Origin of the sequence: Nonlabens sp. (assembly GCF_039941875.1) — a bacterium.
In the GTDB taxonomy this organism is placed as follows: domain Bacteria; phylum Bacteroidota; class Bacteroidia; order Flavobacteriales; family Flavobacteriaceae; genus Nonlabens.
Genome location: NZ_JBDVDQ010000022.1, coordinates 57672 through 168976, shown reverse-complemented (window position 1 = coordinate 168976; position 111305 = coordinate 57672). Strand labels below are relative to the sequence as shown.

General features: G+C 33.4%; 94 protein-coding genes, 2 tRNA genes, 1 other RNA gene and 1 pseudogene (1 of these 98 only partly in view). 52 read left to right on the top strand and 46 right to left on the bottom strand.

Annotated elements, in window-relative coordinates; all coding sequences use genetic code 11:
- From ABJF08_RS13400 to ABJF08_RS13390, 3 genes are all read right to left on the bottom strand, one after another.
- The coding region (locus ABJF08_RS13400) for a hypothetical protein (protein WP_348116758.1) at positions 1–2493 on the bottom strand (2493 nt) is incomplete at its 3' end.
- 230 nt (positions 2494–2723) lie between these two features.
- Positions 2724–6320: a T9SS type A sorting domain-containing protein gene (locus ABJF08_RS13395; RefSeq protein ID WP_348116757.1), complete on the bottom strand. Its 3597-nt coding sequence runs from the start codon at positions 6318–6320 to the stop codon at positions 2724–2726.
- Positions 6321–6677: 357 nt separating this feature from the next.
- The gene (locus ABJF08_RS13390) at positions 6678–10202 is read right to left on the bottom strand and encodes a methylmalonyl-CoA mutase family protein (protein WP_348116756.1); all 3525 of its coding nucleotides are present in this window, start codon (positions 10200–10202) and stop codon (positions 6678–6680) included.
- Between the two features lie 169 nt (positions 10203–10371).
- Between ABJF08_RS13390 and ABJF08_RS13385 the strand changes: the two genes are divergently transcribed.
- The 7 genes from ABJF08_RS13385 to ABJF08_RS13355 all read left to right on the top strand — a co-directional run bounded on the left by ABJF08_RS13385 (position 10372) and on the right by ABJF08_RS13355 (position 18269).
- The gene (locus tag ABJF08_RS13385; RefSeq protein WP_348116755.1) at positions 10372–10611 is read left to right on the top strand and encodes a hypothetical protein; all 240 of its coding nucleotides are present in this window, start codon (positions 10372–10374) and stop codon (positions 10609–10611) included.
- Positions 10612–10671: 60 nt separating this feature from the next.
- Positions 10672–11787 (top strand): serine hydrolase, encoded by a 1116-nt coding sequence (locus tag ABJF08_RS13380; protein WP_348116754.1) that lies wholly within the window; start codon positions 10672–10674, stop codon positions 11785–11787.
- 75 nt (positions 11788–11862) lie between these two features.
- Positions 11863–12639: a DUF1206 domain-containing protein gene (locus ABJF08_RS13375; protein ID WP_348116753.1), complete on the top strand. Its 777-nt coding sequence runs from the start codon at positions 11863–11865 to the stop codon at positions 12637–12639.
- Between the two features lie 5 nt (positions 12640–12644).
- Positions 12645–13097 (top strand): hypothetical protein, encoded by a 453-nt coding sequence (locus ABJF08_RS13370; RefSeq protein WP_348116752.1) that lies wholly within the window; start codon positions 12645–12647, stop codon positions 13095–13097.
- A 190-nt stretch (positions 13098–13287) separates the two neighbouring features.
- Positions 13288–15834 carry a PIG-L family deacetylase gene (locus tag ABJF08_RS13365; protein ID WP_348116751.1) on the top strand — a complete coding sequence of 849 codons (2547 nt, stop codon included), beginning with the start codon at positions 13288–13290 and terminating at the stop codon, positions 15832–15834.
- Positions 15835–15914: 80 nt separating this feature from the next.
- On the top strand, positions 15915–17642 hold the full coding sequence (locus ABJF08_RS13360) for a sodium:solute symporter (protein ID WP_348116750.1): 1728 nt from the start codon (positions 15915–15917) through the stop codon (positions 17640–17642).
- Positions 17643–17645: 3 nt separating this feature from the next.
- The gene (locus ABJF08_RS13355) at positions 17646–18269 is read left to right on the top strand and encodes a hypothetical protein (protein ID WP_348116749.1); all 624 of its coding nucleotides are present in this window, start codon (positions 17646–17648) and stop codon (positions 18267–18269) included.
- Positions 18270–18541: 272 nt separating this feature from the next.
- On the opposite strand, the gene ABJF08_RS13350 is transcribed toward ABJF08_RS13355, so the two are convergent.
- The 7 genes from ABJF08_RS13350 to ABJF08_RS13320 all read right to left on the bottom strand — a co-directional run bounded on the left by ABJF08_RS13350 (position 18542) and on the right by ABJF08_RS13320 (position 25179).
- Positions 18542–19963 carry a hypothetical protein gene (locus ABJF08_RS13350; RefSeq protein WP_348116748.1) on the bottom strand — a complete coding sequence of 474 codons (1422 nt, stop codon included), beginning with the start codon at positions 19961–19963 and terminating at the stop codon, positions 18542–18544.
- On the bottom strand, positions 19953–20507 hold the full coding sequence (locus tag ABJF08_RS13345; RefSeq protein WP_348116747.1) for a sigma-70 family RNA polymerase sigma factor: 555 nt from the start codon (positions 20505–20507) through the stop codon (positions 19953–19955). Before ABJF08_RS13345 ends, ABJF08_RS13350 begins: the two co-directional genes overlap by 11 nt.
- 157 nt (positions 20508–20664) lie before the next feature.
- Positions 20665–21510: a DUF2911 domain-containing protein gene (locus ABJF08_RS13340; protein WP_348116746.1), complete on the bottom strand. Its 846-nt coding sequence runs from the start codon at positions 21508–21510 to the stop codon at positions 20665–20667.
- A gap of 70 nt (positions 21511–21580) precedes the next feature.
- Positions 21581–21982: a sulfite exporter TauE/SafE family protein gene (locus ABJF08_RS13335; protein ID WP_348116760.1), complete on the bottom strand. Its 402-nt coding sequence runs from the start codon at positions 21980–21982 to the stop codon at positions 21581–21583.
- Positions 21983–21999: 17 nt separating this feature from the next.
- A complete protein-coding gene (gene cls, locus ABJF08_RS13330; RefSeq protein ID WP_348116745.1) occupies positions 22000–23478 on the bottom strand; it encodes a cardiolipin synthase in 1479 nt (492 codons plus the stop codon).
- Positions 23479–23481: 3 nt separating this feature from the next.
- Positions 23482–24453: a lytic transglycosylase domain-containing protein gene (locus tag ABJF08_RS13325; protein WP_348116744.1), complete on the bottom strand. Its 972-nt coding sequence runs from the start codon at positions 24451–24453 to the stop codon at positions 23482–23484.
- A 78-nt stretch (positions 24454–24531) separates the two neighbouring features.
- Positions 24532–25179 (bottom strand): alpha/beta hydrolase, encoded by a 648-nt coding sequence (locus ABJF08_RS13320; protein ID WP_348116743.1) that lies wholly within the window; start codon positions 25177–25179, stop codon positions 24532–24534.
- 186 nt (positions 25180–25365) lie between these two features.
- On the opposite strand from ABJF08_RS13320, the gene ABJF08_RS13315 reads away from it, so the two are divergent.
- Positions 25366–25677 (top strand): N-acetyltransferase, encoded by a 312-nt coding sequence (locus tag ABJF08_RS13315; protein ID WP_348116742.1) that lies wholly within the window; start codon positions 25366–25368, stop codon positions 25675–25677.
- A gap of 75 nt (positions 25678–25752) precedes the next feature.
- On the opposite strand, the gene kdsB is transcribed toward ABJF08_RS13315, so the two are convergent.
- From kdsB to ABJF08_RS13290, 5 genes are read right to left on the bottom strand one after another with little or no spacing between them, the layout of a single operon-like run.
- The gene (kdsB, locus tag ABJF08_RS13310; RefSeq protein WP_348116741.1) at positions 25753–26490 is read right to left on the bottom strand and encodes a 3-deoxy-manno-octulosonate cytidylyltransferase; all 738 of its coding nucleotides are present in this window, start codon (positions 26488–26490) and stop codon (positions 25753–25755) included.
- A 50-nt stretch (positions 26491–26540) separates the two neighbouring features.
- Entirely contained in the window at positions 26541–26984 is a 444-nt protein-coding gene (locus ABJF08_RS13305; RefSeq protein WP_348116740.1) for a hypothetical protein, read from the bottom strand.
- A 17-nt stretch (positions 26985–27001) separates the two neighbouring features.
- Positions 27002–27457, bottom strand: coding sequence for a hypothetical protein (locus tag ABJF08_RS13300; RefSeq protein WP_348116739.1), 456 nt, complete (start codon positions 27455–27457; stop codon positions 27002–27004).
- A gap of 53 nt (positions 27458–27510) precedes the next feature.
- The gene (locus ABJF08_RS13295; protein WP_348116738.1) at positions 27511–28095 is read right to left on the bottom strand and encodes a DUF4126 domain-containing protein; all 585 of its coding nucleotides are present in this window, start codon (positions 28093–28095) and stop codon (positions 27511–27513) included.
- Position 28096: 1 nt separating this feature from the next.
- On the bottom strand, positions 28097–29521 hold the full coding sequence (locus ABJF08_RS13290; protein WP_348116737.1) for an AAA family ATPase: 1425 nt from the start codon (positions 29519–29521) through the stop codon (positions 28097–28099).
- Positions 29522–29639: 118 nt separating this feature from the next.
- On the opposite strand from ABJF08_RS13290, the gene ABJF08_RS13285 reads away from it, so the two are divergent.
- The 5 genes from ABJF08_RS13285 to ABJF08_RS13265 all read left to right on the top strand — a co-directional run bounded on the left by ABJF08_RS13285 (position 29640) and on the right by ABJF08_RS13265 (position 32793).
- Entirely contained in the window at positions 29640–30392 is a 753-nt protein-coding gene (locus ABJF08_RS13285) for a hypothetical protein (RefSeq protein WP_348116736.1), read from the top strand.
- Positions 30337–31146: a DUF3822 family protein gene (locus ABJF08_RS13280; protein WP_348116735.1), complete on the top strand. Its 810-nt coding sequence runs from the start codon at positions 30337–30339 to the stop codon at positions 31144–31146. The genes ABJF08_RS13285 and ABJF08_RS13280 overlap by 56 nt, the downstream gene beginning before the upstream one ends.
- Positions 31137–31691 (top strand): 16S rRNA (guanine(966)-N(2))-methyltransferase RsmD, encoded by a 555-nt coding sequence (rsmD, locus tag ABJF08_RS13275; RefSeq protein ID WP_348116733.1) that lies wholly within the window; start codon positions 31137–31139, stop codon positions 31689–31691. Before ABJF08_RS13280 ends, rsmD begins: the two co-directional genes overlap by 10 nt.
- Before the next feature lie 64 nt (positions 31692–31755).
- Entirely contained in the window at positions 31756–32241 is a 486-nt protein-coding gene (locus ABJF08_RS13270) for a hypothetical protein (protein WP_348116732.1), read from the top strand.
- Positions 32242–32268: 27 nt separating this feature from the next.
- Entirely contained in the window at positions 32269–32793 is a 525-nt protein-coding gene (locus ABJF08_RS13265; RefSeq protein WP_348116731.1) for a hypothetical protein, read from the top strand.
- Here ABJF08_RS13265 and rnpB read toward each other — a convergent pair.
- Positions 32792–33119: RNase P RNA component class A (rnpB, locus tag ABJF08_RS13260), an RNA gene on the bottom strand. The genes ABJF08_RS13265 and rnpB overlap by 2 nt on opposite strands.
- 92 nt (positions 33120–33211) lie before the next feature.
- Here rnpB and dnaX point away from each other — a divergent pair.
- Positions 33212–34320, top strand: a pseudogene (dnaX, locus tag ABJF08_RS13255) (DNA polymerase III subunit gamma/tau); the annotation flags it as partial.
- A 273-nt stretch (positions 34321–34593) separates the two neighbouring features.
- Positions 34594–35046 carry a hypothetical protein gene (locus ABJF08_RS13250; RefSeq protein WP_348116761.1) on the top strand — a complete coding sequence of 151 codons (453 nt, stop codon included), beginning with the start codon at positions 34594–34596 and terminating at the stop codon, positions 35044–35046.
- 73 nt (positions 35047–35119) lie between these two features.
- On the opposite strand, the gene ABJF08_RS13245 is transcribed toward ABJF08_RS13250, so the two are convergent.
- The 5 genes from ABJF08_RS13245 to pdxH all read right to left on the bottom strand — a co-directional run bounded on the left by ABJF08_RS13245 (position 35120) and on the right by pdxH (position 39838).
- Positions 35120–35695, bottom strand: coding sequence for a porin family protein (locus ABJF08_RS13245; protein ID WP_348116730.1), 576 nt, complete (start codon positions 35693–35695; stop codon positions 35120–35122).
- Between the two features lie 72 nt (positions 35696–35767).
- Positions 35768–36664: an exopolyphosphatase gene (locus tag ABJF08_RS13240; protein WP_348116729.1), complete on the bottom strand. Its 897-nt coding sequence runs from the start codon at positions 36662–36664 to the stop codon at positions 35768–35770.
- Entirely contained in the window at positions 36664–38712 is a 2049-nt protein-coding gene (gene ppk1, locus ABJF08_RS13235) for a polyphosphate kinase 1 (RefSeq protein ID WP_348116728.1), read from the bottom strand. Before ppk1 ends, ABJF08_RS13240 begins: the two co-directional genes overlap by 1 nt.
- Positions 38709–39194: a histidine phosphatase family protein gene (locus ABJF08_RS13230; protein ID WP_348116727.1), complete on the bottom strand. Its 486-nt coding sequence runs from the start codon at positions 39192–39194 to the stop codon at positions 38709–38711. Before ABJF08_RS13230 ends, ppk1 begins: the two co-directional genes overlap by 4 nt.
- On the bottom strand, positions 39194–39838 hold the full coding sequence (pdxH, locus tag ABJF08_RS13225; protein ID WP_348116726.1) for a pyridoxamine 5'-phosphate oxidase: 645 nt from the start codon (positions 39836–39838) through the stop codon (positions 39194–39196). The genes ABJF08_RS13230 and pdxH overlap by 1 nt, the downstream gene beginning before the upstream one ends.
- Positions 39839–40411: 573 nt before the next feature.
- Here pdxH and ABJF08_RS13220 point away from each other — a divergent pair.
- The 8 genes from ABJF08_RS13220 to ABJF08_RS13185 all read left to right on the top strand — a co-directional run bounded on the left by ABJF08_RS13220 (position 40412) and on the right by ABJF08_RS13185 (position 50767).
- A complete protein-coding gene (locus ABJF08_RS13220) occupies positions 40412–41677 on the top strand; it encodes a tyrosine-type recombinase/integrase (protein WP_348116725.1) in 1266 nt (421 codons plus the stop codon).
- Entirely contained in the window at positions 41665–42726 is a 1062-nt protein-coding gene (locus ABJF08_RS13215) for a hypothetical protein (RefSeq protein WP_348116724.1), read from the top strand. Before ABJF08_RS13220 ends, ABJF08_RS13215 begins: the two co-directional genes overlap by 13 nt.
- A 102-nt stretch (positions 42727–42828) precedes the next feature.
- Positions 42829–43134: a helix-turn-helix domain-containing protein gene (locus ABJF08_RS13210; protein WP_348116722.1), complete on the top strand. Its 306-nt coding sequence runs from the start codon at positions 42829–42831 to the stop codon at positions 43132–43134.
- Positions 43127–43468, top strand: a complete 342-nt coding sequence (locus tag ABJF08_RS13205) for a hypothetical protein (RefSeq protein ID WP_348116721.1) — start codon at positions 43127–43129, stop codon at positions 43466–43468. The genes ABJF08_RS13210 and ABJF08_RS13205 overlap by 8 nt, the downstream gene beginning before the upstream one ends.
- A 1-nt stretch (position 43469) precedes the next feature.
- Positions 43470–44663, top strand: a complete 1194-nt coding sequence (locus ABJF08_RS13200) for a primase-helicase family protein (RefSeq protein ID WP_348116720.1) — start codon at positions 43470–43472, stop codon at positions 44661–44663.
- A gap of 873 nt (positions 44664–45536) precedes the next feature.
- Entirely contained in the window at positions 45537–46427 is an 891-nt protein-coding gene (locus ABJF08_RS13195; RefSeq protein ID WP_348116719.1) for a DUF4007 family protein, read from the top strand.
- A complete protein-coding gene (locus ABJF08_RS13190; protein ID WP_348116718.1) occupies positions 46414–49638 on the top strand; it encodes a hypothetical protein in 3225 nt (1074 codons plus the stop codon). Before ABJF08_RS13195 ends, ABJF08_RS13190 begins: the two co-directional genes overlap by 14 nt.
- A 1-nt stretch (position 49639) precedes the next feature.
- Complete coding sequence (locus ABJF08_RS13185) at positions 49640–50767, top strand: phosphoadenosine phosphosulfate reductase family protein (RefSeq protein WP_348116717.1); 1128 nt, start codon at positions 49640–49642, stop codon at positions 50765–50767.
- Positions 50768–50793: 26 nt separating this feature from the next.
- On the opposite strand, the gene ABJF08_RS13180 is transcribed toward ABJF08_RS13185, so the two are convergent.
- Positions 50794–52200, bottom strand: coding sequence for a hypothetical protein (locus ABJF08_RS13180; protein WP_348116716.1), 1407 nt, complete (start codon positions 52198–52200; stop codon positions 50794–50796).
- A 41-nt stretch (positions 52201–52241) separates the two neighbouring features.
- On the opposite strand from ABJF08_RS13180, the gene ABJF08_RS13175 reads away from it, so the two are divergent.
- Positions 52242–53855 carry an ATP-binding domain-containing protein gene (locus ABJF08_RS13175; RefSeq protein WP_348116715.1) on the top strand — a complete coding sequence of 538 codons (1614 nt, stop codon included), beginning with the start codon at positions 52242–52244 and terminating at the stop codon, positions 53853–53855.
- Here the strand turns inward: ABJF08_RS13175 and ABJF08_RS13170 are convergent.
- From ABJF08_RS13170 to ABJF08_RS13140, 7 genes are all read right to left on the bottom strand, one after another.
- Positions 53852–55810: an ATP-binding protein gene (locus ABJF08_RS13170; protein ID WP_348116714.1), complete on the bottom strand. Its 1959-nt coding sequence runs from the start codon at positions 55808–55810 to the stop codon at positions 53852–53854. The genes ABJF08_RS13175 and ABJF08_RS13170 overlap by 4 nt on opposite strands.
- Positions 55811–55816: 6 nt before the next feature.
- Positions 55817–57409: a DEAD/DEAH box helicase family protein gene (locus ABJF08_RS13165; RefSeq protein ID WP_348116713.1), complete on the bottom strand. Its 1593-nt coding sequence runs from the start codon at positions 57407–57409 to the stop codon at positions 55817–55819.
- Positions 57400–58485: a hypothetical protein gene (locus ABJF08_RS13160; RefSeq protein WP_348116712.1), complete on the bottom strand. Its 1086-nt coding sequence runs from the start codon at positions 58483–58485 to the stop codon at positions 57400–57402. The genes ABJF08_RS13165 and ABJF08_RS13160 overlap by 10 nt, the downstream gene beginning before the upstream one ends.
- 1 nt (position 58486) lies before the next feature.
- Positions 58487–59542: a cysteine desulfurase family protein gene (locus ABJF08_RS13155; RefSeq protein ID WP_348116711.1), complete on the bottom strand. Its 1056-nt coding sequence runs from the start codon at positions 59540–59542 to the stop codon at positions 58487–58489.
- A gap of 250 nt (positions 59543–59792) precedes the next feature.
- A tRNA-Pro gene (locus tag ABJF08_RS13150) sits at positions 59793–59867 on the bottom strand.
- Between the two features lie 84 nt (positions 59868–59951).
- Positions 59952–60035: transfer RNA gene (locus ABJF08_RS13145), tRNA-Ser, on the bottom strand.
- Positions 60036–60131: 96 nt separating this feature from the next.
- Positions 60132–62165 (bottom strand): HDIG domain-containing metalloprotein, encoded by a 2034-nt coding sequence (locus ABJF08_RS13140; protein ID WP_348116710.1) that lies wholly within the window; start codon positions 62163–62165, stop codon positions 60132–60134.
- 139 nt (positions 62166–62304) lie between these two features.
- Between ABJF08_RS13140 and ABJF08_RS13135 the strand changes: the two genes are divergently transcribed.
- Together ABJF08_RS13135 and ABJF08_RS13130 are read left to right on the top strand one after the other, a co-directional pair.
- Positions 62305–63477, top strand: a complete 1173-nt coding sequence (locus ABJF08_RS13135) for an acetyl-CoA C-acyltransferase (RefSeq protein ID WP_348116708.1) — start codon at positions 62305–62307, stop codon at positions 63475–63477.
- Between the two features lie 11 nt (positions 63478–63488).
- Positions 63489–64238: a C40 family peptidase gene (locus tag ABJF08_RS13130; RefSeq protein ID WP_348116707.1), complete on the top strand. Its 750-nt coding sequence runs from the start codon at positions 63489–63491 to the stop codon at positions 64236–64238.
- Between the two features lie 73 nt (positions 64239–64311).
- Here the strand turns inward: ABJF08_RS13130 and ABJF08_RS13125 are convergent, their stop codons facing one another.
- Together ABJF08_RS13125 and gyrA are read right to left on the bottom strand one after the other, a co-directional pair.
- Positions 64312–65496 carry a tetratricopeptide repeat protein gene (locus tag ABJF08_RS13125; protein ID WP_348116706.1) on the bottom strand — a complete coding sequence of 395 codons (1185 nt, stop codon included), beginning with the start codon at positions 65494–65496 and terminating at the stop codon, positions 64312–64314.
- Positions 65497–65511: 15 nt separating this feature from the next.
- The gene (gyrA, locus tag ABJF08_RS13120; protein WP_348116705.1) at positions 65512–68037 is read right to left on the bottom strand and encodes a DNA gyrase subunit A; all 2526 of its coding nucleotides are present in this window, start codon (positions 68035–68037) and stop codon (positions 65512–65514) included.
- Positions 68038–68305: 268 nt separating this feature from the next.
- Here gyrA and ABJF08_RS13115 point away from each other — a divergent pair, with 268 nt between their 5' ends.
- Together ABJF08_RS13115 and ABJF08_RS13110 are read left to right on the top strand one after the other, a co-directional pair.
- Entirely contained in the window at positions 68306–70873 is a 2568-nt protein-coding gene (locus ABJF08_RS13115; RefSeq protein WP_348116704.1) for an ATP-dependent Clp protease ATP-binding subunit, read from the top strand.
- 276 nt (positions 70874–71149) lie between these two features.
- On the top strand, positions 71150–71521 hold the full coding sequence (locus ABJF08_RS13110; RefSeq protein ID WP_348116703.1) for a hypothetical protein: 372 nt from the start codon (positions 71150–71152) through the stop codon (positions 71519–71521).
- Positions 71522–71558: 37 nt separating this feature from the next.
- Here the strand turns inward: ABJF08_RS13110 and hutH are convergent, their stop codons facing one another.
- Both hutH and ABJF08_RS13100 read right to left on the bottom strand, forming a co-directional pair.
- Positions 71559–73061 (bottom strand): histidine ammonia-lyase, encoded by a 1503-nt coding sequence (hutH, locus tag ABJF08_RS13105; RefSeq protein WP_348116702.1) that lies wholly within the window; start codon positions 73059–73061, stop codon positions 71559–71561.
- 57 nt (positions 73062–73118) lie between these two features.
- Positions 73119–74645 carry an NAD(P)H-hydrate dehydratase gene (locus ABJF08_RS13100; RefSeq protein WP_348116701.1) on the bottom strand — a complete coding sequence of 509 codons (1527 nt, stop codon included), beginning with the start codon at positions 74643–74645 and terminating at the stop codon, positions 73119–73121.
- Between the two features lie 146 nt (positions 74646–74791).
- Between ABJF08_RS13100 and gcvT the strand changes: the two genes are divergently transcribed.
- Both gcvT and ABJF08_RS13090 read left to right on the top strand, forming a co-directional pair.
- Positions 74792–75874 (top strand): glycine cleavage system aminomethyltransferase GcvT, encoded by a 1083-nt coding sequence (gene gcvT, locus ABJF08_RS13095; protein ID WP_348116700.1) that lies wholly within the window; start codon positions 74792–74794, stop codon positions 75872–75874.
- Positions 75875–75885: 11 nt separating this feature from the next.
- Positions 75886–76701 carry a sugar nucleotide-binding protein gene (locus tag ABJF08_RS13090; RefSeq protein WP_348116699.1) on the top strand — a complete coding sequence of 272 codons (816 nt, stop codon included), beginning with the start codon at positions 75886–75888 and terminating at the stop codon, positions 76699–76701.
- 95 nt (positions 76702–76796) lie between these two features.
- Here ABJF08_RS13090 and ABJF08_RS13085 read toward each other — a convergent pair whose 3' ends face one another.
- The 4 genes from ABJF08_RS13085 to ABJF08_RS13070 form a co-directional block, all read right to left on the bottom strand.
- A complete protein-coding gene (locus ABJF08_RS13085; protein WP_348116698.1) occupies positions 76797–78047 on the bottom strand; it encodes a DUF3999 family protein in 1251 nt (416 codons plus the stop codon).
- On the bottom strand, positions 78031–80475 hold the full coding sequence (locus tag ABJF08_RS13080) for a DUF2339 domain-containing protein (protein ID WP_348116697.1): 2445 nt from the start codon (positions 80473–80475) through the stop codon (positions 78031–78033). The genes ABJF08_RS13085 and ABJF08_RS13080 overlap by 17 nt, the downstream gene beginning before the upstream one ends.
- 193 nt (positions 80476–80668) lie before the next feature.
- Complete coding sequence (locus ABJF08_RS13075) at positions 80669–81508, bottom strand: 1,4-dihydroxy-2-naphthoyl-CoA synthase (RefSeq protein WP_348116696.1); 840 nt, start codon at positions 81506–81508, stop codon at positions 80669–80671.
- A 34-nt stretch (positions 81509–81542) separates the two neighbouring features.
- Positions 81543–81809 carry a hypothetical protein gene (locus ABJF08_RS13070; RefSeq protein WP_348116695.1) on the bottom strand — a complete coding sequence of 89 codons (267 nt, stop codon included), beginning with the start codon at positions 81807–81809 and terminating at the stop codon, positions 81543–81545.
- A gap of 272 nt (positions 81810–82081) precedes the next feature.
- Between ABJF08_RS13070 and ABJF08_RS13065 the strand changes: the two genes are divergently transcribed.
- From ABJF08_RS13065 to ABJF08_RS13025, 9 genes are all read left to right on the top strand, one after another.
- On the top strand, positions 82082–82492 hold the full coding sequence (locus ABJF08_RS13065) for a DUF2452 domain-containing protein (RefSeq protein ID WP_348116693.1): 411 nt from the start codon (positions 82082–82084) through the stop codon (positions 82490–82492).
- Between the two features lie 158 nt (positions 82493–82650).
- The gene (locus ABJF08_RS13060; RefSeq protein ID WP_348116692.1) at positions 82651–83013 is read left to right on the top strand and encodes a BlaI/MecI/CopY family transcriptional regulator; all 363 of its coding nucleotides are present in this window, start codon (positions 82651–82653) and stop codon (positions 83011–83013) included.
- Positions 83010–84278 (top strand): M56 family metallopeptidase, encoded by a 1269-nt coding sequence (locus tag ABJF08_RS13055; RefSeq protein WP_348116691.1) that lies wholly within the window; start codon positions 83010–83012, stop codon positions 84276–84278. Before ABJF08_RS13060 ends, ABJF08_RS13055 begins: the two co-directional genes overlap by 4 nt.
- Before the next feature lie 85 nt (positions 84279–84363).
- Positions 84364–85782: a M56 family metallopeptidase gene (locus tag ABJF08_RS13050; RefSeq protein WP_348116690.1), complete on the top strand. Its 1419-nt coding sequence runs from the start codon at positions 84364–84366 to the stop codon at positions 85780–85782.
- 40 nt (positions 85783–85822) lie between these two features.
- Positions 85823–87496 carry a M56 family metallopeptidase gene (locus ABJF08_RS13045; RefSeq protein ID WP_348116689.1) on the top strand — a complete coding sequence of 558 codons (1674 nt, stop codon included), beginning with the start codon at positions 85823–85825 and terminating at the stop codon, positions 87494–87496.
- Positions 87497–87850: 354 nt separating this feature from the next.
- Complete coding sequence (locus ABJF08_RS13040; protein ID WP_348116688.1) at positions 87851–87979, top strand: hypothetical protein; 129 nt, start codon at positions 87851–87853, stop codon at positions 87977–87979.
- A gap of 186 nt (positions 87980–88165) precedes the next feature.
- Positions 88166–89359, top strand: a complete 1194-nt coding sequence (locus ABJF08_RS13035; protein ID WP_348116687.1) for a PQQ-dependent sugar dehydrogenase — start codon at positions 88166–88168, stop codon at positions 89357–89359.
- A 131-nt stretch (positions 89360–89490) separates the two neighbouring features.
- Positions 89491–89925 (top strand): cytochrome c, encoded by a 435-nt coding sequence (locus tag ABJF08_RS13030; RefSeq protein WP_348116686.1) that lies wholly within the window; start codon positions 89491–89493, stop codon positions 89923–89925.
- Entirely contained in the window at positions 89925–90482 is a 558-nt protein-coding gene (locus ABJF08_RS13025; protein WP_348116685.1) for a hypothetical protein, read from the top strand. The genes ABJF08_RS13030 and ABJF08_RS13025 overlap by 1 nt, the downstream gene beginning before the upstream one ends.
- A 64-nt stretch (positions 90483–90546) precedes the next feature.
- Here the strand turns inward: ABJF08_RS13025 and ABJF08_RS13020 are convergent, their stop codons facing one another.
- Positions 90547–90882: a DUF2853 family protein gene (locus tag ABJF08_RS13020; protein WP_348116684.1), complete on the bottom strand. Its 336-nt coding sequence runs from the start codon at positions 90880–90882 to the stop codon at positions 90547–90549.
- Between the two features lie 64 nt (positions 90883–90946).
- Positions 90947–92617 carry a 2-succinyl-5-enolpyruvyl-6-hydroxy-3-cyclohexene-1-carboxylic-acid synthase gene (gene menD / locus ABJF08_RS13015; protein ID WP_348116683.1) on the bottom strand — a complete coding sequence of 557 codons (1671 nt, stop codon included), beginning with the start codon at positions 92615–92617 and terminating at the stop codon, positions 90947–90949.
- A 372-nt stretch (positions 92618–92989) separates the two neighbouring features.
- Here menD and ABJF08_RS13010 point away from each other — a divergent pair, with 372 nt between their 5' ends.
- Positions 92990–93178: a hypothetical protein gene (locus ABJF08_RS13010; RefSeq protein WP_348116682.1), complete on the top strand. Its 189-nt coding sequence runs from the start codon at positions 92990–92992 to the stop codon at positions 93176–93178.
- 10 nt (positions 93179–93188) lie between these two features.
- Here ABJF08_RS13010 and ABJF08_RS13005 read toward each other — a convergent pair whose 3' ends face one another.
- Both ABJF08_RS13005 and ABJF08_RS13000 read right to left on the bottom strand, forming a co-directional pair.
- Positions 93189–94232 (bottom strand): isochorismate synthase, encoded by a 1044-nt coding sequence (locus tag ABJF08_RS13005; protein ID WP_348116680.1) that lies wholly within the window; start codon positions 94230–94232, stop codon positions 93189–93191.
- 30 nt (positions 94233–94262) lie between these two features.
- Positions 94263–94676 (bottom strand): hotdog fold thioesterase, encoded by a 414-nt coding sequence (locus tag ABJF08_RS13000; RefSeq protein ID WP_348116679.1) that lies wholly within the window; start codon positions 94674–94676, stop codon positions 94263–94265.
- Positions 94677–94711: 35 nt separating this feature from the next.
- On the opposite strand from ABJF08_RS13000, the gene ABJF08_RS12995 reads away from it, so the two are divergent.
- The 4 genes from ABJF08_RS12995 to ABJF08_RS12980 are packed head-to-tail and all read left to right on the top strand — an operon-like array spanning position 94712 to position 97928.
- Positions 94712–95356 (top strand): esterase, encoded by a 645-nt coding sequence (locus ABJF08_RS12995; RefSeq protein ID WP_348116678.1) that lies wholly within the window; start codon positions 94712–94714, stop codon positions 95354–95356.
- Between the two features lie 2 nt (positions 95357–95358).
- The gene (locus ABJF08_RS12990) at positions 95359–95937 is read left to right on the top strand and encodes a non-canonical purine NTP diphosphatase (RefSeq protein WP_104516257.1); all 579 of its coding nucleotides are present in this window, start codon (positions 95359–95361) and stop codon (positions 95935–95937) included.
- 51 nt (positions 95938–95988) lie between these two features.
- Entirely contained in the window at positions 95989–96807 is an 819-nt protein-coding gene (locus ABJF08_RS12985) for a carboxypeptidase-like regulatory domain-containing protein (RefSeq protein ID WP_348116676.1), read from the top strand.
- Between the two features lie 14 nt (positions 96808–96821).
- Entirely contained in the window at positions 96822–97928 is a 1107-nt protein-coding gene (locus ABJF08_RS12980; protein WP_348116675.1) for a M28 family peptidase, read from the top strand.
- A 503-nt stretch (positions 97929–98431) separates the two neighbouring features.
- On the opposite strand, the gene ABJF08_RS12975 is transcribed toward ABJF08_RS12980, so the two are convergent.
- Complete coding sequence (locus ABJF08_RS12975) at positions 98432–99982, bottom strand: DEAD/DEAH box helicase (protein WP_348116674.1); 1551 nt, start codon at positions 99980–99982, stop codon at positions 98432–98434.
- A 136-nt stretch (positions 99983–100118) separates the two neighbouring features.
- On the opposite strand from ABJF08_RS12975, the gene ABJF08_RS12970 reads away from it, so the two are divergent.
- On the top strand, positions 100119–100751 hold the full coding sequence (locus ABJF08_RS12970; protein WP_348116672.1) for a short-chain dehydrogenase: 633 nt from the start codon (positions 100119–100121) through the stop codon (positions 100749–100751).
- Between the two features lie 467 nt (positions 100752–101218).
- Here the strand turns inward: ABJF08_RS12970 and ABJF08_RS12965 are convergent, their stop codons facing one another.
- From ABJF08_RS12965 to ABJF08_RS12955, 3 genes are all read right to left on the bottom strand, one after another.
- On the bottom strand, positions 101219–102106 hold the full coding sequence (locus ABJF08_RS12965; RefSeq protein ID WP_348116671.1) for an OmpA family protein: 888 nt from the start codon (positions 102104–102106) through the stop codon (positions 101219–101221).
- Between the two features lie 108 nt (positions 102107–102214).
- Positions 102215–103225, bottom strand: coding sequence for a glycosyltransferase family 2 protein (locus ABJF08_RS12960; protein WP_348116670.1), 1011 nt, complete (start codon positions 103223–103225; stop codon positions 102215–102217).
- The gene (locus ABJF08_RS12955; RefSeq protein ID WP_348116668.1) at positions 103222–103668 is read right to left on the bottom strand and encodes a type I restriction enzyme HsdR N-terminal domain-containing protein; all 447 of its coding nucleotides are present in this window, start codon (positions 103666–103668) and stop codon (positions 103222–103224) included. Before ABJF08_RS12955 ends, ABJF08_RS12960 begins: the two co-directional genes overlap by 4 nt.
- A 33-nt stretch (positions 103669–103701) precedes the next feature.
- Between ABJF08_RS12955 and holA the strand changes: the two genes are divergently transcribed.
- The 3 genes from holA to ABJF08_RS12940 all read left to right on the top strand — a co-directional run bounded on the left by holA (position 103702) and on the right by ABJF08_RS12940 (position 106246).
- A complete protein-coding gene (holA, locus tag ABJF08_RS12950; protein ID WP_348116667.1) occupies positions 103702–104712 on the top strand; it encodes a DNA polymerase III subunit delta in 1011 nt (336 codons plus the stop codon).
- Positions 104712–105836, top strand: a complete 1125-nt coding sequence (menA, locus tag ABJF08_RS12945; protein WP_348116666.1) for a 1,4-dihydroxy-2-naphthoate octaprenyltransferase — start codon at positions 104712–104714, stop codon at positions 105834–105836. Before holA ends, menA begins: the two co-directional genes overlap by 1 nt.
- Positions 105837–106048: 212 nt before the next feature.
- Entirely contained in the window at positions 106049–106246 is a 198-nt protein-coding gene (locus ABJF08_RS12940; protein ID WP_104516246.1) for a hypothetical protein, read from the top strand.
- Positions 106247–106331: 85 nt separating this feature from the next.
- Here ABJF08_RS12940 and ABJF08_RS12935 read toward each other — a convergent pair whose 3' ends face one another.
- A complete protein-coding gene (locus ABJF08_RS12935) occupies positions 106332–107270 on the bottom strand; it encodes a LysR substrate-binding domain-containing protein (protein ID WP_348116665.1) in 939 nt (312 codons plus the stop codon).
- Positions 107271–107437: 167 nt separating this feature from the next.
- Between ABJF08_RS12935 and ABJF08_RS12930 the strand changes: the two genes are divergently transcribed.
- The 4 genes from ABJF08_RS12930 to ABJF08_RS12915 all read left to right on the top strand — a co-directional run.
- The gene (locus tag ABJF08_RS12930; protein WP_348116664.1) at positions 107438–107890 is read left to right on the top strand and encodes a cytochrome c; all 453 of its coding nucleotides are present in this window, start codon (positions 107438–107440) and stop codon (positions 107888–107890) included.
- Between the two features lie 66 nt (positions 107891–107956).
- Positions 107957–108457, top strand: coding sequence for a thiol peroxidase (gene tpx / locus ABJF08_RS12925; RefSeq protein ID WP_348116663.1), 501 nt, complete (start codon positions 107957–107959; stop codon positions 108455–108457).
- A 39-nt stretch (positions 108458–108496) separates the two neighbouring features.
- Complete coding sequence (locus ABJF08_RS12920; protein WP_348116759.1) at positions 108497–108835, top strand: diacylglycerol kinase family protein; 339 nt, start codon at positions 108497–108499, stop codon at positions 108833–108835.
- Positions 108836–108935: 100 nt separating this feature from the next.
- A protein-coding gene (locus tag ABJF08_RS12915; RefSeq protein ID WP_348116661.1) for a DNA translocase FtsK crosses the window boundary here: on the top strand, positions 108936–111305 show its 5' portion. The gene runs 81 nt beyond the window's last position; only the first 2370 of its 2451 coding nucleotides appear in the window; the start codon lies at positions 108936–108938; its stop codon lies off the right edge, out of view.

Here is a 111305-nt window from a genome sequence, read left to right as displayed (position 1 = left end):
GATTCTCGTATAATAATCGTGACTACCACCTAGCGGAATCAAAGTAGTAATATCGAATTGAGTCAAATCAATTTCATCTTTCACGACGATGTTCACCGCACTTGCCGTACCTGTATTCTCAAAACGAATCATATAATGAACGTATTCACCGACATCGCTAGGGTCAATATTTTTACCTTCTAGACAAGTTTTATCATTTGGATCATAAGAATTCACAACCGTTTGGTCAAAAACCATCGTATTATCTGCTGGCATGGCGTCTGTTCCTGTTCCTGTAACTACTCCTGTAAATGTTAGAATATCATTACCGTTTAATGGATTGGTTGTTTGTGTAGGTGTATTTAATGTCATGGTAAACGCATACTCTTCCATCTTGAATGGCTGTAAATTACTCACTGACCAACTTAATTGATTAGTTGCTGGCGTTGCTGCCGTAGGCGTAGAAGACAGTAAAGTCATAAAATCTTCTTCAAAATCTAGAGTTACCGTTCCACTTGTTGTAACGTTTCCTTTGTTTTTCACAACTACTTTATAGTCGGTATCAAAACCTGGTCTTGCTTGTTCTAGAGGTACAACTATTACTTCTAGGTCTTCAATGCTTCCATTTGCAGTGACACAAAAGTCTTGAATGAATGGACTGGTTTGTGCTGGGAAATCTATTACAACGTTTGGTGGTGAGAAGTTCCAGTAGCTTGGGTTTTCTGGGTTTGGAGTGATGGTGTGTTGACCATCTGCAACTGGTACATAATATACCCCTTGCTGGTTTGAAGAAATTGAGCCTGAGATTGTTCCATCTGTTGCTGTAAAATTGAAGTTGGAAAATACTGGATCTGTTGGATCGCAACCGTTATTATCAATGTCCACAGATATATTTCCTTCTATTTCATTGAAATTTCCTCCTGGAGTGAATGAGCAGTAGGAGTTGATAACAACAGTTGAATTAGGATTAAATCTAGTAGCATCTGATATTATTCTTAACCTATCAACCTCATCAACACAAATATGTTCTAAGGAAATACATCCATTAACTCCAAAGTATAACCACTCACTTTGTGTTCTTCCAGCTTTCACATTTACAGAAACTAAATTTTGATTTTCATCTAAATCAAGAGTTTGTAAATTGATATTATTCTCTAAATTAATTGACAAGATATTATTACTCCATAAATTTAAAGCTTCTAAAAGAACATTATTCGATAGATCTATTACAGTTAGATTATTAAAATCAAGCAAAGCATATTTCAAATTAATATTCGTATTTAAATCTAATTGCGACAAAGAATTATAACTCAAATCTATTCTTTCAACATCTTGTACACCGGTAAGATTTATCATCGTCAAATTATTATATGAAGCATGTATTTCTTTAAGAAAATTATTAGCACTCAAATCAATATTTGAAATATTATTATTAGTTAAATACAACAATTCCAAGCTAGTATTATTACTAAGATCAATAGTAGTGAGACTATTACCTGATAAGTATAAATTTAATAAATTTGGTAACCCTATTAAATCAATTGTAGTAAGATTGTTACCTCCAAGGTTTAATTCTATTAAATTTGTCAATCCGGTCAAATCGATTGTGGAAAGATTGTTAGCAGCAAGGTTCAATTCTGACAAGTTTGTTAATCCACTCAAATCAAATCCTGTTAAAGATTGATTCTTCCAATGTAAGGTTTCTAGATTAGAATAATTAGAGAAATTAAAATTCGATGGACTTAGCATAGCGGTATTATCGAAATATAAATTTTTCAAAGTATTATCATCATAGAGAACTATATTACTTAAAATAGACGTGTCTTTAACCCTAATAGTCTCTATATGTAAAGCATTTGATAAATCTAATGAGGTAATATCTAGTCCTTCTATCTCTACTTCTTTTAATGTAATGGTAGAAGGTAATATCATTGAAAAAGAAGAAGAAGTTACCCCAAAAGAATTACTTATTTTAAAGTACTCTAGATTAGAACAGTTAGATAAATCTAGAGAATTCATAAGAGTCCCTCCTAAATAAAGTTCTGTATGTTTTAATGAAGGTAAGTTTGGTAAGTTTAAATCCACACTCATCTGATTAGAAGATATAGATATAAATTCTAAATTAATACAGCCTGATAAATTTAATATATCGTTTGCATTACCTGCTAAATTAATATCGACAAACCTTAATACTTGCATATTACTGAAGTCTACATACCTAAGATTATTTCCAGTAGTATCAATAGATTCAAGATTTACAAATAACTTGATCCCTGTCAAATCTTCTATATTATTGAAGTTAAAAACTAAATGTGTTATAAGGTTCGCTTCCATTTGAGATATCTCACCATCACCATCGGTATCAACAATTGTATCCCCAAAACCATCATTATCTGAATCTGAAACTAGACCATTAACTAGTTGAGATTTAAGATTTACATCTGGTATATTAATTATTTGGGAAAAACTCAAAAAAGAACTAACAATAAACAATAAGCATAAATATTTTTTCATTTGGTTTGGTTTGGTTTGGTTTGGTTTGGTTTTCTACAAAAAAACTAAAATTAACAATGCATTCCTAAGCAAATCATTTAATAAATTAAATAATGTAATATGAATCAAGGTATTAATCATCTCCTTGATGCTGAAATTAGTTCATAATTGTTCCCACTTTCGCGAAAGCGGAACAAAAAAAAGCCTCTTCTATTAAGAAAAGGCTTTTTATTTTTTAAGTTATGAGAAATTTACTCCACTAGTAATTTCTCTATTTTCTGGCCTAAATCACTTTTTATAGTTACAAAATAGATACCAGAAGACAACTCTCCTATTTCTAGACGTTGCTCGTTTGCTGCGCCTGTATATTGTGTTGCTGTGATCATTCTACCATTCATATCGGTAATGCTTATGCCTTCTATGGCATTGTTTGCAGTCGCGGTAATAAAGTTCTTTGCAGGGTTAGGATAAAGGGATATACTACTATCTGTAGACTCTCCTACACTTGCTGTGCTCATGATACTTACTGTCTCTGTATTGGTTACAATTGGAGCGTTGAAATCAAAGAAGATAGCAGCGGTATTATCAAAAGTATCTCCTGCAACAAGAGTATTTAAAGTTTTGATTTTAAACAATATATAACCATCATTAGTCGCGTCATTAAAATCTAGATTGATGTTTTCATGAATGAATTCTACGATATTCCCTTCTCTTACGCGTGTATAATAATCATGACTACCACCTAGCGGAATCAAGGTTGTTATATCAAACTGACTTAAATCAATTTCATCTTTCACGACGATATTAACCGCACTAGCCGTACCAGTATTCTCAAAACGAATCATATAATGAACGTATTCTCCAACATCGCTAGGGTCAATAGTCTTCCCTTCTAGACAAGTTTTATCATTAGGGTCATAAGAATTCACAATCGTTTGATCAAAAACCATCGTGTTATCTGCTGGCATAGCGTCTGTTCCTGTTCCAATCACTACTCCTGTAAAAGTAAGGATATCATTACCGTTTAATGGATTGGTTGTTTGTGTAGGTGTGTTTAAGGTCATGGTAAACAGATACTCTTCCATCTGGAAAGGCTGTAGATTACTCACTGACCAACTCAACTGATTAGTCGCTGGAGTTGCAGCGGTAGGCGTTGAAGATAATAAATTCATAAATTCTTCTTCAAAGTCTATAGTTACAGAACCACTTGTCGTAACATTTCCTTTGTTTTTAACTACCACTTTATAGTCGGTATCAAATCCTGGTCGTGCTAGTTCTAGTGGTACTATGATTACTTCTAGATCTTCTATAGAACCATTTGCGGTAACACAAAAGTCTTGGGTGAACGGACTGGTTTGGGTTGGGAAATCAACGACTACACTTGATGGAGAGAAATTCCAGTAGCTTGGGTTTTCTGGATGGAGTTGTAAATTATATACACCATCAAACGTGTGCAACTCATATTCTCCTGAAGAATTACTAATAAAAGATAATGTTTCAAATTGGTTAGTCGCTGACATTCGTAAGAAAGGCATTATAGGGTCGTTAAAATCACAGCCATTTGAATTTGAATCAATAACTACCCTTCCAGTAATCAGATTATAAATAGTGCCTGGTACAAAGTTACAGTACGAATTCCAAACAACTCCATTTCCCACTTGTGGATCATTAAGCATATCTATAGCAATTGCATCTAAATTATCATTAATACACACATGTTCTAAGTTTGGTAAAGTAATATCAACACCACGATTTTGTGTAAATAAATGGGGAAGAAATGTTATTGCGTTAATAGTGTTGGACTGAGCACCCTTTAGGTTCAGATAATTTGCGCTATCAAGCCATAGATCTTGATTTAAATCCAATCGAAAATCAGGCCATGAGTTCCACGTTATAAAATTAGAAAGATCTAAAGAATTAATTTCAGTTAATCTAAAGTCAGCTTCTAGTATTTCAAAATGAGTATTCCCAGAAATATTTGCTGGTAGATTGGTATTATTATTATTAAAATTTACGGATTGAGCTCCACCTGTTATTCCTATCTTAAGTGAATTAATTCCAAAAGTATTATCATCAAACACGAGTGTTGAAAAATTATTTAAAAACGCTTCTAATAGATTATTATTAGTAATAACCAAATTACCAAAGGCATTTCCTCTTTCTGTATATATTTCAATTAGTCCCACAGCACCTCGTGCTCTATAATTGATGGATCTAATAGAATTATTATCCAAGTTCAATTGGTTTATTAGTGCTTCTCTATTGTGTATGGCAAATATGTCAAAATTTGAATTGCTCACTGTTAAAATATTTATTATACTTGAAGGAGAAAAACTTCCATAATTAACATAATTATCAATCGTAAAGTAATAACCTACTCTGTTATTATTTGATTCTAAGTCAAAGTTCGTATTAATGTTAACATTATTTATGTTCAGTTGATTAATGTTATCACAATTAAACAGTTTAAATTCCCTTAATTCACCGCCGCTTATATCAATATCAGTTAAAAATTGGTTGCTTTGTAATTCTAAATGAGCAATAATTAAATTTTGTAAATTTAAAGATGTGAAGGATGATGAATTGAAAACTTCTAAAAATCTTAAATTACTTATGTTATCAACATCAATATTCATATTGTTAATAGAATAAAGTCCTACATTGTGTAAAAAAATTAACGAGTTAAAATCAAATGTACCTAAGCCACTTATATCATATAAAATTATCGTTGCTAGCTGCGGAATAATTGACGAGTTAAATGAATTTAACCAATTACCCATATTATCCCCTATTCTTAAATTTGTTAGTTTATTGTTTGAATGAAAGTCCAAGGCGCTATTTGTTGATTCTACAGCCAATAAGTCGACAATCTTGAGGTGTTCAAAACTCGAAAAATCTACATCAAAATTATCAACATTACTTGCTGTAATACTAATTAAATTAGTAAAGCTATGGGGTATAGAAAAGTTATCTATATCCTGTATTATAATAAAATTCACATATTTTAATACATCTAAATTATTGAGAATAAAAGCTCTATCCGTATCGCTGAAATTTGAAGAATTAAAAATCGATCCTCGTATATAAATTTCTTTAAATACTGCAACCTCTGAAACACTTATGAGACCATCAGAATTGGAATCAAAGCTATTAAAAACATTACTGTTTCCGAAACCGAAAATAAAATCAACCAATCTTTGATCCAGTACTGTATCTAACCCTACTTGAATTTCATAAGGGCCAACCCAATTAGTTGATCCGCTAGAACAAAAACTTGAAAAATAAAACTCATATATACCATCTGATTCATTAATATCCAAATTATTATTTACAGTCGACATAGTTGTTCCAGAAAGGTAGGGATTGAAATTCTTTAGCCCGTATCTAACTTCGTAACTACTTATTAGAGGGTCTGCATCCCATTGAACACTAATAACAGAATTTGCTTCGGATAAAACTACATTTGCTGGTGGAGCACACATCCCACATTTAACAGTTGTATCAATTATTACACCATCATAACCTACAGGGGAATAATTTACTCCTCCGACTAAATTCCCAATATTATCTACGAGTTGAACATTATTCAGATCAAGACCTTGAAATGAATCACTTTGAATTTCTAATTTTAACTGATCTCCAGTCTGAAGTCCTGATATAACAAAAGATTCTAAAGAATTAGAAGTTGTAGTATAGGTCGTTTTGGTATTATTCACATATACATTTACTGCTGCATGATGAGTTTCATTTACATTGAATCTAGAACTAGATAAATTCAAAGTATAGTCACACTGCCCAAAACTGAAGCTAGAACTAACTAAAAATAACAGAAGTAATAATTTTTTCATCTTAACAAATTTTAACAAAAAAAACGAAAATTAAACTAGAATCCTATTTTGTTGGAAGATTACTTAAATAATTTGCAGTATAATCGTTGAATAGTGAAAATACAGTTGGTTAACTTCTCTTTTATAAACCGTTCTCGACCTTCGTTCGAACTGACATTTTAGATTAGTATTAAGAGAATCCACTCTGCAACATATTGACATCGTTAAAAAAAAAGCGCAAATCCATGATTTGCGCTTTTTTTAAAATTTGTAATTTGTATGATTGCTCTTCGTCGAGCTTTGAGAAAGATACAGATCCCGTCCCGATATTCATCGAGATAAGCGATTCATACACTAGCAAAGCTAGCGGTTCACTGCTTACATATTACGTCTATACTGTCCACCAACTTCAAACAAAGCATCTGTGATCTGTCCTAATGTACAGATTTTTGTTGCTTCCATTAAATGTTCAAAGATGTTGCCTTGTTCTATAGCTGCTTTTTGGATTTTAGATAATTGTTCTTGTTGCGCTTTCGCGAAAGCGGAATGTAAATTATCCTTAGTAGCAATTTGAGCTTGTTTCTCTTCTTCTGTAGCACGCACTACCTCAGCTGGTAAAACCGTTGGGCTACCTTTTGAACTAAGGAACGTGTTCACTCCTATAATAGGGAATTCACCTGTATGCTTTAACATCTCGTAGTGCATGGATTCTTCTTGAATTTTACTGCGCTGGTACATGGTTTCCATCGCTCCTAGCACACCACCACGTTCTGTAATGCGATCAAATTCTTCTAATACAGCTGCTTCTACAAGATCAGTCAACTCTTCAATGATAAACGCTCCTTGAATAGGGTTCTCGTTTTTAGCAAGTCCCAGTTCTTTATTGATAATCAATTGAATCGCCATTGCACGTCTTACAGATTCTTCTGTAGGAGTGGTAATTGCCTCGTCATAAGCGTTTGTATGCAACGAGTTACAGTTATCATTAATCGCATAAAGTGCTTGTAACGTGGTACGTATATCGTTAAAATCTATCTCTTGTGCATGTAAAGAACGACCACTAGTCTGAATGTGGTATTTCAACATTTGTGCACGAGAGTTTGCGCCGTATTTGTTCTTCATTGCTTTGGCCCAAATCTTTCTAGCAACACGACCTATTACAGAATATTCTGGATCGACACCGTTAGAGAAGAAGAAACTTAGGTTAGGACCGAATTTATTGATATCCATTCCACGACTTAAGTAGTACTCTACATAAGTGAATCCGTTAGCTAGTGTAAAAGCCAATTGTGTGATAGGATTTGCTCCTGCCTCGGCAATGTGATATCCTGAAATGGATACACTATAGAAGTTACGTACTTTCTCTTCAATGAAATACTGTTGTACATCACCCATTAAACGCAATGCAAATTCTGTAGAGAAAATACAAGTGTTTTGAGCCTGATCTTCTTTTAATATATCTGCTTGAACGGTTCCACGTACTTGTGCAAGAGTTTCTATTTTAATGCGATTATAGTCTGCAGGATCTAGAATTTGATCTCCTGTAAGACCTAAAAGCATTAACCCAAGACCATCATTTCCTTCTGGTAATTTGCTAGTGTCTACCGCACCGTTTTTAGAATATACTTTTTCGCCTTGAGCGTTTAAATAAGAAGGACGTTCTACGTTGTTATCGTCATATACTTCTTTAAGCTTTGCCTCTACCTTATCACCTAGTCCATTTTCTGTAATGAATCGCTCACAGTTCTGATCGATCGCCGCATTCATAAAGAACCCTAATAACATAGGCGCTGGACCATTAATAGTCATAGAAACCGATGTCATGGCGTGTGATAAATCAAATCCAGAATACAATTTCTTTGCGTCATCTAGACAGCAAATACTTACTCCTGCATTACCAATTTTACCATAAATATCTGGACGTAATCCTGGATCGTTACCATATAAAGTCACACTATCAAATGCCGTTGATAAACGCTTTGCTGGCATACCTAGACTTACATAGTGGAAACGCTTGTTAGTACGTTCTGGTCCACCTTCTCCAGCAAACATTCTGGTAGGGTCTTCTCCAGTACGTTTAAACGGATATAATCCTGCTGTGTAAGGAAATTCTCCTGGTACGTTTTCTTGTAAACACCATTTTAAAATATCACCCCAAGCGCTGTATTTAGGTAACGCGACTTTAGGAATCATTTTATGAGATAGTGACTCTGTATGCGTTTCAATTTTTATGACTTTGTCACGTACTTGAAATTCATAAATAGGTTGCTTGTATTTATTCACCTTTGCATCCCAACCGGTAATTACTTCCCAATTATACGGATCAAGGTCTTTTAATGATTTGTTGAATTGTGCGATAAGAAGATTCATGAAATCTGCATCGTCTGTTAGAACGAGAGATAAAATGTATTCTTCATTTAATCCTTTATCAGTAATTAAACGCTCTCTGTTTTCTACAGCAGGTGCGTTTTCATTTTGATCTAATAAAGTATTAACCGTTTGAAAAACACCATATAATTTCTGTGCCACTTTGGATTGTGCATCAGAGGTGTTGTCGTATCCTCTATTACTCTCCGCAATCTCGCTTAGGTAACGTGTTCTAGATGGAGGAATAACAAATATCTTTTCACTTTGCGCTTTGTTCAGTTCGTTTTTAGAACTTAAATCGACACCTGTTTTCTCAGTGACCTCAGCCATTAACGCTTCATATAACGCATTCATTCCTGGATCGTTGAATTGGCTGGCTATAGTCCCATGAACCGGAAGAGTTGCTGGATCAATTTCCCATAAATTATGATTGCGCTGGAATTGTTTTTTCACATCACGTAGTGCGTCTAGTGAGCCACGTTTGTCAAATTTGTTAATCGCTACCACATTTGCAAAATCTAGCATGTCGATTTTTTCCAACTGTGTTGCTGCACCAAATTCTGGAGTCATTACATATAAAGACACATCGCTATGCTCTAAAATCTCCGTATCACTCTGTCCTATTCCACTCGTTTCAAGAATGATTAGGTCATATTTTGCAGCTTTTAAAACATCTACCGCTTCTTGTACATGCTTAGAAAGAGCTAGATTAGACTGTCTCGTTGCAAGAGATCTCATATAAACACGGTCGTTATTGATCGCATTCATACGTATTCTATCACCTAATAAAGCACCACCTGTTTTACGTTTTGATGGGTCTACAGATATAACACCTATATTTTTTTCAGGGAAATCGATTAAGAATCTGCGTATCAACTCATCTACTAGAGATGATTTTCCAGATCCACCTGTTCCTGTAATTCCTAGAACTGGCGTTCCTGCAAGTTCTTCTTCGTTGAATTTAAATTCTGCTTGGAATTCTTCATGTCTGTTCTCTGCAAGTGATATTAATCTTGCGATAGTAGGTACATGTTTCTCTTCTAGTAATTCTTTTGTGGAAAGGTCTTTTCCTTGTTTCGCTTTCGCGAAAGCGGGAACAGCAACATCACATCGTTGCACAAGATCATTAATCATACCCTGCAATCCCATTTCACGACCGTCATCTGGAGCATAAATACGAGTAATTCCATAATCCATCAAATCCTTAATCTCTGATGGCAGAATTACACCACCACCACCACCAAAAATCTTGATGTGACCAGCTCCTTTTTCTACTAGTAAATCACGCATGTACTTAAAGTACTCGTTATGACCACCTTGATAAGAAGTCATCGCGATACCACTTGCATCTTCTTGAATAGCAGTATTTACCACTTCTTCTACACTTCTATCGTGTCCTAGATGTATTACCTCACAACCGGTAGATTGAATAATACGACGCATGATATTAATCGCGGCATCGTGACCGTCAAAAAGACTCGCAGCCGTTACTATACGTACTTTATTAACTGGGATATAGGGTGTTTGATCTTGCATTATTAAATTCACATTTTATATGGCTCAAATTTACGAAAACGATAGCGTATCTACCTACCTTATCTTCTAAATCCTTCCTAAATTCTATCTAATAATTCGATTATTGTTTGTAGTTTTAATGTTCATGTGGTATCTCATTATCTTTTCTATAATTTTTCTTTTTTTATACTTGAGATATACCATAAACGCTCAAAAAGTAGTTTCGAGCGCACTCGTTTTAAGCAAACGTCAGAAAATACTCAATTCAATTCTTATATGGACTATTCCCTTTGTCTGGTATTATCTTATGAAGGATTTTATAAGAATAGATAGACGCACCATGACTAAAAAACGTAGAGACCGATTGATAAGAAAGCAAAGTGGTGGTTTTTATGAAAGCGGTTTAGGTCATGGTGGTGGTACAGGATAACTTATATTAAACTTTTTATCTTTTCCAAAGTCTTAAACATTAACTACCAAACCATTACAAATGAAAAATATTTTTACTTTCATAATTCTTACATTTTTAATTACAGTCTCATGCAGTTCTACCGATGAATCCAGCGATGACCAGATAATTATAGACCCTATAGAAACCAGTTATTTCCCTCCATTAACGGGAGATATATGGGAATCTACTTCTTCTACAAATTTACAATGGGATAGTCAGAAACTTACCGATCTAAATACATTTCTAGAAACTAATGAAACGAGAGCTTTTATAGTTCTAGTAAATGGTAAAATCATTGTTGAAGAATACTGGAATACAGATTTAAATGGACAGCCATTTGATAAGGATAGTAGCTGGTACTGGGCAAGTGCTGGTAAATCTCTTGCAGCAACTGTGGTCGGTATCGCACAAGAAGAAGGGTATTTAAATATAAATGATAAAACGTCTGACTATATAGGAAATGGATGGACCAACATGCCGCAGGATAAAGAAGACTTAATTACCATTAAAAACAGTCTAACTCAAACCACTGGTATCGATTATAATGTGACAAATCCTGATTGCACAGCACCGGCATGTTTTGATTATTTAGCAGATGCTGGAAATCAGTGGTATTATCACAACGGTACCTATCAAGTTTTACACGATGTGCTAGAGTCTGCTACGGGAATGACTAATAATGATTATACTGCGGCATCCATAAATGATAAAATAGGAATGGATGGCCAGTGGACGGATACTGCTCTATTTGACAATTTATTTGTGAGTACAGCTAGAAGCGCAGCACGCTTTGGACTATTAACCTTAAATAAAGGCTACTGGGATGGAACATCTGTATTAAATGATGCCACTTATTATGATAATATGCTCAATAGCTCTCAAGCTATAAATCCATCTTATGGTTATTTATGGTGGTTAAATGGTAAAAACTCTGTTGTTTTCCCTGGCTCAACTACTTCGTTTAATTCTTCGGTAACACCATCTGCACCAGTAGATATGGTTAGTGCGCTGGGTAAAAATGGTCAATTTATAGATGTAGTTCCTAGTTTAAATATGGTTGTAATACGCATGGGAAATGAACCTTCTGGAAATTTAGTTCCTGTAATTTTTCATGATGAAATGTGGGAAAAGATTATGGACGTGATGGAACGATAAAACATCTAAAGTTTTGTTACACACCGCCCGATTAATAAGTCTGGATACTATTTTTGATTTGATTAGAATTAGACTTTGAAAAACTACAGAAGATTTGCCAGAATAGGTATAGCAACTAAGGGTGCAGTGTTTTTATTAATGGGCGTTATGGCATTAATAACTGCATTTCAACTTACCTATGCGCTTAAAAGTGGTGACGATGTCCTTAAATGGATATCTCATTTAAGTTTTGGATGGTTTTTATTATTACTCATGAGCATAGGTCTCGCTGGTTATGTATTCTCTCGCTTTTACCTCACTTTTAATAAAGGTGATTATGATGGGGATGATGGTAAACCCACTTTCCGTAGGGTGGCTTATTTTATTAACGGTATCGGTTATTGTCTGCTCTTTTTTACTTGTCTCAAATTGCTATTCGGCATGCCAGATGATGATGGTAATGCTGGCTGGAAAATAGCCTTACTTTCTTCTATTTGGGGAAAAATAATAGTATTAATTATTGCTTTAGGGCTAGCTGTTAGCGCCATTAATGAATGGTGGATTTCTTTTTCTGTTATGATGGATAAAATGACACACAAAGAAAACTTAACTAATGTTCAGTATAAATATTTAATGTTATTAGGTCGTCTAGGTAGATTTAGTCGCGGTATTGTATTTGGCGTATTTGCCTATATTCTAAGTAGATCTGCTATTTATAATATGAAAAACTTACCCAAAGGAGCCGATGCAGCATTTGCTTTTATGCATGTAGAATATGGTGCGATAATAATGGGACTTACTTCTACTGGCGTTCTTTTTTATGGATTATTTTTAATCCTTAGTTCTAAGTATAGAAACATTCCTATAAGATAATCGATATGGAAAATCTTGCACCTAATAATAAGATCTACAAGACCATTTTACCTGCTATACTTACCTTTATAGCATGCCTCATTCTTATAACGTTGCTACAGGATTATTTATTAGTAGTCGGTCCTGTGGTGCTTATCACCATAATTATAGGTTATTTCATCGCACTACGATCATTTAATCAAAATTCAAATGCTTTTTATGATACCAATTTTCTATATCTAATTGATAAATGGGGAACTCATAAAATAAATCTTAGCGAAATAAGCAGTATTACAACCACGCCTACTAGCATTAAAATCATGGGGTTTTTATTATATAGTTATACCATTTATTATAACGAAGATGGAAATAGTCTAAACTCTTATTCCTTTAAGGTGAGTCATTCTAACTCTAATATAAAGATGTTTGAAAAACACTTGAGCCAGTATCATCCTAGCATTAGAATCGATTCTTTTTAAAGTTATGATCTCGCTTTCGCGAAAGCGGAATTTTAACACAGCCATCCATCACAATATCATATCATAACTAAACAATTTGTATGAAAGATTTTTCTTACTAAAACTACAGTAAAATCAAGAAAAAGTGTTAAGAAACGTTATAAATCTTCACAAAAAATTAAGATTTGAAACTTCTATCTTCACACACTGTATGAAAAAGAATTTTATCACCTCTATCATTGCGCTATTATTCCTATCAACTGCGGTTGCACAAGAAAATAGACTCGCACACCAACAGCCCAATACTGCTGAAATTTACCACAACATTGAAAAACTAGGTTTTCTAGGTACAGCTCTATTTATAGCTGCTCACCCAGATGACGAGAATACGCGGCTTATCTCCTGGCTAGCAAATGATAAAATGGCACGCACTGCCTATTTATCACTAACGCGTGGAGATGGTGGACAAAATTTAATAGGGCCACAACTGCGTGAGCAATTAGGTATGATACGTACCCAAGAACTGTTAGAAGCTAGAAATATAGATGGCGGGCAACAGTTTTTTACACGTGCCAATGACTTTGGTTATTCTAAGCATCCTGATGAGACATTAGAGATTTGGGATGAGCAAGCTGTCATGGAAGACATGGTGCGCATTATTAGAGATTTTAAACCAGATGTTGTTATCAATAGATTTAACCATCGCACTCCTGGTACTACACATGGACATCATACTACCAGTGCTATGTTAAGTATGAAAGTATTTGATCTCGCAGCAGATAAAAATAAATACTCTGACCAGTTAGAAGATGTGGACACCTGGCAGGCGCAACGTGTATTTTTTAACACTAGTTGGTGGTTTTATGGTAGCCAAGAGGCATTTGATGCAGCCGATAAAACAAACTTATTAGAAATAGAGGCAGGAACATACTATCCTTACAAAGGTCTTTCTAACAGTGAAATAGCAGCGTTAAGTAGAAGTCAGCATAAATCACAAGGTTTTGGTAGTACAGGATCTCGTGGATCACAAACAGAATATTTAGAATTTTTAAAGGGTTCGTTCCCGAGTGACAAGTCAGATTTGTTTTCTGGTATAAATACGACTTGGACTAGAGTAAAAGGCGGTAGTCGTGTACAGACGTTGCTTAATACTATAATTGCCAATTATAACTTTAAAAAACCTACAGAAAGTATTCCTGCTCTGTTAGAGTTAAGAGGTAAAATTGAAAAATTAAAAGAAGATCACTGGAAAACCATCAAACTAGCAGAATTAGATCAAGTTATCTTAGATATTACAGGTGTTTATCTAGAGGCTAGCATTAACACAGCCACAGCTACTGCAGGAGAGAATCTTAAGGTACAAATTGAAATGACTAATCGTTCTAATCAAGATTACGATGTGACTCTTTTACCTAGTAAATTGATAAAGGTAAATAATAGTCAAGTAGCATTAAATGCAGCACAAAGTTTTACACTAGATGCTACTCTACAAACGCCAGCAGTTTATGAGGCTAGTTCTCCTTATTACTTAAAGGAAAAGTCCTCCTTAGGTATGTACCAATTTAAAGATAGAAAACTAACAGGAAAACCAGAAACTGGTGCTGAATTTGCTGTTCAAATGATCCTTAAAATAAACGATACAGAATTACATAGAACAATCCCTATTATTCATAAACGTACAGACCCTGTGCGTGGTGAAGTGAATGAACCTTTTCACATCGTTCCAGAAGTTGCTGTAAGTATCGAGAATCCAGTTTATGTCTTTTCTGGCAATACTACACAACCTATTCAGGTAACTGTAAAAGCTAACAAAGAATTATCAAACGGTACCTTAGAGTTGTGTCACCCTGACGGATGGAATATTACACCTAGAGATTTTAATTTAACTGAACTTGAAAAAGGAGAAGAAAGAACATTTATTTTTAAAGTACAGCCACCTAAAGATGCGTCTAGAGGTGTTATATCTGGACTGGTTAAAATAGGTGCAAAAACCTACTCTCAAGAAGTCATTAAAATAGATTATGATCATATTCCTGACCAGCAATTGGTAAGAAATAATGAATCTCAAGTAGTAAAGCCAGGTCTAGTAAATAGTGCTCGCACAGTTGCTTATATTAATGGCGCTGGTGACGATGTTGCACAAGCTATAGAAGCAATAGGCAGCAAGGTATTTAAATTTGAACCTAGTGAAGTACCTAACGATCTTTCTAAATATGATGCAGTAGTAGTAGGTATTAGAGCTTTTAATGTCGCAAGAGAAGACATGGCAGCTTTACAACCTAGACTAGACAGCTATGTAAAAAATGGTGGTACATTAATGATGCAGTATAATACCAATAGAAGAGTTAGTCCAGATGCATTAGGACCTTTACCTATTACGCTTTCGCGAAAGCGAGTGACTGATGAAAATGCTGCGGTAACCATATTAGAACCTCAACATAAAATCATGTCTGCGCCTAATGCGATAACTTCTAAAGATTTTGAAAATTGGGTACAAGAGCGAGGACTTTATTTCCCTACTAAATGGGATGCTGCCTTCACTCCTATTTTAGGAATGCACGATAAACAAGAAGAAACAATTACGGGAAGTCTTATTGTAGCAGAATATGGTGAAGGACATATTATCTATACAGGTTTAAGTCTTTTTAGAGAGCTACCAGCAGGTGTATCTGGAGCCTATAAATTATTAGCAAATATGATAAGTTTAGGAGTGAAAAATCAACCAATTGAGAATAAAGATGGCCAAGGAAAACTCTAAAAAATGGAATCGTGTTTACGCATTAGTGATTGTAGCCAATATAGTTTTTGCAATTTTGTTTTACATTTTAAGCTCAGTTTATGGAGGTAATTGATTGGTTCATACTAGTAAGTACACTAGCATTTATAGTCCTTTACGGAGTATATAAAACAAGAGGAAGACAGACCAGTGAAGAATATATAAAAGGTGGAGACGCTCGCTGGTGGACTGTAGGTCTATCGGTTATGGCGACACAAGCCAGCGCAATTACCTTTTTGAGTACACCTGGACAGGCATACACAGATGGTCTAGAATTTGTACAGTTTTATTTTGGTTTACCTATAGCTATTATAATTATATGTGTCACTTTTATACCTATTTACCATAGACTCAAGGTATATACCGCATATGAATTTCTAGAAAAACGATTTGATTTAAAAACTAGATCACTAGCGTCTATTCTGTTTTTAATTCAGCGAGGACTAGCTGCCGGTATAACCATTTATGCACCTGCTATAATCCTTAGTGCCGTACTGGACTGGGAATTAAAATACTTAAATATTATAATAGGTATTCTAGTTATTATTTACACTGTTTCTGGTGGTACAAAGGCTGTAAATGTGACTCAAAAACAGCAAATGATTATCATCATGGCTGGTATGGTTACCGCATTTGTACTTATAGTAACACAATTACCAGATAATGTAAGTTTTGATAATGCGCTTACTATGGCCGGTAGTGCAGATAAAATGAAAGTCCTTGACTTTGATTTCTCCCTTAACGACAGGTATAATGTATGGAGTGCTCTATTCGGTGCTACGTTTTTAATGCTTAGTTATTTTGGTACAGACCAGTCGCAAGTGCAACGTTATCTCTCTGGTAAATCTATAAAGCAAATGCGTATCGGATTACTTTTTAATGGTTTACTTAAAGTACCGATGCAATTCTTCATACTTATGGTGGGTGTGATGGTATTTATATTTTATCAATTCAACACTACGCCTCTTAACTTTAATCCTGCTGCAGAAAAAGCTGTTAAAGAAAGTCAGTATGCTGGAGAATACAGCAGACTAGAATCGAGTCATGAAGAAATCCTGAATGAAAAGCAAGAAGTACAAAAAAATTATGCAGCAGCTTTGAGTACCTCTTCTGAAGATGTAGGTAATTATGAAATTGCTTTAGACTATCTAAGAACCCAAGAAGAAACAAATAGACAAAAAGCAAGAGAATTAATTAATAAAGCAGACGAAGGTATTGAGACTAATGACAAGGACTTTGTCTTTATTCATTTTATATTAAATCACTTACCTAAAGGTTTAATAGGGCTTTTACTAGCCGTGATTTTAAGTGCCGCAATGAGTTCCACGGCTTCAGAATTAAACGCATTGAGCTCTACCACCGCGGTAGATATATATAAAAGATACAGTAAAGAAGAAAAAGATGACGATCATTACGTAAACATGAGTAAATGGTTCACTCTTATGTGGGGTGTTATAGCCATTTTCTTTGCCAGCTTTGTATCCTTATTTGATAATCTTATACAATTAGTAAATTTTATAGGATCAATATTTTACGGTACTATATTAGGTATTTTCTTAGTAGCATTTTACTTTAAAAAAATAAAAGGACAATCTATTTTTATTGCTGCAATAATTTCTCAATTCATAGTATTAACATGTGCTATACTTCATGAATTTGTTGAAGGAATAGAGATATTACCATTCTTATGGCTCAATCCGCTAGGTGCGATTCTTACGATTACTATTGCGTTAATAATAAGCTCTATGAATAAAGAAGATAATAGTATTTTTGAGTTTCAAAAGAGTTAAAGTATGAACAAGTATTTCTACCATGATGGTTTCAGAGAATTCGGTCCTTTTACACCACAAGAATTACTCGATAAAAATATACGTCCTGATTATAAATTGCGACTAGATGGAACGTCAGAATTAAAACCTGCTAGAGAAGTTGCAGAGGTAGCTAATTTATTTAAACAGCAACAAAACTCCCAACAACAACCTTATCAAAATACTACTAGCACACCACAACAGTCTAATACTGTAATTAATAATCAACAAGCGCCACAGCAAATATTTGAGCGTGATTTAAGTTTTGAGCAACAAAGCTATCAAGGAGCTCAAAATAATTCTAGTAATCAAATTAACTATACCGCTACACCACGATCTGTAGGGTGGAGACCTAAGCTCTTACTTGCGATTATTTCCTTCTGGATGTTCGATAATTTATTAGATTGGATATTTACATCATTATCTATAGAATTATGGCATGGACCAGGACAGGCCATACGTATTTTTCTAAATATTTTATTCGCTTTTATTCCTTTGCTATTAGCTATATGTATTAAGAAATCTAGTTTACGTATAATAGCTATTGTATTTGCTGTGATTATTGTTTTCAGCCAGCTAGCACGTCAGGTATATTGGTTAATTAATTAAGTTACTTAGAGCACTTATAACTTATAAAAGCAGTTTGATAGATTTAATCAAACTGCTTTTATTTTTCCCAACCTATCTGCGTGGAGCAATAGGTGTTTATCATAAAATCCATTTCTGCTATTGATAACATTTAGATCTAGCTACCAGATAGTTCTTACTTCAACTTTGAATAGATAAATAGAATAATCATATAAAACATAAAAAACCGTCCAGAAATATTCTAGACGGTTTGATGTATGTTTCGCTTTCGCGAAAGCGGTGGCTATTCCAATTTAAAATTTATATTCTAGGCTAGTAGTTAGTCTAAATTCTGACGGTGTACTTATATTGTCAGCCTCATAAGGCTTGACATGATAATAAATTGAGGGTTCTACATTAAAGTAAAACTTCTTATAAAGCTTAAATCGAGCTGGTAACGAAAGATGGGCGGATACACCAAAATCAAATAATGTATTAGACTCTCCTACCTCTAGATCTCCCACGTTTGATTTAAATCTAATACTATCTTCTAATAATACTCTAGACTGAACACCTACCATTAATCCAAAATCAACTTTTTTCTTATATAATGAATACCTTAATTGTAAAGGAAACTCGATATAGGTAAACTCTTGAAAAATTTCTATATCTGTTGCAGTACTTAGGTAATCACTCACCATTGTAGGATCTGCTTTATAACTAACATATTGTAGACGCTCCAAATTAATAGATGAGTTTTCTAAACGTGTTGTCTGACCGTATTTTACATAATTAACACCTACTCGTAAGGTATGCTTAGAGTCTTGTGGACTGTAATGAAATGCTATTCCATAGTTTAATTTAGTATCTCTATCTACCTGATTTCCATCTAATCTATTATCTATTAGAGATGTTTTTCCAAAATTATCATAAGAGTTAACTATCCCAGAAACACTTACACTCCAAGGGCTTACATACGGTTTAGTTATAGAATCTTTCTTTCTTTCTTTTTTATTTCGCTTTCTTTTCTTCTTTTGTTTCTCCTTTTGATTAACCGATAAAGAATCTTCTACAGCTCCCTCTGTTTCTGTAGTATTTTTTAAAATCAAAGCGTTTTCTATATCTGAAAAGTCTCGTTTAGTACTCAAATCCTCTTCTAGAATATCAGAATCATTTTGATCTGTATTAGGTTCATTAAATTTATTTTGATCTTCATGACTAGACATAGCTATTCTAGAATTAGACCCTATAGGCGCACTCGATCTAGAATATGAGTTGGAATTATTTTGAGAGTAAGATGCTATAGTAGTATTTACTTTTAAATTCACATCTTGAGTCTTAGAGACAGACACCTCATCATTATTAACATTGAATTCGACTAGTAGGTCATTACTATCGATTAGTACGCTATCATTCTTTACCGATAATAGATTATCATAATTATTAGTATTAATGAATTGCTTTTCTGAAATGGAACTTTTTAAATTAGAGTCTTTATGGATTCCTTTTTGTTCAGAATTATATTCTGAAGAGAAATGGTAAAAGCTACCACCTAATAAAATTCCTATAAGTAAAGTACCTACAGTCCCATACCAAAACCAAAAAGGTAATATTCTTCTTTTCTTTTTTTCTTGTAAACTTTCTTCCAGTCTATCCCATAATTGATCACTAGGAGTAACTTTCAATGAGTCCAACTTGTTATTTATTACAGAGCCTATTTCTTTCTTAGTTCCCATAAGATCCATTTTTTGAGTTAACATTTAATTTTTGAAGATTTTCTTTAAGAATAACCTTTGCTCTATGTAAATTAGACTTTGATGTACCTATCGTTATATCCAGCATTTCAGCTATTTCTTTATGTGTATAATTATCCATTTGGTATAGATTAAAAACCATTCTATATCTATCTGGAAGACTTTGCACAGCGGTAAGTATTACTTGTAAAGAAATTTGATCTAGAGTCGTCTCCTCCACCATCACGTCTTCAGTTATTTCTTCATTAATAAGTACATTAAATTTAGACTGTTTCTTGAAAGAAGTAATCGCTTTATTAATGACTATACGTTTCATCCATCCTTCAAAACTGCCTTTACCTTTATATTTTTTGATAGTAGTAAAAATGACCATGAATGAGTCGTGCAGATTATCCTCTGCCTCTTCTCTATTTCTGCTGTATTTTAAGCTAAGAACAAAGAGTCGATCTTTATAGATATTATAAAGCTCTTTTTGAGCTCTAATATCATCCTTTTTACATAATTTGAGAAGTTCGTTTAATTTCAAGGTTGGTTAATTCAAATAGATTATTAATGTAATTATACTTATAAGTACAGAACTGTTAAAAAGGTTGCGTTTAAAAATAAAAAACCGTCCAGAAATATTCTAGACGGTTTGATGTATGTTTCGCTTTCGCGAAAGCGATATGATAATAAAAAGATGCTTACATCTTTGCGCCCCATTCTTTAAGGCTATCTTCATTTAATTTTACATAGTCAGCATTCTTAGCTGTTTTTGCTAATTCTAATGATGTCTTTGCACTTGCAATAGCTGCAGATTTGTTACCCATTTTTGCCTCTATAAGAGATTTTCTTCTGTGCATCCAGAATGCGTCTGGATTTGCTTCTACTGCTTTTGTAATCCACTGGTGAGCTTGTGGAAGATCTTTATTTGCATCTAAGTAAAATGTTGCTGCACTGTAATAATCGTTTGCAGCTGGTCCAGCCATTACTTTATCAATACTAGCTTGTGTTTTTGCAGCTGTAGGCACTGTAAAAGGTACAGCAACCATAGTCTCGTCCCACATCATTTGTAGTTGTGCGCCTTCCATAGTTAGTTCATTAATAGCCATAGTCCAGCTTTCTTGAGCATTTTTAAGTTTAGAAACTTCTACGGTAGTGGTAGCAACAACTTTAGAATCATCCCATTTTCCTGGTGTACCCCAGTTAGATGTATCGTTGTATAACATTACTGTCCATTCTTTTTTACCTGGCTTTGTAAAAACAGCATAAGTACCTGCTTTTACGTCAGTTCCTGCAAAATTAACGTCGTCAGAAAAAGTTATCTTAGAGTTAGCATTTGCACCTGTTCTCCACAATGTTTCAAATGGTACTAAATCTCCAAAGATATCTCTACCTCTTTTTGCTGGTCTAGAATAATCTAAAGTAACCTCTGTAAGTCCTACAGTTTGTACAGTCTTAGCGCTAGGACTAGGTTGTGGAGCTTCGATCTGAGCGTTAACGGTTGTAGCTACAAGCATTAAGCTCAAAACAAATAATAATTTTTTCATTGTGTTAAATTTTAATAATTAAAGTCTGTAAATGTCGATGATTTAGCTTTTAATAAATGTTAGAATTTTCTTAACTAACGCCTTTTGCACTAGAGAAAAAGATCATTTTTATCGCTACTATAATTAGTATAACACCGAATATCTTTTTCAATAGCTGTTGATCAATGTTAAGAGCCAGCTTAGAGCCAAAATAACCTCCTATAACAAAGGTAACTGCGATAAATGGAACATAGCGCCAGTCTAGACCTTCATTAACTTGTAATCCATTTTTATGATATGTGTATGCAGCAAGCAAGGTAACTGGGACTGCTAGAACGGCTAGACTCATTCCTTGTGCCTGGTGCTGACTGTATCCTAAAAACCAAATAGCTAGCGGTACCATAATCACACCACCACCTACTCCAACACTGCCACTTAAAAACCCTGCTAATAAGCCCAATAATAATAAGAGTACTATAATTTGTATGGTCATTTTTTTTCTTTTCATATTTATAATAAAGGAGCCCACAATCTGCAGAAAGACTCTTTAATTTTATTCCATTTATTTCTTTCAAGCCATTTTTCTAAAACTACTTCTTCACAGTGTTCTAAATCTAACTTAAACTGATTGTTCAATTCGTGAGATATTTCTTTGTCAAAAATAAGTGCATTAATCTCAAAATTGATATCAAAACTGCGATAATCCATATTTGAAGTCCCTATTGTTGAGAATTCCTCATCTACTACCATAGTTTTTGCGTGTAACATGCCTTTATGATACCAGTAAATTTTTGCACCACTTTCTAATATTTCTCTAAAATAAGAACGACTCGCAAATCTTGCTGCCCAACTATCACCTTTTTTAGGCACCATAATCTCTACTTCTATACCTGCTCTCGCAGCACTTTTCAGAGCTGTTAAAATAGCCTCGTTAGGTATAAAGTAAGGCGTGGTAATTTTAATATTATGACTAGCCGTAGTAATAGCTATAAAAATAGCCTCCATAATATTAGCCCAGTCAGTATCTGGACCGCTAGCCGCTATTTGAACTGCCTTATTAACTTTTTCATCTATCTCTGGAAAATAGCTGTCTGGCAAATCTATGATGGTCTTTTCATTTATATGATCGCTCACAAAATACCAATTAAGCAACCACTGTGCTTGCATGGTTTTTACAGCATGCCCTTCTATTCTTAAATGAGTATCTCTCCAGTAATCCTCACTAGAATCATCTTTTGTATTCACATAATCATCACTCACATTAATACCTCCTAAATAACCTACATGACCATCTACGATACATATTTTACGGTGATCACGATAGTTTGCTTTACGAGTAAAATTAGAAAATATAACAGGCATAAAAGCATAAAATTCAATTCCTGATTCTCGCATTTTTCTCTTTGCCTTACGAGATAAATCACTACCTACAGAGTCATAAATAAGCTTTACTTCTACACCTCTACTGCGAGCTTCTATCAGTTTATTTATAAATGCATTACCGATAACATCATCTTGAATTATAAAATACTCAAGGTGTATATGATTTGTAGCCTTATCTAGGTCTTCAAAAATATATTTAAAGGTCTTCTCTCCGTTAATAAGAACCTTAAGGTCATTTTTAAGCGTTAATGAAGACGACTGATTTTGATTTAATAATCGAACAAGTTTCACACGATTATCTAAAAAATCATCTTCATACTCTGATAATTTTTGATCTGAAAGATGTAAACGCTTTTCCCAAGATTTAATGAGGTGATGCCCTGCTAGGTCTTTGCGTTTAAAGATTTTAGACTTTCTATATTCCATTCCAAAAAAGTAATAGATCGCAAGACCTACAAAAGGAAAGGTAATAAGAAACAATAAGGATGAGAGTGTCTTTCTAGGGTTTTGATTGCTACGTATGAGAAAAAAAGCTGCACCTAATGCGACTACATAATTTATAATTAGTAGCTCCATAAACCAGTTAGAAAGAAACCAGTCTAACATAATTTAGTTATAATATCCCTCTTTAGGAATCTGGATTAAATATTCTTTACCTGATTTGTTATTCAGTTTAGGCTCTCTTAACCACGGATTGTGAATTTTAAGAATTTTATAGTTGATGTTGTTAGCTTTCGCGAAAGCGGAAAGGTCATCCACCTCATAATCTACTAAAACATTCTTAGTAGGTATTGTGTCATAACCATGACTAGGATCTACATTAAAACCAAAGTTTTTAGGATTTTTCAAGATCTCTTTAATAGCTAATATTCTAAAAACATATCTACCTGTTTCTTCACCTAAAAGTAAGTCATAGTAACTAGAAACGTCTTGGGCGTTTAATTGTTTATTTATACCACCATTACCTGCGTTATAAGCGGCACCTGCAAGTGTCCAACTGCCAAATTTATTTTTACTCTGTTTAAGGTAATCACAGGCAGCTTTAGTAGCCATCTCTAGGTGGTAACGCTCGTCTACATTATCATTAACTTCTAGACCTAGTTCTTTTCCTGTACCTCTCATTATTTGCCAGAAACCTCTAGCTCCTGCTGGAGATGTAACATTTTGTAATCCACTTTCTATAACTGCTAGATATTTAAAATCATCTGGAACACCATTTTCTGCTAGAATAGGCTCTATTATTGGAAAGTACTTCTGTGCTCTTTTAATCAGTAAAATACCATTAGACTGCCAGTAAGTATTTACTAAAAACTCTCTATCTACTCGTTCTCTTATGTCTGGCTGGTGCAATGGCACAGCCTCTCCTGCAAAGTCTAGACTCTTAGGCAATTGTACGCTATACACGTTATAATCTTCTACTCTTTTATCGTTATCACTACTTTTATAACTTGTGTTACCTGTAGTCGTACTTGGTGAATTTGTGGTGCTAGTTGCGCTACTAGAATCACCATCTTGTTGAATGGCACCTATGGTGAATATAAAAACTATTGCGATTCCTGCTCCTAAAAATATCTTTTTCATATCTGTCTGTAATTATGGGTTAAAGATATAAAAGATGCTACTATTAAAGCGATACAAACAGTTAAGCTTTAATTATTTTTAAGAAAGTATTATATCTGGAAGGTGGTCATTGAACCATCTAAATCTATTAATGATCATAATATGCGTACCACCAGGCACGATGATACAGTCGTTAATATATTTGATAGGAAAAATAGGATCTTCATCACCATGAATATGTATGGAATTTAAAAGCGGCTCTTCTTGATCCCAATTTAAAATAGTATCTAGAGCCCAATTAAGGTATATTCTATTATTAACTGACAGGTATTTTTTATAAAGTTCTATCTTTTTAGGTGCAAAACCTGGATTATATTTAACAAGTAAATCAAAATTCTCTACCAATCTAGTAGGTAGAATCTTATGAAGTTTAGTCACTTTAGAAAAGCGCATTCTTCTCGGAAATTCTTTCTTTGATTTAACGGTAGAAATTAAAATTACTTTATCTACATCTATCTGTTTAGCCATTTCCTGCACAATAACACCACCGAAAGAAACACCTATTAACACTGGGTTTTCATGCTTAACATGCTCTAATAATCTAGCAACATATGTAGTTAAAGGTTCTTTCACTTTGGGAATAATCCATTCTAGATTATGGATGGTAAAATCTTTCTCTGGTAATTTTAAATTTTCAAAAATTAAGGGAGAAGCTGCCATTCCTGGCATTAAATATACATGCTTCATAAATAAGGAAACGCGGTCATTTCAGCGCTTTAACATTTTTAATGGTTTTATGACACTAATTTTAAGGTATCTTTACAAGATATTAAGTAAAGATTTTTACTCACGACACTAATCAGCCATAAAGTTAACTTTAAAATATTAGTGCTTATCTATTTTTTAGATATTAAATGAGTTAAAAAAAAGAATATGGACCCTTCTACTACTCTAGAAATTACTGACAATGCTTTTTTACGTCAGTATGAATGTCGCAAAGGCGATATTTTTGCAAAAATTGAATATTCTCAACAAGAGAGAAAAATATTCTTAACTAAGTACATCGTACCTGAAGATCTGGAAGATGATTTAGATTTTAGAAACGAATTCTTAACCGGTGTTTTTGATAACATAAGAGATGAAAAAGAACTAAAAGTAGTTCCTACACATCCTAAAATTGCAGGTTTTGTTCGTAAATTTAGAAACAAATATAAAGATATGCTTCCTGTAGGAATAGCTATCTAATGATTTTACCCCAATAATTATTTAGAATTTAAAGGCTTTTACTTAGGTAAGAGCCTTTATTAGTTTTATACAGTTCTAATGGAGTCGTTGCCATTCTAATCTAGCTTTTTCTAGATCTTCTGGTACATCTATCCCTATACTCACGTGAGTAGTAGGAATCATCTTAATTTTTTTACCGTGTTCTAGATACCTGATACATTCTATCTTTTCAGATAGCTCTAGCGGTGTAGGCGACTGATTATAAAAGTCCAATAAAGCACTTTTTCTAAAAGCATATATTCCTATGTGTTTATAAATAGGCTGTTTAATAGCTTTGTCTCTAGGATATGGAATAACAGAACGCGAGAAGTACAAGGCATTACTATTTAAGTCGGTAATTACCTTTACATTATTTGGGTTTTCTATGTCTTCTATTTCAATAATCTCATGCATTAATGATGCTAGTGAGATCTCCTTCTTCGTATCGTTTTCAAAAACAGCTATTAGCTTTTTAAGATCTTCTAGATTTGTAAATGGCTCATCACCCTGTACATTAATTACTATATCTGCTTCGTAACTTTCCACAGCTTCGGCGATACGATCACTACCAGTTTCATGTTTTTTTTGAGACATTACTGCTTCTCCACCGTTACTAATAATCTCGTTATAAATCACATCACTATCTGTCGCAACAAGAACCTGATCAAATAATCCTGTATGCAATGCAGCCTCATACGTACGCATAATGACTGTTTTACCACAAAGATCTTTCATTAATTTACCAGGAAACCTACTGGCTTCAAAACGTGCTGGAATTACGGCTATTTTTTTCATGTACTGTTATTGATAGACTACAAAGTTAATCTACTATCTGCTTGCCGAGCCTAAAACCAAGATGATTTCTCTTTAATCTCTATACCATGACTTTTAAATAACTCAATTTGATTATCAAGTTGCGATAAATCATAATGATAAAGAGATCTGCAAGTTTTATTTTTAAATTTGATACTACCTGTCGCACTCGTTGAAAACCTGCGGTAAGTCACTGTTTGAATAGATTCCAATGCTATTGTTTCTTGATAACTAGATATTAGAAAACTTCTAATTGAAAATATAATGGATATTACTAAAATAAACCAACCTAAATAATTTGAGAAAACATCATTAAATATTAACGCGGCTCCTGCAATTATATTACAGAATAAAGTAAACCTCAACATCCAGACTTGACCCTTTGCATTATCATCTATTTTAAAACATTGCCTCTCAGCATTAAAGGTTATAATAGAGTTCTTATCTGTAAACAGTTTTTTGACGCTTTTGAACATTTTTTATATTATGACTTTTAATAATTAAGCGGTATTAATGGCAATGTACTTTCTAATCTCTTGACCTCAAAATCATTTTCTTCCATGAATTGTACAAAGTTTAAACGATGTGCCTCATGATTAAAAATGACGTTGCGGTATTTTCCATTTTTTAATCTGATCATGGTTTGTTTTACTCTTTTATTATTTCTAAATAAAAGATAATCTACCTCTGCCCTTTCGATTTCATTCTTTAATGTATGAGTTTGAAACATAACCACTATTACTATGGTTGAAAATAACAATAACGCATAACTGAATATTTTAAAATACATACCCCAATTATTCACTGTCAGTAATAAATTAAGACTTCCGAAAAACATTAAGCAAATACTCAACCAAAATCTATTTTTAACATTATCATTTATCAAAAGTGATTTTTTATTCTCACTAAACTGATAAGTGGCGTTCTTAGGTCTTAAGAATTTAAACATATCTATTTGTTAGTTTTATCTCGCTTTCGCGAAAGCGGAATTATCATAAAACACTATCTATTAATAACAACTCCTTGCTTTTTCTTATTAAAAATTCTTTTGTATAACTTTCTAATTCCTATTAAAAGGAAGAATACAATTACAACAGCTAGTGGAGCAAATATTATAGAAACTAAGGATAGCATACCACTAAAACCAGCCTCGGCAGTGCTGACTATGGGATTTGCAAAACCTCCTGTTGTAGAGGTACTCATAGCTCTAGCACCTGATGTAGTCGTAGAAATAGCGGCTGCAGTACCACCACCAGCGATAATAGCCATGGTCCATGTAAATACTGGGTTCATATCTCCCATAACACTTACCATAACTGCAGTACCAGCTATAGCAGCTAGTGGTACAGAGATAGTATCTAATAAATTATCTACGTAGGGAATATAATAGGCTAGCAACTCTACTATGGCTGCTACTCCTAAAACTATAACAGCGGTAAGACTACCTGCCCACTGCCAGCTCTCATTAAGTGGTATGACGTCAAAGTAAGCTGCTAGACTTGCAAATAGCAACGGTATAAAAACTCTAAAACCAGCACTAGCGGCTAGTCCTATTCCTAAACAGATGCTAAAAATTATCTCAAACATATTAATCCTCTATAAAATGATCGTTTTTAAAACCTATAAGATACAAATTTGTTTTGGCACGTGTCACTGCCGTGTACAACCATCTTAAATATCCTTTATCTGGTCCGTCTGGTAAATAGGGTTGTTCTATAATCACATTTTCCCACTGTCCACCTTGCGACTTATGACAGGTAATCGCATATGAAAATTTAACCTGTAAGGCATTAAAGAATGGGTTTTCCTTTATCTCCTTATACTGTTTGTACTTAGGCAGCTTTAAATAATCCATACGTACTTCTTGATAGAGTTTATTGCTCTCTTCATAAGTAAGAGATGGAGTTTCTGATGTTAATGTATCTAATAAAAGAACGGTTTCAAATTCTTTCATATTAGGATAATCTACCATTCTTACTTTAACCTCTGCAAAATGGAAGCCGTAAATATTTTTAAAAGCAAAAATCTCTAACACCTCTACTATATCACCGTTTGCAATAAAACCTGCATCGCTAGAAGGTTGTAACCAGTGGTAATTATTCTTTACTACCATTAAGTAATCTCCAGGTGAGAGTTCATTCTCGTTAAATAGAATACGAGATCTTATTTGCTCATTATAAAGATTTGCTCTTTTATTAGAACGTACGATTATAGCTGTCTCTTCATGTCCATGAAAATCATAAGCACTATTAATAGCATCCATAATTTCATGTCCATCTATAAGTCTATTGATGTCTGTAAATTTTTCTACGTCAAATTTAAAGTCAAAATCCTCTTCTAGAATATGATTACGTATAGTGGTAGCATTAAGTAAAATACCAGAGTTCTCGCTTTGTCGTTTTACCTCGTCCAGCTCTATTTCTGTGACTTCTTTTAAATAGCGTTGTTCTATAAGCTGGCTGTCTAGCGCCGGAGAGACGTCCAGTTTTACCGGCGGTAATTGAGCCGTATCTCCAATAATCATTAATTTACAATTTATACCGCTATAAACGTATTCTATAAGATCGTCTAATAAAGAACCATTACCACCGAACATTTTATTCTCTGCAGCGACATCAGGAATCATCGATGCTTCATCAACGACAAAAAGTGCGTTGCGATGCTTATTCTGTTTTAAAGTAAACTGTACTCCACCGTTTCCTTGTCCCTTAGGATAGTAAATTTCTCTGTGAATAGTTGCTGCTTGTTTATTTGCATAATTACTTATCACTTTTGCAGCTCTTCCAGTAGGTGCTAGAAGAACGCAATTCATTTTAAGCTTCCAAATACTCTTAACAATCGTGCTCGTTAAAGTCGTTTTACCTGTACCAGCATAGCCACGCAACATAAATAACCGATCTTTATTTTTATCTATAATAAAATCGGCCAGATACTCTAGCGCTCTATCTTGCTCATTTGTAGGCTTAAACGGAAAATCTAATAGTAATACTTTGTAAAATTCTTGTGGTGTCATTGCAAATTGTGGAAAACTGAGTATAAACTTAACTCAAATTTCATATCTCAAGCTAGGATGAGTGAAAAAAAATTGTAGATTTGTTTGCTTTGAAAAATAGCATTAAACCATTAATAGTATGTTCAATTTAATTATATCAGTTGTTTTAGGTCTAATAGTACTAATCCTACTAGCCGTATTCATAAACAAGATTCCTAAAAAGTTTCACCCTATCATTATTATCGCCTTATTAGGAGTAAGTGGATTCTTTGGTTACAAACTTTATAAATCTATCGAAGAGCCGGTAAAATTTGCAGAAGCAAAAGAAGAACGCTACATGCAAATCGTTAGTCAACTAGTAAAATTACGTGAAGCACAAAATGCTCATAAATCTATTACTGGTACGTATTCAAATGACATTAACAAACTAGCTCGTTTTGTAGACACTGCAAAATTTGCACTTACTCAAAAACGTGATAGTACTGTAATTGATGAAGAACGTAACCTTAAATTTAGACTACGTGCAAATGACCCTAATGGTTACAAGAAAGAAATTACAATAATAGACACATTAGGATTTACATCAGTAAAAGATTCTCTTTTCAGAGATGTAGATGTTGCTCAATTGTTGAAATATCAAGTAGCTGGAACACCTGGTTCTATAGAGCTTAAAACTGATGTAGTAATTGACAAAGAGAATAGAGTTCCTGTTTTCCGTGCGGTAGCAGATAAGAAAGACATTCTCTTTGATCAACCAGAAAGACTAGTAAAAGACGAGTTAGAAATTAAGAGTGTAGAAGCGATCGATGGTCCTACTATTTTTGTAGGTAGCCTAGATGAGATTACTACTAGTGGTAACTGGCCGAGACAGTATGCACCTAGCAACAACTAGTCCTAACGACACCATAAAGAAACTGTCCGTCCTGATTCATCAGGATGGACTTTCTTTTTATACCTATAACTCAACAGGAATTATAGATTCTTTACATAAGGAATTTAAACACAGTGCAAATCCTATTGAGATTTTACAAATTATTGAGACCTGTTTTAGAGAAGAAGCTTTTTTAGATTCCGCTTTCGCGAAAGCTACCCTACTCTACCACCACAACATTTTTACTAGCGTCCCTGCATCTTTATATAATGAAGACCATGCAGCAGATTACCTTAAATACAATGCTAGAATTCTTGAGACTGATGTCTTGAGTGTGGATGAAAACCTGGGTGAAACAGGAGTAAATACTGTTTATATAGCTTATTCTAACATTAATAACTACTTCTTTGAACGTTATGGAAGTTATGAGTACTATCATTACAGTTCTCGTATTCTAGAGGCAAGAAGCAAATCTACCATAGAATTACAACCACAAGTTTACCTAGATATAAAAGACAGTCATTTTTACCTTTCTATTTTTAATAAAGGAAAACTAGTTGCTCATAACCTTTTCCCACACGATGCTATAGAAGACATTTTATACTATACCATGTTTACCACACATCACAATGACCTCGATCCAGAGACTATGAAAATGGTGGTGTGTAGTGAAGAAAAAAACGATCAACTCTTAGAGCTATTATACACCTACGTGCGCTATGTAACTCAAGAAGAAAACTACCCTAATTACCTAGAACAAATCATATGCGTATAATATCTGGAACACATAAAGGGCGCCGTATATCGGCACCTAAAAATTTACCTATAAGACCTACTACAGATATGTCAAAGGAGGCGCTATTTAATATATTGCGTCATAAGATTCATATTCACGATATAAAAATGTTAGAGCTATTTGCTGGTAGTGGTAATATGGCTTATGAATTTTGTAGTCGTGGTGCTGGTAGCGTTCTAGCAGTAGATCAACACTATCCATGTATTGCGTTTATTAAAAAAACTGCTGAAGAGCTAGATTTCCCGATAGACACTATCAAAGCAGATGTTTTTAAGTTTATAGAAAAACATAAAGGAAAGTACGACATCATTTTTGCCGATCCTCCTTATGCTATAGAAGAAGAAGAGTTTCTAAAACTACCAGAATACGTATTTAAAAACGAACTTCTAGCTGAAGACGGCATACTCATTGTTGAACATTCTAAACACACCTCTCTATCTAGTAGCGAGCATTTTGATAACGAGCGCCGTTATGGTGGTACGGTTTTCAGCTTCTTTAATGGACCTAGTAGTGAAGAAGAGTAATGAAATATCGAAAGTATTTTTAGTTATAATAGGTTCCATAGTAGGCCTAATAATTATAATATTCTTGATTTTCATTGGCATATTTTTCTATTATACTTATCAGGACTACCAATTTGGTAGTTATGAAATCCCTGAAAAATATGAGTATTTAGAGAAGCCTATTTCCTTTTTAAATTATGCACAAAAAGATTCATTACATCATATTCATAAAGAAAGTAATGACCTATTAGTTGTAGGTGATGGTTATAATGGCTACACATTTTATAGTTGGTACCAACCTAATTCTAGAGGAATCCTATTTATAAAAGGCTATGAAACAGAACGTAATATAGAGTTAATGCCTAATTTACTAAAAGAACGAACTTCTATACATGTAGACGTTACTGATAATTTATATCAACTACGTTCTGAAGAAACAGCCATTCATGAAGGCACATTTGATAAGTTTTATCCTGCAAGATTTGAATTATGGTTTCAATCTAACGATGAAATGCTTCCAGCTGTAAAAATCATTGAAAAAGAATACCTAATAGATGGTTGGGATAGATAATAAAGTAAAATTTTTAAATACCTTCATATGATAAAGTCCACTTTTTTAATTTTGGTATTTATAACATTAAACGGCTGCAGTATTTTCAACAAAAAAGAGCTACAACTTAATGGCCCTACCATTGAACAAGCTGAAAATATAAATAAAACGACAGGTAAATTTGTGGATGGAATATATGCAGAAAGCGGTAATGAGACTAGTTTATCGCATACATTAGAATACTCTCCTGAGAACATTTACTTTATTAACTACAGACCTATTATAGTCGCAAGAGACTTTAAACACATAACACGAGATGTAAGTCAAATGGGAGACCCTGTAATTTCTATAGAACTACATGAAAATGTGCATGATAAATGGTACGACGCTACAGAACAAGCATTTCAAAACAAAAGTCCTTTATTTGTTATAGTTAATGGTGTGGTAGTTAGCGCACCTATGGTAAATAGTGGTCCTATTTTAGGAGGACGACTTCAATTAAGTGGTGACTTTACTATAGATCAAGTAAATGATATCATAGCTGGAATTAAAGAACGTAATTCTAAAATATAAAAATAGCAGGTCTATAAGCCGGATTCTGTTCTTCAATTGCTTGAATACCTCATCATTTATCTAGAATAACAATTACTTGCTATCTCAAACTGCCTACCCTTCAGAATCGCGCGGATAGCGCTCGAGCTCTGATTTACGCGACATTTCACCACATAGAGTTTACCTGGTTTCACTACAGCATTACCTGTACATACTTTCTGTTGCACTTGTCCTATCCTGTTTACACAAAAATGAAAACAAAACGACGGCCGTTAGCCGCTATGTTATCCTACGGTGTCCGGACTTTCCTACCTTGCTTACACAAGATCGATAAGGCGACCTGCTATGCTGCAAAACTAGTTAATAAATGTTGATAATTTACAGAAATTATACTCTTAGAAAGTAAGACTATAAGATCATAGCAAAGTATCTTTGACTCATGGAACCATTTATAGTATCAGCTAGAAAATACCGCCCTGAGACATTTGAAGATGTCGTAGGTCAAGGCGCTATTACACAGACACTAGAGAATGCAATTAAAAGCAATCACCTAGCACAGGCATTATTATTTACTGGTCCTAGAGGTGTAGGTAAAACTACCTGCGCGCGTATTCTTGCAAAAAAGATCAACCATGAAAGTGGAGAATATGATCCTGATGAAGATTTTGCCTTTAACATATTTGAACTCGATGCTGCTTCTAACAATGGTGTAGACCAGATAAGAAGTATAGTAGATCAAGTACGCATCCCACCACAAGTAGGAAAATACAAGATCTATATTATTGATGAGGTACACATGTTATCAAATGCAGCTTTTAACGCGTTTCTTAAAACATTAGAAGAGCCACCTGCACACGCTATCTTTATTTTAGCAACTACAGAGAAGCATAAGATCATACCTACGATATTATCTAGATGTCAAATTTTTGACTTTAAACGCATTACTGTAAGCGCTATGCGTGAACATTTAAAGCGTATATCTATAAAAGAAGGTATCACTGCCGAAGAGGATGCTCTGCAGATAATTGCTCAAAAAGCAGATGGTGCATTAAGAGATTCCCTTTCAATATTTGATCGTGTAGTAAGCTTTTCTGGTAAAGAACTTACTGTTAAGGCGGTAACTGAAAATTTAAATGTCCTAGATAGAGAGACTTATTTTAAAGTAACTGATTTGTTGCTAGAAAATAACATTCCGCAATTACTGGTAGATTACGATGTCATCATGACCAAAGGTTTTGATGGACAGCATTTTGTAAGTGGTCTTGCTTCACATTTTAGAGATTTAATGGTAGGTAAAGATGAACGTACTATTGAACTTCTAGAAGTAGGAGAACAAACTAAAAATAAATATTTAGAACAAGCTAGAAACGTTGATCTTAATTTTTTAAGAAAAGCAATTGAGATAGCAAACCAGGCCGATTTCAATTACCGAGCCAGTCGCAACCAGCGCCTTTTAGTTGAATTAACTCTCATGCAGCTTGCCTCCATCACTTCTGATGAAGCAAAAAAAAAAATGATGTAAACTTCATCATTCCTGCTACACAATTTAGTGAAACAACGATTCAACAAAGCGATACTGTAAAAGTTGAATCTAATAAAGAGAATCTAAACACACAAAAAATAACTTCTCCTGATTCTGCAACCACGGAGAATTCAAGAAGTTATAATACGCCAGAATCTGCAACTCAACATACTGCTGTAGTAAATGAACCTGCCGTAGAAAAACCTGCTAGCACAACTATTACTAGCGCTCCATCGCCTGCGACATCTGGATCACTAGAAGAAGCTAGAAAAGCTTTACTTGCAAAGAGTAAGAAAAAAGTGAGCGGTCTATCCTTACAGGGAATAGAAGCTAAAAAGGTTCACATCGCAAGTATTCAAGGGAAACAAGTAGTTCATGATAAACTACCAGAAGAAGATTTTACACAAGAACAATTAACCAATGCTTGGATAAAATACGTAGATCATTTAACAGAAAGAGGCCAACTTATTCTAGCCAGTATAATTAATGCTGACAGACCTATTCTAGAAGGTACTACTATAAAGCTAAGATTCCCTAACCAATCTATGAAAGAAGATCTTGAAAAGTCTCAAGGTCAGATATTAGAATATTTAAAACGAGAACTCAATAATTACCTTATAGATTTTAAAATAGCCGTCGATAAAAGCGTTACTAAAAAATATGTTTATACGGACCAAGATAAGTTTTCTAAACTAGTAGAGAAAAACCCTGCAGTAGACCTATTGAGAAGAACATTTGACCTAGATTTTTAAAATTAAAACTATACGCACAAAAAAAAGCCTCTTAAAAAATTAAGAGGCTTTTCTATATGTAATAAGGTACTACTTATAATTTATAAGAAACACCTAATTGAAACCATCTGTTATTTGCATCTTCTAATTCTGCAAACTCTCTATCAAAAATATTTGAAAGACCATAACCATAACGTACATCTACCGCCCAGTTTTCATCCATTTTATACCCAATACCACCTACAGCAGCAAAGTCATAATTATAATAATCGTTATCATCTCTCTCTGTTACATTAACACCTGCTTGTGGTCCTAATAAAATGAATAAACGACGTCCTAAATCTAATCTAGCTAGAACAGACACTTGTAACCAGTTTGTTTTTAACTGTACATTATCTCCATTCTCAAGTCTTACTTCATTTTCATTTACACCTAAGGCAGACACTCCTAATTCTGGTTGTAAAGAAAAGCTATCACTTAAAGGAACTTGTGCAAAGAAACTTGCATGAAGACCTATTCTACTATCTATATCATCCCACTTCTCATTTCCTCCTGAAAGAGTTGAATAATTTGCTCCTAAACGGAATCCATATAACACATCTCCAGGTGCTTGAGCAGCTGCGGTAGCTCCACATAAAATGATGCTAACTAATAGTAAAAATTTTTTCATTTTTAAATATTTAATTGTCAAAGTTAATCTAACTATTCTAATGTAGTCATTAAAACATGCAAACGTTTAAGTTTATCGATTATCGGCATTAAAAATCGATTTAATGATACCATCTGTTAATCCTATTTTAGGTACATAAATATTTTTTGCTTTACTCCATTTCATGGCACGCAAATAAATACGACAAGCAGGTATGATTACATCAGCTCTATCATGATTTAGGTTAAGATGATAAACTCGCTCTTCATAATTATAATTTTGCAATTGCTCATAATAATTTACTAGGTAAAAGTAAGAAATAGGCTTGCCCACTCTTTTACCACTACTTTTAAATATATTATTGATGTTTCCACCAGACCCTATAAGATCTATATGATCATATGCATTAGTTATTTTTTTAATCCAGGCTTCTGCCTCGTCCCATAAAGATTTACTTACCATATCATTAAGCAATCTTACTGTACCTATTTTAAATGATCTTGAAACAATCTCTTTACCGTAAGCAAATAGAGTAAATTCTGTACTACCTCCACCCACATCTACATATAAATAGACCTTTTCTTGATCAATAACAGCATGCAAATCGGTCATAGCTATAATAGCAGCCTCATGAGAACCGTCTATAATCTCTATATTAATACCAGATTCTGCCTTAATTTTTTCAACGACATCTGTACCATTTAGTGCTTCCCTCATTGCACTAGTTGCATATGCTTTATACACTTTTACCTTGTGAACACCCATTAACAGCTGATAGGACTTCATAGAATCTACCATTCTATCAATGTTCTCTTGAGATATTTTTCCATTAACAAAAACATCTTGCCCTAATCTTATAGGTACTCTAACTAGACTCGTTTTCTTAAAAACTGGTGGCTCGTCATTATAGAGAGTTACTGTAGCTATTAATAACCTAATTGCATTAGAACCTATATCTATGGCTCCATATTTTTTAATTTCAAACGCCATTAATTTGTAATTTGATTTTTATAATATTGATATGTTGCATATTGTGAGCGAACAGGCTTATCGTCATTAGTCACATAATTATTAAGCTGGTCTGCGCAAATCTCCCTCGCTTTTACGTTATCACTCCAGCATATATCCATGGTTTCAATAATCTCCCTCTTTATATCCTCGTCATAAATAGGGCAAGCTATTTCTACCCTACTATCTAGGTTACGCGCCATAAAATCTGCACTAGAAATATATAGATCATTTTCCCCTTGATTATAAAATCGATAAACACGTGGGTGTTCTAGGAACCTATCGACAACACTTATTACTTTAATATTTTCGCTCATTCCTTTCACACCAGGAATTAAACAACATATACCACGTATTATTAATTCTATTTTCACTCCTGCGTTAGAAGCCTCGTAGAATAAGTCTATCATTTTTAAATCTGAAAAAGAATTTACTTTGGCACGTATCTTTGCTGGTTTTCCCGCTTTCGCGAAAGCGATCTCACGACGTACTAAACGTTCAATTCCATTTCTGAGATAATTAGGAGATACGAGCAGGTGTTTATATCTATGTTGCTTATAATTTACTTCAAAGAAATCAAACACACGTTCTACTTCTTTTAAAATCTTACGATTTGCGGTAAATAGCGTATAATCGGTGTAAATCCCTGCAGTAGACTCATTAAAATTACCAGTAGAAATGAATCCATATCTAGCGATTTTACCATTTTCTTCGCGCGTTATACAACATGCTTTACAGTGTACTTTTAATCCAGGAACACCGAATATCATGCGCACACCTTCTTCCTGCATCAACTCTGCATAATTAATATTTGCTTGCTCGTCAAATCTCGCTTGTAACTCAATAGAAACGGTTACTTTTTTACCATTTTTAACAGCGTTGATAAGTGAACCAGCAATTTGAGAAACTTCAGCCAGTCTATAAATAGTTATCTTAATGGTTCTCACCTTAGGATCTAGCGCTGCTTCTCTTAAGAACTTAGTTGTGTTTGCAAACGTATGGTAGGGCGTATATTGAAGAATATCCTTTTGAGCAATTCTTTCTAATAAAGAACCTCGAATCTTAACATCTTTAATAGGCAATGCCGGCAATTTCTGGTAGAGCAAATCTGTCCTTCCTAGGCTTGGAAATTTGAGATAATCTCTCCTATTGTGATAACGACCCCCTGGTATAATGCTATCATTATTATCAATTTGCAGTTTATCTTTAATAAGTCTCAGCGTATCTTCATGTATATTCCTATCATATACAAAACGTACAGGGTCCCCATCTTTACGATCATGAACACTGCGACGTATTTTTTCTAGAAGACTCTTTTTAAGATCTAGCTCCATATCTAACTCTGCATCTAGAGTCACTTTAATCATATGAGCTTCTATCTCTTTATAATCAAAAATATTAAAGATGTAATGCATGCGATGCCTTATCAAGTCATCAATTAATATGATATATTGCTTATCATCACCTTCTATTTGAGGCAGTACGACAAATCTATTTAGATACTTAGGTTTTTCTATTAAGGCATATCTTATACTTTCATCTGTCATGACCATACGCACAGCGAGATATCCGAATCCATCTCTTAAATGAGGGAAATCTACATGATCATTAATCATTATCGTACTTATCGCCGGACTAATTTTATCATTAAAGTAATTCCTAATAAAACTCTCGTGCTCGGTAAGCACCTCAGTTTCATCCACTATAATAATACTCTCTTGTTTCAGCTCTTCTTCAAGCTCTGCAAGGACATTAAAACTACGTGCCTGGTCTACAATAACCATCTCGTTAATCTTCTGTAATAACTCTTCGGCCGTAATCCCACCTAATGATTTTGTAGCATTTTTACCTGCTCTTTGAATGCGCTGTATAGTTGCATAGCGCACCTTAAAGAATTCATCTAGATTATTTGAGAATATACCTAAGAATCTTAAACGTTCAATAAGCGGTACTTTTTTATCACTAGCCTCTTGTAAAACTCTAGCATTAAATCGCAACCAGCTTAATTCTCTATTATAGTATTGATTCATCTTATTAACTTCGGGAATATGTGAAACTTAGTACTTCCATTTTCTAAAGATTTCCATGAATTAGTTTCAAAATCTATAGCAACCACTCCTGCGGTAGGAACGTTATCGAATCTAGTATTACCTAGTAAGTTTACTAAGTCAGTTATTCCATTATTATGACTAAATATAACTAAAGTCTCTACACCATCGTCACAGGTAGATATTACTTCTAATAATTCTTGTGCATTAAAAGTATATAAATCTCGTTTCAATTTAAGAGTGCTTAATTGGTAATCTATATACTCCATAACTAATGTAGCAGTTTGTAAAGCTCTAGCTGCTGTACTGGTCCACACCACATCTGGACTTATTTGAGCTGTTTTTAAAGCTTTACCTATGAGGTGAGCATCTTCTATTCCGCGCTGAGTTAGAACCCTATCGTGATCTCTAACTTGCAGTTCCCATGTGGATTTACCATGACGTATTACAATTAGTTTTTTCATTACGGTTGTAATCTTTTAAAGGACCAATTATCTTCTACCTTTTCATATAAAATACGGTCATGAAGCCTATTGGGTCTTCCTTGCCAAAACTCAAAAGTTAAAGCATCACAAGAATAACCACCCCAAAAATCTGGTAATGGTATTTCTATACCATCAAATTTTTGTTCAAAATGTAGCAATTGTTTTTCCAACTCTTCTCTAGACAAAATAGAATTGCTTTGATTACTCGCCCATGCTCCTATCTGGCTTCCTCTAGGTCTAGATCTAAAATAAGATAATGACTTTTCTCTAGAAACCTTTGTCACGTTAGCTTTTATTATAATTTGCCTTTCTAATGATGGCCAGAAGAAATGCAAACTAACTTTATTATAAGCATCCATTGCCATTCCTTTTTCTGATGAATAGTTAGAATAAAAAAGGAATTTTTTATCGACTATTTCTTTAAGCAAAACAACACGAGATTTAGGAAAGCCGTCTACACCTAATGTACAAAGACTCATTGCATTTGCTTCATCTACTTGAATATTATCTTTTGCATCTTGGAACCAAGAGTCAAATAATTCATAAGGGCTAGCAGGCAGTATGGTCTCTAGCAAAGCATCTTTATCGTATGATTTACGGAGGTCTTGAAGGTCTCTTTGCATGTATTTTTTTGTTTTATGCAATTTACATTAATTGCAACTTTTGAGATATGAAACAATTATTAAATATCGATATTAATTTAATAACTTCTTTAATACTACTACCACCAATACAGATGCAACTAAAGCAACAAATAAGGCTAAAACTAATAACTGTAACAAAAAAGCGTATTTCTAATCAAATAAAATTTCCACAACATTAACCTATTTAAAACAAATTAGAATGTGTGAGAATTAAACAAACTGAAAGAAAAAAAAGCGTCGATAAAAGCGATAATTATCTAAGATAAAAAGAGGAATCTAACCTTATAAAACAAAAAAACCGTTTTCATTTTACAATGAAAACGGTAATTAAAAAAGCTTTACAACTTTTAGTCGGGGTGGCAGGATTCGCAAGGCTAAATACACCGTTTTCGATGATCCCAGCTCCCCGAGACATAATCCTCTGATTTAGATATATTTAAATCCATAAAATTAATGTTTTGTATGGGTTCGAATCCTATTAAATGCAATAAAATGCATTTTTTTTCGGCAGAATTTCGGCAGAAAACTTAGATTTGTAGTTCAAATTTTAATATGCGCATCAAGTTTTTCATTTTAAATGGTAAATCAGATTACCCATCAATTCATGTTCGCATTTGGGACAGTAAACGAATTGACCAAAAAACTAAGACTGGATTAAAGGTAAATAGAAATGACTGGAACCCCAAAAAAGAGCGTGTTAGATTGAGATCTGATTCTCCAACCAAAGATTTTATTAATATTAACTTAGAGCAACTGTCTAGAAAATTGGCCGATACCTATATTATGGATTATAATGGTAGGAAGCATATTAGCTCATCATGGTTAAAAGAGCAGGTACAAAATCATTTTGGTCATATAGAAGATGAAAAGCTAGGTTACAAAATCTATTTTACCGATTGGATAGATAAATACATCAAAGATTCCGATGATAAACTTTATAGAGGTAAACCGATTAGTGAGCGAACGATTCAAGATTATAAAACTACCTGGAACAAATTACTTCAATTTGAAAAAAAGCACAATACAAAACTGAGACACGAGAGTATTGATCTTAAGTTTTACCGTAAATGGGTCAAATACTTGAGAGAAGTTGATAAGTTGAGTGATAACAGTATAGGTGGCCATATATCTAATATTAAGCTATGGGCAAAAAATATAGACATTGAAGGCTTACCCATTAGCAGGGAATACAGGCACTCCGAGTTCATGACCATCACTGCAAAAACCTATGACGTATATCTAAATGAAGATGAAATTGAAATGATTAAAAAAGCCGATCTTAAAGGAAGTGAGCGATTAGAAAATACTCGTGATTTATTTCTTATAGGATTGAGAACAGGCCTTAGAATATCAGATTTTATGCGATTGGAAAAATTCAATATAGACGATGATCAGATTAAAACCAAAACAAAAAAAACTGGTGAAGAGGTAATTATCCCAATGCATAAAGACGTAAAAAAAATCATCAAAAAATATGATGGTTTACCCAAAGCGATTTCTGATCAAAAATTCAATCTTTACGTTAAAGAGTTATGCGGAATCGCCGAAATCACGAATAAGGTTCAAGGTGCAAAAATGGTTACAGAAGGGAAAGGGAAAAATAAGATAACCAGAAAAAAAATCAATTTGTATCATAAAAACGAACTCATTAGCTCACACACTTGCCGCCGCAGTTTTGCCACCAATTTGTATGGGAAATTACCTAATATGACAATCATGGCGATAACAGGTCATAAAACAGAAGCACAATTTTTAAAATATTTAAAAACCAGCAAACAAGAACATGCTGATAAATTGAAGGAGTTATGGGGCAACTAACACTTATAGAATCTTTTGAGAAATTTATCCAAACATTTGACGAATCTGAAGACGTTTGGGCCGGTTCTATCCCTAAACTTGATCTGGATTCGAAAAACATCAATAATTTAATTCAACAACTTAAAAATTCAGAAGCCTATATTTTGAAAAAAAAAATCGGCTATCCTGAATTAACCGATACAAAAACTTATGATGAATACATTTTTTTGAGTTCTTATGAAATCAAAAATGAAGTATTGAAAAGTCTATATTCTTTTATAATTAATACTCTTTTAAGAAAAGATATTTTAATGAATATCATTTCTATAGAAGCTAATACTAGATTAAATTTAAAATATTTGCTAGACGATGAATATAGAATCGTAAGAATAAATCAAAAAATTAATGATGCCTTTGAGCACATAAAAAATGATCAAGATTTTAATTTTTTTCTACGTCTATTCATTAGAGAAGATAATACTGTGATTGAAGCTAATGATGGTATATACGAATTTCCTCGTTTATTAATGAATCTACCTAAATATCCTGAAAGATTTAATGAATGGCATCAATTAATATTTAAATTTTTGAAAGACCCTATCTTAATAAGTATCGAGGACCTAAGTTTCAATAAAAAATTAATTCAGCTGCAAACTTTTCACTTTAAAATGGAATATTTCTCCGAATTATCAAAAAAAATGAATTACTTGTCAAACAATAATTATTTTAAAAATGATATTGATCTACATAGTTATGCTACTTTGAGTATTGAAGATCACACATTTTTAAAGGCTATTGAACCAATAACAAATCACAAATATGTTGATGTTATCAAAATGATTTTAAAATATGAAAAGAAAAGAAGCACTTACTTTTTTCAAACAGTTTATAAATTTTTCACCGAAGAAGAAAGAGATTTAAAAATTATTAATGCTAACCCTAGGCTCTATATAAATGCCGTTAATTCCGTATATAACACAAAAATGAAACAAACAACTCCATCACGAGTCTCTAACAATTACTATACTTTTTTTCAAGACGTAATAGCTAAACATTTGAAAAAAAGTTAATTATTCACATTCATGTAACTATCATTCACTTAACATTTACCTGAAATTATACACGGGCTTTAATTTTTAAAATCTTTGTACTGAATTTAAAACAGTATATGGATGGAAAAGAACATCACACAATTACACGACATTACACCTTCTGAGTTTCAAGAAAGTTTAATAAGACACTTCGAGTTTAGACTCAAAGAAATTTTAGAAAGGTTAGACAACAATTCTAAAGACAAATTACTTACCAGAGAACAAACAGCAGAGATGCTTTCCATTTCGCTCGGCACGCTTTGGAGCTGGACTCGCAAAGGCATCTTAATTAGCTACCGTATTGGTAACAAAGTCATGTACAAGCAACATGAAGTTTATGAATCGTTAGTAAGAATTAACCACTCTAAAACTTCTCACAATGGCTAAGAAATTTACCGCAAGAAAGAATCAGTACAACTTTAAGGACATCTATGAGCTTCATAGAGAAATTTTGAAAGAGTTAAGAAATTATCAAGCAAAGAGTCCTTATGATCATCTAAGGAGCTCTGCGCTTCGTATCGCTTTGGAAAAGCTTTCAATAGCAAAAAATCGTTTGTCAGCAGAACACTTTATTGATGCTGTTTACATAGAAGAGCAAATCAAACTCATAAGAGAGCACGATCCGCAAGCGAGCAAATTCTTTATTGAAATTACCAAGAAAGATGAGAATGAAGAATACGCCTTTCCACCGTATAAAATTAACGTAAGAGCTACATTATAATATGGATTATTTAAGAATAGGAACAGACTACTTTAAGAAAGTGTCTGTTCCACTTACTGTAAAGGAGTCCTATGATGCTATTGTTAAATGGAATAAACAAGAGATCATTCAAGACTATGGTAAGGAATACTTAAAGAAAATACCTAAGTATGATGGGTTTTGTAATATACCTAGTCATACAGATTATCAACCTGAAGTTGGAGGACATTATAATAAGTACTATGCTTTAAGCCATGATATAAAAAAAGGAAGTTGGAAAAATATTGAAAAATTCCTAAGACATATTTTTGGTGATCAATTTATTACAGGCATTGATTATCTAACTATCCTCTACCGCTACCCTATGCAAACTTTACCAATTTTGGCATTGGTTAGCGAAGAGCGTAATACTGGAAAAAGTACTTTTTTACAATTTCTAAAATTGCTCTTTGAGAAAAATATAACTATTAATACTAACGAAGATTTCAGAAGTCGATTTAATTCGGATTGGTCTAACAAATTGATCATTGCTATTGATGAAGTATTACTAGACAAAAGAGAAGATAGTGAGCGCTTAAAAAACCTATCTACAGCAAAGTCTTATAAAACTGAAGCTAAGGGAAAAGACAAAACTGAAAGCAACTATTTTGGTAAGATTATCCTGTGTTCTAATAACGAAGATAATTTTGTTTTGATAGATAGTAATGAAATCAGGTATTGGGTTAGGAAAATAGAAAGCCTAGAATCTAATGATTCAAAACCAGACCCAGAATTTCTTATCAAACTAAAAAATGAAATCCCAGCGTTTTTATACGTTTTAAGTACTCGAGACATTATCGTTCCAAAAACTACTAGAATGTGGTTTACAAAAGGTCACATTCATACGCCTGCATTAGATCGTTTGTTAAAAGGAACAACCTCCAGTTTATTAAGAGAAATTATTGAAGTTTTAAAAGATTTATTTGCTTTAACAGACGAAAATGAGTTGGCTTATGGTGGTAAAGATTTGCTTCCATTACTTAAAGATAACGGTGTGTTAACTACCACACGTAAAGTTAACGATGTATTAAGATCAAAACTAAATCCTGAAGAAAAGAATGGTAGTTACTCTAAACATCAAGTGAATTACAATATTAATGGTGAACGTTATTTGAATTCAAATAATGAGAAAGGACGTCATTTTATTTTTAAACGTGATATCGTTGAGAGTTTTTAGTTGCTATGTTGTATAAATATTTGAACACTAGTGATAATAACGCACCGTTGAAAAACAAAACTACAACAATGCCGCAACAATCCCTTAAATGTAATTGTTGCGGCATTGTTGCTTATATGTTTATCTCCAACTTCAGTGTTTATAGACCATATTAGTATTTTTGCAACGTACAACACAAGTAATTATAGTTTTAACGCTCTAGTGTTATAACTTTTTAATTCTATGTTACAACATCCATTAAAGTCAAAATGCCGGCTGTCTATCGGTTTTCTATTTAAAACATTGCCTGTTTAATATTAACGTCATAGTTTAATGCCCTATTAACTCTCAATTATAACAGTCCGTTAAATTAAAATGTTAGTAATATCTAGGTTTTATTACTAAAAAATAGCGTAGATAATATTAACGCGATAGTATAACGCACTGAAAATTCTCTACTATAACAGGCTGTTAGATCAAAGTGTTTATAGTATTAAGGGTTTATGAAGAAAAAAATGACCTAGATAATTTTAACGCAATAACAGAACACACTGTTAACTCTCCAACAGAACAGACCGTTAAATCTAAATGTTAGTGTTAATTAGATTTCCTTTTGGATCTATGATTTGCAAAAAATCAACTATTCTTTTCTTGTGATGCATTCGTTTAGGAATCAAAATACTCAACTATCTAATAATAAGTTGTTTTCATTTCTACATAACACAATAAAAAATATAACTGTGATAACCAAATATATCACACTGAAATACAGACTATTAATTCGTTTTTTTTTTAAGTAAAAACAAATTTAACGATTTATACGAGGCATAATGGAGTTTATCCTCCATTTATCCTTAAATTTGTTTTTAAAATAAAAAAATCAGATCTTAATAGATGATTGATAAGTATAAATTTTCAGGGCATGATACTTTTCATTGTAAAGAACAGTGGATATTAAAAGGAGTTCAACTGATTGATAGCCAGAAGTCTGTGAATATTTTTAAAGACAACAAGGCTATACCGTTGTTGGGTGTTGGTAAAAATATGGTTAGGTCCATTCATCATTGGCTAAGAGCTTTTGGAGTATTAAATAAAGAAAATGAGATAAGTAAGTTTGCAGATTTACTATTTCTAACAGAGAGTCTAGATCCTTATTTAGAAAATGATGGTTCACTATGGCTGTTGCAATATTATTTGTGCAAGACTAATCATTCGTCAATTTTTCAATTAATATTTTCAAGTTATTTTTCTGATAAAGCTACTTTAGATTTTTCCGAGTATCAAATCCTGAATTATGTAAATAGACTACTTGTCGATAAAGATCAGAAAGAGGTTGCCGAAAAAACTATTAATTCAGATTTTAAAGTTTTCATAAGAACTTATGTTTCTCCTGCAAAAAACGAAAAAACTGTAGAGGATGATTTTAATGCACCCTTACTTAGTTTGAATTTGGTATTGGATACAGGAAGAAAAAACACCGCGAATCAAACAGTTTATAGGATAAACAAAGGAGTTCAAGATAGTGTTTCTAGTCATATTTTTGGATACTGTTTGTTAAATGAATTTGAAGGAGAGAGTTCTGTTGGTTATGATAATATAAGAAAAACAGTTGGTTCTTACCTGTGTTTGTCTAATGAGGGTTTAGAAGTCCTTATAGAAAAACTTTGTGATGAAAATAATAATTTTGTTTATAAAGATGATGCTGGAATAAGACAATTGCAGTTTAAAAACACATCAGAGAAGTTAAAAAATAAAATGTTGAAAGCGCACTATGGTATACAGTAATAATATTTCGACCAATATAGTTAGAGATGAGTCGAAGCAAATAGACTATGTTGTTACTCCTAATACTAAAGAGATTTTTGATAGAATTTTCCTTAATAATTATGGTGCAAATAAGTCTTTCAACTTAATAGGTAATTACGGAACAGGTAAGTCAACATTTCTTTGGGCTCTTGAAAAAAATTTAAATAAAGAAAAAATATTCTTTAGTGATTTAAACTCTCAGCAAAATAGTTTTGTGGATTATGAGTTTATAAAAATTATAGGAGAAAACGCTTCTCTTTTAAACGTATTAAGTACAGAACTAAAACTTAAAGGAGCTGTTAATAACTCAAAAATAATAGCAGCTTTAGAAAAAAGAAGAATAAAAGCGTCAAAAATCAATAAAGGAGTTGTTTTAGTTATAGATGAGTTTGGTAAGTTTCTAGAATATGCATCAAAGAATAAGACTGCTGATGAGCTCTTTTTGATTCAGCAAATTTCTGAGTGGGCAAATGATGATTTACATGAGACTTATTTTATTATAACATTACATCAAAACTTTTCAAGTTATGGAAGTAGCTTGTCTAATCAGGATAAGTTAGAATGGGAAAAAGTAAAAGGCAGGTTTGTAGATTTAGTATTTAATGAGCCAGTAGAGCAGCTTATTTATTTTGCCAGTAAGAAATTAAAAGAATTTTCAATACCCGAAGAAATTGAATCAGATTTTAAAAAACTCTTGAAGTTAATTCAAGATTCAAAACTTGTAAGTCATAATAAATTAGTTAATCAAGAGTTAAGTGATTCTTTGTATCCATTAGATTGGCTGTCTTCAAATGTATTGGTTAATTCACTTCAGCGTTATGGCCAGAATGAGAGATCATTATTTTCATTTTTAAATGATGATACAGACTATTCTGTTAAGAAATTAAAACAAAACTTCTACTCAGTCTCTAATGTATACGACTATTTAGTCAACACATTGTCATCAGAAATTAATAGCTCAGATAATCCACACAGAGCTCAATGGCTAAGTACTTTTAGAGCTTTAGAAAGAGCAGAACTGGTTTTTGAAGATGATTATCTACAAGCATCTGAGGTTATAAAAACCATAGGGTTGGTTAATATTTTCTCTAAGGTTGGAGGCCTTTTTGACAAAAGCTTTATATCTAACTATTTTAATTTTACTAGAGGTTTTGATGTTTTATCAATTTTAGAAAAACTAGAAAGAGCAGGTATTATTAGGTTTTATAAGCATAGTAATAAAATAAACTTCTTAGAAGGGACTGACTTAGATCTAGAGCAAGAACTAATTGCAATAAGTAAAGAAATTAATCCTAATTTTTCCATAGCAAATGAGATCAAATCTCTTGTAGACTTGCCTGTACTACTTGTTAAAAGATACTCTTTTGAAACAGGTACAAGACGATTCTTTGAATACAGAGTGTTTGAATCTTATCAAGAGCTTACAGAAGCTGAAGGTGTAATAGATGGTTATATTAATTTAGTTTTTGATGACAGAAAGGTTTCTGATATCAAAAAGAAATCAAAGGAATTTACATCCAACATATTTGTTCTCTATAAAAACTCTACTCAGATTAGAAATGAGGTTTTAACAATTCTTAAATTTAATAGATTAATAGAAAAACATTCAGAGGATGCAAATGCAAAAAAACTTTTAGACTCAGAGAGACAGTTTCATCTAAAACATCTAGAGAACCTTGTAATTAATCAGCTGTTTAATAATGATAAAAATATTTGGATTAATGATGGTAAGATAGAATCTATAATCAGTAAACATAAACTGTATGAGTGGTTAACAGAGATCTGTTTCAAAATTTACAGAAACACACCAATATTTAATAATGAGCTTATAAATAAACAGTTTTTAAGTGCACCAATTAATACTGCACGAAAATATCTAATTAGAGCTTTATTAGAGAATGTGCATCTGGAAAATTTAGATTTTCCAGAAGAAAAATTCCCTCCTCAAAAAGCTATATATATTAGCTTATTAAAAGAGTCAGGGATTCACCAGAAAAATAATAAACTTGGTTATTATGAATTAACCAAACCTTCTAGCGACTCTAATTTATACAATCTATGGAATGAATCTGAGGCCTTTTTAAAAAGCTCTTTGTCTAATAAAAGAAATCTGTTGGAATTTTATGAGGTATTACAAACTAGCCCTTATAAACTTAAAAAAGGAGTCATAGATTTTTGGATTCCAATTTTTTTAATAGCAAAAAAGGAGGATTATGCTTTGTTTCATTCTAATGGAGGGTTTGTGCCTTTTATTACTGAAGATACTATTGACTTAATACATAAAAAGCCCCAAGATTTTTTAGTAAAAAGCTATGATGTTTCTGGTTTAAAGGTAAACCTACTTGAAAGCTATAAAGAGCTAGTCCAAATAAGGGATTCAAATTCTAAAGGAACGCAATCTACTTTTCTATCTATTTTCGGTAACTTTTTAAGATTTCAAAGAGGTCTGAATAATTATACATTAAAAACAGGTAAGCTATCTAATAAAGCGACTAAGTTGAGAGAAGCAATTATGACATCTAAAGACCCCGAAGATGCTTTATTTAATTTATTCCCTACAGCGCTAGGATTTCATTCTTTAGCAATAAAAGAAGACGTGGAAGTCCTTAACTCATTTACAAATCATATACAAGATGCAATTACAGAAATACGTAATGCTTATGATGAATTGATCAATAGAATAGAAAAGGAAATTATCAGTTCTTTTTATATTGAATCTTTAGATTTTAAAGTTTATAAAAATAAGATTCAGTCTATGATTAATGAAATTAATCCATCTACTTTAGGTAAGGTGCAAGGTGTTTTTTATAAACGATTAATTTCTCCTCTTGATGATAGGATTAGCTGGATTAAATCAGTAGCAGATGTTGCTTTAGGAAAAGGGCTAGAGGAATTATTAGATGAAGAAGAACCTTTACTAATAAATAATATTAAAGATTTGTCTTTAGGTTTAATAAAAGCTTCAGAAATACGTAGTTTCAATGCTAATTCTAAACAGGGTACTTTATTTTCATTTAGGTTTTTTGATGAGACTGGAGAATTTGTAGACGATAAATTAGTAGTTAATACAGATAAAACAAAAGAGTTTGCTTCTATAAAAAGGAGCGTTAGTGAAACAATTAGTAAATTAGATGATGATAAAAGAAAAGAACTGTTAATTGAATTAATTTCTAAAGAAATGAAAATTTAATATGGGTAAAGTAAAACATCTATTGGGTATTTCAGGAGGGAAAGATAGTGCTGCACTATCTATTTACATGAGCCAGAAATATCCAGAATTAGATATAGAATATTATACCTGTGATACAGGTAAAGAACTAAAAGAAACTTATGACTTGATAGGAAGGTTAAATTCTGTCTTAGGTAGAGATATAGAGTTGTACAAGTCCATGGATGAAGACAATTCGCCCATGAAAAATCCTTTTGACCACTTCCTTGCAATGTATGGTGGATACTTACCTTCTGCGACAGCTAGATGGTGCACAAATAAGATGAAATTACAGCCTTTTGAGACTTATGTAGGTGACGAACCAACAATTTCATATGTAGGCATTAGAGGAGATGAAAACAGGGAGGGCTACATCTCTAAAAAAGAAAATATTCAAACTATATTTCCTTTTAGAAAGAACATATGGAGTGAAGATGTTATAAAAAAGTTTTTGTCAAATTCTAATATTGAAGTTATTAAAGGGTATTATAAAGATTTTTCAGATAAAAACGTTTTGGCAAATGCATTGCAATATGTAGAACAGTCTATTTCCCCAAAATTCACTCAAACACAAAAGCTCAATGCTTTAATGGATGTGGATTTAAAACTGTTTAATAAAGTTATTTTTGAATACCTTAAAACTACTGATTATCCAATAGGTAAGTTGGACGTGTTTCCTTTAATAGAAAATGATGAAATTATTGGTCTTAATGATGTCTTTCAAATTCTTGAGGAATCTGGAGTAGGTGTACCAGCGTATTATAAGCCCATCGAGTATCAAGTAGAGATTAATGGAGAAATCAAAAAGGGAACCTATTCTAGAAGTAGATCTGGTTGCTTCTTTTGTTTTTACCAACAAAAAATAGAATGGGTGTGGTTGTTAGAACAACACCCTGAATTATATGCAAAAGCAATTGAATATGAAAAGGAAGGTTACACTTGGATGTCCGAATCATTAGAGGAATTAAATAAGCCGGAACGTGTAGCTTCTATTAAGAAAGAGCATTTTTTGAGAATGAATAGACAAAAGAAAAAATCTAGAACGGGACAATCTTGGCAAGATGAAATTCTTGAAGCCGAAGGCGAAGGCTGTGCAAGCTGCTTCATTTAATCAATATTATCTGGGGATCATTTAATTTAATAATATTCTAAAATCTCATCACCCGTAATTTTTTGTTCCTTGAATAAAGCAAAAAGACTGTTGCTTATGGTTATTGTTTTAACTTTTTCTTTAAGCTCAGATTCTTTACGATAATCCTGAATAGTCTCGTTATTATTTAGATAATTGAATTCAATTAACTTGCCTTTCAAAGCGTTTAAAGGCATGGCAAAGTTTTGCTTTGAAATTTTATTCAATTTTCCAGCATTTCTCCATTGTCTTGAAAATTCCGCTTCAATTTCATCGATTGAAAAATCTTTTTCATTATTTTTCACGAGCTCATTGATTGTTGCAAGCAGTATAAATTGGTGTGGCGATTTACCACCTTTCCCGTTAATCCTTAAACCGCCAATTAAATCTTCTAAATCTTTATATTCATTGCCATCATCCTTGCCGATATAGTACAAAAGGTTTGTTCCTCCTCGGCCCCCGTCTGATTTATGTCTTTTTTCACTCCTGAAGTTATGAGAATCTAGAGCTGGAATCCAGTTATGTAAACGGTTTACCCAGCTTTTATCTCTGATATCTTGTCGACTAGGAGTAGGCACTGATAGTGTTGTTTTAGCTATCCATTTTGTGATTTGAGTATACCCCATAGTATAATTGGCTTGTGTGCGCACTTGAAATTTTAATTCGTGAACGAAAGGGGTTGAATTGAAACCAGAACCCAACATTTGTAAAAACTTTTCCTTACTAGTGTTTATAAACTTATTATTGCCAACATAGGATATAATATCGTGTTTGGCACATATTATTTCATTTTCACTATATTTAATTGGGTCATAGTTGCTTCTGCAGATTTCCCATAGCTGGCTTGGACTATCTGACTGGGGTAAACTGTCAAGCAAAAATTTATTATTTACAACAGATACAATATCCTTATCCTTGATTTTTTCTATTTTTTTAAAATCTCGCTTCTTTTCATCAATATCTATTTTTAAAGCATTGAAATAATCCTTTTCAACTAAGACAGAGTCAGATAATATCTCATTGAGATAATCAATATCCTGCATATTTATATCTATGTTGATACCCGAAAGCTCAATATTACCATTTACACCCATCCCCATATTAGTGAAGTTCGCAGAACCATAGTAAATATGATTCTTTTCATTTCTAATTACCTTTAAATGGATTCGTGTGTTTCGAAATAATGCTATGTCATTATCTTTACAAAATTCATATAAATTTTCAAAGTCTGTGACACCTACTAAAAGATCCATGGTTTGCCATCTTACTACTATAGCTTTGCATTTGCTAGGATCAACTAGTATTTCTTTTATTTTATTCACTCTAATAAAAGGACTGTAGATCCATAATTCTTGAGCTTTCGAACAGAACGCTTTCGTTTCTACAAATAAATTATCATCACTTCTAAATAACATAGTTAACTTTTGTTCGTAATTTCATATTTCAAATTACCAATATGATTTATCCTGAATTTTTTCCTGAAGATAGAAAAAATGAGCTGGCCGAAAAAAAAGTTTTTGACCAATTAAAAAAAATGTCAAATTATTATGATATTTTCTATTCTAGAAAATTTATAACAGATGGGATTGGTAAAAAACCAGAGTACGAAGTGGATTTTATAATCGCCATACCAGAAAAAGCTATAATTTGTCTAGAGGTTAAAGGAGGTGTTATTAATTATTCTGGCATAAAGGATGAGTGGTCTCAAAATAGTAGAATTATGGATAAAAGACCAGATTCACAAGTGTCATCTGCCTCTCATGCTTTAATTAAAGGGTTCTCTGATCTTATAGGTGATATGACAATCGGTTGGGGCTTATGTTTTCCTGACTGTGAATTAGGTTCTAAAGCATTACCTACGTCTATTAATTCCAATCAAATTATAGACCAGCTAAGTTTACTTCATGCTGATAAAGCCTTAGAGTATCTTTTTTCATTTGTTAAAAAACAGAATCCAAATAGAGAAGGTGTTAGACGTTGGATGTACAATAAATTTAAGTCAGAACTTTTAAGAGATATCGGTTTTGTTCAGGTATTAAGCACAAGAGTTAAATACAATGAGCAACGTTTTATAGAACTTACTGCGACTCAGGTAGGGGTTTTTAATCGCTTAAAAGCAAACAAAAAAATAATTACAACTGGGCCTGCAGGTTCTGGTAAAACCATAATTGCTAAAACTTTAGCACAAGATTTCATTAACCAAGATAAAAGAGTACTTTTTTTATGTTTTAATAGAACCTTAGCAAACAAGATACGTTACGAATTTGATAGAAATGAAACTCATATTACGGTTACTACATTTCATTCTTTTGCAAGAAAAATTATTGACCTGTATGATGCTAACTGGTGGAAAGAGAATAGTACTTCTGAAGATTTTTGGGAGTTAGATGTTCCTGTAAAATTAGAAGAATGTTTGCCTTTTTATAAAGAGAAGTTTGATGCTATAATTATAGATGAAGGACAAGATTTTAAAGAGTTTTGGTTTGGGCTTATTTTTAGTTTAGGAAGTAATGATGCTGGAAAATATATTTTCATGGACGAAATGCAAAATATTTTTGGGCATTACACTAAAATTCCAAACCAGAACAACTTCATAAAGTATTCTTTGCCAGAAAATTGTAGAAATACAAAAACGATTATTAATTATCTATCAAAAGTAATTAATAAAGAGATTAAACCTTTCCAAAACAGCCCAGAAGGGGAGGGTGTTATTATCAAAAGCTTTAAGAATCAAGTAGAAGAACAAAAGTATTTACTAGATGAAATAAAATCACTTACAAGAGAGCAAGGGATAAAGCCGGAACAAATTTTGATCTTACTCAATTCAAGTAAAGCAGACAGCTGTATTGGAGATACCACTAAAGCGAGTAAAATAGATATAAAAGCCTTAGACAATAAAGGACGTTTTCAAAATAATGCTATAAATTACACTACAATTAACACCTTTAAAGGCTTAGAGGCAGATGTAGTTTTTGTTATTGATATAGATAAAATTCCTGAAGAACAAAAGCACGAAAAACTCTATACTGAAGCTTCTCGTGCTAAACATAAATTGTATGTTTTAAGTTAATTTATGACCTCGCCATCATCGTCATCATTAGAAATATTTTCTTCCCAGTATTCCGTATCAACTTGAATAGAACCATTTTTAATAAATGATTCTAATCGATCACTTATTTTTCTTAAATAAGAATTTAAAATAAATTCAAGTTTATTATCATCTTGAATCATTTGTTCCATTTCGTATGCATACGAGCATATTAACATTTCAATTGCAACAGTAAAAACACTTAAGTTTTTATTTTGTTTTAGTGGATCTATAATGTTTTTATAATAAATATGTTCCGTATTTATAAATGTAATTTTTTTACCTCTTATTGTTGTCAATTCAAATAAATTTCCAGTAGGATTTGAATGATAAAGAACGATCGTTTTATTCATTCCTGCTGCAAAATTATCAACTTGGAAAGTAATTGCTTCTTTAGATAAATGCATAAAACGAGATTTAAGAAAGTTAACTAAATCTTCTTTTTGGTCATCAGTCCATTCATTTCCTTGAGGCATAGCTCTAATCACAGCAGGTTCTACAACAGGTAAAGGATTAGCGTCTTCGTCTTCGCTTGCTAGAGCAATAGCTTCCTTTTCTTCATTTTTATACTGGTTCCAAAACTCTCGGCGGAAACCTCTCATGTCCTTTATACAATTCGTAATTTCATTAGTAATTCTATTAAACAAAATTTGTTGTTTTTCGTTTAATTCTAAATTAGAAGAGTCTCTTATTTCGTCTACTTCAGCATTTAATACAGGTTTAAAATCAACATGCTGCTTTTGATAATCAACTCCCATTAAGCTATCTAATTCACTATCAAATTCAATTTCAATAGTCCACCATCTATTGGTCTCATCTGTTACGGTATACATACCAAAATGACCACAATCTATTTCTCTTTTGGTTCTTATGAAAAAAATATTACCACTAGTAAAATCTTTACTCCCGCTCATTTTTTCGCCAATCTTCCTGCCTAAACTTGTACCGCCTCCTTTGCGAATTCCTGGGTAAGCTGCACTTTTAGTGCTAAAAGATGCTCTTATAATAAAGTGATAAATTTTACTATCTAGATTAACTTCATATTTAACATTCCAATAATTATCGTATTTCTGAAATAAGGGTAAGTTAGTTTCGTTTTTTATACAACCTTTAGTGTACTTCTTGTAATGGTAACTTGAAGTGAACCTTTCATTATTTTCCACATTTTGATTAAAAACATTTTTATTTGGGTTTGTTGCTGCATCCCATATAAATTCAGTAATATATGTTTTTGAAGTAGCAAGAAACAAAGGGTCATAAGGCAAAACATTTTCAAAAATGTCATAATTATTATTACCTTTTAAAATTGAACCGAAAGTGATTTTCAGATTATCTTGTAAAGCATATCTATATAATCGACCCGTTAATTTTTTTGTTTTATCTATAACTGTCTTTGGTCTTCTAGAACCTAGATTTTTTATTTTAGACCATCTAATTATAGTCATTGCCTCATTTAAATTTAATTTGAGACTAATATTTTTAAATTTAGGTTCTTTTGAAAATGCATCATCATAACCAGGTTCATCACGATTGGCTTGCTCATCGAGGTCTAGACAGACGTAATTCCATTTATTTGTTTGAGTATCTTTAGAATACACTTCAACTCGTCTACCCACATAAATTGATGAGTTTGGAAGGCCAACTCCAAAAGTTCCAATTCGTTTATTTGAAGTTCCTGCTCCTTCAGCAAATTTTAAACATCCATTAATTTGTTCAAAATTCATTCCTGAACCATTATCAATAAAAAATACATCTGAAATAAATTTAGAACCTCTTCCCCCTACTCTGAGATCATCCTCAACAAATGTGATATCTATATTTTTAGCTCCTGCATCGACAGAATTGTCAATGATTTCAGCCATTGCGTAAATTGGACTTTTATATCCAGAATTAACTAACTTCTCTATAAACCCATTTCCGTATAAATTATTCCCCATTTTTTTTTAGTTATTTAAAGCCTTTGCTTCTAGTAAATTATAATTTTCTAATTTTATTTTATTGTCTTTTGTTATGTAAATAGTGTTATTTTTATTTCCACCATTTTTAGGCCCTCGCATAGCTCTACCTAAAATTTGTAAAGCTGTTGTGATAGAATCGATATTTGCTAAAATCATTATAGAGTTTAGCCCAGGCACATCAATCCCCGTTGCAAGTATTTTTTCATTTACTAAAATAGATAAGCTATCCTCTTTGTTACCAAGGCGCTCTAGGTATTTTTTTCTATTCGCTGTAGGCGTTTCACCAACTATTAATTCATTTTCAATTTCTTCTGACTTTAAATAAAGGCTTAAAGCAATAGCATGGGCTTTAGATTCAGCAAATATGATCGTGTTTTTTTTATCTTCAATTAAATTTCTACAAGTCAGTACTACATTTTCATGTAATCCTTTGTAATAAGCAGATTTATCAATTAATTGGCTATTTCTTGTTGCTGAAAGTTCATTTATGACCTGATATTCAATGTTAGATAAATAATCTCTTTCTATTAGAAAATCGATAGGGCTTGGTACACTATTGTTGTTTTCATCTACTAATTGTAGATAATGATTAAACATTGTCTTTAAGGTTCCAAATTCACTATCGTCAGCTCTAAGTGGTGTCGCTGTCAATCCTACTATTTTTGGATTATCGTTAAGCTTAATATATGTTTTGAAAATTTCTTGGTATTGATCTGCTCCTGTAAAATGTGCTTCATCGATAAATAAGTAGTCTAAATTTTTTATAAAATTTAAGTCTTCAGGTGAATTATTTATAACTCTTGGTGTTAAAAGTTGAAACGAAGCAAAAGTTATTTTATCAATATTATCCTTATTAAAACTATTAAATCTATCCCAATATCTTTGGGCCATTACCAAGCGGTCTCCTTTTTGTTTCCATATTTTTTGAAACGACTGTAAACTTTGCTCACATAACTCTTTTGAATTAACAACCCATGCTATATTCAAAGGTTTTTTTTCATTATAATTCCTAATCAAGTCCACAATTGTTTCCATTGCCAAAACTGTTTTACCAGCTCCAGTAGGTAACGTTACTAAAGTTTTGTTTGTGTTATAGTTATAAATTGCATTTAGGTGTTTTGATAAATTCTTTTTTACTCTTAATTGATATGAGTGAGGAAAAGCGTTTGTACCATTTGGTTCTCCATAAATAGGGATAGCATATTCGAAATTAGTTCGGTTATCTTCAACTTCTATCTCCCTGTAGGTATTTTCAATTTTAAAATCTTTAAAAAACTGTTCTAAATTATTATTATAGGTTTCTATTGCGTGATCGTAAATTGTATATTCTGTGCCTTCAAATCCTAAATCTTTTAATTCATTTGGGGGAATTGATTCTATTAATTTAGTTCTTAATTTAGTCTTATTTACCAAATTAATTCCGTTGTGTAATGCGACTGCTTTATTAAGTATTTCTCTAGGTAATGCTTCATTGTCATTATTTACGAAGCTATATCTAATAATTTTCGTTGTCTTATCACCTAAAATTTTAGACTTATCTCTATCGCTTAAGTTTTTTATTAAGTGATTTAATCCCATAAATTATTTTCAATTCTATATTTTACATTTTCAACTAAAAGATTTACTTCGGGACAACCAATTCTTATTTTTTCTTGTTCAAGTATTTTCATTATTTTTTTATCATTTTCTTCAATGTTTTCTTCCTCATTAAATTTATATTCTAAATTCAATACTTTACAGAAGTTTTTTAATTCATTTTCTTTAAATCTATAATTATTATATAGATATTCAAGAAGTTTATTTCTAATATTGGACTGACCTTTTTCAATAATAGTTTTTATATTATTACTGCGATGAATATCAAGATTTAAAATGAGCCATGTATCAGATTTAAAGAGCTCCAAACCAAATGTAACCCCAACCTCCCAAAGCTCAATAAATGTAATGAACTGGCTGTGTTTCATTAATTCTTTTAGATAAAAACATACGCCTATTTGCCAAAACCTTTGGTTAACGAAACTTTTGGAAAAATTGTTTTCTTTTTCTTTTTCTTTCAAAAAAATAAGTTCTTTTTCACTTATAATACCATCTTCAAAAATAAGGTGTATGATGTTGTCTAAGTATGGGTTATTTGAGTTTATATGTTTTTTTGCTTTATTTATTAAGTCAAAAGGTAATCCTAGTTCATGTGTTTTTTCCTTTAAAAAAGACTCTTCCGCAGGTGTTATTTTATTATCCTTTACTACTAATTTAATTAATTCGTCAAATTTTTTATTTCCTGTATTTACTCCAAGGAAATTACTCTTAATTAAATTTTTAAATTCAGATACTGTTTCATACCCCTCTTTTTTTAAAAGAATGTTAATGGTTTCTTGATATAAGTTCTCTTTTTCTGGTTTTTGTGTTTCAGCGCATAAATCTGTTGATTTAATGTTAGGCCTTTTCTTTATTATATAGGTGTAATCGTTTTTATCATATTCAAACTGCCCCTTCATTTCTTTCCATAAAATATCTCTAACCACAAAACGAGACATTCTATAGCCATCATATTTTCTATATATATTATAGGCAATTCTTTTCGCCATTAATGGTTTCTTACTTTCTAATAAAGTTTCATAAACCATCTGTTTTTGCTCTTCAATAGTCTTTTCCAAATCAAATACTTATTCTTATTATCCTATTACTATTTTTTATGTTCAACGCCTTTAACACATGTGAAACTTCAATCACTTCAGCGTTACAAGCACTACCAGTAGAAGCAGCAAATTCATTTGCTTTCATCATCAAGTATTCTTCCGATTCAAAATTGTTTAAGGTAATGCTAACAATATGAGGTGCTTTTGGCGCATTTTTGAAATTAATAATGCCAATATCATTAATTTCATAATATGACTCTAACGCTCTTTGCTTTTCAAGTAACGTTACAATATTACTATCAAACTCATTAAAAGCTAACTCGCAAGCCTCTCCTAACCCAACAATTAAAGGAGTGTTATAGGTTCCCCCTCTTAGCCCTTTTTCTTGGCCGCCCCCATGCATCAATGGTGTTATTTCTATATTTCTTCTTTTATATAAAATGCCTATGCCTTTTGGACCATTTAGTTTATGCCCAGAAAAACAAAGCATATCTATTAGATCTTCTTCTACATCAACATTTACTTTACCAACGGCTTGTGTAGCGTCACAAAAAAAAGTGATATTATTTTCTGTTGCAATCTGACCTATTTCTTTAACTGGTTGAATCACTCCTGTTTCATTATTTACGTACATAATTACAACAAGTAGAGTACTTTCTCTTACGGATTCCCTCAATTGGTCCAGAGAAATATGACCAATTTCATCAACATCCAAATATGTAACCTCGAAACCTTTAGTCTCGAGATACTCACAAGTAGATAATACCGCCTTATGTTCGGTCTTTACGGTAATTATATGATTTCCTCTGTCTGTATTTGATTCCAAATAACCTTTGATTGCTAAATTGATAGATTCTGTAGCACCAGATGTAAAGATTATCTCTTCACTCTCGCAATTAATAATATTTGCAACTTGGACTCTTGCTTTTTCAACAGCTTCTTTAGCCTTTTTCCCAAGAATATGGTTGCTTGAAGCATTTCCATAATATTCTGAAAAATACGGTAGCATTTTGGATAGAACCCGCTCATCTACTTTTGTAGTGGATGCTGTATCTAAATAAGAAAACTCAATCATATATAATTTTTAAAAATACAAATAAAGATGGCACTAGAAAGGTACAAATAGCTTCCAAACAGTTATCTTCATTTTTGAAAGGTAAAAATAATTTTCAAATGTGGAATATTTGGTAAAAAAGATTCAAATCGATTCACCTTGATATAGAATTATACAAGAAAAAAGAAAACTTTTTCGGCAGAAAATCGGCAAAAAAGGGTATTAAAAAAGCCTAATAACTTGATATTTAAGTTATTAGGCTTTTACTCAGTCGGGGTGGCAGGATTCGAACCTGCGACCTCCTCGTCCCAAACGAGGCGCGATGACCGGGCTACGCTACACCCCGATTTTTATTTATATCAGTTTCGGTTCTGATGTACTAACCTTGTATGTTAATATCTTAATTCAAATATTAAAGAGGTTAATTTTGCGGAGAGACAGGGACTCGAACCCTGGCGACGGTTGCCCGTCGACAGATTAGCAATCTGCTCCATTACCACTCTGGCACCTCTCCTAATATGTTAATGAACTTGCTTCCTTTCCGTAAGCGGTTGCAAATTTAAGTCTACTTTCTGTTTCTCACAAATAAAATCAACTTTTTTTTTGAAATTTATTCTGGATATTCGATTCTGACGTGATAAATACTTGCTAACTTCTTTTTAATCACAGCTTTAATCAATTCTATCTGCTTAAAAGTAATATTTGCATTTAAGAACTGTCCGCTATCCACTTGCCCCTCGATGATCTTATCTACCAAGTTATCTATTTTAATCGAAGTAGGATTCTTCAAACTTTTTGAAGCTGCTTCTACACTATCTGAAATCATAAGTATAGCAGTTTCTTGACTAAAAGGTCTTGGACCTGGATATCTAAAACTATCTTTATCTACGTCAGGATTATCTTCTTTTGCTTTAGAATAGAAATAATACACCAGACTATCACCATGGTGTGTTCTTATGAAGTCAATTATTCTATCTGGCAAATTATATTTACGAGCGATTTCTATACCGTTTATGGTATGATCTATAATTATTCTAGCACTATCTTCTGGATCTAAATCATTGTGTGGATTAATACCGCTTCCTTGATTTTCGGTAAAGTAGGTTGGATTCTTCATTTTACCTATATCGTGATAAAGCGCCCCTACCCTAACTAGCATTGCATTTGCTCCTATTTCGTTTGCAATAGTTTCGGCAATATTTGCCACATTTAACGAATGGTGAAAAGTTCCTGGAGCTTTATTAGATAGTTCTTTAAGAAGTCGTGAATTAGTATCACTAAGCTCTAACAAAGAAACATCACTTACCAATCCAAATATTTTCTCAAATATGTAAATAAGAGGCCAAACGAATAACATAGCTAAACCACACAAAACAAAGTAACCTAGACGTCCCCATTCCCATCCTATTATACCTCCTTGGTTTATTGCGTAAAAAGCGAAATAAGATATAAAATACACCCCTATTATCTGTGCAACGGTTAGAAACAGATTTGCTCTTTTATATATTTCCTTACCTGAAAGAATAGTTACTATTCCAGACATCATTTGTAAAAAAAGATACTCATCACTATTAGGAACTATAAAGCTTAATATAAAAATGGTAACCACATGAGTAAACAAACCTAGTCTAGCATCAAAAAAAGCTTTAAGCACTAAAGGAAGAATACACACTGGCACAACATATATGTACTCTACATTAATATTTACTACTGTCGCTGTTAGCGTTACAATTAAACCTACATTGAAAAATATAAAAAATAATTTTCTAAAATTAGAAAATATATCTTTACGATATCTCCACAGGAATAATAATAACATAGCGTATGCCATTCCCACTAAGATGATATAACCGGTAAGTTTCCAATTATACTGTGAGTCTGTCCAAGTCTGCGATTTATAGGTATGATTTAAAGAATTTAGTATTAATAGTTTTTGCCCTTCTACTATTTCGCCTTGAGCGATAATACGAGCTCCTTTTGACACTAAACCCCTAGTAGTTAAAATCTTACTTAATTCTTCCTTGACAGCCAGGTCAGTTAATTCTTTATCAAAAACGATGTTAGACTCTATAGAACTAAGTAAACTAGATAATAAAACTGTTTTATTTAAATTTGAATTATTAGTTAGTAGATTTTTTTTACTTATCAAATCGCTTAGCTCGTTTGGCAGATAAATTTCACCATAACTAGAAGACAATACCTCATTATTTGCAGTTAAGACAACAGGCTGATTATCATCTAGATCTAATGGCACTTCAAGATAACCTACTTTGTACAACTTGTTTAAAATAGATTTCACATCATTGACAACAATCTTAAACTCATCGTTATTTAAAGAATCGGTACTTGCATTATATTTCGTTAGCCAATTTTTGTAAACCTTATCTTTAGTATTATTGTCTACCTTAAAATAACGTGGTGTCTTAGCAGAAACTTCTTGTTGTTCTGACAATAAAGCTTGCTCTCCTTTTTCTATAGGAAAAGAAAATGGAGCGTATAAAGTTTCATAATCCCAAGGCTCACCCTGGTTATAATCATATTTAAAACGATTATTATTAGGAAATACATAAACAGTCAATGCAGTACAAAAACATAGTAAAATGATTTTATAGACAAGACTTTGATAATTGTACAATCTATTCATTACGTGATGCAAAGAAGACAAATTAACGACTATAGTTTTAATAAACCATTAATATAGTCACAGAAATGAGTGTTTGGTAGACCAGTTAGACCTAAATTACTTATTAAATTCGTTATTTTTGCAGTATAAAAATCAAGACATGAAAAAAGTAGTTATAGTATCTTATGCAAGAACTCCTATAGGAAGTTTTATGGGTAAATTATCATCAGTTCCAGCCACAAAATTAGGATCTGTAGCTATTAAAGGTGCGCTAGATAAAATTTCTTTGGAGCCTAATCTTGTAGACGAGGTATTAATGGGTAACGTAGTGCAAGCAGGTACTGGACAAGCTCCAGCTAGACAGGCAGCATTAGGGGCAGGAATATCTATAGACACGCCGGCATCTACTATTAATAAGGTTTGTGCAAGTGGTATGAAGACTATTATGATGGCTGCTCAATCTATCGCCTTAGGAGATAACGATATCGTTATTGCCGGAGGAATGGAAAACATGAGCATGATACCACATTATGTACATATGAGAAATGGTCAAAAATTTGGACCAACTACTCTAGTAGACGGTATGCAAAAAGACGGATTAGTTGACGCATATAGTCAAGAAGCTATGGGAACTTGTGCAGACTTATGCGCAACAGACCACAGTTTTACTCGTGAAGACCAAGATAAATTTGCCGTACAATCTTATGAACGCTCTAAATCTGCATGGGAATCTGGTAAATTTAACGACGAAGTTGTACCAGTAGCTGTACCACAAAGAAGAGGAGATGATGTAATAGTTGACACAGATGAAGAATTCTTAAATGTAAGAATGGATAAAATTCCTGCACTGAGACCTGCATTTTCTAAAGACGGTACCGTTACAGCAGCTAACGCTTCTACCATCAATGATGGTGCCGCCGCATTAGTCTTGATGAGTGAAGAAAAAGCAAATGAACTAGGATTAACTGCACTAGCAACTATAATAGGATATGCTGACGCAGCACAAGAGCCTAAATACTTTACAACAGCTCCTGCGAAAGCGCTTCCTAAAGCTCTTAACAAAGCAGGCGTGGCTATAAGTGATGTAGATTACTTTGAATTTAATGAAGCATTTGCTGTAGTAGGCTTAGCTAACATGAAAATATTAGGTCTTAATGACAGTAATGTAAATGTATACGGTGGTGCCGTTTCATTAGGTCACCCTCTAGGTTGTAGCGGTGCTAGAATAGTTACGACACTCATGAGCGTCTTAAGACAAGAAAAAGGAAAGATAGGTGCTGCAGCGATCTGTAATGGTGGCGGTGGCGCAAGTGCAATCGTGATACAATCGTAAGTTAAGAATCTATGAGATACGGTGTATGTCCGATTTCTATTGCTCCTCTAAGGTTAGAAACTAGTGATGCCAGCGAGATGGTATCACAAGTTCTCTATGGGGAATTATTTAAGGTATTAGAAAAAAGAAAGAAATGGTCTAAAATCAGACTAGCTCATGATAATTATGAAGGCTGGATTGATAACAAACAGTTCAAAGAAATTGAATTTGAACAATATCAACACTTTGTAAAACACTCAAAATTCTATTCTAAGGATTTAATATCTCATTTAACACATGAAGACAAAACATTGAGCACACTAACCATCGGTGCTCAAGTAAGTTCTACATCGTTATTAAAAGACACTTTTCAAAACGACATAAACACAGTTATACTAGGTAGTTCTAACCTTATTAGCAATGCCTTATTATTTCTCAACACACCATACTTATGGGGAGGAAGGACACCTCTAGGCATAGACTGTAGTGGTTTTACACAATTAATTTATAGACTAAGTGGTTTTGATCTATTAAGAGATGCAAGCCAGCAAGCTACACAAGGTGAAGTGTTGAGCTTTATAGAAGAAGCTGAACCAGGTGACCTTGCATTTTTTGACAATAACGAAGGGAAAATCACACATGTGGGAATAATAATGAGTGATAATTATATAATACACGCTCATGGTAAGGTAAGAATAGATCGCTTAGATCAGAGTGGAATTTTTAATGTCGAAGAAAATATTCATACTCACAAGTTGAGAGTTATTAAGAAAATTCTTTAAGCAAAAAAAAAAAGCTCTTGATTTTATCAAGAGCTTTTTTTCTATTCCGCTTTCGCGAAAGCGATATAAATACTTACATCTTAGATTTAATTTGTGCAGATTTATCTGTCATCCCTAAAAAGTCATATAGACTAACCAAAGTTGCCATGACACCTTTATCCTCTGGCTTTACATTGTGTGCCTTTTCTAAATAAGAAACTGCCTGAGTATAATACTCCTTTTGCTCTGCAGCAGTTGTCGTCTCTAAATTACCTGTTTCTAGATAAGCATTAGATAAGTTTACTAAAGCATAATAGTTTTTAGACTCTAACTTAAGGCTAGATTTAAAGTAACGTATTGCACTTTCATAATTCTTTTTCTCTATTGCTGCAGCTCCTAGATTATCAAAAACCTTAGGATCAGTTACATCAGAGTCCATGTTTTCTATAGCTTCCTTGTACTCTTCCATCATTCCTAAAGTTAATAATACATCTGGTTTAACCAGTTTAAGAGACTGATCATTAGGATTAGCCTTAAGAGCAGTATCAAAAATCTCTTTTGCCTTTACCTTATCCTCCTTATTCACATGTAACCATACCGTCTTAAGAACAATATCACCTAAATTAGAATTGCTTTTTTCTAAAGCAGGATTTGTATGAGTTTTTGCTTTTACAGAATAATCTCTCACTTTTTCATTAGAAAATTGCTCAACTACACCATTTAAATTAGTCGCTACATAAGTAGTTTTTACTCCAGTATAACCCTTTTCTAAAAGTGCTGAATATCTTTCTAAAGCCACATCAAACTTAGAACTACTATAAGCAAGATTACCTGCATTATAAAGCATATCTAAATTTTCTGGATTACTTTCATACAGTTCATCTACCAGTTTCAACGCCATATCTGCATCTCCACTAGCTACTTTATCATTTGCTATCTGAAGTTTACGATTAAGAATCAAATTTTCTAACATCGGCTCGAACTTCAAGTTTGAATAACCCAATTCTTTAGACTTTGCGATAGCAGACTCTGCTTTACGTAAATTATCAAGACTTACTGACTGTACACCTGTAAGGTCCATATAATTTGCAGCTTTGAAAAATTCATAAGCACCTGCATAGTCTGCTTCTACAGAATTTTCATCTATAGAATTAAATAATTCTTGCGCTTTATTAAATTCTCCTTTTTCTACTGCTTTAGTTATTTTCTTAATCTCCTTTTTCTGAGCAACAGCCATAGAGGCTATTGCTAGAAAAGTTATTGTTAATTTAAATTTCATAATAATATTTTGAATTTATTCTTCGCTATCATCTACTTCAAGATCTGTTCCATTTTCTTGAGCAGCAATTACGCTCTCATCAGACTCAATATCTTCTTCATCTTCATCTTTCACCACCTTTGCAACAGCTGCAATAGAATCATTTCCTTTAAGATTAATAAGACGGACACCTTGTGTCGCACGTCCCATCACTCTCAAATCTGCGACGTTCATACGTATAGCTACTCCTGATTTATTGATAATCATAAGACCATCTTTATCATTCACATTTTTAAGCGCTACTAGACCACCAGTTTTTTCAGTAACTGATATCGTTTTAACACCTTTACCACCACGATTAGTCTCACGATAATCATCTAGGCTAGAACGTTTTCCATATCCTTTTTCCGAAACAACAAGAATATTAGAGTCCATGTCGTTTACAGCAACCATTCCTATTACCTCATCGTCATCATCAGATAATCTAATACCTCTTACACCACTGGCATTTCTACCCATAGGTCTAGTTTTAGATTCGTCAAAACGTATCGCCTTACCACTCTTTAAACCTAACATTACATGACTGTCTCCAGTAGTTAGTTTTGCTTCTAAAAGTGTATCTCCATCTCTAACGGTAATGGCATTAATACCGTTTGATCTTGGTCTAGAATATTGTTCTAAAGATGTTTTCTTAACCACACCTTTCTTAGTACACATTATCACAAAATGACTATTAATGTATTCTTTATCTTTAATATCCTGAGTACAAATTACCGCTTTAACATTGTCATCTTGTTCAATATTAATAAGGTTTTGAATAGCACGACCCTTAGACGTTTTACTACCTTCAGGAATTTCATAAACTCGCATCCAGAAACACTTACCTTTTTCTGTAAAGAACAGCATGTACTGGTGGTTAGTACCTACAAAAAGGTCCACTAAGAAATCTTCATCCCTAGTAGTACTCGCTTTCTGACCTACTCCACCACGGTTTTGTGTTTTATATTCTGTAAGACTTGTTCTTTTAATATAACCAGCATGAGAAATAGTAATAACTACCTGCTCATCTGGAATCATATCTTCTATACTTAGATCACCACCAGCATATTCAATTTTTGAACGACGCTCATCACCAAATTTTTCCTGAACCTCAATAAGTTCATCTTTGATAATTTGCATACGACGTTCTTTCTTTGCAAGAATATCTTTTAAGTCAGCAATGGTTTCCATTAACTCACTATACTCGTTACGCAATTTATCCTGCTCTAGACCTGTTAACTGTCTAAGACGCATTTCAACAATTGCACGTGCCTGAATTTCAGAAAGCTCAAATCTCTCAATTAACTTACCACGAGCTTCTTCACCATTTTTACTTGATCTTATTAATGCAATAACCTCATCGATGTTATCACTAGCAATAATTAATCCTTCTAAAATATGTGCTCTTTCTTCAGCCTTGCGCAGTTCATATTCTGTTCTACGAGTTACTACTTCATGTCTATGCTCCACAAAGTAATGAATCATCTCTTTTACATTAAGTAATTGTGGACGACCATTAACTAAAGCAATATTATTAACACTGAAACTAGACTGTAATGCAGTATGCTTATAAAGTTTATTAATAACGATATTAGGTATCGCATCACGTTTTAACACATAAACGATACGCATTCCTTTTCTATCAGACTCATCTCTAATAGAGGCAATACCTTCCAGTTTTTTATCATTAATAAGGTCAGCAGTTTTCTTAATCATATCTGCTTTGTTCACCTGGTATGGTAACTCATCAACGATTATACATTCACGACCTTTTACTTCTTCTATTCTTACACGACCACGTATTTTAATACGTCCACGACCGGTATGAAATGCATCTTTAACACCATCATAACCATAAATGATACCGCCGGTAGGGAAATCTGGGGCTTTTATGTGTGTTATCAATTCTTCTATTTCTATATCGTTATTCTCGATATAAGCAATCGTACCATCTACTACTTCCGTTAAGTTGTGTGGAGGCATGTTAGTTGCCATACCTACGGCTATACCACTAGCTCCATTAACAAGAAGATTAGGGATTTTTGTAGGCAGTACTGTAGGCTCTGATAGAGTATCATCAAAATTCAGTTGAGTGTCAACTGTTTCTTTATCGATATCGGCAAGCATCTCTTCAGATATCTTGCGCATTTTTGCTTCAGTATAACGCATTGCAGCTGGTGGATCACCATCTACACTACCGAAGTTACCCTGACCATCTACCATCATATAACGCAATGACCATTCTTGAGCCATACGCACCATAGTATCGTAAACAGATGTATCACCGTGTGGGTGATACTTACCTAGTACTTCACCTACTATTCTTGCACTTTTTTTGTAACCTCTATTAGACAGTACACCTAGTTCATACATACCGTAAAGAACCCTTCTGTGTACTGGTTTTAGTCCATCTCGCACATCTGGCAGTGCACGTGACACTATGACTGACATCGAGTAATCGATGTATGCTGACTTCATTTCATCCTCGATATTAATCGGGATTAACTTTTCTCCATCTGCCATGTAAATCAGATTATATTAAATTAGTTATTTTAACAACTAGCAATTTAAGGAAATCGCTAGTAATAATAAGGTGTTGATACCGTTTTAGCTCTGTTTTTATTAACACTTTTAAACCTTCTCTGTGAATAAGTTTTAATAGTATATATATTAAGGTAAAGTACTGTAAATGTTACGCTTTCGCGAAAGCGAACAAAGTATTAACCCTTTTTTATATTACGGAATGCTTTTTGAAAGGATAAATTCAATACTTTTAAACGAAAGAAGCAATATGGACGATAATTTTTCACCAAGAGTTAAGGACGTGATCGCCTATAGCAAAGAAGAGGCATTGCGATTAGGTCACGATTTTATAGGTACAGAACATTTAATGTTAGGGTTACTGCGAGATGGAGATGGAAAAGCGATTGAGATTTTAAATAATCTATCGGTAGATCTAGATAACCTACGTCGTAAAGTTGAGATATTAAGTCCAGCAAACCCTAATATAGTAGCCGCCGTAAATGAGAAAAAGAACTTACATCTCACTAGACAGGCAGAGCGCGCTTTAAAAACTACATTTTTAGAAGCAAAACTTTTTCAAAGTACATCTATTAATACCGCTCATTTATTATTATGTATTTTACGTAATGAGAATGATCCAACTACAAAACTTTTAAATAAGCTAAGTGTAGACTATGATAATGTGAAGGATGAATTTAAAATGATTCTATCACAAGAAGATGGTTATATAGAAGATGTGAGTGCACAATCATTTAGCGATGACGATGCAGGAGAAGAAATGCACGATGGTGGTAAGGAAAATTTATTCTCACCTTCAGGAGGAGATAAGAAAACGAATAAGAAATCAAAAACTCCGGTTTTAGATAATTTTGGTCGTGATCTTACTAGAATGGCCGAAGATGATAAGTTAGACCCTGTAGTAGGTCGTACAGAAGAAATACAGCGTGTTTCACAAATTTTGAGTCGTCGTAAGAAAAACAACCCTCTATTAATAGGTGAACCTGGTGTAGGTAAAAGTGCCATAGCCGAAGGTCTTGCCCTGCGTATAGTGCAAAAAAAGGTGTCTCGTATTCTCTATGATAAACGTGTCATCACTCTAGACCTTGCTAGCCTAGTTGCTGGTACTAAGTATAGAGGGCAGTTTGAAGAGCGTATGAAGGCCGTTATGAATGAATTAGAAAAGAATGATGATATCATTCTTTTCATTGACGAGATTCACACCATAGTAGGTGCTGGTGGTGCAGCTGGTTCTCTAGATGCATCTAACATGTTTAAACCTGCTCTTGCACGTGGTGAATTACAATGTATAGGTGCCACTACTCTTGATGAATACAGAAATAGTATTGAAAAAGATGGTGCATTAGAAAGACGTTTCCAAAAGGTAATGGTAGAACCTACATCTGTAGAAGAAACTATTACTATACTTAATAATATTAAGGCAAAATATGAAGATCATCATAATGTGATATACACTCCAGAGGCTATCGAGGCTTGTGTGAAGTTGACTAATCGCTATATGACAGATCGTTTTCTACCTGACAAAGCTATTGATGCTCTTGATGAGGCTGGATCTCGTATTCACATTACTAACATAGAAGTTCCTGAACAGATAGTTGAAATAGAAAAGCAACTAGAAGATGTTAAGAAAGAAAAGAATAACGTTGTTAAAAAGCAGAAATATGAACAAGCTGCAAAATTAAGAGACGATGAGAAGAAGTTAGAACAACAGCTAGAAGATGCACAAAATGCATGGGAGGAGGCTTCTAAACTTCATAAAGACACAGTAACGGAAGAAAACGTTGCTGAAGTAGTGAGCATGATGACTGGAATTCCTGTTAATCGTGTCGCGACTAAAGAGTTAAAGAAATTAAGCAACCTTAATAGTACTATTGCAGATCTAGTAATAGGTCAAGATAAAGCGGTTAAACAAGTTGTAAAAGCTATACAACGTAATAGAGCTGGATTAAAAGATCCTAATAAACCAATAGGTTCTTTTATATTCTTAGGACAGACTGGTGTCGGTAAAACACAACTAGCAAAGGTTCTAGCAAATCAATTATTTGATTCTGAAAATTCACTTATACGTATAGATATGAGTGAATACATGGAGAAATTTGCTATCTCTAGACTTGTGGGAGCGCCTCCAGGATATGTAGGTTATGAAGAAGGTGGACAACTTACTGAAAAAGTAAGACGTAAACCTTATGCAGTAATACTTCTAGATGAGATAGAAAAAGCACACCCTGATGTATTTAATATGTTACTACAAGTTCTTGATGATGGATTCTTAACTGACAGTTTAGGAAGAAAAATTGATTTTAGAAATACTATTATCATTATGACTTCTAACGTAGGTGCTAGAAAACTAAAAGACTTTGGTGCTTCTGGTGTAGGATTTGGTACTGCAGCACGCAAAATGGCTGAAGATGATAATGCTCGTGGAGTTATACAAGCGGCACTAAAGAAAACATTTGCACCAGAATTCTTAAACAGGATAGATGATGTAATTGTATTCAATTCTTTAGAAAAAGATGATATTCATAAAATTATAGATATTGAGCTAGCTAAGTTATTTACTAGAATCAAAGGTCTTGGGTACAATCTTTCTCTAAGTGACGAGGCAAAAGACTACATCGTAGAAAAAGGCTTTGATAAAGAGTACGGTGCACGACCACTTAAAAGAGCTATTCAAAAGCACATAGAAGATGCTCTTGCCGAAGAAATAGTAAACAGCCAGCTTAGTGAAGGTGATTCTATTTTCATGAATTTTGATAAAGAAGAAGATAAGCTAGTGATAAAAATTGAAAAAGCATCTGAAGAGCAGTCTGCAGAGTAATTTTTAAAATAAATTCTTTAAAACGAGTCTTAAGATGTATTTCTTAAGACTCGTTTTTTTTACGACCTGCTGTTTTACGTTATTTTTTTTATGAAATATGAAGAATTTATAAGCAAAACCTTAATGAAAACGACGTAAAAAAAGACATAATTAAATTCGTTTTACGTCTTAAAACTATCAATTTAGTAGTTGATCGAATAATCTTTGGTTATGTTTTTTATTATGCGTGCATAGTAAAAAGCGCTTATATTTGCACCTCGATTTAAGAATTGAATTATGAATATTTTAGAATTAGGGTTCGGAAAATTTGAATTACATAAAGATATAATTATAGGTATAATTAACGAAGGTATACATTTTAATATGGCCATTAACTCTATACTTAACGATGAGATTATTGCTCATTATGGTACCGAGCAAAAACTAGGATATATAAGTATGCGCGAGAATAGTTACAGCATAGATCCCATGGTGCATTTATATAATACAAAGCACCAGAATTTAAGAAGTATAAGTATAGTCGAGAGCAATTCTCAAATTATAAGTTCTGTAGATTTAGAGAGTAAGTTCTTTAAACCTGGCAAACTCCAATCTTTTTTCAATAAAGAACACGCCATCAACTGGACGAACTATCAATTACTCAATTAAAAAAAAGAGGTGAACTATAAAACGTTCACCTCTTTTTTTAATTTAATATTTCTAGATCTAGAGCTGTAGAATCCATTAACTCTCTAGCTAGCTGAATATCTCCATACATGACTCTATCTGTATCGTAAAAAGGTACCGAACTACGCAATAGCATAACTATCGATTCTAGAAAGTCAGATGTTTTCTTGCCTTGAAATTCTAATGCTTGCGTACCGCTTATAAGTTCTATGGCAAGTACCGTTTTAATATTATCAATAATCTTATAAGCTTTAGTTGCAGCATTCGCTCCCATACTCACGTGATCTTCTTGCCCGTTAGAGCTAACGATACTATCTGTAGAAGCAGGATTTGCAAGATGTCTATTCTGACTTACTATACTTGCTGCGGTATATTGAATAATCATTAAACCACTATTTAAACCAGCATTATTACATAAGAATGGTGGTAAACCTCTCGTACCGCTCATTAATTGAAATATCCTACGCTCACTAATGCTAGCTATTTCACTCATCGCTATAGAAAGAAAATCTAGAGCTAGTGCAAGTGGCTGTCCATGAAAGTTACCTCCAGAAATAATCGTATCAGATTCTGGAAATACATTAGGATTATCGGTAACCGAGTTACATTCTGTCACTATCGTTTTAATAACATGATCTAGTGTATCCTTGGTAGCACCATGAACTTGTGGTGTACATCTAAAACTATAAGGATCTTGTACATTCTCTTTTTTGCCAGACGCTATCTCACTATCGTCTAATAATTCTCGGATAATAGATGCACTCTTAAGCTGTCCTTTGTGTGGTCTTATCAAATGAATTCGCTCGTCAAAGGGAGACATATTACAAGAAAAACCATCTAATGATATAGCGGTAGTCACATGTGACCAATACCATAGTTTTTGCGATTCTAAACTTAAATAAACTCCATAGGCTAGCATGAATTGCGTACCATTAATAAGAGCAAGACCTTCTTTAGACTGTAATTGAAGAGCATCCCATCCCAAAAGCTCATTGATCTCAGCACCAGTATATCGCTTTCCTTTGTAATCTACTTCTCCTAATCCTATTAATGGTAAAGCAAGGTGTGCTAGTGGTGCAAGATCTCCAGATGCTCCCAAAGAACCTTGTTGATAAACAACTGGATATACTCCTGTATTGTAAAAATCAATTAATCGCTGTATTACGGCTAGACTTATACCACTGTGACCATAGCTCAAACTTTGAACTTTAAGAAATAGCATTAATCTCACTATCTTTTCTGGAACCTCTTCTCCTGCTCCACATGCATGTGACATAATTAGATTGTGCTGCAACTGCGTTAGTTGATCATTCTCTATTTGGGTATTACACAAAGAACCAAATCCCGTATTGATACCATAGGTCGGTGTACTATTTGTACTACCAAAATTTTTATCTAAATAATCTCTACACTCCTTTACGGCTTGTGCTGCGTTATCTGATAAATTTAAAGTAGTAACATTATTTACTATATGCTGTAAATCTTTTAAACTTAAACGTTTTGAAGAAATTTCGTGTGTCATGATGGGCTGTTTAGACTGCGGCAATATTAAACAAAAAGTTTAACTCTGTGGTTGTGGTTATTGCTCTTGCTGCGGATTTCTAAAAAGCTGTAATATCGCTGGTCCAACAAAGTTAGATATTATAGAAGCTTTAAGACCTTCATGCGCATAAGTTTGAGATGCTAGATCACCACTCGCTCCATGTATATAAACAGAAAATGCGGCAGCGGTAAGTGGGTCATATCCTTGTGCAAGAAATGAAGCTATAATACCGCTCAACACATCGCCACTACCTGCTGTTGCCATTCCAGGATTTCCTGTACTGTTAACATACTGACCAGAACCTGCCACAGTAATCGTATGCGCCCCTTTTAAAACAAGAATCACATTGTTCTTCTTAGAAAATTCTTGTGCTTTTTCTAACCTTGTATAACTATTATCCCACTCGCCTATCAACTGTTTAAGCTCACCATCGTGAGGTGTTAAAATAGAATCTTTAGGTATATCTTTTAATAATTCTGGATGCTTTGCTAGAATTTGAATACCGTCAGCATCTATAACTATAGGAGTAGATTGTTCTTTTACCGCTTTCGCGAAAGCGGAACACGTATCCTTCTCCACACCTATTCCAGGACCTATGCACAAAACTGCATTCTTAATAGGATTATTAAAATCTGTTATGTAATCCTCGCCTTCACTTTCTACAGTCATCACCTCTGGCAAAGAAGATTGCATTATAAAATTACCATCTTCTGGAATATAAGCGGTTACTTTACCTGCTCCTGCATTTATAGCTGCTCCAGCGCAAAGTACAGCGGCTCCCATCTTACCTTTACTACCAGTAAATGTTAGAACGTGACCATAATCTCCTTTATAAGAAAATTTCTCGCGAGGTTGATACATATTTTGAGCAGCCTCCCTAGTAATTAATTGAGCTAGCGGTGCTGCAGCCATCAAATACTCAGGATCCAGACCTATATTAATTACCTCAAAAGTACCGGTATACTGACCAGTTTCAGGAAGGAAAAAAGAAAGTTTAGGCGTTTGAAAAGTAAAGGTATGGTCTGTCTTTAATATAGCATCATCAGTTTTATGTGCTGTATTTGCATACAGACCGCTAGGCATATCTATAGCCACTTTAAATGCACTGACACTATTTAGATAGACTATTAAATCGGCCATCCAGCCATCTACAGGTCTATTAATACCTGTACCAAAGATGGCATCTATAATAAAGTCCTGAGGTGTGATTTCTGGAAAATCTTCTTTACAGCTCAATAATACTGGCCACTCGTTAGTCACATCTTTAATACGGTCATAGTTCACTAAAAAGTCTGGTGATCTTTTCTTACTACAGTTAGTGATATAAACCTTTACATGATAACCATGTTGTATCATATGTCTAGCTATTGCAAGACCATCACCACCGTTATTTCCTATACCACAAAAGATCTTTACAGGCACTGGTGCACCGTTTAATCGTTGATGGAGTCTCTCAAAAACGAGTGTTGCCACACGCTCCATTAAATCATTACTAGATATTTGTTGTTTATTAATTGTGGACAGATCAGCTTCTGCCAGTTGTTGTGCGCTTAGAATTTTCAAAGTGTCAATTTTATGAACCTGCAAGTTAATGAAATCGCTTGTAAAGCTATTTATTAGAATTGTGAATTAGTTAGCATTTTCAGAATCTAAAAAGGTGTGCTATTTAAAGGAGAAATCTCTACATTTGAACTCGTAAAACTTAGAATATGAAAAATACCGCGCTTACCGCTATACATGAATCATTAGGAGCAAAAATGGTTCCTTTTGCTGGATATAATATGCCTGTTCAATATGAAGGTGTTAATATAGAACACCAGACTGTTAGAGATAACGTAGGTGTTTTTGACGTTTCTCACATGGGAGAATTTTTAATTTCTGGACCAGAGGCTTTAAATCTAGTTCAAAAAGTATCTTCTAATGACGCGTCTAAACTTACAGTAGGTAGAGCTCAATATAGTTATCTGCCTAACGCTACTGGTGGTATAGTAGATGACATGATCGTTTATAAAATTAAAGAAGAGCAATATTTACTAGTTGTAAATGCTTCTAACATTGATAAAGACTGGGATCATATTACCTCTCATAATTCTATGAATGCAGACATGAAAAATCTCTCTGAAGATTATTCTCTTCTTGCTATTCAAGGTCCTAAAGCTGTAGAAGCTATGCAATCACTTACTTCAGTAGATTTAAGTGCTATTAAGTTTTATCACTTTGAAGTATCTGACTTTGCAGGTATAGAAAACGTAATCATTAGTGCAACTGGTTATACAGGTTCTGGTGGTTTTGAGATATATTGTAAAAATACAGAGGTAGAACAAATCTGGAATAAAGTATTTGAAGCTGGAGCAGATTTTGGTATTAAGCCTATAGGACTTGCTGCACGTGATACCTTAAGATTAGAAATGGGTTACTGTCTTTATGGTAACGATATAGATGACACTACTTCTCCATATGAAGCTGGACTAGGATGGGTTACAAAATTCACCAAAGAATTTGTAAATCATGAGCAGTTACTAGAGCACAAAGAAAAAGGTGTTGATAGAAAGTTAATCGCCTTTGAAATGGACGAGCGTGCAATACCTCGTGGTGGTTATGAAATTAAAGATAGCAGCCAGCAAGATCTAGGTATAGTTACCAGTGGTACTATGTCTCCATCTATGGGAATAGGAATAGGAATGGGTTATGTACCACCTATTTTTGCAACTCCAGGTAATAAAATACACATACAAATTAGAAAAAAGTTAGTGCCTGCTACTGTGGTAAAACTACCTTTTTATAAAAAGTAAATCTTACATTTTTGAATAGAATCTTAATACTAGGCGGAAGCGGCTTTATAGGGAATGCCCTTTATAAAGAGCTTGCGCCTTTTTTTGATGTACATGCTACCTATAGAACAGATAGTAAGACCTTTGAAAAAAATAAACATTTTCATCAGTTTGATTATGAATTAGAAAGTCTAGACGTACTACTAGATAATTTAAAACCTAAATTTATAGTAACCGCCGTAAGAGGTAATGTGAATAGTCTTTTAAGAATGCATTTTGAGATATCTGACTACATAGATAATCATGATTGCAAGGTGATTTTTCTGTCTAGTGCAAACGTTTTTGATCGTTTTACTAATTACCCTAGTTATGAGTATGATAAAACACTATCAGAAAGTATTTATGGTCGTTTTAAAATAAGAATCGAAAATGAATTACTTAGAAAACCTGTTTCTAAATACGTGATTTGTAGAATACCTATGATTTATGGTACTGGCTCTCCACGTCTTAATGAGATCAAAGATCAACTTAAGAAGAATGAAGCTATCGAGGTATTTTCTAATGTGGTTATAAACGCTACACATATTAAAAAACTAGTACAGCAACTCCATTACATTATCAACAGACGTCGCCGCGGTATTTTTCACCTAGGTAGTCGCAATCTTATCCACCATATAGATTTAGTAAGTGATATTTGTGAGCGACTGGGAACGCCCAATCCTTTATTAAAGCAGGTATTTGATTCTAATGAAGATAGACATCTAGCCGTTTTACCTAAGGATAACTTACTTCCTAAACATCTTCAACTTACCATAGAAGATGTGGTAGAAAGTAGTGTTGCTCTCTAAAACACCGTAAAGAAGATTAATTTTAGTTCCGCTTTCGCGAAAGCGTAATTAAAATAAACTCTACTCTACTCTACTCTACTCTACTCTACTCTACTCTACTCTTCTATCTTACTATTAGTATTACTTAACATCTTAAAAGTAAAACCAGCTAATAAAGCAATCACAATACCCATAACTACCCAAAGCCACCATTCGTTTTCAAATAAAGGTGATACTTCAGTAGGTTTGATTTTATCAATAGCCACTTCTTTACCTAATCCTAAACTGGTTAACTGAGCAGGAATGGTGTTTTTAAATTTCTGTATATCATAATTAGGGCGGTAAGCGGCCTCATTTCCATAGGCAAGTAAATAATCTGCTGGCTGGTTGAATCTAGCTATTAATTCATGTTTATAACCTTCTACTGTAACTGATGTAATGTCTAATGTTTGATTATCGCCATTTAAAACAGATATTCTAAATTTTTGAGCAATCGTTTTATCAATCTTAAATTCATTAGTATCTAATGAATTAAGAGTCGCTGTGCGTATGTTGCGGTAGTTATATTTCCAGCCCTTTTCTGTGTTAATACTGTCAGATAGGTATGATATATTGATCGTTCTGAAGTAATCATAATTGGCATCTACATGAACTTTAATACGACTTACAGGAACTTTATTTTCTAACTCAAATTCAAATACACTCGACTTTGAACTTTTATCTTCCTTAAGTTTCATAGTTTTAACGCGATGCTTTACTACCTCACCTTCTATGAGCTTATCCATAGATATTAAAGCAGATTCTAACACAGGCTGTTGTTCACTTCTTACTAGCACACGGAAATATTGATAACTAGATTCTGGTAAAACTAAATCTGTAAATGTATACACAGAGGTTGTGTTGTGAATGTCTAGTATTCTATAATCTTCTAGAATCGTAAACCATTGTTTTAAATGCTGGCTACCTTCTAGATCTACCTTCCAGTCAAAATTTGTATCCTTAAAGGTCAACTCTATATTATTAATACTAGTCGGTGCGTCTAACTTAAAGGTAAAATAATAACCTTTTTTAGTTTTTGAGGTATTGATAATCTCAAAAGGGTGCTTTTGAGAAATAGTCTTTTCCTTATTAACCTTTAAAATATAAGGAACCTCAATGGTATCTAGCGCTGCAGATATTCCATAAATTCTCATATCATTTAAAGATGGAGACACTTTACTAAATATACCATCAGGTACAGTAATGGTATGCCAGTCCTCTTTTACCGGATCTAGGGATCTTTTAAAATCGTACTCTTTTAATTGAGCAAATGATATCACACTTATGAAAAGCGTTAACACAGTACAAAGTTTAATCTTCCTTTTCATTGTAATTGATTTGGTTCTTGTATTTATTATAAAGGAATGAGATTATTAAAAGCAAAACTCCTAGAGATACAAATACGATAGTTTTTGAAATGGTGTTTAGATGAGCAATGTCATAGAAGAATAGTTTTATTAAGGTAATACCAAATAATCCCATGCCACCTATTCTTAAATAAGGTTTGTTCTTTAAAATTCCAAAACCTATTAATAAGAAAGAATAGACGCCCCATAATATACTCAGCCCTAATTTATAAGCATCTGTTGCGCCTGCTATATCTAGCCAGTGTATTAGCTCACTACTTATTACCCATACTATACTTATGTGTAGGATAAGATCATAGACGATTTTAAAGCCTTTGGCTATTCCTGGTTTTTTCACAAATCGATACAAAGTGAGCATTGCAAAAGCTACAAATACAAACGATATATAACGTATAAGAAGATAGAACACACCTCTATTATAATATTCTGAGGTGGATAAATAGACTTCCCTTAAATCACTAATTTCATAAAGTCCTTGTACTAAGAAGATGAATACGGTTAATACCGTGAATATTAATCCAGCCTTTTCAAGAATGTTATTTTTAATTTTCTTGTAATTAAAATAAGATAATAGACCTATAAATAAGAGTGTATAATTAATTATCCATATAGATTTGAAATCCTTGATACTAGAATCATAGACATCATTTGCATAAGGACTAGATCCTTCAGGTAGTTGAACTCGAGAAGTATCATACCATTGATCAAAGTAAAATTCTATCTCTAATCTAAACGCACAATACAGAGTGAAAATTAAAACAGAAGGTATGGAATACATAGCCATTTTATAAAAAATACCATCCTTAGAAAGCGCCGATACAAAAGTCTCTTTTCTTTGAAGATAAACGATAAATCCTAGTGCCGCTACAAATAGCATAGAACTCATAAAACTTATATTAAACAAAGGAATAATATCACTATAAGTTTCTATATCATAAACATTATAGTCGTTATCCCAGTCTTGGAATAGACTTAAAGTCGCAAGCAACATTATAGGATAAGATAGCTTTTCATATATCTCAATTTTCTTTGAGGTCCCTAACCAGAAAAGCAACACTGCTTGTGCCGTCCATAATAAAGTTACCCAGTTACCATCCAATTGCACTGGTATAGCTATAGATATAAAAGCAAGTACTAGTGCTGTTGCTAGGTAAAATAGTTTTCTATCGCTTTTCTTCTGCTTATAAATGACTGTCGCCACCACAAAATGAATTATCGCATTGCATAATGTAAATAGACCTAAATAATGTTCTCCAGTTTCATTATCACCTAAAATAACAAACCCTAAACCGTAAAAAACAAACGAATTTAAGAGCAGCAATACGATGTCTGAAACGGCAAATACTTCTTTCTTAACCAATTTATAGGAGAGAAAAGTAAGATAAAATATGATAAAGAAAACAAGTAAAAACCCTAACGCAAGAGTAAAGTGTTCTTGATCTTGGTAATCCAATACTATCCAAGAGATAAAAATTAACCAAGTGAAAGCAAACGAAGAATAATATAAGGGTTTCCAGTATTTTTTAAACGCTAGAATGAGTACACCTATATTAATAATCGCTATATAACTAAACAGTATTTCTACCTGACCAGAACCATTACTTAGTAAAAATGGAACTGCATAAGCGCCCACCAGTCCTAGATGCGCGATAATCTGTTTATTATAATTAAGCGAGGCGACTATGGTAAACCCTGTAAACATCACCATGAGAATAAAGGCGACCGTTTGCGGTATCAATTCATAAAAACTGTAGGCAAAGAATGTAATAAAGTAAAGTATTACTATCGCTCCACTTACTAGCACAGCACTATAAGATTCATATTTCTGTTTCAGTTTCATACCAAAACCAAACAAACCTATTGCAGACAAATACCCTAAAATAATTCTAGTAAGCGGACTTATTAAATCATTTTCTATAGAATACTTTGCTCCTATCCCTACACCTATAACCGTTATAAGAATACCTATTTTATTTAATAAATTCTCTCCTATAAACTTTTCAAGATTAGATTTTTGAAGCGGCGATTTCTTTTTAGGTTGCTGTATGGGTTTTTGATAACTTACAGTCTTTTTACTAGGTACTGCATCCCAATTATCATTTGAGATAGGCTGACTATTTTGTTGTGGTTGCTGCTGCTGCTGCTGCTGCTGCTGCTGATCAGAGAACTCCCAATCTGCCGCAGCGTTATTAATTATTGCATCTGTTTCTGGAATATCAGGTTTTTCTACCTCTAATTTTTCTTGCTCATTACTAGCCTGTACAGAAGACTGTAATTGATTGAGTTGTGTTTTTAAATCAAATATCTCGTACTTAAAAGCCTCTTGCTTTTTAGAAAGAATAGCTAATTTTTCAATCAGCTGATTAATAACATCTTGTTGATCTTCCATAAGAGTGTGGTTAGACTAGATATACTTGTAACTTATATCTTGTGCTAATGTAAGTAAAAAGAGAAGGAACTTAGTACAATCTATGTAGTTACAGTTAAAATCTAGGATACAAGAAGCTCTCTTTTTACCATAAAATAAAAAAGTGCCAATTCTTAAAATTGACACTTTGTAATTTCTATCTTTTCTAAAAATATTATGGAATATAACGATCTGTTCCCCATTCTGGAGCACGTTTTTCTAAAAACGCTTCTCTACCTTCTCTAGCCTCGTCTGTCATATAGATAAGACGTGTCATTTCTCCTGCAAACACCTGTTGTCCTACCATACCGTCATCAGTCGCATTCATAGCAAATTTTGCCATTTTAATAGCAATAGGAGATTTTTTAAGAATTTCTTGTCCCCAATCATACGCCGTCTGGTCCAGTTCTTCATGAGGTACGACAGCATTTACCATTCCCATATCCATGGCTTCTTGCGCACTGTAAGTACGACCTAAAAAGAAAATCTCACGTGCTTTTTTCTGGCCTACCATCTTTGCTAGGTATGCACTACCATAACCAGCATCTACACTAGCTACGTCAGTATCTGTTTGTTTAAAAACACCATGTTCTTTACTAGCTATAGTCATGTCACATACTACATGTAAACTGTGTCCACCACCTACAGCCCAGCCAGGCACAGCACAAATAACCACTTTAGGCATAAAACGTATCATGCGTTGCACTTCTAGAATATTTAATCTACCAGTACCAGAGTCATCTTTATAGCCATCATGTCCACGAGCATTTTGATCACCACCACTACAAAAGGCCCAGCCTCCATCTTTCTTAGAAGGTCCTTCACCAGTAAGAATAACCACACCTATAGAAAGATCTTCTTGTGCGTCATAAAAAGCCTTAATAAGCTCACTCACTGTTTTAGGTCTAAAAGCGTTGCGCACCTCAGGCCTATTAAAAGCAATACGGGCTATACCGTCAGCTTTCTTATAAGTAATATCTTCAAATTCTATTGCGGTTTTCCAGTTAATGGACATAAGATTCAGTTTTTATACAAATATAAGGTCTATCCTATTTATACCACACACGTAACACTTGAATCATATATACATGACCACCGTGCATGTTCAGTCTATTTTGTTTTTTATCATTGTTAACATGTGGGTGTTTAGGCACCACAACCGTTTCTATATTTATAATCTCGTTATTATAATTTTTTCTCGTCCATTCATTTAACCGCGCCATAACTTGGCTTTGATTTTCGTAAACTCTTCCTGTCCAAAATTTCTTTTCTAAAACTTGCGGCTCAAAATCTATAAAGTGTATTTCGTTTGTCATATCATATATGTATAGGTAAAATGCTATTTGTTACGCTTTCGCGAAAGCGAGATTCATCAAGTCATCCTTACCATTCATAGAATGAGAAAGTACAATCATCTAATCACCGTGTGTAAGAACCTTATCTGTCAGTAATTTAGCGCAGGAGTTCATCAGTTGTAGGGGATTGATGAGTTAACATAATCGAGGCAGATGCATCTGTCTCGATTTTTTGTTTAAGAAATTCATGTTAATGTTCTACAAAACAGAATTTCAAGTCGTAAATTTGTCACATGAGCGAGGATAAAAAACCAGATTACATAGTATATGATGAAGAGACAGGCACCTATAACGCTGCACTTCTTCCCTATTCTAGCGGTGTTGCCGCTCCTAAAATTACCACACCAGATATTACTTCATGGAAACAGACTAACATTAATAAAGTCAACCATGAGATCAAATCCCAATTTGACCAACTTAAAGAGCAGTACGATGCTATGGTTAAAAAATTTGAGGATAATCAACTGGTCTATGGAGCAAAATTCTCTTTTGAACCTATAGTAGGCGAAATCTATCATTTATATAGAGGTCGCAAAGATGGACAGCCATTCCTATCTGTTATAGATCCATCAGAATGTTCTTGGGATTTTGTGGGAACCTACCGCCTAACCTCAGAAAAACTGTGGGAAGAAACAAGCGCTTAATTTCTATTACCACCTTTCCTTACATTTTATCGAAGTACAAAAAACTGTATTAATCACCTGAATTACAAATTCTTATTATATTTTTCCACCTTATTCAACTAAAAGATTAGTTTAAACTAAATAGTTAGTTTATATTTGAACTAAGAACTTAGTTAAACATGAAAACACTTACCACTGCCGAAGAAGAAATAATGCAACACCTATGGATGCTTAAAGAAGCAAACGTAGCGAGCATTATAGAAAAAATAGAATCGCCCAAACCTGCTTACAATACCGTTTCTACGATTATCAGAATTTTAGAGAACAAAGGTTTTGTGGACTATCGCAAAGAAGGTCGTGGGCACATCTATTTTCCTAAAGTAAATAAAGAGGCCTACACTGCTGCCACTGCCGGTAAGCTAGCTAGTAATTACTTTAAAGGTTCTTTTAAAAATATGGTGTCCTTTTTTATGGAACAAGAAGATCTAAGTGTACAAGACCTAGAAGAGATATTAAATGATATTAATAAGAAGGAATCATGATGGACTACTTATTAACCGTTTTCATTTTACACGTCTGTGCCTTTGCGATATATGAATTGCTTCTTAAAAACACCACTTTTTTAAATGGCAATCGTTCCTATTTATTGATCGTTCCAGTTACATTATGGTTCATCCCTTTTATAAATATTGATTCTTTGAATCAAGAACCAGTTGCAGAAGAAATTCTATTTCAAAAACCTATGGTACAAGAAGAGCTTGCCATAAGTCCTGTAAATTACCAAGCTATTGAAATTCCTACTGAATTAAAAACTAAAGAAGAAACTTCAATTACTTTTTCTTGGTGGTGGGTTTACCTCTTAGGAGTAGGAATATCACTGACTTATTTTATAAAATCATTTTACAATTTAAAAAAGGTTAAAAATAAAGGAACTTTAAAAGAACTTAACGGTGTTAGTTACTATCAAATCAATGATAGTAAAATAGCACTGTCATTTATAGGTTCTATTTTAATAGGTGATCAGATTAAAAAAGAACATCTACCAGCTATACTCAATCATGAGCATATTCATATTATTGAAAAGCATCATCTGGATTTGATATTCTTTCAATTATTGAACATAATAATATGGTTTAACCCTTTTAATTACTTTTTCTTAAAGAGACTAAAATTAGTCCACGAACTTCTAGCAGACCGTGTGGTTGCCCAGTCGTATGGAATAAAAAACTATGCACATTTATTATTAAAAGAAACTTTTGACACAAATGAAATACAGTTAGTCAATATGTTTTTCAGCTTTAAAACTATTAAAATTAGAATATCTATGTTACACAAAGAATCTACACCTAAAATTGCCAAAATACGATATGTAGCTCTATTAATCGTACTACTTTCTACTGTTGTTTATACCTCATGCACTACTGCAAAAGAGAAAGAATTGAGTCTTGAAGAACAAATAAGTAACCTTCAAGAAACACTTAAAAAAACTGATTCTATAAGTTTTAAAGATATGGAAGCTTTGGAAAAATTAACTATCAGTGGATATTCATTTGAAGAAGGTTCAGAATATGCTCAAATATATAAAGGAGAACCTTACGATCATGAAGCATATATAAATTCCCCAGAAGGAATTGCTTTTCAATTAGAATTAGATAGTATCGCATCTAATAGAAAAATGGATAATGCTATTTTAAAAAGTTTAAAGGCAAAAGATATAACTAGTAAGGAGTATCTAGAATTTATAAAATGGCTAAACGATAGTATCGATACATCAAATATGAAAATATCTGTAGATCCTAAAAACTAACTATCCATTAACTACAGAAAATTGATTTGCTCCATAATTAAGAGTATAATCTCGCTTTCGCGAAAGCGAAATTTAAAATAAAATCATGATACAACATATCTTACACAGCTCCATACTTGCCGTATTATTCTATGGTGTTTACCATTTTTTTCTAAGAAAAGAAACATTTTTTCAATGGAATAGAGCTTATTTACTAGCTATTCCTTTGCTTAGTTTAACGATTCCGTTTTTGAGTGCGCCTTTTTCTATAGTCATGACTCCAGTGATAATCGATGAGGTTGCACCGCTCGCATCGGTAGAAATAGGTAATGTATCTATGATAAATGAACAACCGATCGCTGTAAAAACTTCAAAACCTATTGATTATACTATGATAGCCGTGATTATATATAGTCTAGGTGCATTAATCAACCTTCTCTTTTTTCTATATAATGTGTCTAGTATAAAAGAGATCATTAGAAAAGGAAAAACTCATTTTAACGATGGAATATGGATTACTAAAACGTCTGGTAAACTTACTGCTTTTTCATTTTTTAAAAATATAGTGATAGATGAAGATCTAGACTCTAAAAAGGTAGATGACATACTAACTCATGAAATTATCCATGTAAAACAATTCCATTCTTGGGACTTGATGGCTTATGAGGTGTATAAAATCATTTTTTGGTTCCATCCTATTTGTTATGTCGCACAAAAAGAATTAAAACAAGTCCATGAATACATCGTGGATCATGTACTAACTAAAAATCAAGAAACAGAAATCTATCAAGAGTCTTTATTGAGCACCTTTTTTGACACAGAACAATTTTTACTTGCTAGCTCTTATTTCAATAAATCAATTTTAAAAAACCGAATCCTTATGTTACAGAAAAATAAAAGTACCGTAAAAGCTTTATTTAAACTAGCGTACTTACTTTCTATCGTTTTAGGTAGTTTGATTTTTACAGCTTGTACTCAAGATGTGGAAGAGTTAAGTAATTTAGGCACATCTGAGAAGGTTTTAAGTGATTCAAGACTAGAATTTTTGCCAAGACTCTCTACTTTTGAATACGGAAAAAAAGATTTTTATAAAGGATTAAATGATGATGATATTGCTTTTTATCATTCCTATTATGATAATCTTTTAAACAATAATTATTTAAAAACTTCCTCTAAAGAAGATATTTTTAAATTGATGTACTCACCAGAAGGAAAAAAACATCTTGAAATCACTTCTATAATTAATGCTAATTCTAAGACATTAATTGTAGATGACGTGAACACAAATTTTCATATTCTAACAATTCATGAATCACCAGAAGGTGAACCATCATTTTCTGGTGGTCCTCCAGCATGGGATTCTAATGCCACTGATGATCTTGTTGATATTTATTTGAAAGGAATAAACAAAAATCGTGTATCTGACTTAACAGAAACAGAATATAGAGGCTTGGTTAAATTAATTGAAAGAAAAGTAACTTCTATTGAAACTTCTTCCCATTATGAAAATCATCTTCCTTTTTAATTTATTCCGCTTTCGCGAAAGCGGAATTTAAAATAAAATCATGATACAACATATCTTACACAGCTCCATACTTGCCGTATTATTTTATGGTGTTTACCATCTTTTTCTAAGAAAAGAAACGTTTTTTCAATGGAATAGAGCTTATTTACTAGTTATTCCTTTGCTTAGTTTAGCGATTCCGTTTTTGAGTGCGCCTTTTTCTATAGACATGACTCCAGTGGTAATCGATGAAATGACGCCACTCGCATCAATAGATATAGGTAGTGTATCTATGATGAGTGAACAACCTGCTATTACGGAAATCTCAAAGCCTATTGATTACAAAATGATCGCTATAATCATATATAGTATTGGTGCGTTTATCAGTCTTCTCTTTTTTCTATATAATGTGTCTAGCATAAAAGAGATCATTAGAAAAGGAAGGACTCATATTAACGATGGAATATGGATTACTAAAACGTCTGATAAACTTACTGCTTTTTCATTTTTTAAAAATATAGTGATAGATGAAAATCTAGATTCTAAAAAGTTAGATAATATAGTGGCTCATGAAATTATCCATGTAAAACAATTCCATTCTTGGGACTTGATGGCTTATGAGGTGTATAAAATCGTTTTCTGGTTCCACCCTATTTGTTATATCGCACAAAGAGAATTAAAACAAGTCCATGAATATATCGTAGATCATGTATTAACTAAAAATCAAGAATCAATAAGTTATCAGGAGTCTTTATTGAAAACTGTTTTTGGCGCAGAACAGTTTTCACTTACTAGCTCTTATTTCAATAAATCACTTTTAAAAAACCGAATCCTTATGTTACAGAAAAAGAAAAGTACAACAAAAGCTTTATTTAAACTCGCCTTTATTATTCCTATCGTTTTGGGTAGTTTGATTTTTACAGCTTGTAATCAAGAATCAGAATTTATGGAAGAAACTATAGTTCTAGACGACTCTAATAATTATGGGATAGTAAAACGATCTGAATTTAAAGCTGGTCTAAAAGATTATTATCTTAATATAAGTAAAGAAGATAAAAAATTCATAGAAGAAATAGTGGGCAAAAATTCTTTTGAAATAAAAGAAGAAGACACTATTAAAATAAAAAAAATAGTGAATTTTTTTCCTATACTAAGAAAAAACGGAACAACTATTATCCTTGATGATATAGAAAATACCGGTATAATAAGCGCTTATGAAAGTCCTTTTGATAAAGATGTGAGATTTGATGGTTTCCCTTTGGAACATCATTTAAATATGACAAAAAAGGAATATGCAAATTTTGTGAAATATGTATCAATCAACTACCCTAATACTACTCATTCATATACTGATGCTTACAATGATGGTGTTGAAGCAGTTGATTTTAATATTCCTTTTTCTAAATTAGATGAAGTGCCACATTTTGAAGATTGTACTGGTACACAAGTAGAAATTAAAAAATGTACTCAACAAAAGATATCCTTTATAGTTAACAAGAACTTCAATACAGATATTGCAAAAGATTTACCAGGACGCCATAAAATTGCAGTTCAATTCAAAATCGATAAAAATGGAAAAGTCACAGGTGTACAGTCTAAAGCTAAAAGTACTGAGCTACAAAATGAGGCTGCTCGTGTGATTAACCTATTACCAAAAATGATTCCTGGTAAACAAGATGGTAAAGAGGTAGGTGTTATTTATGCTTTACCTATCATTTTTGAAACAACCGAATAAACGGTACATATTCCGCTTTCGCGAAAGCGAAACAAACACAATCAAAGCGATTCTTTACTAAAAAGAATCGCTTTTTTATTTAATTGCTAAAAATATTAGTAACACAACTAACTGAATAACATTGTCTTAAATAATAATTAGATATTATTTGTTTATTTTACTGTAACAATTGAAAAGCGTGGTCGTCTATTAGATATAACCACAAAATAACAATATTATGAAAACTTCAACAGGATTTTTAAACGGAAACCAACAGACTACTAACAGAACAAGCAATGCAACTACTTTTTCTGATTCATGGAATTCTAGACGTCGTTATAGATAATTAAAAACTCAACTCTTAAAACTTTTATTATGAAAATTTCACAAAAAATATTGAACCTTAACTCTGACTTTCCTATCCTATCTAGAAATAGATCTATAGATGAGAACAACCCTTTTAATGAAAACATGGAAGCGACAAATACCTTCTTTTTATGCTAGGCAGCATGAAGCCGCAAAGACATTTAGATAACTTTGAATTAGCCTTCTTACATCTTTTTACTTTACCTGATAGACTTCACAAAACCACCAAAAACAATTGAATCCCTTAGTTAGCGCTAAGGGATTTTTACTTTTATTAACGTTTTGGCAGTTAGTAATAATTATTTTTAAGTCAAATTACTGATTATGAAACAACTCTTAACTCTTTTACTACTTTCTACTCTCGTTATAAGCTGTAAAAATGATTCTAAATCAAATGAATCTGTGATGGCTATACAGTCTAATAATAGTGCCACTATAACTAGAAATAGCAATCAGCAAATACCATCTGTTGAAAATATACCATTAATTGAAGATCAAAAAAACTATACGGTTACACCTGTAATTGAGGGATTAAATAATGCCTGGGGAATGACCTGGTTACCTAATGGTGATCTTATCTACACAGAAAAAGAAGGAAAACTCTATCGATATGATGGGACAAAATCTATAGAGATCGCTGGTTTACCTGAAGTCTATTTACGTGGTCAAGGTGGTTTACTCGATGTAATAACACATCCAGAATTTGATAATAACTCACGCATCTACATCTCTTATGCAAGTTCTGATGGTGAAGGATCTGGCGGGAACACAACTATTGCAACGGCTTTACTTAAAAATGATCAATTAAGAGATTTAAAAGTACTTTACAAAGCAACTCCTAATACTAGAAAAGGACAGCATTTTGGCTCTCGATTTGCTTGGGATAGTGATGGTTATTTATTCTTCTCTATAGGCGAGCGAGGCGAGCGTGATGTAAATCCGCAGGATTTGAGTCGTGATGGTGGTAAAATATACAGACTGCATGACGATGGTAGCGTGCCTGTTGATAACCCTTTTATAGATATCGCTGGTGCAAAAACAGCTGCTTTTACTTATGGAAATAGGAATCCGCAAGGGATTACCGTACATCCTAAAACAGGTGAAATAGTGAGTCATGAACATGGTCCACAAGGTGGTGACGAGATTAACTTTATCAAATCTGGGCGTAATTACGGCTGGCCAGTAATAAGTTATGGCGAGAATTATGGCGGTGGAAAATTTGCCGAAAGTACTGCAAAGCCAGGAATGGAACAGCCTTTCTATTATTGGGTGCCTAGTATCGCGCCTAGCGGTTTTGCGATTATTGATAATCCTGCTTATGACGACTGGAATGGAAATTACTTGGTAGGCTCTTTAAAGTTTCAATACTTAGAAATGCTTTATGTAAATGAAAATGGAGTCACTAAAAGAGAAAAACTAGTAGATGGTATAGGACGTTTGCGCAATGTAAAAATGGGACCTGATGGTTTTATATATATAAGTGTAGAAGGAAAAGGTATCTTTAAAATCACTAAGTAGTTTACAATTCTATGCAGTCCTTCTAAAGGTAGAATTACATGAGTAATTCGTTTTTAGTTGATAAAAATTGTGCCTTTTAAATCCTTCCATTAACAAATGGAATTGTATTTTTAAACATCAAGAAAACCATTATGAAATACGTATATCTATTACTACTAGCCATCGTTATAACTAGCTGTGGTAACGATAAAAGAAAATCTACACTAGGCAGTAATAATGTAGAGACTGCACCTACTACACCGCTAGAAAAAAGTGTGAAACGTGGAGAAGATATCTTCGGCGAGTTGTGCGTTACCTGTCACATGCCTACTGGAAAAGGTGTCCCTGGCGCATTCCCACCTCTTAATCCATCTGACTGGTTAACTAATAAACGTATAGCTAGTATACATGCGGTTAAATATGGTCTTAAAGGAGAAATTATCGTTAATGGTGCTGCTTACAATAGTGTCATGCTACCACTAGGACTGGATAACAAAGAAATAGCAGACGTTATGAACTATGCCATACAGACCTGGAACACTGGAGATATGGTAACAGAAGAAGAAGTTAAGGCTGTGGAGAAGTAATGAAACACCTTCTTTTCCTTTTTATTTTTTTTGCTTTTATTTCTTGTGAGGAAAAGGTTGAATTTGATGATGAATATAAATATCAATTATGCATAAAACTTATAACCGATAGTAATATTCTATCGGTTGATGATCCTACCTATATCATTAATCCAGAAGTAAAAGAATTTAGATTCAATGATTTTCTTATAGAAATGCATGAAGATAAAAAGCTAAAACCTATTGATTATGAAAAATTATCAAAATTTGGATTTAATAAAATAGATTTTAAAAATGCGTTTTTAGAACATGACAATACCGCATTAAATTTCAGTAAATTAAGGCAGTTTAACAGTAGTCGTAATGTCATTAGATTCTCCAGTATTAAGTGTAATTTGATATTCATGGATGTTATTAAATACTGTGAATTACTTACACCTTCGCAATTAATTATACATGATGAAACAGAATTGCCTTTAATTCAATTTGATACGTACATAATCAAAATTGATGATTTTGGAAATGGCTTATATAAATTAATTAATGGATCTATCTATGAAATGCGTTGTATAAATTAACTAACAAAAAAAATCCCATCTCTTTTCAAGAGATGGGATTTTTACTATATCATTATATCTAGTTCTAGTTATAGATAGATTCTTTACCGTGGTGTACACAAAGCATGTAATAAATAATTGCGCGATACTTAGCACGCTCACTTTTACCATACTTCTCAATTACAGCTTCTACAGATGCCATAAGGTCATCTCCAGAAAGCCCTAGTTTTTTTTCAAGGTAGTTTTTTACGACACGTTCCATTTCTGTTTTTTCAGCACTTACAGTTTCAGCATCTCTATTATAAATAGATGGACCTAATCCTTTAGTTACTTTTCTAAGAAGTTCTTCATCTAGCTTACCGCCTACTTTTTCTTTGTATGCTGCTATATATTTCTCTACTCTTTCATCAAATTTACTCATAATGTTTATCTTGAAGTATTAATTATTAAGTTAAAAGTATGCCTTAAAGATAACAAGTTAAATTCTATTTTAAAAATTTAAAGTAATCTAGAAGAACGGTATCATTTATCTGTCTAGGTGTAAACACTTCTAACAACTGTGGTCCTTTATTACTAGAAAACAATAGGTTGCACGCTTTCGCGAAAGCGGACTCCTCACTAACACTTTGATAATTCACGCCATGCATTTTACAAAGATGTACTGCCGTTAAATCATGCTGAGTTTCAAAATAAGTCTGAAACTCGTCAGTCTCTTTATGACCTGGTAAAATCCTGAATATCCCACCACCAGAATTATTTATGACTATAATCTTAAAGTTATCAGGAATGTAATTATTCCATAACGCATTAGAATCATAGAAAAAACTAAGATCTCCTGTTATAAAAACTACTGGTCTATCGCTAGCCATAGCCGCTCCTATCGCCGTACTCGTACTACCATCTATTCCACTAGTACCTCGATTAGAAAAAACAGTGTGCGAATCATTCATTTGGAACAACTGTGCATACCTAATGGTACTACTGTTACCTAACTGCAATACTATGTTATCTGGTAAGCTAGGAAAAATATGTTCAAAAGCCTTAAAGTCTGACCACGGCATTTGCGCAAAGTAGTCCTGCCTTTTGACTAAGTAATTTTTAAAATGAGACAACCATCTATCCTGATAATTACTATCTATATAGTCTTTAGGTAGCTGTTGTACCCATTTCTGTGGTTTTACCTTAATATGTCCTGCTAGTTTAAAGAACGTGTCATAGGCACGTCTTTTACCCACATGATAATGTACCTTAGTCTCAAAACGTCTTAGGTATTGTTTTATCTTTTTAGAGACAATCATACCACCTATTGTGATAACTAGGTCTGGTTGCAGGTCTTTTATCTGGTCATCTTCCTTTTCTATAGGAGCAATTAAGGTGTCTATTCCCCATATTACCTTATCATGAACTACGTTACTACTCACCTCACTCATTACAAGAACACTAGGGTCGCTGGTAAGTAGATCTAAGTCTGCCTTATCAAACACCGGCGGATTCAAGGTCGCGAGAATGACTAGTTTCCTTTTAGCATTCTTCCATTGCTCTATAAAGCTATCTGGTATCTCGCTAGATTCATTCTTCAATAAATCAATAACCTTAACCTCTAAAGATGGTTTTTCTACTTTATTATATAAAGGTTCTTCAAATGGTATATTAATATGTACAGGCCCATGTTGAGAGATAGCAGTGTTAATCGCTTTATTGATTAATCTCTCATTAGTCGCAATACTTTCCTGATTATCAATAGATGATAGCATCTCTAATTGTGTATCATATAAGATGTGATTAGCATACACACCTTGCTGTCTTATCGTTTGCCCGTCACCTATATCAATTTTATGTGGTGGACGGTCTGCACTGAGTACTATTAAAGGTATTTCAGAATAAAAAGCTTCGGTAACCGCAGGGTAGTAATTTAAAAGTGCACTACCACTGGTACATAATACAGCAACAGGTTCTTGTAATTGTTGTGCCATACCTAATGCCACGTGAGCTGCACAGCGCTCGTCTACAATACTGTAACAATTAAAATAATCGTTTTCTGAAAAACCTATTGTTAAGGGTGCATTTCTAGAACCTGGAGAAATGACAATGTTTTTAATACCTCTTTCTTTAAAAAGGAGAACAACCTGCTGGGCATGTAGAATTTCTGGATACATATATAACAAAGGTAAAGATGACAGTCGCCGCACACAACATACTTAACAGCTTCTTCTCATAAAATTAGAATCCTATTATTAAAATCTTGACTATTTCACTGTAAACTCATCTCACAAACTCCTAATGTCTCATTTTAGTGTAAGAAATCACCTTAATCTATGGATTTAAAGAAGTCGTTTTTAATAAAAATGACAATAAATCTTGTGTCTACTATCGATCAATCACTATGCTCATTACTACTCAGCTATGCAATTGTCTTTTTATCTATATTATACTGAGTATTAAAAGTTCAAATGCAAGATTTAGAAATTTGCTCTAGTTTATTTCATTAAAATTAACTAAGTTTAAGTTCTATTAAACCAGCCCTAACTATGATTATAATTAAATTTCTTGTTTTTTATACGTTTGTAGGATTATACCAGTCTGCAGTTTTTATAAAGTCTTCTTTCAGAGCAACTATAAATTACTTTAAATCGTTAAATGAAAGTCGAGATGAGCAAGGACAGGTAGTTGGGTTTAAAACGACACTGTTACGTACAGCATTTAGAAGTATTCTTTAAAACTCTCTGTTTACACTAATTTTTTCATAGTAGAAAGTTTGTTAAGTGTTTCTTCAAATTCTGCCTTGGGATCACTTAGCGCAGTCACACCACCACCTACATAGATTTCTACTTTACCATCCTCCAGCTCCATACATCTTAAATTTACGAAATAGCTCGCTCGCTCTTTATCTATCATTCCTAAATAGCCTGTGTAGAAAGAACGATCATAATTTTCATTCTTATTAATAAACTCTAGAGCTGTATTTCTAGGCATACCGCACACTGCTGGTGTAGGATGCAATGCATCGATAAATATATTCTTATCCTCAAGATTTACCGTGGCAGTAATATCTGTTCTTAAATGGATAAGTTTACCAGCGCGCACCGTTTTAACCTCTGTTTCTTGAATGTTATCGGCACCACAATCTTGTAAATTACGGATTATAAAATCGGTTACTAACCGTTGTTCTTCTAGTTCTTTTTTACCCCAAACATGTTCTTCATTTTCTTGGTAAAGAGCCGTACCAGCTAGGGACATTGTTTTTAGTTTTACACCATCTATTTGGACTAAAACTTCTGGCGTTGCGCCTACCCATTTTCCTACTTGAGGATGATAAAAAAAGTAACAATTTGCAGCAGGATATGCATCTAGTAAATCAGTTAAAATGTCAATATCTGATTTTGAATTTTGAAAAGATTGCTTACGCGAAAGAACGACTTTCTTCAAACTAGATTCTTGTAATCTAAGAACTGCCTTTGCCACTAAGCTTGTGTATCTTTTTTGCTCCAGGATATCTACTAAACGTACTGCATTTAAAAGTTCTTTAGATGTTGTACTAGTCTTTTTATAAGTAAAGCTTTTATCCTCTTGACCCACTATAAAAACCTGGTCTTCTGATTTTTGAAATTTTGAAAAAACACCATAAGCCATGTTGTCAGGTGCGCTTTTATGCCATTTTTGATCTCGTTGTGAGAGTATGCGCACAGTATCGCTATTCACCTGTCTAATTAACAAGAAAGGTAGTTCTTTTTTAAGAAGTAAAGCCGTGTATGAGAGTAAATTTTCGCGCAAGCGGTATAGGAATAATAGTGAGTAAAAGTGTTATTTTTTGAGAGCTATGGTGGTTAATTTACATATAGAAATAAGCCTCTCTTCTTCGTCTGTAATTTTGATTTCCCAAAGCTGTGTTGTTCTTCCTTTATGTAAAAAACGGGCCGTTGCAAACACGTGTCCATCCTTCTTAGATCGTGTATGATTTGCACTTATTTCTAAACCTCTTATAGCAAAATTATCGGTATCTAAAAACATGTAACTAGCAGCACTTCCTACACTCTCGGCCAGAGCAACACTCGCACCTCCATGCAACACTCCATCTGGCTGATGCACTTTGGGCGTCACCGGCATTCTAGCTGTTAAAAAATCTTCTCCTACATCTATAAAATCGATGTCTAATGTCTCCATGAGCGTATTGCGGCAAATGGCATTACAACGCTGTAGTATCTCTTCTTTGTCCATATCTTTACCAAAAATAAGTCATACCGATAGAAAAAATGGTAAAAACAGTTTCCTATACACATACTAATTCTTACGAGACACTTTTTGAATTAACGGATAAGACCCAGAATATCTGGATTTGCTTTCATGGATTGGGTTATCTAGCTACTTATTTTAAACGTTATTTTGAAGGTTTAGACTCTCAAGAGAACTATGTTATTATACTACAAGCTCCGTCTAAATCTTATATAGGTAAAGGATTTAAACACGTAGGTGCATGCTGGCTAACAAAGGTAGATACGACTCAAGAAATGAGTAACAACCTCAACTATATTCATGAAGTACTTAAAACCGAAAATCTCATAGATGATCCACGTGTTTTATTAATGGGGTACTCTCAAGGAGTCTCTATCGCTACTCGGTTTTTAAAATCTTATCATCATAAAATAAAAGCCCTAATCATGCATAGTGGTAGCATACCAGCAGAACTAGACGCTAGTGATGGTAAACACTTTAGAAACACGTGCTCTAGATTCATACACATAGCCGGCACTCTGGATGAGTATTCTAATGAAGAGGTTATAGAAAGGGAAAGTAAAAAGATAGAACTCCTTTTTGGTACAGAATGTGAGTTACACCAACCAGAAATTAAACACGTGGTGCATGTGCCACTTATTTTAGAAATCGCTAAAAGCCTATAATCATGGAAATTATATTTGCTACACATAATCAGAATAAATTAAAAGAAGTACAAGCATTAATGCCTTCTTACATTAAACTTATAAGCTTAGAAGACTTAGGTTTTGATGAAGATATACCAGAAACATCTGGAACTATTGCTGGTAACGCCATTCAAAAGGTAGAGTATTTAAAAAACAGATTTCAACAACCCATCTTTGCAGACGATACTGGACTACTCGTTGAAGCACTAGATGGAGAACCTGGTGTGTATAGTGCTAGATATGCAGGTGAGCAAAAAAGCAGCGAAGACAACATGGATCTACTGCTTAAAAAGTTAACAAACAATAACAATAGGTCTGCGCGCTTTGTTACTGCTATTGCCTTAGATTTGAATAATAATCAAACTCTCTTTGAAGGAGTTTGTGAAGGTTCTATTTTATTAGAGAGAAGTGGTTCAAAAGGCTTTGGCTACGACCCAATTTTCCAGCCAGATGGTTATGAAAAATCCTTTGCAGAGATGACTCTTACAGAAAAAGGTGCTATAAGTCACAGAGCAAAGGCTCTTAGAAAGCTCATAGACTACCTGAAAGAAGTTAATTAAATTATAAATTCACTTTAAATAAGCACTTTAGCTTAATTTAGCTCAGATAATATGAAATTACAACACTACATCCTACTCTTCTGTTTTACCTTAAGTATTTCACTTAGTACTGCTCAAGAAGAGAAATCAGAAAGTAAAACTACTTCTACCCTATCTGGAATGGTAAAAGGAAAGGTTCTTAACGCAAAAGACAACACAGTTCTTGAGAACGTTAACATCGTTAACTTAAATCAGATAAAAGGTACTATTACCACTAACGAAGGACTGTTTAAAGTCGCTGCTAAGGTGAACGATACATTGTACTTCTCTTATCTAGGTTTTGAAACTATCAATGTACGCGTTACAGAGGACTGGTTAAAATTTGGAGACGTTACTATCTCCATGACAGAAAAAGGTATCGCATTAGACGAAGTTACCGTAACCGAGACTTCTCTTACCGGTTTCTTAGAAATAGATGCAAAGCGTGCTCCTATCTATGCTACTAGAAGATATAAAATAAGCGGTTTACCTAAAGGTTATGAAGCTGGTGACAGCGAGCCTGGCGCTATTACAAATGTGCTAGAAAGTGTATTTAATCCTGCAGACTTCCTTTACAACACCTTTGGTAAAAAAGGGAAATCCATGCGCAAGTTAAGACAGGTAAAGCAACAAGACGAGATCAGAAATTTACTACAAAGTAAATATGATAGAGAGACTCTTATGAATCTATTACAACTGGATAAGGTTGATATAGATGGAATTCTTAGAAATTGCCAGTATTCCAAGCAGTTTATTGAAACTGCAAATGATCTTCAAATACTAGATGCTATCAGCGAGTGTTATGAAGAATACAAGATATTGAAGACTTCTAAAGACAAGAATAAAAAATAATCAAAATCAAACTTGTGAATTACAAACACCTATTATCTTATGCTCTTGCAGCTACTCTATTAACAAGCTGCATTAACATGAAAGGAAAAGATGGCGAACCAGGAAAAGATGGAGAGCCTGGAATTAATGGACAAACTGGAAAAGACGGTGCCGATGGTATTTCTGGAAATTCAAATTCAGTGCTAGATTACTCGCAAGTAGACATCACGTCTTATGCAAAAACAATTACCGAAGAAGAATTAAAAGAACAACTCTATTTTTATGCAAGTGATGAAATGGAAGGCCGCGCTACTGGTAGTCCAGGTCAAAAAAGAGCTGTAAACTACTTAAGAAAGCAGTATAAAAAAATGGGCGTTGCAGGCGGTGGAGAAAATGGAGATTATTTTCAAATCGTACCTGGAAAAGCATTTGGAAAACCAGAGCTTTCTTCAGAAAATGTACTTGCTTTCATAGAAGGAGCTGAATTTCCTAATGAAATTCTTGTCATCTCTGCTCACCTAGATCACATAGGTGTACACGATGGAAAAGTTTTTAACGGTGCAGATGATGACGGTAGTGGAACCATCGCTCTACTAGAAATAGCTGAAGCATTTAAACAAGCTGCAGATGACGGTTATGGTCCTAAAAGATCGATTCTTTTTCTTCATGTAACTGGAGAAGAAATAGGTCTTAAAGGAAGTAAGTATTATGCTGATAATCCTATTTACCCTATGGCTAATACCATAGCAGACCTTAATATAGATATGATAGGTAGAATAGACCCTGCGCAAAAGGAGGATCCTGATTATGTTTACCTAATAGGTAGCGACATGCTCTCTCAAGACTTACACGATATATCTGAGGCTGCAAATAAGAAATCTGTTAATATGAGACTTGATTACTCTTACAACGGTAAGAATGACCCTAATCGTTTTTACTACCGCAGTGATCATTACAATTTTGCAAAGAATGATGTTCCTGTAATTTTCTATTTTAATGGTACTCATGAAGATTATCACAAAGCGACTGATACTCCTGATAAAATTGAATACAAATTATATCAAAGAAGAGCTCAATTGATATTTGTAACTGCGTGGGACTTAGCAAATGCAGATAAAAGACCAGCACTGACAGATAAATAAGAAGTATTATATTTGAAACAATACAAAGCGTTAACTTTTAAGTTAGCGCTTTTTCATTTTAGATCATGTTATTTTATATAAAGTACTACATAACTAAGTTGATTCAATTTATAAGCCATGTATTGTTACTATTAACACTGACGCATTGTACTGTATTAGTTATAAACCTAATAGACAACAACTTTTTAATTGCTAATACCGAATTTACATTAAGACTCCTATCACTAACATTCTCTTTAAGTTTAATTACACTGTGGAATCCTAAGATCTTAGAAAAATCAGGAAAAGTGGATTTTTCAAAAAACAACAATTTTCAACAGCAGAAAGAAAACCCTCATAAACAGAAGCAGAAATCTATAAAAAGAATTAAAATAATCTTAGTACTTTGTTTTATTACCCTAGTTTTATCTTGGTTCAAATATCTTAATACTTAAAAAGGCACGATTTACATCGCACCTTTTTTTGATATGTGTTCCGCTTTCGCGAAAGCGGTATAAATACTACTATTCTGAATCAGATTCTGCCGCGGCCTCTATACCTGCAAATTCTTGCTGTATAGACATCCTTAAACGACGGTAATAGTCTTCTTCTAACCAATCCTTATAGTTGTTAGTATTATTGATAATACAATACGCATAACGTCTAATACGGTCTTTAATATCTTCTTTCAGTAATTTTGCTAAAATACGAGCATCAAAAACATCCTCACTATTCTCTACACACCATTGTACATGTTGTGCGATAGACTCGTCTAGTACGTCTTTAGATTTACGATTTTCTTTGGTAATACGTTTGTAGGCTCCTTTGATATCAAAAGTAAACTCTGTCGTATTAGGAAATTCTGCTTTTGTAGAATCTGGTAACGTATAAACAAAGTTGCGCTCTATCTCTTCGTCAGACACGATGTTCTCCACATAGAAATCTGGAGATCTAAATACTTGCTGCCAGTCTACAGGCTCATTCCATAAACCAAAACGAGCAACATTGTTACCTAAGTCAATGATTTGAAATTCTTTTTTATCCTTAAGAATACGAGAACCACGACCTATCATTTGATAATAAAGGGTCAGTGACTTAGTCGCTCTATTTAAAACGATACACTCTACACTAGGCTCATCAAATCCAGTAGTTAAAATACTTACTGAAGTTAAAACCGCGTCTGGCTTTTCTTTAAACCATCTTAGAATCTCTTTACGCTCTTCCTTAGTATTCGTATTATCTAAGTGTCTTATCTCTATTCCTGCACGTCTAAAGGTGTCCTCTACCTCAATACTGGTTCTAATACCGTTATTGAAAATAAGAGTCTTTTTACCTTTTGCTACTTCATTATACGACTGGATCAATTTATCCTGCATGGTAGTCGCAGTATAAAGTTTCTCACTCGATTTTACCGTATAATCTCCATTCATACCTATGGTAAGACCACTTAGACCTACATCATAAGTATGTGTTACTGCTTGTGCAAGAAATCCTTTTTCTACTAGAGACGTTATACTATTACCTACTATAAGCTCTCTATAGTTATCCTTCATAGGCAACTTAAAGTTAGAACTTAAAGGAGTCGCTGTAACCCCTAGCATGAAACAGTGATCAAAGTACTTAAATAATTTTCTAAAACTATTATAATGCGCCTCATCAATAATAACCAGACCTATATCATCTAGTTCTAGTTTATCATCCTGAATACGGTTATTCAAGGTCTCTACCATGGCTACAAAACACTCATAATCCTTCTGGTCATCTAATTCTTTGACCTTAGAATTAATCACTTTGTTCTTAACATCAAAACCATTAAGCATTTTTGACGTCTGCTTACACAACTCAATACGGTGTGTAAGAATAACCACTTTCTTACCTTTTTCTCTGATGTATCTACGTACAATTTCAGAAAAGATCACTGTCTTCCCTCCACCTGTAGGCAACTGATAGAGAAGATTATAGTCGTCTTTTTGATTGTTTATACGATCAAAAATCGCTTCCAGATCGCGTTCTTGATAATCGTATAAAGATTTAATCTTACTTTCTTTTTTCATCGTCATTACTCTGGATTTCATTTTTGAGATTTGCAAAAATACTGCTTTTTTAAGGTTATTATCCTTTGTTTACTGTTAAGAATAGTAGATAATTTTAATTGATAAGATTTTAACGCGTTAAAATAGGTTTTAGTAGTAATTTTGTAATACCAAAACAATGATAGCAGTGGAACATTCAACGACTAAGAAAAAACCATGGTTTCAACCAGATCGCGCTCACAAATATTATAAGCTTACCGGCTTTTATAAATTTGTGGTCGATAGTATCAAGAAATCTATGCCACCAGTTTTAGTGGTGGTTGCTATTCTAGCTGTTGTTCATTTTACGGTAGATGGTGGTCTTATGGGCTTATTAGAACTAGCCGTAGAAAAATTACCTGATTATGGTGTTTTAGGTTTTTTCTATGTATCTGAAACTATTCTAGGGTTAATCCCACCAGAATTATTTATAGCCTGGGCTGGCGAGACAGCTACCCCAGTACTTAATCTATTTCTTATTGCATTGTTTTCTTATCTAGGTGGTTTTACCTCGTACTGGATAGGAAGAAGAGCTTTAAAAATACCTAGTCTACATAATTACCTAGAAGTAAAAATGGCCAAACAACTTGTTATGGCAAGAAAATGGGGTGGCGTTCTTATAGCTGTAGGTGCATTATTACCGCTTCCTTTTTCTATGGCCAGCCTAGTCGCTGGTATGCTGCGTTATCCGGTTAAAAATTGGGCGCTTGTAGGCTTACTGCGTTTTATACGTTTTGCTCTCTATGGTGCAGCTATATTTTCTTTAGTATAAAATATTTGTTATCGTTCCGCTTTCGCGAAAGCGAGATAATTATTCTGACTTTATTTTAAAACCAAAACATCAGCAGCGTATTCCGTTTCTTTAGGTGTAGTATACACGTACGTTTGCGTCAATGGATACTCAGGAATAGCTTCTAGAGATCATAGACCTATAGTCGTTCTATAGTAATAAGCTTTTACACTTGACATAATTTAGTATCATAGACAGCGTGTAAACTAATGCATTCGATTTATTAATGATATAGTTATCTCAAACAACGTCGAAAACCTCTATATCATCACTGTATGTTGACATAATAAACTATGAATACCATCTACTCAAGGAAATCAGAAATAAATGGACATAGATAATTTTTCTAATCATTACCGTAAATACAGTTATTTAGACAGGAAGTTATTAAACAAAAAAAGCACCTACTTGCGTAGGTGCTTTTTATAAGCTTATAAAACAAGATCTATTTAGTTCTTGTTCATTTCAGTTTCTTTCTTTGCATTTTCTTTTGCTTCTTCCATTCCTTTTTCTACCATATCAAAGAATTGGTCTAGTTTAGGAAGTACAACAATTCTAGTGCGTCTGTTCTTAGAACGTCCCTCTGCAGTGTCATTACTAGCCACTGGCATATAGTAAGATCTACCTGCTGCAGTCATACGCTCTGGTGCAACGCTAAACTCTTTTTGCAATACTCTAGTTACGGCAGTTGCTCTAGCTGTACTTAATGCCCAGTTATCAGCAAACTTTGCAGAAGATATAGACTGGTTATCTGTGTGTCCTTCTACCATGATGTCTATTTCTGGCTTATCATTAACCACTTTTGCCACTTTACCTAAAACGACTTTTGCTTTGTTATTGATTTTATCACTACCGCTAGAGAATAATAATTTGTCAGAAATAGAGATGTAAACCACACCCTTTTCTACATTTACGTTTATATCCTCATCTTGTAAGTTACCTAGAGAGCTTTTTAAACTAGTTACTAGAGCTAGAGTAACACTATCTTTCTTTGTAATAGCGTCGTTTAAAGATTTTATCTGTAGATCCTTTTCTTTTATACTTTCTAGAGATCTTTCTAAATTACGACTACCTTGTGTAGATAAAGTAACTAACTCACCTTGATTATTTAAAAGAGCGCTATTAGAGTTCTTTAAAGTAGCTATCTGGTCTTTAAGAGCCTCTAGTCTAGCTTGTGATGCTTTTTCATCAGAAAGACATGCGTTTAACTTTACTGTAGCGGTATCTAAAAGTTCCTTTGTTTCTTGCTGTTTTGCAAGTGCTGCCTCAAGATCTTTTTTAGAAGCACATGACACTAAAAGTCCACCTGCAAGCAACATTAAAAATATTTTTTTCATTTTAATATGGGGTTTTATGTGTTGTTTTATTTATGTTATTAATGTTAAATAACAGAGCAAAATTAATGATATTGAATTGCTGTACATGATCATTAACAAGGATTTAAGTTATTTAAGGTTATTACTATACTGCTTCCTACCCATTATAAAATACTGATAAACAATACTTAATTGTGCGTTTTGAGCACTATTATTTTTCACTAACTGTTTCACCGTTTTCCTCTTTTTAAACAGTGGTATTAACTTTAAGTAGAAGTAAAAATGAGCTTTGAGAACCGCCATAAAGTGAGCAAATTTAAATTCTGCTAGAAATTTAAAAGCAGCTATCCCATCGAGCACCATTCTAATAAACAGGTTCCAAAACCAAGAACTAGAACGATCATTTTTTATTATATTATATAAACTGTTTCTAAAATTATAAAAGGTCTTGCGTGGATTAAGTGTTGCCAGTGTACCACCACCTAAGTGATAAATCACCGAGTCTGGCTGATAACTAACTGTATAACCTGCGTGTCGCAATCGCCAGCACAAATCTATCTCTTCTTGATGTGCAAAATAATCTTCGTCCAGACCACCTACTTTATTAAATGAACTGACTCTTAAAAACAAACATGCTCCACTCGCCCAGTGTAGATTTATTGAATCATTATACTGTCCTAGATCTTTTTCTATGGTATCAAAAATGCGACCTCTACAATAAGGATAGGCATAACGATCTAAGAATCCACCTGCCGCACCAGCGTATTCAAAATGGCCTTTACGTTTATCATCTAATATCTTAGGCTGGCATGCCGATAAATTTTTGTCTTTAAGAAACCTATTTGCAATTACATCACACCAGCCTGCTGTTACCGCTACATCACTGTTTAATAAACAGACTACTTCTTCCTGAACGCTTTTCAAAGCGACGTTATACCCACCGGCATAACCGCGATTTTTATCCATCGCAATTATTTTAACTTCTGGATAGGTAGTTGTAGTCCATGAAATAGAATTATCTGTAGAGGCGTTATCTGCCAGATAGATAACGTGATCTTTACTGTGTTCTACAACGCTAGGTAAATAGGTCTTGAGCAAGTCCACTCCATTCCAATTCAATATGACTATAGCTATCTTCATAAAACGTATTCTGGTAAGTCTGGTATAAAATTATAGGTCTGATTCTCATAATCCATGGTACAAAAATAATGTTCCATACCATTAGTGACCATTAAGTATTTAGCATTTAAAGCTAGGTTATATCGAGCAATTTGATCAAATACCGATTGATCTATCTTAATTTCTGGAGCTTTACACTCTACTATTAAATGTATAGAACCATCTGTGTTGTAACTGATAATGTCATATCTCTTTGTCGTTCCTGCGATTATCAATTGCTTTTCTACGTTAATGAGATTATGCGGTATTCGCTTTTGCGTAAGCAGAAACAAAACGACATGCTGTCGCACCCATTCTTCTGGTGTTAGAATGATAAATTTTTTCCTGATCTGGTCAAAGATAGCACGTCCTTTTTCAGTACTTTTGACTCTGAAATTTCCAGCTGGTAGTCGCAATGGCTTCATAGCGCAATATTACAAAAACCACAACAGCTCTCGATGAGTGACGCTACAAACATTCTTGCCGATTTAAAACAAAAGCGATATGCTCCTGTATATTTTTTATGCGGTGCAGAGCCTTATTTTATAGATCAAGTTAGTGATTATATAGAGGACAACGTCTTAGACGAAGGTGAAAAAGGCTTTAACCAGACGGTGATTTATGGTAAAGATACTACCATGGCCGAGATCCTAGAAAACGCAAAGCGTTTCCCTATGATGTCAGAGCATCAAGTCATTATAGTTAAAGAAGCTCAGCATTTAACTAAGCAACTCGCACAACTAGAAAGTTACATTGAGCAACCGCAAACGACTACTATTCTCGTTTTTGCTTACAAATACAAAACACCGGACGGACGTAGCAAAATTACTAAGTTGCTTAAAAAACACGCGGTTTACATGGAAAGCAAGCCACTTTATGAAAATAAAGTACCTGCTTTTGTAACTGGTCGTTTAAAAGAAATGGGATATCAAATTGATCCTAATGCGACTAGAATGTTAGTCGAATTTCTAGGAACTGATCTTGGAAAAATAAATAACGAGCTTTCAAAACTCGCTATAGTACATTCTAAAGAAAAACCTATTACACCACAAGTCATCGAGGACAACATAGGTATTTCTAAAGATTACAACAATTTTGAGTTGCGCAAAGCCATGGGAATGCGCGATGTGGTTAAGGTTCATAAAATAATCAACTATTTTGCAGATAATCCTAAGGATAATCCGCTGGTGTTGACTACAGCACAGTTGTATAGTTTTTTTACTCAACTCTTAAAAGTGCACACTATAAAGGACAAGAATAATTCACAAGCGGTGGCAAAGGCTGCTGGTGTGAATCCATTTTTTGTTCAAGAAATCATCACTGCAGCAAAGAATTACCCTATGAAATACTGCAGTCGCGCCATAAAACTCATCAGGGATATGGATGTAAAATCTAAAGGTGTAGGAACACATCAAGCAAATCATCACGATTTATTAAAAGAAGTAATGGTAAATATTATGTCTAAATAATGGCTAGCACAAAATTAAAAGCCTGGATAAGTGCTGCGAGATTGAGGACCTTACCATTGAGCATTAGTGGTATTCTTGTAGGAAGTGCTTATGCATATTTACTATTTCATGTTTACAATTTAACCGTTTCTCCTTTTAACGGAATATGTGACATTGCTGGAATGATGCCAAGACCAATCGAATTTCCATATTTCATACCAATTCTTGCTCTAATCACAACCTTAGGCTTCCAAATACTTTCTAACTTTGCTAACGATTATGGCGATGGCGTAAAAGGGACCGATAATGAAGACCGTATAGGACCTATGCGCGCGTTGCAAAGCGGTATCATTTCTCCTAAGGAAATGAAACGAGGAATGGTAATAACAGCTGTTCTTACTTTAATAAGTGCCATACTCCTTATATATGTAAGTTTAGGAGTTGAAAAATTATTAATCTCTCTATTCTTTTTAGTTTTAGGTATTGCCGCTATTTGGGCAGCGATTAAATATACCGTAGGCGATAATGCTTATGGATATCGTGGCCTGGGTGATGTTTTCGTTTTTATATTTTTCGGCCCTGTAAGTGTTATGGGTATTTATTTTCTAATTACTAAAGGACTAGAATGGATGATGATTTTCCCTTCTATAACAGTCGGTTTATTAAGTGTTGCTGTTCTTAATCTCAACAACATGAGAGATATTGAGAGCGATAAGAAAGCTGGAAAGAATACGATTGTGGTAAAGATGGGACTTGCTAAGGCTAAGTTGGTTCATTATGGGTTTGTTGTTGTTGCTTTCTTATGTGCGTTAATTTCAACCACAAATACCTATCATGAATCAATAGGTCAAGCATATGCTGAGAATCACAATAAAAATGTAAATGCATTTGCAGAGAAAATAGAGGTAAAAACTCTGAATGTACCAAACTCTATATACGATGAAGGTTTTACACCAGAATTAGGACTATCTCTTTTAGCTTTCCTACCACTTCTAGCTTTCATTCCTTTATTCATACATTTATTTAAAGTAAAAAGAACAGAGTCTCCAGCACTACTCGATCCAGAATTAAAGAAAGTAGCACTTTCTACTTTCTTTTTTGCAGTTTTATGTATTATAAGTGTTGCCATAATCACGAGGCATTAAGAGTGAATTAACACCATTATTTTAACATTTATAATCTAATAATTCTAACTAGAGCAGTTAAAGCGTTGATACTTATGTTAACCTTTAGTTTAAAATTTTAAACAAATTTAACATTTACTATTCATAGCATAGTAGTATTAGAACGTATCTTTAACTACAATAAAAAAGACCCCTATTCAACAAAACTACTTTAACTAAAAATCTTGAAAATTATGGCTAGAGCTATGTTTGAGTATACCAAAACAATACTCGAGAAAGTAAGTTTTAACCCAACCCTATTTTGCAAGGAATTACAAAAAGCAGTTGACCGTTTATTACCTTTTGAAATAGTAGAACTGGAAATCTGGATTAAACAGCTCGTATTACAAAATCCAGACTTGCAAACTTGTGTTCTGATATCAAAGGAATAAACGTCTATTTATTAAAACTTAAAAAGGCTAGTTACTTCATTTGAACATGAAGTAACTAGCCTTTTTTTTTATTCTATAACAATGTTTATTTACCTGATATAGGACTTACTATTTGTACGTTTTGAAAAGCAATAGCACCTTTAATAACACCTGTTATTACATTTTGTAAAGCTTCTATAATTTGCATCTTCAACTCGCTTTTATGAAAAATAAGACTTACTTCACGAGCAGGAGAAGGATCTTCAAAAAATCTTAGATTCTCCTTTTTATGCTCTGGTAAATCCATCGTGTTTAAATAAGGTAACAAAGTCATTCCTAGACCTTCGTCAGCTAGTTTTATTAAGGTTTCAAAACTACCACTCTCTAACATAAAACGCTCTCCATCTGTATCTCGAGAATTGCGACATAAATTAAGAATACTATCCTTAAAACAGTGTCCATCTTCTAGGAGAAGTAAATCATCTACATTAATCTCGTCTACCTTAATTTTTGTTTTAGGCTTACCAGATAATCTAGGATCATATGTTACAAAAGGTTCATAATAAAGAACTCTTTCTTTAATAAAATCATTTTTTAAAGGGGTTGCAGCTATTGCAGCATCTATACTACCATCTAATAAACTATCAATAATACTCTCTGTAGTAAGTTCTTCTATGCGCAGCTTTACTTTAGGATATTTATTTACAAAATTAGCCAGAAACATAGGTAATAATGTAGGCATTACTGTAGGTATCACTCCTATTTTAAATTCGCCACCTATAAAACCTTTTTCTTGATCTACGATATCTTGAATACGGTCGCTTTCATTAACGATATTACGCGCCTGATTTACAATCTTCTTACCAGTTTCAGTCAGCTCGATAGGCTTTTTACTTCTATCAAATATTTGCACATCTAGTTCATCTTCTAGTTTCTGTATTTGCATACTTAATGTAGGCTGTGTTACAAAAACTTTATCTGCTGCTTTGGTAAAATTTTGATATTGAGCAACAGCAAGAACATATTTTAACTGAGTAATCGTCATGATAGATATTTTAAACAAAAATAAGTAATGTCATTTGATAAATCTATTACGATATCGATCTATTTTATTTAGTAAAATGAACTTTGAGAATTATCTTTATGGTGGATTGTATTCCGCTTTCGCGAAAGCGAGACCAACAACAATAATCTTCTTAAATTCAAACAACTATGTTTAAAGAATTATCAAGAACCCTAGGTACCATTTGTGCGCTCGTACTCGCCATGATCGTTGTAATTTTTAGCACAGCATTTATCATATCTAGAGAAGAGTCTAGTTATTCCACGCAAGAATTACCAAAACAGATTATAGATATAGTGCCCAAAACAGCTTTAACGGAACGACAAGAATTGGGGAAATCACTTTTTAAAGCCAATTGTGCAGCATGTCATAAACTTTTTAAAAATACTACTGGTCCTAGATTATACGGTGTGACCGATCGTTATGAAAAAGAATGGCTCTATAAATGGATCAATAATAGCGCTGCACTCATAAAATCTGGAGATGTGCAAGCGGTTGCTTTATATAATGAATATTATCAGGCTAATATGAATTCTTTTCCTAATCTAACTACAGAAGATATAGATGCTATTCTAGATTATATAGAATCTGCTAAGAATTAACAAGACATTTATACAGCATCGACAGGTAAATTGTAACTTTATCAACTTAATTACTAAATAAAATACATGGCAACTATTACTATAGGCGGAAACGAGATTTCTACCAGTGGTTCCCTACCAGAAGTAGGATCACAAGCACCTAATTTTAAACTTAAAAAAGCAGACCTTTCTGAGGCTTCTTTAAATGATTATAAAGGAAAACGTGTCGTACTTAATATTTTCCCTAGTATAGACACTGACGTATGTGCAACATCTGTAAAGAACTTTAATAAAAGAGCTACAGAGTTAGATAACACAGCGGTTTTATGTATTTCTAGAGACACTCCGTTTGCACAAAAGCGTTTTGCAAGTGATGAAGGACTAGAGAATGTAGAAAATCTGAGTGATGTACTAGACGGTACATTTGGTAACGACTATGGACTTACTATGACTTCTGGACCACTTGCTGGTTTTCATTCTAGAGCAGTAGTTGTTCTCAATGAAGAAGGAAAAGTTATTTATAATGAACAAGTTCCTGAAATTGCAGATGAACCTAATTATCTTGCTGCACTTAAAACGTTATTATAATTGAGTGCATCAAAATTTATTATTGGTAGATGTAAAGCGATGGGATATGCCCTAAAAGGCGCCATCATCCTTATCAAAACAGAAGCCAGCATACAAGTACAAGCCGCAATAGCCATTATTATGACTATTGCTGGCTTTTATTTTAACATTACTGCAACCGAGTGGATTGCTCAAACCTTGTGCATAGGACTTATTATGGGACTAGAAGGTATGAACACCACTGCAGAGGCTATTGCCGACTTTATCCATCCAGATTTTCACAAGAAAATAGGTCATATTAAAGACATAGCTGCTGGTGCTGTGGTAATTACCGCTATTGCTTCTTCCATAATAGGTGGTATTATTTATATTCCTTATATCATCGCGCTGTTTAATTAATAACTCTTTCACGGTATAAATAGCAACTGTTAACAATCAAGTTAAATGTGTTCTATTATTACCGCGCAATATTCTTATTTTTGCTCGTTCACTATCATACATGGCGCGTAAAAAAACATCATCTAAGAAAACTACTGCAAAGACCAGTAAACCATTTCAGCTACCTAATTTAAAGCTCAATAGACTACAAGAAGTAATAGTAGGGAGCGCACTAATAGTAGTCGGTTTATTACTGCTTTTTTCATTTATATCTTATCTATTCACTGGCGCACAAGATCAAAGTGTACTGGTAGAATTAGGCAGCCGTACTACAGAAACTAAGAACTGGATAAGCCAGCTAGGTGCATGGTTAGGACATACCTTTGTTTATAAAGGATTTGGTATTCCAGCCTTTTCCATCGCTATACTCACTATTATCTCTGGAATATTTTTATTTGCAACAGGTGATAAGGTGTTCTCGCTTTCGCGAAAGCGAATTTCAAATCTATGGTTCTGGGGATTATTATTAATGCTCTGGCTATCTATCTTTTTAGGATTTTTTCACAATACTAATGCGTTACTAGGTGGTAAAGTAGGTTATGAATTAAATGATTTCTTACAAGATTATTTAGGCTTATTAGGCGCTATACTTGTCATGTTTTTCATAGCAATAGTTTATGTAGTTTTAAGACTTAAACTTACACCAGAATTAATATCTGCTTATTTCTCTAAAAAAGCTACAGAGGTTAAAGAAGGTTTTGAAAACATAGAAACTACAGATGAAGAAAACGATTGGGAAAAAGCTACTGTAGAAGGTAAGCCTACTCCAGACGTAGATCAAACCACTACTCCACTGACAGAAGAAACTAAAACTACTGTAGAGGTGTCGGGCAATGATATGCAAGTTACCGTTCCAGAAGAAGAAACTGTTCCAGAACCTGTTCTTAAAAAAGTGGTTGCTCCTAAAGATGAAAATGACATAGGAATGGAAATCGAGCAAACTCTAGATGAGGAAGAGGTTATCGATAATAAAGCAAACAAATTAGTAGAGGATTTTGGCGAATTTGACCCTACCCTAGAATTAAGCAACTTCCAGTTTCCACCTTTAGATCTATTAAAAGATTATACTAAAGGAAAAACGATTACTATAAATGAAGAAGAACTACAAGCAAATAAAGACCGCATCGTAGAAACTCTTAAGAATTATAAAATAGGTATTGCAAAAATAAGCGCGACTGTAGGTCCTACTGTTACCTTATATGAAATAGTACCTGAGGCAGGAATACGTATTTCTAAAATTAAAAATCTAGAAGATGATATTGCTTTATCTCTAGCAGCATTAGGTATACGTATAATTGCTCCTATTCCCGGAAAAGGAACTATAGGTATAGAAGTACCCAACCAGAATCCAGCTATAGTGTCTATGAGGTCTGTAGTAGCATCTCCTAAGTTTCAGAATGCGGAAATGGAATTACCTATTGCATTTGGTAAAACTATTTCTAACGAGACCTTTGTAGTAGATCTTGCAAAAATGCCTCACCTACTTATGGCTGGAGCAACAGGACAAGGTAAATCGGTAGGTTTAAATGCCATTCTTACCTCACTACTCTACTCAAAACACCCTGCTGAAGTTAAATTTGTATTGGTAGATCCTAAAAAAGTAGAACTTACTTTATTCAATAAAATAGAACGTCATTACCTAGCAAAGTTACCTGATAGTGAAGAGGCTATTATTACTGACAACTCTAAGGTTATCAACACCTTAAACAGTCTATGTATAGAAATGGATCAACGATATGACATCCTTAAAGATGCCATGTGTCGTAACTTAAAGGAATACAATGCAAAGTTTAAAGCTAGAAAGTTAAACCCTGCAAATGGTCATAAATTTCTACCATACATCGTATTAGTAGTAGATGAATTTGCCGATTTAATCATGACGGCTGGTAAAGAGGTTGAAACTCCTATCGCTAGACTAGCACAACTAGCTCGTGCTATAGGTATTCACTTAATTATCGCAACGCAACGTCCATCTGTAAATGTAATTACAGGTATGATTAAGGCTAACTTCCCGGCACGTATATCGTTTAGAGTGATGCAAAAAGTCGATTCTCGTACTATTCTAGATAGTGGTGGTGCAGACCAGTTGATAGGTCGAGGAGACATGCTGTATACCGCTGGAAACGAATTAATACGTATACAGTGTGCCTTTGTGGACACTCCAGAAGTAGAAAAAATCACCGACTTTATAGGAAATCAAAAGGCATATCCTGATGCGCATATTTTACCAGAATACGTAGGTGAAGATGGTGGCACGAGTATTGATAATAATATAGACGAGAGAGATGCTAAGTTTAGAGACGCAGCAGAAATTATAGTTATTGCTCAACAAGGTAGTGCCTCTTTATTACAGCGTAAATTGAAACTAGGTTACAATCGTGCTGGTAGAATTATAGACCAACTAGAAGCTGCTGGTATAGTAGGTGGTTTT

Excerpts from the sequence above, each read along its gene's own strand:
- ABJF08_RS13395 (WP_348116757.1), bottom strand. The coding sequence starts at position 6,320 with ATGAAAAAATTATTACTTCTGTTATTTTTAGTTAGTTCTAGCTTCAGT.
- ABJF08_RS13390 (WP_348116756.1), bottom strand. The coding sequence starts at position 10,202 with ATGCAAGATCAAACACCCTATATCCCAGTTAATAAAGTACGTATAGTA.
- ABJF08_RS13380 (WP_348116754.1), top strand. The coding sequence starts at position 10,672 with ATGAAAAATATTTTTACTTTCATAATTCTTACATTTTTAATTACAGTC.
- ABJF08_RS13370 (WP_348116752.1), top strand. The coding sequence starts at position 12,645 with ATGGAAAATCTTGCACCTAATAATAAGATCTACAAGACCATTTTACCT.
- ABJF08_RS13365 (WP_348116751.1), top strand. The coding sequence starts at position 13,288 with ATGAAAAAGAATTTTATCACCTCTATCATTGCGCTATTATTCCTATCA.
- ABJF08_RS13360 (WP_348116750.1), top strand. The coding sequence starts at position 15,915 with ATGGAGGTAATTGATTGGTTCATACTAGTAAGTACACTAGCATTTATA.
- ABJF08_RS13355 (WP_348116749.1), top strand. The coding sequence starts at position 17,646 with ATGAACAAGTATTTCTACCATGATGGTTTCAGAGAATTCGGTCCTTTT.
- ABJF08_RS13350 (WP_348116748.1), bottom strand. The coding sequence starts at position 19,963 with ATGGGAACTAAGAAAGAAATAGGCTCTGTAATAAATAACAAGTTGGAC.
- ABJF08_RS13340 (WP_348116746.1), bottom strand. The coding sequence starts at position 21,510 with ATGAAAAAATTATTATTTGTTTTGAGCTTAATGCTTGTAGCTACAACC.
- ABJF08_RS13335 (WP_348116760.1), bottom strand. The coding sequence starts at position 21,982 with ATGACCATACAAATTATAGTACTCTTATTATTATTGGGCTTATTAGCA.
- cls (WP_348116745.1), bottom strand. The coding sequence starts at position 23,478 with ATGTTAGACTGGTTTCTTTCTAACTGGTTTATGGAGCTACTAATTATA.
- ABJF08_RS13325 (WP_348116744.1), bottom strand. The coding sequence starts at position 24,453 with ATGAAAAAGATATTTTTAGGAGCAGGAATCGCAATAGTTTTTATATTC.
- ABJF08_RS13320 (WP_348116743.1), bottom strand. The coding sequence starts at position 25,179 with ATGAAGCATGTATATTTAATGCCAGGAATGGCAGCTTCTCCCTTAATT.
- ABJF08_RS13315 (WP_348116742.1), top strand. The coding sequence starts at position 25,366 with ATGGACCCTTCTACTACTCTAGAAATTACTGACAATGCTTTTTTACGT.
- kdsB (WP_348116741.1), bottom strand. The coding sequence starts at position 26,490 with ATGAAAAAAATAGCCGTAATTCCAGCACGTTTTGAAGCCAGTAGGTTT.
- ABJF08_RS13305 (WP_348116740.1), bottom strand. The coding sequence starts at position 26,984 with ATGTTCAAAAGCGTCAAAAAACTGTTTACAGATAAGAACTCTATTATA.
- ABJF08_RS13300 (WP_348116739.1), bottom strand. The coding sequence starts at position 27,457 with ATGTTTAAATTCTTAAGACCTAAGAACGCCACTTATCAGTTTAGTGAG.
- ABJF08_RS13295 (WP_348116738.1), bottom strand. The coding sequence starts at position 28,095 with ATGTTTGAGATAATTTTTAGCATCTGTTTAGGAATAGGACTAGCCGCT.
- ABJF08_RS13290 (WP_348116737.1), bottom strand. The coding sequence starts at position 29,521 with ATGACACCACAAGAATTTTACAAAGTATTACTATTAGATTTTCCGTTT.
- ABJF08_RS13285 (WP_348116736.1), top strand. The coding sequence starts at position 29,640 with ATGTTCAATTTAATTATATCAGTTGTTTTAGGTCTAATAGTACTAATC.
- ABJF08_RS13280 (WP_348116735.1), top strand. The coding sequence starts at position 30,337 with ATGAGATTACTACTAGTGGTAACTGGCCGAGACAGTATGCACCTAGCA.
- rsmD (WP_348116733.1), top strand. The coding sequence starts at position 31,137 with ATGCGTATAATATCTGGAACACATAAAGGGCGCCGTATATCGGCACCT.
- ABJF08_RS13265 (WP_348116731.1), top strand. The coding sequence starts at position 32,269 with ATGATAAAGTCCACTTTTTTAATTTTGGTATTTATAACATTAAACGGC.
- ABJF08_RS13245 (WP_348116730.1), bottom strand. The coding sequence starts at position 35,695 with ATGAAAAAATTTTTACTATTAGTTAGCATCATTTTATGTGGAGCTACC.
- ABJF08_RS13240 (WP_348116729.1), bottom strand. The coding sequence starts at position 36,664 with ATGGCGTTTGAAATTAAAAAATATGGAGCCATAGATATAGGTTCTAAT.
- ppk1 (WP_348116728.1), bottom strand. The coding sequence starts at position 38,712 with ATGAATCAATACTATAATAGAGAATTAAGCTGGTTGCGATTTAATGCT.
- ABJF08_RS13230 (WP_348116727.1), bottom strand. The coding sequence starts at position 39,194 with ATGAAAAAACTAATTGTAATACGTCATGGTAAATCCACATGGGAACTG.
- pdxH (WP_348116726.1), bottom strand. The coding sequence starts at position 39,838 with ATGCAAAGAGACCTTCAAGACCTCCGTAAATCATACGATAAAGATGCT.
- ABJF08_RS13220 (WP_348116725.1), top strand. The coding sequence starts at position 40,412 with ATGCGCATCAAGTTTTTCATTTTAAATGGTAAATCAGATTACCCATCA.
- ABJF08_RS13215 (WP_348116724.1), top strand. The coding sequence starts at position 41,665 with ATGGGGCAACTAACACTTATAGAATCTTTTGAGAAATTTATCCAAACA.
- ABJF08_RS13210 (WP_348116722.1), top strand. The coding sequence starts at position 42,829 with ATGGAAAAGAACATCACACAATTACACGACATTACACCTTCTGAGTTT.
- ABJF08_RS13205 (WP_348116721.1), top strand. The coding sequence starts at position 43,127 with ATGGCTAAGAAATTTACCGCAAGAAAGAATCAGTACAACTTTAAGGAC.
- ABJF08_RS13200 (WP_348116720.1), top strand. The coding sequence starts at position 43,470 with ATGGATTATTTAAGAATAGGAACAGACTACTTTAAGAAAGTGTCTGTT.
- ABJF08_RS13195 (WP_348116719.1), top strand. The coding sequence starts at position 45,537 with ATGATTGATAAGTATAAATTTTCAGGGCATGATACTTTTCATTGTAAA.
- ABJF08_RS13190 (WP_348116718.1), top strand. The coding sequence starts at position 46,414 with ATGGTATACAGTAATAATATTTCGACCAATATAGTTAGAGATGAGTCG.
- ABJF08_RS13185 (WP_348116717.1), top strand. The coding sequence starts at position 49,640 with ATGGGTAAAGTAAAACATCTATTGGGTATTTCAGGAGGGAAAGATAGT.
- ABJF08_RS13180 (WP_348116716.1), bottom strand. The coding sequence starts at position 52,200 with ATGTTATTTAGAAGTGATGATAATTTATTTGTAGAAACGAAAGCGTTC.
- ABJF08_RS13175 (WP_348116715.1), top strand. The coding sequence starts at position 52,242 with ATGATTTATCCTGAATTTTTTCCTGAAGATAGAAAAAATGAGCTGGCC.
- ABJF08_RS13170 (WP_348116714.1), bottom strand. The coding sequence starts at position 55,810 with ATGGGGAATAATTTATACGGAAATGGGTTTATAGAGAAGTTAGTTAAT.
- ABJF08_RS13165 (WP_348116713.1), bottom strand. The coding sequence starts at position 57,409 with ATGGGATTAAATCACTTAATAAAAAACTTAAGCGATAGAGATAAGTCT.
- ABJF08_RS13155 (WP_348116711.1), bottom strand. The coding sequence starts at position 59,542 with ATGATTGAGTTTTCTTATTTAGATACAGCATCCACTACAAAAGTAGAT.
- ABJF08_RS13140 (WP_348116710.1), bottom strand. The coding sequence starts at position 62,165 with ATGAATAGATTGTACAATTATCAAAGTCTTGTCTATAAAATCATTTTA.
- ABJF08_RS13135 (WP_348116708.1), top strand. The coding sequence starts at position 62,305 with ATGAAAAAAGTAGTTATAGTATCTTATGCAAGAACTCCTATAGGAAGT.
- ABJF08_RS13130 (WP_348116707.1), top strand. The coding sequence starts at position 63,489 with ATGAGATACGGTGTATGTCCGATTTCTATTGCTCCTCTAAGGTTAGAA.
- ABJF08_RS13125 (WP_348116706.1), bottom strand. The coding sequence starts at position 65,496 with ATGAAATTTAAATTAACAATAACTTTTCTAGCAATAGCCTCTATGGCT.
- gyrA (WP_348116705.1), bottom strand. The coding sequence starts at position 68,037 with ATGGCAGATGGAGAAAAGTTAATCCCGATTAATATCGAGGATGAAATG.
- ABJF08_RS13115 (WP_348116704.1), top strand. The coding sequence starts at position 68,306 with ATGGACGATAATTTTTCACCAAGAGTTAAGGACGTGATCGCCTATAGC.
- ABJF08_RS13110 (WP_348116703.1), top strand. The coding sequence starts at position 71,150 with ATGAATATTTTAGAATTAGGGTTCGGAAAATTTGAATTACATAAAGAT.
- hutH (WP_348116702.1), bottom strand. The coding sequence starts at position 73,061 with ATGACACACGAAATTTCTTCAAAACGTTTAAGTTTAAAAGATTTACAG.
- gcvT (WP_348116700.1), top strand. The coding sequence starts at position 74,792 with ATGAAAAATACCGCGCTTACCGCTATACATGAATCATTAGGAGCAAAA.
- ABJF08_RS13085 (WP_348116698.1), bottom strand. The coding sequence starts at position 78,047 with ATGAAAAGGAAGATTAAACTTTGTACTGTGTTAACGCTTTTCATAAGT.
- ABJF08_RS13080 (WP_348116697.1), bottom strand. The coding sequence starts at position 80,475 with ATGGAAGATCAACAAGATGTTATTAATCAGCTGATTGAAAAATTAGCT.
- ABJF08_RS13075 (WP_348116696.1), bottom strand. The coding sequence starts at position 81,508 with ATGTCCATTAACTGGAAAACCGCAATAGAATTTGAAGATATTACTTAT.
- ABJF08_RS13070 (WP_348116695.1), bottom strand. The coding sequence starts at position 81,809 with ATGACAAACGAAATACACTTTATAGATTTTGAGCCGCAAGTTTTAGAA.
- ABJF08_RS13065 (WP_348116693.1), top strand. The coding sequence starts at position 82,082 with ATGAGCGAGGATAAAAAACCAGATTACATAGTATATGATGAAGAGACA.
- ABJF08_RS13060 (WP_348116692.1), top strand. The coding sequence starts at position 82,651 with ATGAAAACACTTACCACTGCCGAAGAAGAAATAATGCAACACCTATGG.
- ABJF08_RS13055 (WP_348116691.1), top strand. The coding sequence starts at position 83,010 with ATGATGGACTACTTATTAACCGTTTTCATTTTACACGTCTGTGCCTTT.
- ABJF08_RS13050 (WP_348116690.1), top strand. The coding sequence starts at position 84,364 with ATGATACAACATATCTTACACAGCTCCATACTTGCCGTATTATTCTAT.
- ABJF08_RS13045 (WP_348116689.1), top strand. The coding sequence starts at position 85,823 with ATGATACAACATATCTTACACAGCTCCATACTTGCCGTATTATTTTAT.
- ABJF08_RS13040 (WP_348116688.1), top strand. The coding sequence starts at position 87,851 with ATGAAAATTTCACAAAAAATATTGAACCTTAACTCTGACTTTCCTATC.
- ABJF08_RS13035 (WP_348116687.1), top strand. The coding sequence starts at position 88,166 with ATGAAACAACTCTTAACTCTTTTACTACTTTCTACTCTCGTTATAAGC.
- ABJF08_RS13030 (WP_348116686.1), top strand. The coding sequence starts at position 89,491 with ATGAAATACGTATATCTATTACTACTAGCCATCGTTATAACTAGCTGT.
- ABJF08_RS13025 (WP_348116685.1), top strand. The coding sequence starts at position 89,925 with ATGAAACACCTTCTTTTCCTTTTTATTTTTTTTGCTTTTATTTCTTGT.
- ABJF08_RS13020 (WP_348116684.1), bottom strand. The coding sequence starts at position 90,882 with ATGAGTAAATTTGATGAAAGAGTAGAGAAATATATAGCAGCATACAAA.
- menD (WP_348116683.1), bottom strand. The coding sequence starts at position 92,617 with ATGTATCCAGAAATTCTACATGCCCAGCAGGTTGTTCTCCTTTTTAAA.
- ABJF08_RS13010 (WP_348116682.1), top strand. The coding sequence starts at position 92,990 with ATGATTATAATTAAATTTCTTGTTTTTTATACGTTTGTAGGATTATAC.
- ABJF08_RS13000 (WP_348116679.1), bottom strand. The coding sequence starts at position 94,676 with ATGGACAAAGAAGAGATACTACAGCGTTGTAATGCCATTTGCCGCAAT.
- ABJF08_RS12995 (WP_348116678.1), top strand. The coding sequence starts at position 94,712 with ATGGTAAAAACAGTTTCCTATACACATACTAATTCTTACGAGACACTT.
- ABJF08_RS12990 (WP_104516257.1), top strand. The coding sequence starts at position 95,359 with ATGGAAATTATATTTGCTACACATAATCAGAATAAATTAAAAGAAGTA.
- ABJF08_RS12985 (WP_348116676.1), top strand. The coding sequence starts at position 95,989 with ATGAAATTACAACACTACATCCTACTCTTCTGTTTTACCTTAAGTATT.
- ABJF08_RS12975 (WP_348116674.1), bottom strand. The coding sequence starts at position 99,982 with ATGAAATCCAGAGTAATGACGATGAAAAAAGAAAGTAAGATTAAATCT.
- ABJF08_RS12970 (WP_348116672.1), top strand. The coding sequence starts at position 100,119 with ATGATAGCAGTGGAACATTCAACGACTAAGAAAAAACCATGGTTTCAA.
- ABJF08_RS12965 (WP_348116671.1), bottom strand. The coding sequence starts at position 102,106 with ATGAAAAAAATATTTTTAATGTTGCTTGCAGGTGGACTTTTAGTGTCA.
- ABJF08_RS12960 (WP_348116670.1), bottom strand. The coding sequence starts at position 103,225 with ATGAAGATAGCTATAGTCATATTGAATTGGAATGGAGTGGACTTGCTC.
- ABJF08_RS12955 (WP_348116668.1), bottom strand. The coding sequence starts at position 103,668 with ATGAAGCCATTGCGACTACCAGCTGGAAATTTCAGAGTCAAAAGTACT.
- holA (WP_348116667.1), top strand. The coding sequence starts at position 103,702 with ATGAGTGACGCTACAAACATTCTTGCCGATTTAAAACAAAAGCGATAT.
- menA (WP_348116666.1), top strand. The coding sequence starts at position 104,712 with ATGGCTAGCACAAAATTAAAAGCCTGGATAAGTGCTGCGAGATTGAGG.
- ABJF08_RS12940 (WP_104516246.1), top strand. The coding sequence starts at position 106,049 with ATGGCTAGAGCTATGTTTGAGTATACCAAAACAATACTCGAGAAAGTA.
- ABJF08_RS12935 (WP_348116665.1), bottom strand. The coding sequence starts at position 107,270 with ATGACGATTACTCAGTTAAAATATGTTCTTGCTGTTGCTCAATATCAA.
- ABJF08_RS12930 (WP_348116664.1), top strand. The coding sequence starts at position 107,438 with ATGTTTAAAGAATTATCAAGAACCCTAGGTACCATTTGTGCGCTCGTA.
- tpx (WP_348116663.1), top strand. The coding sequence starts at position 107,957 with ATGGCAACTATTACTATAGGCGGAAACGAGATTTCTACCAGTGGTTCC.
- ABJF08_RS12920 (WP_348116759.1), top strand. The coding sequence starts at position 108,497 with ATGGGATATGCCCTAAAAGGCGCCATCATCCTTATCAAAACAGAAGCC.